This window comes from Phenylobacterium sp. LjRoot97 (assembly GCF_964254345.1).
Taxonomy (GTDB): Bacteria; Pseudomonadota; Alphaproteobacteria; order Caulobacterales; family Caulobacteraceae; genus Phenylobacterium.
Genome location: NZ_CAXUTH020000002.1, coordinates 55241 through 168312, shown reverse-complemented (window position 1 = coordinate 168312; position 113072 = coordinate 55241). Strand labels below are relative to the sequence as shown.

At 66.8% G+C, this 113072-nt stretch carries 99 protein-coding genes and 2 pseudogenes (1 of these 101 cut by a window edge); 29 read left to right on the top strand and 72 right to left on the bottom strand.

What is annotated here, in order from left to right; all coding sequences use genetic code 11:
- Both ACSQ2H_RS22915 and ACSQ2H_RS22910 read left to right on the top strand, forming a co-directional pair.
- A protein-coding gene (locus ACSQ2H_RS22915) for a histidine phosphatase family protein (protein WP_436063755.1) crosses the window boundary here: on the top strand, positions 1-97 show its final stretch. Its footprint begins 917 nt before the window's first position; only the last 97 of its 1014 coding nucleotides appear in the window; its start codon lies beyond the left edge, outside the window; the stop codon is at positions 95-97.
- A 14-nt stretch (positions 98-111) separates the two neighbouring features.
- Positions 112-972, top strand: a complete 861-nt coding sequence (locus ACSQ2H_RS22910) for an NAD(P)H-hydrate dehydratase (protein WP_436063754.1) — start codon at positions 112-114, stop codon at positions 970-972.
- A gap of 29 nt (positions 973-1001) precedes the next feature.
- Here ACSQ2H_RS22910 and ACSQ2H_RS22905 read toward each other — a convergent pair whose 3' ends face one another.
- Positions 1002-1568 (bottom strand): RNA polymerase sigma factor, encoded by a 567-nt coding sequence (locus ACSQ2H_RS22905; RefSeq protein ID WP_436063753.1) that lies wholly within the window; start codon positions 1566-1568, stop codon positions 1002-1004.
- A gap of 551 nt (positions 1569-2119) precedes the next feature.
- Here ACSQ2H_RS22905 and ACSQ2H_RS22900 point away from each other — a divergent pair.
- The 3 genes from ACSQ2H_RS22900 (at position 2120) to ACSQ2H_RS22890 (ending at position 4874) form a co-directional block, all read left to right on the top strand.
- Positions 2120-2512, top strand: a complete 393-nt coding sequence (locus ACSQ2H_RS22900; RefSeq protein ID WP_436063752.1) for a helix-turn-helix domain-containing protein — start codon at positions 2120-2122, stop codon at positions 2510-2512.
- Between the two features lie 68 nt (positions 2513-2580).
- Positions 2581-3120, top strand: a complete 540-nt coding sequence (locus tag ACSQ2H_RS22895; RefSeq protein WP_436063751.1) for an adenylyl-sulfate kinase — start codon at positions 2581-2583, stop codon at positions 3118-3120.
- A complete protein-coding gene (locus ACSQ2H_RS22890) occupies positions 3117-4874 on the top strand; it encodes an ABC transporter ATP-binding protein (protein WP_436063750.1) in 1758 nt (585 codons plus the stop codon). The genes ACSQ2H_RS22895 and ACSQ2H_RS22890 overlap by 4 nt, the downstream gene beginning before the upstream one ends.
- Here the strand turns inward: ACSQ2H_RS22890 and ACSQ2H_RS22885 are convergent.
- From ACSQ2H_RS22885 to ACSQ2H_RS22870, 4 genes are all read right to left on the bottom strand, one after another.
- Positions 4865-5533 carry a GntR family transcriptional regulator gene (locus ACSQ2H_RS22885; RefSeq protein WP_436063749.1) on the bottom strand — a complete coding sequence of 223 codons (669 nt, stop codon included), beginning with the start codon at positions 5531-5533 and terminating at the stop codon, positions 4865-4867. The genes ACSQ2H_RS22890 and ACSQ2H_RS22885 overlap by 10 nt on opposite strands.
- 90 nt (positions 5534-5623) lie before the next feature.
- The gene (gene trbB, locus ACSQ2H_RS22880) at positions 5624-6598 is read right to left on the bottom strand and encodes a P-type conjugative transfer ATPase TrbB (protein WP_436063748.1); all 975 of its coding nucleotides are present in this window, start codon (positions 6596-6598) and stop codon (positions 5624-5626) included.
- Positions 6588-8516 (bottom strand): type IV secretory system conjugative DNA transfer family protein, encoded by a 1929-nt coding sequence (locus ACSQ2H_RS22875; protein WP_436063747.1) that lies wholly within the window; start codon positions 8514-8516, stop codon positions 6588-6590. The genes trbB and ACSQ2H_RS22875 overlap by 11 nt, the downstream gene beginning before the upstream one ends.
- A 64-nt stretch (positions 8517-8580) precedes the next feature.
- Positions 8581-9477 (bottom strand): hypothetical protein, encoded by an 897-nt coding sequence (locus ACSQ2H_RS22870; protein ID WP_436063746.1) that lies wholly within the window; start codon positions 9475-9477, stop codon positions 8581-8583.
- 202 nt (positions 9478-9679) lie between these two features.
- Here ACSQ2H_RS22870 and ACSQ2H_RS22865 point away from each other — a divergent pair, with 202 nt between their 5' ends.
- Positions 9680-11584 carry a BCCT family transporter gene (locus tag ACSQ2H_RS22865; RefSeq protein WP_436063745.1) on the top strand — a complete coding sequence of 635 codons (1905 nt, stop codon included), beginning with the start codon at positions 9680-9682 and terminating at the stop codon, positions 11582-11584.
- 20 nt (positions 11585-11604) lie between these two features.
- On the opposite strand, the gene ACSQ2H_RS22860 is transcribed toward ACSQ2H_RS22865, so the two are convergent.
- Positions 11605-11829, bottom strand: a complete 225-nt coding sequence (locus ACSQ2H_RS22860) for a hypothetical protein (protein ID WP_436063744.1) — start codon at positions 11827-11829, stop codon at positions 11605-11607.
- Positions 11830-12042: 213 nt separating this feature from the next.
- Here ACSQ2H_RS22860 and ACSQ2H_RS22855 point away from each other — a divergent pair, with 213 nt between their 5' ends.
- A complete protein-coding gene (locus ACSQ2H_RS22855) occupies positions 12043-13668 on the top strand; it encodes an alpha-amylase family glycosyl hydrolase (protein WP_436063743.1) in 1626 nt (541 codons plus the stop codon).
- 84 nt (positions 13669-13752) lie between these two features.
- Here ACSQ2H_RS22855 and ACSQ2H_RS22850 read toward each other — a convergent pair whose 3' ends face one another.
- From ACSQ2H_RS22850 to paoA, 4 genes are all read right to left on the bottom strand, one after another.
- On the bottom strand, positions 13753-16626 hold the full coding sequence (locus tag ACSQ2H_RS22850; protein WP_436063742.1) for a PAS domain S-box protein: 2874 nt from the start codon (positions 16624-16626) through the stop codon (positions 13753-13755).
- 326 nt (positions 16627-16952) lie between these two features.
- On the bottom strand, positions 16953-19157 hold the full coding sequence (gene paoC, locus ACSQ2H_RS22845) for an aldehyde oxidoreductase molybdenum-binding subunit PaoC (RefSeq protein WP_436063741.1): 2205 nt from the start codon (positions 19155-19157) through the stop codon (positions 16953-16955).
- Positions 19154-20104 (bottom strand): FAD binding domain-containing protein, encoded by a 951-nt coding sequence (locus ACSQ2H_RS22840; RefSeq protein WP_436063740.1) that lies wholly within the window; start codon positions 20102-20104, stop codon positions 19154-19156. Before ACSQ2H_RS22840 ends, paoC begins: the two co-directional genes overlap by 4 nt.
- Positions 20101-20727, bottom strand: a complete 627-nt coding sequence (gene paoA / locus ACSQ2H_RS22835) for an aldehyde dehydrogenase iron-sulfur subunit PaoA (RefSeq protein ID WP_436063739.1) — start codon at positions 20725-20727, stop codon at positions 20101-20103. Before paoA ends, ACSQ2H_RS22840 begins: the two co-directional genes overlap by 4 nt.
- A gap of 191 nt (positions 20728-20918) precedes the next feature.
- On the opposite strand from paoA, the gene ACSQ2H_RS22830 reads away from it, so the two are divergent.
- Positions 20919-21077, top strand: coding sequence for a hypothetical protein (locus tag ACSQ2H_RS22830; protein WP_436063738.1), 159 nt, complete (start codon positions 20919-20921; stop codon positions 21075-21077).
- Between the two features lie 40 nt (positions 21078-21117).
- Here the strand turns inward: ACSQ2H_RS22830 and ACSQ2H_RS22825 are convergent, their stop codons facing one another.
- From ACSQ2H_RS22825 to ACSQ2H_RS22815, 3 genes are read right to left on the bottom strand one after another with little or no spacing between them, the layout of a single operon-like run.
- The gene (locus ACSQ2H_RS22825; protein ID WP_436063737.1) at positions 21118-21447 is read right to left on the bottom strand and encodes a hypothetical protein; all 330 of its coding nucleotides are present in this window, start codon (positions 21445-21447) and stop codon (positions 21118-21120) included.
- The gene (locus ACSQ2H_RS22820) at positions 21410-21919 is read right to left on the bottom strand and encodes a shikimate kinase (RefSeq protein ID WP_436063736.1); all 510 of its coding nucleotides are present in this window, start codon (positions 21917-21919) and stop codon (positions 21410-21412) included. Before ACSQ2H_RS22820 ends, ACSQ2H_RS22825 begins: the two co-directional genes overlap by 38 nt.
- A gap of 21 nt (positions 21920-21940) precedes the next feature.
- Positions 21941-22375, bottom strand: a complete 435-nt coding sequence (locus tag ACSQ2H_RS22815; RefSeq protein WP_436063735.1) for a hypothetical protein — start codon at positions 22373-22375, stop codon at positions 21941-21943.
- A 693-nt stretch (positions 22376-23068) separates the two neighbouring features.
- Here ACSQ2H_RS22815 and ACSQ2H_RS22810 point away from each other — a divergent pair.
- The 3 genes from ACSQ2H_RS22810 (at position 23069) to ACSQ2H_RS22800 (ending at position 28054) form a co-directional block, all read left to right on the top strand.
- Positions 23069-24223, top strand: a complete 1155-nt coding sequence (locus tag ACSQ2H_RS22810; RefSeq protein ID WP_436063734.1) for an NAD(P)/FAD-dependent oxidoreductase — start codon at positions 23069-23071, stop codon at positions 24221-24223.
- 12 nt (positions 24224-24235) lie between these two features.
- Positions 24236-26428 (top strand): TonB-dependent receptor, encoded by a 2193-nt coding sequence (locus ACSQ2H_RS22805; RefSeq protein WP_436063733.1) that lies wholly within the window; start codon positions 24236-24238, stop codon positions 26426-26428.
- Positions 26429-26521: 93 nt separating this feature from the next.
- Positions 26522-28054: a M81 family metallopeptidase gene (locus tag ACSQ2H_RS22800; protein ID WP_436063732.1), complete on the top strand. Its 1533-nt coding sequence runs from the start codon at positions 26522-26524 to the stop codon at positions 28052-28054.
- Here ACSQ2H_RS22800 and ACSQ2H_RS22795 read toward each other — a convergent pair.
- Genes ACSQ2H_RS22795 through ACSQ2H_RS22780 form a run of 4 tightly spaced genes read right to left on the bottom strand, consistent with a single transcriptional unit; the run spans position 28051 to position 32811 of the window.
- Positions 28051-28518, bottom strand: a complete 468-nt coding sequence (locus ACSQ2H_RS22795; protein ID WP_436063731.1) for a helix-turn-helix domain-containing protein — start codon at positions 28516-28518, stop codon at positions 28051-28053. The two genes, ACSQ2H_RS22800 and ACSQ2H_RS22795, sit on opposite strands and share 4 nt — an antisense overlap.
- Positions 28515-29855: a peptide MFS transporter gene (locus tag ACSQ2H_RS22790; RefSeq protein ID WP_436063730.1), complete on the bottom strand. Its 1341-nt coding sequence runs from the start codon at positions 29853-29855 to the stop codon at positions 28515-28517. The genes ACSQ2H_RS22795 and ACSQ2H_RS22790 overlap by 4 nt, the downstream gene beginning before the upstream one ends.
- Positions 29852-30925 carry a dipeptide epimerase gene (locus ACSQ2H_RS22785; protein WP_436063729.1) on the bottom strand — a complete coding sequence of 358 codons (1074 nt, stop codon included), beginning with the start codon at positions 30923-30925 and terminating at the stop codon, positions 29852-29854. The genes ACSQ2H_RS22790 and ACSQ2H_RS22785 overlap by 4 nt, the downstream gene beginning before the upstream one ends.
- Positions 30926-30963: 38 nt before the next feature.
- Entirely contained in the window at positions 30964-32811 is a 1848-nt protein-coding gene (locus ACSQ2H_RS22780; protein WP_436063728.1) for a serine hydrolase domain-containing protein, read from the bottom strand.
- A gap of 327 nt (positions 32812-33138) precedes the next feature.
- Here ACSQ2H_RS22780 and ACSQ2H_RS22775 point away from each other — a divergent pair, with 327 nt between their 5' ends.
- Positions 33139-33804, top strand: coding sequence for a helix-turn-helix domain-containing protein (locus ACSQ2H_RS22775; RefSeq protein ID WP_436063727.1), 666 nt, complete (start codon positions 33139-33141; stop codon positions 33802-33804).
- A gap of 128 nt (positions 33805-33932) precedes the next feature.
- On the opposite strand, the gene ACSQ2H_RS22770 is transcribed toward ACSQ2H_RS22775, so the two are convergent.
- Both ACSQ2H_RS22770 and ACSQ2H_RS22765 read right to left on the bottom strand, forming a co-directional pair.
- Entirely contained in the window at positions 33933-34412 is a 480-nt protein-coding gene (locus ACSQ2H_RS22770) for a DUF4440 domain-containing protein (RefSeq protein WP_436063726.1), read from the bottom strand.
- A 249-nt stretch (positions 34413-34661) separates the two neighbouring features.
- Complete coding sequence (locus ACSQ2H_RS22765; protein ID WP_436063725.1) at positions 34662-35096, bottom strand: hypothetical protein; 435 nt, start codon at positions 35094-35096, stop codon at positions 34662-34664.
- Between the two features lie 824 nt (positions 35097-35920).
- On the opposite strand from ACSQ2H_RS22765, the gene ACSQ2H_RS22760 reads away from it, so the two are divergent.
- Together ACSQ2H_RS22760 and ACSQ2H_RS22755 are read left to right on the top strand one after the other, a co-directional pair.
- Positions 35921-36196, top strand: a complete 276-nt coding sequence (locus ACSQ2H_RS22760) for a type II toxin-antitoxin system ParD family antitoxin (RefSeq protein WP_436063724.1) — start codon at positions 35921-35923, stop codon at positions 36194-36196.
- A gap of 83 nt (positions 36197-36279) precedes the next feature.
- Positions 36280-36498: pseudogene (locus tag ACSQ2H_RS22755) on the top strand (type II toxin-antitoxin system RelE/ParE family toxin); the annotation flags it as partial.
- 287 nt (positions 36499-36785) lie between these two features.
- Here ACSQ2H_RS22755 and ACSQ2H_RS22750 read toward each other — a convergent pair.
- Positions 36786-37814, bottom strand: a complete 1029-nt coding sequence (locus ACSQ2H_RS22750; protein ID WP_436062061.1) for an IS110 family transposase — start codon at positions 37812-37814, stop codon at positions 36786-36788.
- Positions 37815-38266: 452 nt separating this feature from the next.
- On the opposite strand from ACSQ2H_RS22750, the gene ACSQ2H_RS22745 reads away from it, so the two are divergent.
- The gene (locus ACSQ2H_RS22745) at positions 38267-38824 is read left to right on the top strand and encodes a hypothetical protein (protein ID WP_436063723.1); all 558 of its coding nucleotides are present in this window, start codon (positions 38267-38269) and stop codon (positions 38822-38824) included.
- An 8-nt stretch (positions 38825-38832) separates the two neighbouring features.
- Here ACSQ2H_RS22745 and ACSQ2H_RS22740 read toward each other — a convergent pair whose 3' ends face one another.
- From ACSQ2H_RS22740 to ACSQ2H_RS22665, 16 genes are all read right to left on the bottom strand, one after another.
- Positions 38833-39231, bottom strand: a complete 399-nt coding sequence (locus tag ACSQ2H_RS22740; protein WP_436063722.1) for a hypothetical protein — start codon at positions 39229-39231, stop codon at positions 38833-38835.
- Between the two features lie 78 nt (positions 39232-39309).
- On the bottom strand, positions 39310-40161 hold the full coding sequence (locus tag ACSQ2H_RS22735) for a hypothetical protein (protein WP_436063721.1): 852 nt from the start codon (positions 40159-40161) through the stop codon (positions 39310-39312).
- 334 nt (positions 40162-40495) lie between these two features.
- Positions 40496-44224: a hypothetical protein gene (locus ACSQ2H_RS22730; protein WP_436063720.1), complete on the bottom strand. Its 3729-nt coding sequence runs from the start codon at positions 44222-44224 to the stop codon at positions 40496-40498.
- Positions 44225-44702: 478 nt separating this feature from the next.
- Positions 44703-45158 (bottom strand): hypothetical protein, encoded by a 456-nt coding sequence (locus ACSQ2H_RS22725; RefSeq protein ID WP_436063719.1) that lies wholly within the window; start codon positions 45156-45158, stop codon positions 44703-44705.
- Between the two features lie 19 nt (positions 45159-45177).
- Positions 45178-51633, bottom strand: a complete 6456-nt coding sequence (locus tag ACSQ2H_RS22720; protein WP_436063718.1) for an RHS repeat-associated core domain-containing protein — start codon at positions 51631-51633, stop codon at positions 45178-45180.
- Positions 51630-52703, bottom strand: coding sequence for an Ig-like domain-containing protein (locus ACSQ2H_RS22715; protein ID WP_436063717.1), 1074 nt, complete (start codon positions 52701-52703; stop codon positions 51630-51632). Before ACSQ2H_RS22715 ends, ACSQ2H_RS22720 begins: the two co-directional genes overlap by 4 nt.
- A gap of 137 nt (positions 52704-52840) precedes the next feature.
- Entirely contained in the window at positions 52841-53467 is a 627-nt protein-coding gene (locus ACSQ2H_RS22710) for a tyrosine-type recombinase/integrase (RefSeq protein ID WP_436063716.1), read from the bottom strand.
- A 184-nt stretch (positions 53468-53651) separates the two neighbouring features.
- Entirely contained in the window at positions 53652-53855 is a 204-nt protein-coding gene (locus ACSQ2H_RS22705) for a hypothetical protein (protein ID WP_436063715.1), read from the bottom strand.
- Between the two features lie 583 nt (positions 53856-54438).
- Entirely contained in the window at positions 54439-55362 is a 924-nt protein-coding gene (locus ACSQ2H_RS22700) for a hypothetical protein (RefSeq protein ID WP_436063714.1), read from the bottom strand.
- A gap of 389 nt (positions 55363-55751) precedes the next feature.
- Positions 55752-56603 (bottom strand): hypothetical protein, encoded by an 852-nt coding sequence (locus ACSQ2H_RS22695; protein ID WP_436063713.1) that lies wholly within the window; start codon positions 56601-56603, stop codon positions 55752-55754.
- A 301-nt stretch (positions 56604-56904) separates the two neighbouring features.
- Positions 56905-58128 (bottom strand): MFS transporter, encoded by a 1224-nt coding sequence (locus tag ACSQ2H_RS22690; protein WP_436063712.1) that lies wholly within the window; start codon positions 58126-58128, stop codon positions 56905-56907.
- Between the two features lie 383 nt (positions 58129-58511).
- Positions 58512-59321, bottom strand: a complete 810-nt coding sequence (locus ACSQ2H_RS22685; protein WP_436063711.1) for a cyclase family protein — start codon at positions 59319-59321, stop codon at positions 58512-58514.
- A gap of 34 nt (positions 59322-59355) precedes the next feature.
- Positions 59356-60669: a fumarylacetoacetase gene (fahA, locus tag ACSQ2H_RS22680; RefSeq protein ID WP_436063710.1), complete on the bottom strand. Its 1314-nt coding sequence runs from the start codon at positions 60667-60669 to the stop codon at positions 59356-59358.
- Between the two features lie 66 nt (positions 60670-60735).
- Positions 60736-61332 (bottom strand): hypothetical protein, encoded by a 597-nt coding sequence (locus ACSQ2H_RS22675; RefSeq protein WP_436063709.1) that lies wholly within the window; start codon positions 61330-61332, stop codon positions 60736-60738.
- A gap of 14 nt (positions 61333-61346) precedes the next feature.
- Positions 61347-62639, bottom strand: a complete 1293-nt coding sequence (locus tag ACSQ2H_RS22670; RefSeq protein ID WP_436063708.1) for a M24 family metallopeptidase — start codon at positions 62637-62639, stop codon at positions 61347-61349.
- A 37-nt stretch (positions 62640-62676) separates the two neighbouring features.
- A complete protein-coding gene (locus ACSQ2H_RS22665; RefSeq protein WP_436063707.1) occupies positions 62677-64872 on the bottom strand; it encodes a TonB-dependent receptor in 2196 nt (731 codons plus the stop codon).
- A 126-nt stretch (positions 64873-64998) separates the two neighbouring features.
- Here ACSQ2H_RS22665 and ACSQ2H_RS22660 point away from each other — a divergent pair, with 126 nt between their 5' ends.
- Complete coding sequence (locus ACSQ2H_RS22660; RefSeq protein ID WP_436063706.1) at positions 64999-66270, top strand: TetR/AcrR family transcriptional regulator; 1272 nt, start codon at positions 64999-65001, stop codon at positions 66268-66270.
- Between the two features lie 109 nt (positions 66271-66379).
- Here ACSQ2H_RS22660 and ACSQ2H_RS22655 read toward each other — a convergent pair whose 3' ends face one another.
- From ACSQ2H_RS22655 to mobQ, 10 genes are all read right to left on the bottom strand, one after another.
- Positions 66380-66640, bottom strand: coding sequence for a hypothetical protein (locus tag ACSQ2H_RS22655; protein WP_436063705.1), 261 nt, complete (start codon positions 66638-66640; stop codon positions 66380-66382).
- Between the two features lie 671 nt (positions 66641-67311).
- Complete coding sequence (locus ACSQ2H_RS22650; RefSeq protein WP_436063704.1) at positions 67312-68676, bottom strand: hypothetical protein; 1365 nt, start codon at positions 68674-68676, stop codon at positions 67312-67314.
- Positions 68676-69155: a hypothetical protein gene (locus tag ACSQ2H_RS22645; protein ID WP_436063703.1), complete on the bottom strand. Its 480-nt coding sequence runs from the start codon at positions 69153-69155 to the stop codon at positions 68676-68678. The genes ACSQ2H_RS22650 and ACSQ2H_RS22645 overlap by 1 nt, the downstream gene beginning before the upstream one ends.
- Positions 69148-69639, bottom strand: a complete 492-nt coding sequence (locus tag ACSQ2H_RS22640; RefSeq protein WP_436063702.1) for a DUF7665 family protein — start codon at positions 69637-69639, stop codon at positions 69148-69150. Before ACSQ2H_RS22640 ends, ACSQ2H_RS22645 begins: the two co-directional genes overlap by 8 nt.
- Before the next feature lie 2 nt (positions 69640-69641).
- Complete coding sequence (locus ACSQ2H_RS22635) at positions 69642-70133, bottom strand: hypothetical protein (RefSeq protein WP_436063701.1); 492 nt, start codon at positions 70131-70133, stop codon at positions 69642-69644.
- 94 nt (positions 70134-70227) lie between these two features.
- Positions 70228-73563 carry a UvrD-helicase domain-containing protein gene (locus tag ACSQ2H_RS22630; protein WP_436063700.1) on the bottom strand — a complete coding sequence of 1112 codons (3336 nt, stop codon included), beginning with the start codon at positions 73561-73563 and terminating at the stop codon, positions 70228-70230.
- Complete coding sequence (locus tag ACSQ2H_RS22625; RefSeq protein ID WP_436063699.1) at positions 73560-74204, bottom strand: hypothetical protein; 645 nt, start codon at positions 74202-74204, stop codon at positions 73560-73562. The genes ACSQ2H_RS22630 and ACSQ2H_RS22625 overlap by 4 nt, the downstream gene beginning before the upstream one ends.
- On the bottom strand, positions 74201-74995 hold the full coding sequence (locus tag ACSQ2H_RS22620; protein WP_436063698.1) for a hypothetical protein: 795 nt from the start codon (positions 74993-74995) through the stop codon (positions 74201-74203). Before ACSQ2H_RS22620 ends, ACSQ2H_RS22625 begins: the two co-directional genes overlap by 4 nt.
- Positions 74996-75262: 267 nt before the next feature.
- Positions 75263-76177 carry a HEPN domain-containing protein gene (locus ACSQ2H_RS22615; protein ID WP_436063697.1) on the bottom strand — a complete coding sequence of 305 codons (915 nt, stop codon included), beginning with the start codon at positions 76175-76177 and terminating at the stop codon, positions 75263-75265.
- Between the two features lie 72 nt (positions 76178-76249).
- Positions 76250-77740 (bottom strand): MobQ family relaxase, encoded by a 1491-nt coding sequence (gene mobQ / locus ACSQ2H_RS22610; protein ID WP_436063696.1) that lies wholly within the window; start codon positions 77738-77740, stop codon positions 76250-76252.
- 291 nt (positions 77741-78031) lie between these two features.
- Here mobQ and ACSQ2H_RS22605 point away from each other — a divergent pair, with 291 nt between their 5' ends.
- Positions 78032-78493, top strand: a complete 462-nt coding sequence (locus ACSQ2H_RS22605; RefSeq protein WP_436063695.1) for a hypothetical protein — start codon at positions 78032-78034, stop codon at positions 78491-78493.
- Here the strand turns inward: ACSQ2H_RS22605 and ACSQ2H_RS22600 are convergent.
- The 10 genes from ACSQ2H_RS22600 to ACSQ2H_RS22555 all read right to left on the bottom strand — a co-directional run bounded on the left by ACSQ2H_RS22600 (position 78490) and on the right by ACSQ2H_RS22555 (position 88410).
- Positions 78490-79806, bottom strand: a complete 1317-nt coding sequence (locus ACSQ2H_RS22600) for a type II toxin-antitoxin system HipA family toxin (protein ID WP_436063694.1) — start codon at positions 79804-79806, stop codon at positions 78490-78492. The two genes, ACSQ2H_RS22605 and ACSQ2H_RS22600, sit on opposite strands and share 4 nt — an antisense overlap.
- Positions 79807-80052 carry a helix-turn-helix domain-containing protein gene (locus ACSQ2H_RS22595; protein WP_436063693.1) on the bottom strand — a complete coding sequence of 82 codons (246 nt, stop codon included), beginning with the start codon at positions 80050-80052 and terminating at the stop codon, positions 79807-79809.
- Between the two features lie 124 nt (positions 80053-80176).
- A complete protein-coding gene (locus ACSQ2H_RS22590; RefSeq protein WP_436063692.1) occupies positions 80177-80884 on the bottom strand; it encodes a cell wall hydrolase in 708 nt (235 codons plus the stop codon).
- Complete coding sequence (locus ACSQ2H_RS22585) at positions 80881-81381, bottom strand: S26 family signal peptidase (RefSeq protein WP_436063691.1); 501 nt, start codon at positions 81379-81381, stop codon at positions 80881-80883. Before ACSQ2H_RS22585 ends, ACSQ2H_RS22590 begins: the two co-directional genes overlap by 4 nt.
- Before the next feature lie 143 nt (positions 81382-81524).
- Positions 81525-82553, bottom strand: a complete 1029-nt coding sequence (locus ACSQ2H_RS22580) for a ParB/RepB/Spo0J family partition protein (RefSeq protein ID WP_436063690.1) — start codon at positions 82551-82553, stop codon at positions 81525-81527.
- A gap of 14 nt (positions 82554-82567) precedes the next feature.
- A complete protein-coding gene (locus ACSQ2H_RS22575) occupies positions 82568-83770 on the bottom strand; it encodes an AAA family ATPase (protein WP_436063689.1) in 1203 nt (400 codons plus the stop codon).
- 310 nt (positions 83771-84080) lie between these two features.
- Positions 84081-85043: a replication initiator protein A gene (locus ACSQ2H_RS22570; RefSeq protein ID WP_436063688.1), complete on the bottom strand. Its 963-nt coding sequence runs from the start codon at positions 85041-85043 to the stop codon at positions 84081-84083.
- A gap of 268 nt (positions 85044-85311) precedes the next feature.
- On the bottom strand, positions 85312-86328 hold the full coding sequence (locus tag ACSQ2H_RS22565) for a DUF1612 domain-containing protein (RefSeq protein ID WP_436063687.1): 1017 nt from the start codon (positions 86326-86328) through the stop codon (positions 85312-85314).
- 172 nt (positions 86329-86500) lie between these two features.
- The gene (locus ACSQ2H_RS22560) at positions 86501-86875 is read right to left on the bottom strand and encodes a single-stranded DNA-binding protein (RefSeq protein WP_436063686.1); all 375 of its coding nucleotides are present in this window, start codon (positions 86873-86875) and stop codon (positions 86501-86503) included.
- A gap of 602 nt (positions 86876-87477) precedes the next feature.
- Positions 87478-88410 carry a DUF2493 domain-containing protein gene (locus tag ACSQ2H_RS22555; protein WP_436063685.1) on the bottom strand — a complete coding sequence of 311 codons (933 nt, stop codon included), beginning with the start codon at positions 88408-88410 and terminating at the stop codon, positions 87478-87480.
- Positions 88411-88855: 445 nt separating this feature from the next.
- Here ACSQ2H_RS22555 and ACSQ2H_RS22550 point away from each other — a divergent pair, with 445 nt between their 5' ends.
- Positions 88856-89158, top strand: coding sequence for a hypothetical protein (locus ACSQ2H_RS22550; RefSeq protein WP_436063684.1), 303 nt, complete (start codon positions 88856-88858; stop codon positions 89156-89158).
- A gap of 3 nt (positions 89159-89161) precedes the next feature.
- Here ACSQ2H_RS22550 and ACSQ2H_RS22545 read toward each other — a convergent pair whose 3' ends face one another.
- The 5 genes from ACSQ2H_RS22545 to ACSQ2H_RS22525 all read right to left on the bottom strand — a co-directional run bounded on the left by ACSQ2H_RS22545 (position 89162) and on the right by ACSQ2H_RS22525 (position 94735).
- Positions 89162-89851 carry a JAB domain-containing protein gene (locus ACSQ2H_RS22545; protein WP_436063683.1) on the bottom strand — a complete coding sequence of 230 codons (690 nt, stop codon included), beginning with the start codon at positions 89849-89851 and terminating at the stop codon, positions 89162-89164.
- Between the two features lie 158 nt (positions 89852-90009).
- A complete protein-coding gene (locus ACSQ2H_RS22540; protein ID WP_436063682.1) occupies positions 90010-91968 on the bottom strand; it encodes a ParB/RepB/Spo0J family partition protein in 1959 nt (652 codons plus the stop codon).
- A 42-nt stretch (positions 91969-92010) separates the two neighbouring features.
- Complete coding sequence (locus tag ACSQ2H_RS22535; RefSeq protein WP_436063681.1) at positions 92011-92922, bottom strand: DUF7146 domain-containing protein; 912 nt, start codon at positions 92920-92922, stop codon at positions 92011-92013.
- Between the two features lie 122 nt (positions 92923-93044).
- On the bottom strand, positions 93045-94316 hold the full coding sequence (gene repC / locus ACSQ2H_RS22530; protein WP_436063680.1) for a plasmid replication protein RepC: 1272 nt from the start codon (positions 94314-94316) through the stop codon (positions 93045-93047).
- A 182-nt stretch (positions 94317-94498) separates the two neighbouring features.
- Positions 94499-94735, bottom strand: a complete 237-nt coding sequence (locus tag ACSQ2H_RS22525; RefSeq protein WP_436063679.1) for a transcriptional regulator — start codon at positions 94733-94735, stop codon at positions 94499-94501.
- A gap of 382 nt (positions 94736-95117) precedes the next feature.
- On the opposite strand from ACSQ2H_RS22525, the gene ACSQ2H_RS22520 reads away from it, so the two are divergent.
- Genes ACSQ2H_RS22520 through ACSQ2H_RS22510 form a run of 3 tightly spaced genes read left to right on the top strand, consistent with a single transcriptional unit; the run spans position 95118 to position 97604 of the window.
- Positions 95118-96041, top strand: coding sequence for a mechanosensitive ion channel domain-containing protein (locus tag ACSQ2H_RS22520; RefSeq protein WP_436063678.1), 924 nt, complete (start codon positions 95118-95120; stop codon positions 96039-96041).
- Positions 96038-96448: a hypothetical protein gene (locus tag ACSQ2H_RS22515; protein WP_436063677.1), complete on the top strand. Its 411-nt coding sequence runs from the start codon at positions 96038-96040 to the stop codon at positions 96446-96448. The genes ACSQ2H_RS22520 and ACSQ2H_RS22515 overlap by 4 nt, the downstream gene beginning before the upstream one ends.
- Positions 96449-96506: 58 nt before the next feature.
- The gene (locus ACSQ2H_RS22510; protein WP_436063676.1) at positions 96507-97604 is read left to right on the top strand and encodes a YihY/virulence factor BrkB family protein; all 1098 of its coding nucleotides are present in this window, start codon (positions 96507-96509) and stop codon (positions 97602-97604) included.
- A 432-nt stretch (positions 97605-98036) separates the two neighbouring features.
- Here the strand turns inward: ACSQ2H_RS22510 and ACSQ2H_RS22505 are convergent, their stop codons facing one another.
- Positions 98037-98309 (bottom strand): hypothetical protein, encoded by a 273-nt coding sequence (locus ACSQ2H_RS22505; protein ID WP_436063675.1) that lies wholly within the window; start codon positions 98307-98309, stop codon positions 98037-98039.
- A gap of 239 nt (positions 98310-98548) precedes the next feature.
- Here ACSQ2H_RS22505 and ACSQ2H_RS22500 point away from each other — a divergent pair, with 239 nt between their 5' ends.
- Complete coding sequence (locus ACSQ2H_RS22500) at positions 98549-98917, top strand: hypothetical protein (protein ID WP_436063674.1); 369 nt, start codon at positions 98549-98551, stop codon at positions 98915-98917.
- 140 nt (positions 98918-99057) lie between these two features.
- Here ACSQ2H_RS22500 and ACSQ2H_RS22495 read toward each other — a convergent pair whose 3' ends face one another.
- Entirely contained in the window at positions 99058-100041 is a 984-nt protein-coding gene (locus ACSQ2H_RS22495; protein ID WP_436063673.1) for an NADP-dependent oxidoreductase, read from the bottom strand.
- A 224-nt stretch (positions 100042-100265) separates the two neighbouring features.
- Here ACSQ2H_RS22495 and ACSQ2H_RS22490 point away from each other — a divergent pair.
- Both ACSQ2H_RS22490 and ACSQ2H_RS22485 read left to right on the top strand, forming a co-directional pair.
- Positions 100266-100553 (top strand): annotated as a pseudogene (locus ACSQ2H_RS22490) (helix-turn-helix domain-containing protein); the annotation flags it as partial.
- Between the two features lie 9 nt (positions 100554-100562).
- Positions 100563-100766, top strand: coding sequence for a hypothetical protein (locus ACSQ2H_RS22485; protein ID WP_436063672.1), 204 nt, complete (start codon positions 100563-100565; stop codon positions 100764-100766).
- Positions 100767-100889: 123 nt separating this feature from the next.
- Here ACSQ2H_RS22485 and ACSQ2H_RS22480 read toward each other — a convergent pair whose 3' ends face one another.
- Positions 100890-101444: a DUF488 domain-containing protein gene (locus ACSQ2H_RS22480; protein ID WP_436063671.1), complete on the bottom strand. Its 555-nt coding sequence runs from the start codon at positions 101442-101444 to the stop codon at positions 100890-100892.
- A 73-nt stretch (positions 101445-101517) separates the two neighbouring features.
- Positions 101518-102204 (bottom strand): FadR/GntR family transcriptional regulator, encoded by a 687-nt coding sequence (locus ACSQ2H_RS22475; protein ID WP_436063837.1) that lies wholly within the window; start codon positions 102202-102204, stop codon positions 101518-101520.
- A 55-nt stretch (positions 102205-102259) separates the two neighbouring features.
- Between ACSQ2H_RS22475 and ACSQ2H_RS22470 the strand changes: the two genes are divergently transcribed.
- Both ACSQ2H_RS22470 and ACSQ2H_RS22465 read left to right on the top strand, forming a co-directional pair.
- A complete protein-coding gene (locus ACSQ2H_RS22470; RefSeq protein ID WP_436063670.1) occupies positions 102260-103261 on the top strand; it encodes a bile acid:sodium symporter family protein in 1002 nt (333 codons plus the stop codon).
- Positions 103262-103371: 110 nt separating this feature from the next.
- Positions 103372-105114 (top strand): ATP-binding protein, encoded by a 1743-nt coding sequence (locus ACSQ2H_RS22465; protein ID WP_436063669.1) that lies wholly within the window; start codon positions 103372-103374, stop codon positions 105112-105114.
- A gap of 19 nt (positions 105115-105133) precedes the next feature.
- On the opposite strand, the gene ACSQ2H_RS22460 is transcribed toward ACSQ2H_RS22465, so the two are convergent.
- The gene (locus tag ACSQ2H_RS22460) at positions 105134-106855 is read right to left on the bottom strand and encodes an ATP-binding protein (protein WP_436063668.1); all 1722 of its coding nucleotides are present in this window, start codon (positions 106853-106855) and stop codon (positions 105134-105136) included.
- The gene (locus ACSQ2H_RS22455) at positions 106842-108344 is read right to left on the bottom strand and encodes an ATPase domain-containing protein (RefSeq protein ID WP_436063667.1); all 1503 of its coding nucleotides are present in this window, start codon (positions 108342-108344) and stop codon (positions 106842-106844) included. Before ACSQ2H_RS22455 ends, ACSQ2H_RS22460 begins: the two co-directional genes overlap by 14 nt.
- 294 nt (positions 108345-108638) lie before the next feature.
- Between ACSQ2H_RS22455 and ACSQ2H_RS22450 the strand changes: the two genes are divergently transcribed.
- Complete coding sequence (locus ACSQ2H_RS22450) at positions 108639-109085, top strand: response regulator (RefSeq protein WP_436063666.1); 447 nt, start codon at positions 108639-108641, stop codon at positions 109083-109085.
- Positions 109086-109205: 120 nt separating this feature from the next.
- Positions 109206-109391 (top strand): hypothetical protein, encoded by a 186-nt coding sequence (locus ACSQ2H_RS22445; protein ID WP_436063665.1) that lies wholly within the window; start codon positions 109206-109208, stop codon positions 109389-109391.
- A 542-nt stretch (positions 109392-109933) separates the two neighbouring features.
- Here ACSQ2H_RS22445 and ACSQ2H_RS22440 read toward each other — a convergent pair.
- The 4 genes from ACSQ2H_RS22440 to ACSQ2H_RS22425 form a co-directional block, all read right to left on the bottom strand.
- Positions 109934-110827, bottom strand: a complete 894-nt coding sequence (locus ACSQ2H_RS22440; RefSeq protein ID WP_436063664.1) for an isoaspartyl peptidase/L-asparaginase — start codon at positions 110825-110827, stop codon at positions 109934-109936.
- A gap of 28 nt (positions 110828-110855) precedes the next feature.
- Positions 110856-111131 (bottom strand): hypothetical protein, encoded by a 276-nt coding sequence (locus ACSQ2H_RS22435; protein ID WP_436063663.1) that lies wholly within the window; start codon positions 111129-111131, stop codon positions 110856-110858.
- A gap of 629 nt (positions 111132-111760) precedes the next feature.
- Complete coding sequence (locus ACSQ2H_RS22430) at positions 111761-111958, bottom strand: DUF3606 domain-containing protein (protein WP_436063662.1); 198 nt, start codon at positions 111956-111958, stop codon at positions 111761-111763.
- Positions 111959-112019: 61 nt separating this feature from the next.
- On the bottom strand, positions 112020-112223 hold the full coding sequence (locus ACSQ2H_RS22425; protein WP_436063661.1) for a hypothetical protein: 204 nt from the start codon (positions 112221-112223) through the stop codon (positions 112020-112022).
- Between the two features lie 202 nt (positions 112224-112425).
- Here ACSQ2H_RS22425 and ACSQ2H_RS22420 point away from each other — a divergent pair, with 202 nt between their 5' ends.
- Entirely contained in the window at positions 112426-112614 is a 189-nt protein-coding gene (locus ACSQ2H_RS22420; protein ID WP_436063660.1) for a DUF3606 domain-containing protein, read from the top strand.
- A gap of 18 nt (positions 112615-112632) precedes the next feature.
- On the opposite strand, the gene ACSQ2H_RS22415 is transcribed toward ACSQ2H_RS22420, so the two are convergent.
- Positions 112633-112971, bottom strand: a complete 339-nt coding sequence (locus tag ACSQ2H_RS22415; protein ID WP_436063659.1) for a hypothetical protein — start codon at positions 112969-112971, stop codon at positions 112633-112635.
- Positions 112972-113072 lie beyond the last annotated feature (101 nt).

Genomic DNA, 113072 nt, shown 5'->3' with positions numbered 1-113072 from the left:
CGCCTTGAAGCTGATCGCCTACAACGTCACTGCGCCGCTCCGCGACGCGGGCGCGCCGGTGACCGCCGCGCCAGACGCACCCGTCGCCGCCCGATGAGCGCGCCAGAGCCCTTGAGCTATAGCGACCTCTCCGGCTTTCCGCTGCCGGCCCCGCCGGTCCAGACCGACAAGAACGCCCGCGGGCGGGTGCTGGTGGTGGGGGGCGGACGGTGGGGTCCCGGAGCGGTCCAGCTCGCGGCCCTCGCCGCCTATCGGTCGGGCGCTGGCAAGGTGCAGGTGGCGGCGGCTTCACGCTTCGCCGGAACGCTGTCGGCGGCGCTGCCGGAGGCCGCCGTCATCACCGTCCCGAGTTCCGACGACGGCGAGCTTGCGCCTGAGGCCGTCAAGGTTCTCGCGCCGCTCGCCGCGCGCGCGGACGCGATCGTCGTGGGACCGGGCGTCATGGACGAGGCGGTAGGCGCTGCGCTCACGCGCGGCTTGGCGCACGAGGCTTCTGCGGCGCAGCTGCTGATCGACGCCGGCGCCCTGACGGGCCTGGACGCCAGCCGCCCGCTGGAGGGGCATGAGGGGCGCGTGGCGATTACGCCGCATTTGGGCGAGATGGCGGCTCTGCTCGGGTGGCGGCTTGAAGAGGTGGAAGCCGATCGGCTCGGCGCCGCACGCCGCGTCGCCGAAGCGATGCAGGTGGTGGTGGCGCTGAAAGGGGCCGAGACTTTGGTGGTGACGCCGAACGGAAAGGCCTGGCTGCACCGGCAAGGCGTCGTCGGCCTGGCGACCTCGGGATCCGGAGATGTCCTCGCCGGGCTGATCGGCGGACTGCTTGCGCAGGGCGCCTCGCCTCTGAACGCCACGGCCTGGGGCGTCTGCGTCCATGCCGCGGCCGGACGGCGGCTTTCGCAGACGGTCGCGGAAACCGGCTTTCTGGCTCGGGAACTACTGCCGGAACTGCCTGGCTTGCTGGCGGCGGGCTAGGACCGGGCGTCCCAGCACGCTCACTCAGGTCAGCGCCTGCCAAGCTTCGCACCGACTTGGCCGTCTGCGGTCCCCTCAATGCGGCGCACCAAGTGCGCCGAGGCCCGCATGACATGCTTTTCGACGGCGGCCCGGGTCAGCCCGAGGCGCCGAGCGATCTCCCTTTGTGGGAGGCACTCCAATCGAAAGAGCACGAAGACCTCGCAGGTCGTGGGCTTGAGTTCGGCCAGCGCCTCGAGCGCACGGTCCACGTCATCTCGGGCCAGCAGGATCCGTTCGGGCGTCACGTTGTCGGACGGAACGGCGATGACCGTCTCGTCGTCCAGGCTCCAGGTGCGGCCAGTGTTGCGCCGGATCTGATCGCGAGCTCGATCGGTGAGCAGATTGGCCGCCACGCGGAATACGAAGGCCTTGGGGTGAAACACCTCGGACCGATCGGCCGCGAGCACCCGCAGAAAGGTTTGCTGGGTCAGATCCTCCGCGTCGGCGCGGTGACGTACGCGATTGAGAAAGTAGGTCATCAAACAACGCCGGTAGCGCCCGTCCAGGGACGAGGCCCGGAGGTCGATTGGTTCGGCGCGATCAAGCACGGACATATGGGGACCGCTTAAGACTGTACTGTTGCGCGAACCTCAGAATTACGTCCGCGCCTCGTCAAGTCGGCAGGCCTTGGTTCTTCCAATTGATACGCGGTATACTTCTATTTGCGCGGCTCCCGCGCATCTTTCTGCATTTTTGATTGATACCTCTGCAAGACACATCCGGACTATTGCGCGCGTCCGGCGGAATTGGAGGGTTTTCTTTCTTGAATTGAATTACGCATTATTCAATTTATCCGCGCAAAGCGCTGTACAAGCGCCACCGCTTCGACCATGATCCAGGTGAGGCTCGCGGCTCGATACCGCCGGCCTCCCGCGCAATGCGTGACTGGAAGCGCTGGAGATCTTTCCCCGACCTTGTCGGGCGGCCCGCGAAATAAAAGACCGCGACTGGAGCGACCCAAGGCTCCGACGCGGGAATACGAGGGGCGTGCTCACCCCGGTGCTTCGCACGTATCGAACCGCCCGGCTTCGTTGCGGGCAAGCGCGGCGAAGCATGGGGAATGCATCAGATGGCCAGACGGCCGCGGGGCGAGAGCCCGCATTACGTGGATCTCCACGTAGGTGGACGGATTCGCGAACGCCGCAAGGCGCTGCGACTGAGCCTCGAGGGGCTGGCCGCGGCGCTCGGCGTCACACATCAGCAGATGCAGAAGTACGAGACGGGCGCCAACCGGATTAGCGTCTCGATGCTCTACGAGATCGCCGGCGCGCTCGGCGTGTGGGTCGGCGATCTCTATGAAGGCCTGCCGACGCCCGTCGATGTCGCACGCCTCGACCCTTCGGCCCGCGCCCATGTGGAACGACTGATGGCCAGTCCGGGCGGACCCGAACTGATGGCTGCGTTCATCGCGCTGCCGGTGCATCTGCAGACGCCCCTGGTGGCCATGGCTCAGGCCTCCGCCGCCGTCGAACCCGCCATGGAGCCCGCCGTCTCATAGAATATAGCCCTCGCCCTCCGCCGCCGCCGCGCCCCATTGAGCCTCCTTCCGCGCGCTTGGAGCAGGCGATGGAACAACGACCGCGACAGGGCGACGTCTACTGGGTCACCGGCCTTTCAGGGGCCGGAAAGTCCACGCTCGCGCGGTTCATGGCGTCGCGCCTGCGAGCCGCCGGCCGCTCCGTGGTGGAACTCGACGGAGACCGGATCAGGCCGATCACGTCCGTTCGGCTCGGCTACGGCCTTGCCGACCGCCGGCTCATGGCCATGGTCTATGCGCGTCTTTGCCGCGAGTTCTCCCAGCAGGGCCATGACGTCGTCTGCGCCACCGTGTCCATGTGCCGCCAGGCGCGCGGCTGGGCCCGCGCTGAAATCCCGGGCTACCGGGAAATCTATCTTGGCGCTTCGCCGGCCACGATCGCACGTCGCCATCCCCGCGGCCTGGTCGCCGCGGCCCTGGCCGGGCGCATCGGCAAGGTGCCGGGGGTCGACCTGCCGATCGAGCCGCCCGAGCGGCCGGAGGTGAGGGTCAACGACGACGGCGGCCGCGACCCGGCCGCGATTGCAGCAGAGGTGATGGGCCAGTTGTGGCCCGGCGGCGCGCCTTGACCGCGCCGGAACGATCCCCCCCGTCTGGGTCAGTTTGGTCGCTCATCCGCTCGACGCTATCCGGACCCGTCCTTGGCTGGCTTAGTGTCACAATCGCAGCTGTCGGCATCGGCGGCGCAGGCGCCGCGCTTGCGCCGCTCGCCCTCAAACACCTCGTCGACGCCGCCACGCTCGCGCCGCCGAAGGCTGCGGGCGCGCTGGCCGCCTATGTCGCGCTGGTCGGCGCCCAGCGTCTGGCGGAACAGGCGCAGGCCCTGGCGTTCGGCCGCGCCGAACTGCGCATGGTGCGCGCCTTCGCCGTCGGTTCGTTTGAAGGCCTCCTGCGGCTGCCGCTTGCGACCCATCAGGAGCGACGGAGCGGATCGCTGGCCGCGGCCCTGGTTGAGGCGATAGCTGGACTGCGGGTGATCCTCGGCCATCTGCTGCTGACAGGCGGCCCTCTGCTCGTGCTGCTCACGGTCGGGTCGATGATGCTGCGAGCCGAGCTCGGCGCTCGCCTTGCCGGGGTCCTGCTGGGCGCCGTCCTCGTCTATGGCGCGGTCTTCGCCTTTGCATCGCGCCGACTCCTGGCGCCCGCCCGCCGCCTGTCCGCCAGCTCGATCGATGCGAGCGGTCTGCTGGCCGACGGCCTGATCAACATCGAGGCGCTCAAGGCCTGCACCGCCGAACAGCTGCATGTCGAGCGCTACTTGCGAGGCCTGGTCTCCGCCGAGGGGCATGCGCGCCGGCTGCTGACCCGCCGCCTCGAAGGCGGCCTGGCCGCGAGCGTCGTCTTCGCCGCCGCCGTCGCTGTAAGCTTGCATCTGGTCCTGGGCGACGTGGCCGCCGGCGAGCTTTCGATCGGCGATCTCGTGCTGGTCAGCGCTTTCCTGGTCACCGTGCTAAGGCCGATGGAGATGCTGGGCTTCGCCCTGCGCGACGTCGGGCAGGCCCGTGCCCAGTTGGCGCCGCTGACCGCGCTCCTGGATATGCCGATGGAGGCGCAGGCGCCGCAGCCGGGACGATCGCCTCCGAACGGCGCGAAGCTGGAATTCGACGGGGTGGACTTCGCCTTCCGGCCGGGGCGCCAGACGCTCTCGGCGGTAAGCTTCCGACTGCAGCCGGGCGAGACCGTGGCCCTGGTCGGCCCCTCGGGAGCCGGAAAGTCCGCCATTGTGCGATTGATCCTGGGCTTCGCCTCGCCGGACAGGGGCGTTGTACGACTGGACGGAACGCCGATTACGGAACTCGGCCTGCCGGTTCTGCGGCGGCAGGTGGCGCTGGCGCCGCAGCAGCCGCTGCTGCTCAGCGACAGCCTCGCGGCGAACATCGCACTGGGGGTCGATCAACCAGATGCCAAGGCTGTAGCCGCTGCGGCCGCGGCCGCCGGCCTCGGGGACCTGATCGCCCGGCTCCCTGGCGGTCTTGACGCTCCGGTGGGTGAACGCGGGATGCTGCTTTCGGGTGGCGAGCGACAGCGCGTGGTCATCGCGCGCGCCCTGCTTCGACGGCCCCCGCTGCTGATCCTGGACGAGGCGACGTCTGCGCTCGACGCAGCGAGCGAGGCTGCGATCTGGGCCGCCGTGCAGGCTCATTCGGCGACGACACGACTTGTCGTGACCCACAGCCCTTCGATGGCCGCCCGGGCTGACAGGGTCCTGGTCCTGGAGGACGGCCGGATCGTCGAGGCGGGCCCTCCTGCGGAGCTGCTTCGACGCGCTGGTCCCTATCGGCGGCTCTGGATCGGCAAAGGCCAAAGCCCCGCTCAGGGATAGGTGGCCGCCGCGGCCATTTGGTCGGCCGCCTCGATAAGCTGCGGCAGCCGGGCTCGCCGCTCCCTGAAGTGCACGTCCAAAATCGCCGCCGCGGCTTCGCCCTGGCCGTGGTCGATCGCCGCCCGAAGGTCCGCAGCGCGCCGCACGAGCGCGAGCCTGCGCCCCTCGCCGTCGAGGTCGATCCGCCGGATCAGCCAGGTCCGGTCGAACATCACGGCCATCAGCGGCCCGATCACCCGATTGCCGCCGCCAGCGGCCAGCGCCATGCCAAACTCTCCCAACCGCTCGGCGACATGATCGAAGTCCTCCTCGTCGCCCAAGGCGCGAGGGAGCGCCGGCGCCTTCATCTCCCCGCGTCCCGCCGCCAGGCCCGCGCGCAGATGGACCGCGATCAGGTCGAGGAGATCCTGCTGCTCCTGCAGGGTGAAATGCTTGGTGAAGTGGCCCTTGTTCGGCTCCCAGTGCAGGAACCCCTCGGTCGCCAGCCGTAGCAGGGCTTCGCGCACGGGCGTCTCGCTGATCCGGAAGGCGGCCGCCAGCCCCGTCGCCGACAATCGCCGTCCCGGCCGCAGCTGCCCGCGGCTGACGGCTCTGCGCAGGTGCTCATAGGCGGAAGCGGACTTGCCGAGCAGATCGCGCGAAATCGGAAAGGCGTCCATGTGCAGCCGACCTCCGGGCAGCGACCGGGCCAGGGCTCAGTCTAGGTCGAGGCGGGCTCCTCGCGTAGCCGCAGAAGCGCTGAGGCGTTTCTACGGCGCGGCGGGCCGCAGGACGTAGCCTCCCGCTCGCCACCCTTCGACCCGGACGAGGCCCTCCAGCCGCCGACCTCCGGGCGCCCGCCGAAGAAAGGCGATGAGATCCACGGCCTGGCCGATCGCCCGTCTCGGCACGACGGCGGCGGCTTCCCCGATCAGGTCTTCCAGACGACCCAGGGCGTCCTCGGCGCTGTTGGCGTGCAGGGTCGCCAGGCCGCCTGGGTGGCCGGTGTTCCAGGCCTTTAGGAGATCAAGCGCCCCGCCGTCTCTCACCTCGCCGATCACGATGCGGTCCGGCCGCAGCCTGAGCGCGGCGCGCACGAGTTCGGCCAGGCTCACCTGCGGATCCTGGCGGCGGGTCAGCAGGGCGATCTGATCGCGCGCCGAGCACTGAAGTTCGGCGGTGTCCTCGATCAGCACGACCCGGTCCTCGGCGAAGGCCGGCAGGGCGAGCACCGCGTTGGCCAAGGTGGTCTTTCCCGCCCCAGTTCCGCCCGCAATGAGGATGTTGGCGCGGGCCTGCGCAGCGCAGCGCAGGATATCGGCCTGAGCCGCGGTCATGGCGCCCGCGCGCACATAGTCGTCGAGCCCGAAGATGCGCTCGGGCCGTTTGCGGATCGCAAAACTGGGGGCGGAGACCACCGGCATGTAGACGCCCTGGAAGCGGTCTCCGGTTTCAGGGAGGGTGGTGCTCAACATTGGTCGCTCGCGCGTCACCACCTCGCCGGCGTGGTCGGCCACCAGCCGCAGAACGCGGTCGGCGTCCGCCGCCGCCATCCGCTCGCCGCTGAAGCACCGGCCTTCACCAGCTCGTTCGATCCAGATCGCGCCATCGGGATTGACCATCACCTCGACGACGCTTGGATCAGCCAACGCCGCGGCCACGACAGGGCCCATGGCGTGCCTCAGGGCCAGCACCCTGCGTTCGAGGGCTTGGCCCGACGCCGTGTTCGACGCCTTACTCGTCATCGGCATAGATCAGATCGGCAATGCTAAGGCCCCGCAGGCCCGCGTCCGCCGCATCGTCCGGCCGCGCGCCCGCTTCACGCAGCGGCGGCAGGTAAGGCTCGACCGCGGTGACCCCAAGCCAGTCGATCGGCGGCGGACCGGGCACGTCGAGCGTCTGGCGGGTCTGTGCGTGGCAGGCCCGATCCCCGTGGTAGAAGTCGCGAGTCAACGCGGCGAGCGCCGGCTCCTCGTAGAACTTGAGCTTATCGGCCAGAAACGGCTTGGCGTTGTTCACGAACAGGAACTGCTTTGCGGCGTCGAGCCCGCGCACGTCCTGTTCGGCCAGGATGAAACGTTCCGTCTCGGACTGGCTGCGGGTGCGGTGTCCCCCGCCGAACAGCCGCCGCGGATCGCTGTAGCTCTCGCGCATCTCCAGGGCGCGTCCGGCGCGTCGGACGATGCGCTCGATGCTGCCGGGCTCGGAGCTCGAGAAGGCCGCAGTCAAGGCGCAGTTGTCGAAGATCGAAGTGTGCACGCCATAGTGCTTGAAGACGTCGTTGAAGCTCTGACAGATCAGGTGCGCCGAGAGACCGTAGCCCGCCATTTCGCCAAGCGCGCTTTCCAGGAACGGCAGGGCCCCGAGTTTGGGAAACTCGTCCAGCATCAGCAGCACCTTGTGGTGCTTCGGGCGGCGGCGGCTGTCGACGTCGATGGTCTCCATAAGGCTGTTGAGCGACTGGCGCAGCATCACCCGCACCAGGAAGGCCAGCCGGTCGGCGTGGGCCTGGGGGGTGATCAGATAGAAGCTGACCGGAGCCTCGGCGCAGGCGAGGTCGCCGATGCAGAAGTCCGACCAGCTGGTCGCCGAGGCCACCAGCGGGTCGGCCCAGAGCGCCAGAGACTTCTGGGCCGTGGCCAATACGCTCGAGCGCACCCGGCGGTCCATGTTCCTGATCGCCGTCGCGCCGAGCCAGACCTCGGGGTGCACCTCGGCGATGCGTTCGCCCTGCGCGTCCCGCGCAAGGCCGTCCGACTGGCTCGCGTCCGGGCGCCAGCGATGCCTGGAGCCGAGCATGGCGTCGAGGGTGTCTTCGATGTCGATCAGCAGCCGGCGGACATGGGCGAGATTCTTGTCCTCGTCGGCGGCGGTGTAGAGGACGTGCAGGATCAGCGCGGTGAAGAAGTTGGCGGCGCTCTGATCGAAGAAGTCGAGATGGCCCTGCCGCGCCCCCATCGGATCGACCAGGATGCCGACGATATTCTGCACGTCGGCGGTCTCCATCGCGCCGCGCCGGACCTCGAAGAGCGGGTTCCAGCGGGCGGTATGGGGGTCGGTGGGTGCGAAGTAGAATGTGTGGGAGAACGACCGCCTATGGTCGGCCGTGATGTGCCAGATTTCCCCCTTGCGGTCGTAGACGAAGAGGCTCTGGTCCCAGGCCAGCACCGTGGGCACCACATGGCCCGCGCCCTTCCCGGATCGGGAGGCGCCCACGATGATGCAGTGCTCGTCGCTTCTGAAGGTGAGCAGCCTACCCTTGAGACGCCCGAGCACCCGGCCTACCGGAGCTTCACCGTTGAGCAGTCCGGCCCTCCGCGCATCGCCGAGGCCGCCCCACGCGCGCAGCCCGAACGCCTTGGGTCGCGCCACGAAACGCCGTGTGGCCGCTGCAAAGAGACCTGCCGGAACCAGAAACACCGCCAACCCGGCAAGCGCCGCGGCGTCGAACACCCCGCCGTAGGCTGCGCCATAGCGTCCCTGCCAGACGAACACCGACCAGGGTGCGTAGACCTGCACGCCGCCCGGCAACGAAAGGCCCGTTCCCAACGCCGCATGATAGCCGAGCAGATGCGCGGCGAGCTGGGTGGCCGCAATCAGCCCCAGGACGCTCGCCCCGCACGCCGACCCGACCAGCCACATCGCACGCGTGCTCGGCGCCACCGCATTGCCCCCCACTGACAGGGCCGCAGCAGAGCCGTTTGCAGCGTAGGCTACAATTCCGCAGTTATGCGGGTCGCCCCGCCTTGGGCGCGCGTCCGGGCACGCAATCCCAGACCTGCGGCGGCAGGTGGTGCAACGCTTCGCGCAGCTGCAGGTGAGGCTTCGCCGAGGCCCGCAGTTCCATCGGCCAGCGCGACGTATAGCTGTAGGTCACAGAGTACCGGTCTCGATCCACCGGCGGCTGGGCGCGATGGAACAGCCGCGCGCCATCGAACGCAAACACGGTTCCCGGCCCTCCGACCACCGCAATACGCTCCTGCGCGGGAATATGAAGATCGGCGACGGCCTCCGAGAGATAGCCGCTGCGATAATGCAGCGCCTGGCGAACCTCGGTGGCGGGCAGATACTCGAACGGTCCATCCCCCTGTTCCACGGGGCTGAGATAGACGATCAGACGAAGGACCTGCAGGTCTTCCATGTCGGTGTGCCAGCGCCGCTGGTTCACCGTCGCCCCATCGGCGAGCTCACATTTGGCGGCCGCGCCCAGGTAGAAGACCGGGGTCTGCACGTACCGCTCCACCAGCGACAGGAGCTCGGGGGCCAGGCCCGCGGCGTAAACAGCCGGCGGCATCTGAGCCGAACTGCTCTGGATCGTCGTGGTCGTCGCGCCCGGCGACTTCAGCTCGTCCAGTCGGCGCACGATGGTCTGCCGGTCCGAGAGCGATAGTTTGAGAACCTCGGCCTCGAGCAGGTCCGGCTGCCAGAAGGCGGCGGCCCTCAACGCCGCAATGCCGGCGGCCGCTGCGGGCGTCTCATACGTCGCGTGGATAAGGTGAGCCTTTATCCGGCGAGCCCGTCCCGCCACCTGCAATGAGCGCGGCCAGAATAGATAGAGGAACCATCTGCGCGCCTTCTCGGCGAACGGACCCCACGCCAGAACAGGTGCGGCGCGGGTGGCCATGGAACACCTTTCGAAAGCTTGGCGGTCACTCGACGGTCCGAACCGCTCACAGTCAAGGCTGCCCGCGCCCATTCACAAAACATTGTTATTTTTCTTAATGTCTGCGTTGCCCTCGTTCGCCCGACGTTCAGCACCAAGCCGCGCACGGCGCCGGGCGGCGCTATAGCTGGCGTGTCGCCGAAACGCGCGGCTAGAATGAGCGATGATCACGATGAATATGAAGCCCCGCGTCTTTTGGGGGGCAAGCCTGATCATCGGCCTGCTTCTCGTCGGCACCCTCATCGCTCCGGGTCCATCGGATGTGGCTTTCCGAGCCGCGCAGGCCTGGGTGATCGACACCTTCGGATGGTTCTACATCGCCGCCGTGGCCGGGTTTCTGGGTCTGGCGCTCTTCCTGGCCCTCAGCCCGACAGGCGCCTTGAAGCTGGGTCCCGACGACGCCGAACCTGACTTCCCCTATGTCTCCTGGCTCGCGATGCTCTTCGCTGCAGGCATGGGCATCGGGCTGATGTACTTCGGCGTCGCCGAACCCATCCAGCACTACACAAGCCCGCCCGACGCCGCCCCCCGCACCTTCGCCGCCGCGCGCGAGGCCATGGGCATCACCTTCTTTCACTACGGCGCGCACGCCTGGGCGATCTATGCCCTGGTCGGTCTCAGCCTGGCGTTCTTCTCCTATCGCAAGGGACTGCCGCTGACTTTGCGCTCCGGGCTCTATCCCTTGCTTGGGAAGCGAATAGACGGCCCGATCGGCGATGCGGTCGACATTTTCGCGATCTGGGGCACCACCTTCGGCATCGCCACCTCCCTCGGCTTCGGCGTATCGCAGATGAACAGCGGCCTGACCTACCTGTTCGGCGTGCCGGACAATGCGTGGGTCCAGGTCGGTTTGATCGTCGTGGTGATGTCGGCTGCGACCGCCTCCGTGCTCAGCGGCGTCGGCCGCGGCGTGCGCCGCCTGTCAGAACTCAATCTGATCCTGGCGATCTCGCTGATGCTGTTCGTGCTTGCGGTAGGCCCCACCGTCTTTCTCTTCAAGGCTCTCGTTCAGAACTTCGGGTTCTATCTCGATCATTTCTTCGAGCGAACCTTCACCCTCTACGCCTATGAGCCTCGCGCCTGGATGGCGGATTGGACTCTCTTCTATTGGGCCTGGTGGATCGCCTGGTCGCCGTTCGTCGGCATGTTCATCGCCCGCATCTCCCGGGGGCGCACGGTCCGAGAATTCGTCCTCAACGTCCTTCTAGTGCCGGCCGGCTTCACTTTCCTCTGGATGACCGTGTTCGGAAACACAGCCATAAGCCTGGATATGGGCCAGGCCGCCGGCGCCATATCGCGAGCCGTCAGCACCGATCTTTCGACGGCTCTCTTCTACTTCCTGGAACAGCTTCCCGGGGCCGGGATCACCTCCGCCCTGGCGATCGCGCTTGTGGCGGTGTTCTTCGTCACATCGGCCGACTCCGGAGCGCTGGTGATCGACACCATCGCGTCGGGCGGCGCAGACGACACCCCCCGCTGGCAGCGTCTCTATTGGTGCCTGCTCCTGGGACTGGTCGCGGCCCTGCTGCTGCTCGCCGGCGGCCTGGGCGCGCTGCAGGCGGCGACATTGGTCGCCGCCCTGCCCTTCACAGTCATCATGATCCTGCTCGCGATCGGCCTCGTTCGACAGATGAACGCCGACCTCGGCGGCCGGCAGGTCGAGACTGACGGAGCCCCCCTATCCCAGCAGATCAAGCTCATCCCCTCTCCGGCGAGCCGCAGCGAGATAGAGCGGCAGATCGACCAGGTCGGGATTCCAGCGCTCGAGACGGTGCGCGCGGCCTTGGAGAGCGAGGGACTCGTAGCCGAAATCGTCAGGGACAGTCAGGGCGCTCGCCTGACCGCGCCGGCGCCCCATGGACCTGACTTCCTCTATCAGCTGACGGCTCACGAGCGGCCCCGGCCGGCCCTGACAGCCCGCGAGGCGCCGGAGCGCGGCCGCCGGATGGAATGGCGGCTCTGGGCGAGGTCCGAGGACGTGAGACGTTCGCGCGACGTCACCGGCTTCACTCGCGAGCAGCTGGTCTCCGATCTGCTCGAACACCTACGTCGCTGGCGTCTCGCCTAGATCGGCCATATTGGCCGCCCTCAGGATTTTCGCTTCTGCTGGTCGTTAGCCTCGAAGTCGCGCTTGCGGCTGCTTTGATGCGCGTGATGGACATCCGCTTCGCCGCCGCCCCCCGACACTTTGCTATGGCGGCTGTAGCGGTCAGGGTCGTTGGGGTCCTTCACGACCGGATCTGGCCGCGGCTTGGATCTGTCTTCATGGCTCGCGCCGGGGCCGCCCCAGCGCTCTGAATTCTTGTCGGGCATGATCGGGCTCCTTCCCTAGATCGAACCGACTGCCCGTAGCGTCGGTTCCTCCCTCCCCGATAACGTCCCGGGCGAAACGCGGTCGTAGCGTGTTTGGCCGGCGGACGCCGATATGCGGCCGGTCACGACCAGCGGCGATGAGGCGCTGTCTCTGCCGGAACGCTTACGCCCAGCCGCTGTTGTCTGCCTCGGGCACGGGAGGAGCAATCGCTCATGCTTGCCGACGACCCCAGGGCGCTCGCGCACGAGGACTTCATCTGGTGGCGGCACGGCGTCATCTACCAGGTCTATCCCCGGTCCTTTCAGGACTCCGACGGCGACGGCGTCGGGGATATCGAGGGGCTCGTCAGCCGTCTCGACTACCTCTTAGAACTGGGCGTGGACGCCATCTGGCTGTCCCCGATCTTCGCTTCGCCGATGGCCGACTTCGGCTATGACGTATCGGACCATCGGGCGATCGATCCGCTGTTCGGGAACAGACAGAGCTTTCGCCGCCTGGTCGAGGAAGTACATCGGCGCGGCCTGAAGCTGATCCTCGACTACATCCCCAATCACACGTCCGAGGCGCACGCCTGGTTCGTCGAGAGCCGCGCTTCGCGTAGCGGCCCGCGGCGCGACTGGTACGTCTGGCGCGATCCAGCGCCGGACGGCGGGCCGCCCAACAACTGGCGCGGAGAGTTTGGCGGCCTTGCCTGGACGTGGGATCGCGCCAGGTCGCAGTACTACTATCATGCCTTCCTCCCCTCCCAGCCGGACCTCAACTGGCGCAATCCCGAGGTGGCCCGGGCCATGCTGGAGGTTCTGGATTTCTGGCTCGACGAGGGTGTCGACGGATTCCGCGTCGATGCGATCCATCACCTGTTCGAGGACGATCGGCTGACCGACAATCCCCCGAACCCCGATTGGCGGCCGGGGCAGGCGCCAACCGAACAGCTGCTGCGCACCCACACGGTCGATCAGCCCGAGGTGCACGACGCGATCGCCGCCATGCGACGCCGCCTCGACGTTCGCCCTCGGGACCTGGTCCTGATCGGAGAGGCTTACCTGCCCCTCCCCCGCCTGATGGCCTACTATGGAGGAGCCCAGGACGGCTTCCACCTGCCGTTCAACTTCCACCTGATGTCCACCCCGTGGACGGCCGCGGCGATCATGGATCTGGTCTGCGCCTACGAAACCCTGCTGCCCGAGGGCGGCTGGCCGAACTGGGTGCTCTCGAACCATGACCGCTCTCGCCTGGCTTCCCGGCTGGGGGTCAGGCAGGCCAGGGTGGCCGCTATGCTGCTGCTCACCCTGCGCGGCGCCCCTACGCTCTATCAGGGCGACGAGCTGGGCATGACAGACACGCCGATTGCGTCGACGCAGGTCCGCGATCCCTGGGAGCTGCGCACCCCCGGGCTGCAGCTCGGCCGCGATCCGGTCCGCACGCCGATGTTGTGGTCGGATGCGGAGAACGCCGGCTTCAGCACCGCCGACCCGTGGCTGCCCCTCAGCCCGCACTGGCGGGAGATCAACGCCGCCCGGCAATTGGAGGACGACACCTCCATCCTGCGATTTTATCAGGCTCTGCTTCGCCTGAGACGCAGCGACCCGGCGCTTTGGGGCGGAGACTTCGCGGCTTTAATGGCCGAAGAAGGACTGCTGGTCTACGAGCGAAGCTGGCGAGCACGCCGCCGCGTGATCGTCCTGGACATCGGCGGACGGGGCGGGCGCCTGGATCTGCCGGCCGGCGAGATTCTGCTGTCGACCACGCGCGAAGGTGAAGGCCAGCAGGTTGGAGGCGCCTTCGAGGTCGCGCCCAATTGCGGCTACATCATCGCACTGGAGTCGCCGCCGGCCTAATAATGTCGGGTTTGGCTCAAACCTGCGCCGCGGCGCTCAGCTGACACGGCAGAGATGGACGGACCGGCGTCTCGTCGACGTTTTTCAGCTGGCGATGATCTCGCTGACCTTGGCTGCGAGATCGGCCACTTGGAAGGGTTTGGTGATCACTTCCATTCCCGGCGGGAGGTGGCCGTTACCGACCGCTGCGTTCTCGGCGAAGCCGGTGACGAACAGCACCTTGAGCGTCGGACGCGTCGCCCGCGCCGCGTCGGCGACCTGGCGCCCGTTCATGCCGCCGGGAAGCCCGACGTCCGTGACCAGCAGATCAATCCGTTGATCTGACTGGATCACCTGCATGGCGGACAGTCCATCCTGCGCCTGCACGACCGTGAAGCCGGCCTCAGACACGACATCAACCATCAACATCCGGACGGTCGGCTCGTCGTCGACGATGAGCACGACCTCGCCTGAGCCGAGCTCCGGCACGATGGCGGCGCCGACCGGGTCGACGTCGACGTCGCCGGCATGCCGCGGGAGGTAGAGGCAGATCGTCGTGCCTTTGCCGGCCTCGGAGTACACGCGGACCTGGCCGCCGGACTGCCGGACAAAGCCGTGAACCATCGACAGGCCCAGACCTGTGCCCTCACCGATCGGCTTGGTGGTGAAGAACGGATCGAAGATGCGTTCTACGATGTCCTTGGGAATGCCCGAACCGGTGTCGGTGACGCAGACGGAGAGGTACTGTCCTGACGCCAGTTCCCGCTCACGGGCGCCGCGGTCGTCCAACCATTTGTTGGCTGTTTCGATGGTGATGCGGCCGCCTTCCGGCATGGCGTCGCGGGCATTGATCGCCAGGTTGAGCAGGGTGCTCTCAAGCTGCGCCGGATCGATCAGCGAGGGCCAGAGTCCCGCTTGCCCGACAACCTCCACCTCGATCGATGGGCCGACGGTCCGGCAGATCAGATCTTCCATGCCGTAGATCAGCTTGTTGATGTCGGTCGGCTTCGGATCGAGGGTCTGGCGCCTTGAGAAGGCAAGCAGGCGTTGGGTGAGCGAAGCGGCGCGTCGGGTCGAAGACTGCGCGCCCTGCAGGTAGCGGTCGAGGCCATCCACCCCGCTGCGCGCCAGCCCGCGTTCGATCAGTTCCAGACTTCCGCCGATGCCCGTCAGCAGGTTGTTGAAGTCGTGGGCGATGCCGCCGGTGAGCTGGCCGACCGCCTCCATCTTCTGCGCCTGCCGCAGCGCTTCATGGGCCTCGGTCAGTTCCTGAGTGCGCTCGGCGACCCGCTGCTCCAGCGTCTCGTTGGCGGACTGCACGGCCTGGAAGAGCCGAGCGTTGTCGATGGCGATGGCGGCTTGAGCGGCCAGGCCGACCATGCGTCGCTCGTGATCGACTGTGAACTTTCCCGCATCCGAATGGCCAAAGAAGAGCCCGCCCAGCACCTCGCCGTTCCGCGCCGTGACCGGGACCGCAAGATAGCTTGAGACCGGTAGGTGGCCTTCCGGCATGCCTTTGCGCGGCGTGTTCAGTCCATAACGGGGATCGAGCTTAATATCATCCGAGCGGACGATGCCTTCGCCGCCGAAAGTGGGTGCGAAGACCGCGGTGTTCCTGGGCATGGGGAAGGCCTCGAACGCTTCGCGAGGCACGCCCGACAGGGTGTAGAGCATGTAGCTCTCACCAGCCTGGTCGATGACATTGTAGAAGAAGGCGCCGAATTCGGCGCCGGTGAGTTCCACGCCCGTGTCGGTCACCGCCTGCACCACCCTGCCCAGGTCACGCTCGACGGCGGTGACGGCGGCGGTGCGGTTGAGCGCCTCCAGAGCCTGCGTCTGTTCGCGCAGGGCGACCTCCGCGCGCTTCTGTTCACTGATGTCGACGACGAACTTGAAGCCGACATTGTCCTGCAGGCGCTTGGCGGCGAAGAGGCCCCACCAGCGCGATCCGTCCTGGCGGACGTACTCCTTTTCGACCGGCGTGGTTTCGCCGGTCGTGCGCAGTTCCGACAAGGTCTGTTCAGCCGTCCCCTGCCACTCCGCAGCGGTGAGGGATTGGATGCTCAGGCGCCCGGCTTCCAAGTCTTCGCGGGAATAGCCGCTCATGCGCAGAAAGGCGTCGTTCGCCTCGAACATCTTCCCGTCGAGATCGAAGGTGATCGCCCCGACGGTGCGGATTTCCAGCGCGGTCCGGAACCGGGACTCGCTCTCCCTCAGAGCCTCCTGAGCCAGGTGCGCCTCTGTGACGTCGGATCCCTCGCACATCACGCCGACCACCGCTCCATCAGCGTCGCGGAGCGCCTCGTAGACGAAGGTCAGGTAGCGGGTCTGCACCGAACCGTCAGCTTGCCGGAAGGATGCGGGTTCGGCCGTCGACACATGGCGGCGGCCGGTTGCGTAGACCTCGTCCAGAGTCTCGAAGAAGCCTTGCCCCTCGATGTCTGGGAAGGCTTCGCGCATTGTGCGGCCCACCCAATCGGCGCTGCTGAACAGGCTTCGATGCGCGGCGTTCACGAACTCCACGACGTGGTCGGGACCCCGCATGGAGACGATGAAGCCCGGCGCCTGCTCGAAGGCCTGGAGAAGGCGCTCGCGCTCGGTCGTCGCGCGCCGTTCAGCGAGCACCCGCCCCGTGGTTTCCGGCGAGATATTGAGGACGGCCGCAACTGAGCCGTCGGCTTCGTAGAACGGCGAGAGCGAATAGCTGAACCAGGCGTTCTCGACGCCGCCGCCTTCAAGCCTCGCCATGACGAAGGGCGCGTCTTCGAAGTGGAACGATGACCCGTCCGAGCGCACGGCGTCGAACTGAGGCTGCAGTTCCTCCCAGATCTCAGCCCAGACTTCCGAGCCCGGCCGACCAAGCGCGGCGGGATGCTTGGCGGCGAGGATCTTCCGGTAGGCGTCGTTATAGATCAGCGTGAACTCAGGTCCGGTCCAGAGGCAGACCGGAAACGGCACGTCGAACATCGAGCGGACCATGGTCTTGACCGCGGGCGACCACCGCGCGGGATCGCCCAGAGCCGTAGCGGACCAATCAAGCGCACGGGCGATTTCACGTACCTCGCCTCCACCCGCGAAAAGGACTGCCGCCGCGTCGTTGTAGTTGTCGCCTCTCACAAGCCCCCCGAAGTCGACGCACTTACTCTTGTCAGCCACGCCCAACGACCCAGGCCGGCATGGGTTCCGCGTTGGGCGGACAGGCTGGCTGATGCGGCGATCTGCGATGCGCCGCCGGCGAGATCGGGAGCGCAGAGCCATTGCCGCTGGCGAATGATCACGGTCAACCGCAGCCGCCCGACGCCAGGCTAGTTCGGCGCGCCAGCCAGCAACTTGTCCAGGGTGACCGGGTAATCCCGCACCCGCACGCCGGTCGCATTATAGACCGCGTTGGCCACCGCCGCGGCGACGCCGCAGATGCCGAGCTCGCCCACGCCCTTGGCCTTCATCGGCGAGGAGATCGGATCGGTCTCGTCGAGAAACACGACCTCCTGGTGCGGAATGTCGGCATGGACCGGGACCTCGTAACTCGCCAGGTCATGATTGACGAAGAAGCCGCGCCGCTTATCGACCTCCAGCGCCTCCATCAGCGCCGCGCCCACGCCCATGGTCATGGCCCCGATCACCTGGCTGCGGGCCGACTTCGGATTGAGGATGCGGCCGGCCGCGCAGACCGCCAGCATTCGGCGCACGCGTACCTCGCAGGTGTCCGCGTCCACCCCCACCTCCACGAAGTGCGCGCCGAAGGTCGACTGCTGGTAGCGCTTGTCGAGATCGCCGTATTCGATGTGGTCTTCGGCCAGGAGCCCTTGCTCGCCGGCCGCTTCCGCAAGCGACATCCCGCGCGATCCGACGCTGACCCGGCCGCCTTCAAACCTGGCCCGACCTGGATCGAGTTGCGCGGCCTGAGCGACGGCTTCGCGCAGCTTCATGCAGGCCGCATAGACCCCGGCCGTGGAGTTGTTGCCGCCCCATTGGCCGCCCGAGCCGCAGGAGACCGGAAAGTCCGAGTCGCCGAGCCGAACCACGACCTCATCCAGCGGCACCCCCATCATCTCAGCGGCGGTCTGGGCGATGATCGTGTAACTGCCGGTGCCGATGTCGGTCATGTCCGTCTCGACCGTCACCACCCCGCGCCCGTCGAGCCGGACCCGCGCCGCGGACTTGGTCAGCAGGTTGTTGCGGAACGCCGCCGCAACTCCCAAACCGACCCGCCAACGTCCGTCTTGCAACTGGCCCGGCCTGGCCTGCCGCCGGCGCCAACCGAAGCGCTCGACGCCGGTTTCCAGACACTTCACGAACTGGCGCTGCGAGAACGGCCGACCCGGTTTCTCGGGATCCACCTGGGTGTCGTTGAGAACCCGGAAGGCCACCGGATCCATGGCCAGCTTCTCGGCCATTTCATCGACGGCGATCTCAAGCGCCATCATGCCCGGCGCCTCCCCCGGCGCGCGCATCGCATTGCCCTCGGGAAGATCGAGGGTCGCTAAGCGCATGGCGGTCATGCGGTTCGGGCCGGCATAGAGCAGACGCGTCTGGTTGACGGCGGTCTCCAGCCCGCCGCCGGGAAGATCTCCGGACCAGCTCTCGTGCCCGATCGCCGCGATCTTTCCGTCCCGTCCGCAGCCGATGCGGATCCGCTGGATCGTCGCGGGGCGGTGTGTGGTGTTGTTGGCCATCTGCGGCCGCGCCAGGGCGACCCGCACGGGGCGTCCCGTCGCGCGCGCGCCGAGCGCCGCCAGCAGGGCGTCGGCCCGCAGGAACAGCTTCCCGCCGAAACCGCCGCCGACGTAAGGCGAGACGATCCGCACCTTCTCCTTAGGAATTCCGAGGGTCTTGGCGAGGTCTCCCGCGCCCCAGTCGATCATCTGGTTCGAGGTCCAGACCGTCAGCCTATCTCCCTCCCAGGCAGCGATCGAGGCGTGCGGCTCCATCATCGCGTGCGACTGATCGGGGGTCGTGTAGGTCGCGTCCAGCTTGACGGGCGCCGCGGCGAAGGCGCCCTCGAAGTCTCCCAAAGCCGTGTCGGTGGGACTGCCCTGCCCGTCATCTTCCGGCTTGATCGCCGAGCCCTTAGCTACGGCGAGGTCGAAGGCTCCGGCGGCAGGCGCATACTCGACCCGAACTAGGCCCGCAGCGGCGCGCGCCTGTTCGAAGGTCTCGGCCACCACCAGGGCGACGGCCTGGTGATAATGCTGCACATCCGGACCAGCCAGCAGGCTGGCCGTGTTTCGCTCGCCCTTCCCCAGCTTGCCGGCGTTCTGGGCGCTGACCACCGCCAGCACGCCGGGCGCTGCGCGGGCGCGGCCGTCGTCGACGGCCACGATGCGCCCCTTGCCGATCCCAGCGCAGACCACGTAGCCGTAGGCCTGATGGTCGAACACGTCGTGGCGGTCGTTGGCGTAGGGTGCAGCGCCGGTCGTCTTCAGAGGCCCGTCGATCCTGTCGGTCGGCCGCCCGACCACCTTCAGCTGATCGATGGGGTTCTGGGTCGCGGGTTGGTCGAACTTCATGCCCGGGCCTCCTCGAGCACCGCTGAAAGCGTGCGCTCAGCAAGCTTCACCTTGAAAGCGTTGTCCGGCTGGGGGCGGGCGCCGGCCAGCAGCCGGTCGATCACCGGTCCCGCCCCCGCTCGCAACTCGGGCTCCGCCGCCTCGCTTCGCCACGGCTTGGGCGCCACACCGCCCAGCGCCACCCTCCCGGAGCCGTCGGCCTGCACCACCGCGGCCACCGAAACCAGGGCGAAGGCGTAGGAGGCGCGGTCGCGGACCTTGCGGTAGACCTGCCGCCCGCCCGCCGGCTGCGGCAGGGTCACGGCGGTGATGAACTCACCTGGCCTTAGCACCGTCTCAAGATGTGGCGTGTCGCCGGGCGATCGATGGAAGTCGGCGATCGGTACGGCTCGCGCCGCGCCCTTGGCGTCCACGGTTTCCACCACCGCGTCGAGCGCGCGCATCGCGACCGCCATGTCGCTTGGATGGGTGGCGATGCAGGCCGGGCTGGCCCCGATTACGGCGAGCTGGCGGCTTACCCCGCCGATCGCCCCGCAGCCGCTGCCGGGCCTGCGCTTATTGCAGGGTTGCTGGGTGTCGTAGAAGTAAGGACAGCGGGTCCGCTGCAGGAGATTGCCGGCGGTCGTCGCCTTGTTGCGCAGCTGGCCCGACGCCCCGGCCAGCAGGGCGCGGCTGAGCAGGCCGTAGTCGCGCCGAACGATCAGATCGGCCGCCAGGTCGGCGTTGCGAACGAGCGCTCCGATCCGCAGTCCCCCCTCGGCCGTCTTTTCGATCCGGTCGAGGCCGAGCCCGTTGACGTCGATAAGGTGTGTCGGCGTCTCGATCTCCAGCTTCATCAGGTCGAGGAGGTTGGTCCCACCGGCGATGAACCTGGCGCCCGGCCTCACCGAGGCCTTGGCCGCCGCGTCGACCGGCGAGGCGGCCCGCTCGTAGGTGAAGGCCTTCATACCCGCACACCGGCGAACTCTGCGATCGCCTCCTGGATGTTGGAATAGGCGCCGCAGCGGCAGATGTTACCGCTCATGCGCTCGCGCAGTTCCTCGTCGCTGGCCGAGGGCGGCTCTGTCAGGCTTTCGCTGACGTGGCTCGGCAGACCCGCCTTCAGTTCGTCCAGCATCGCCACCGCCGAACAGATCTGTCCGGGTGTGCAGTAGCCGCACTGATAGCCGTCATGGCGGACAAAGGCCGCCTGCAGCGGATGCAAACTTTCGGCCGATCCGAGCCCCTCGATCGTGGTGATCTTCGCGCCCTCATGCATCACCGCCAGGGTCAGGCAGGAATTGATCCGCCGCCCGTCAAGGATGACCGTGCAGGCGCCGCATTGCCCGTGGTCGCACCCCTTCTTGGTCCCCGTCAGCCGCAGATGTTCTCGCAGCGCGTCGAGCAGGGTCGTGCGGGTGTCGAGGCTAAGCTCCCGGGCCTGACCGTTGACTTCGAAGCGCACGCCGACCGTCGCAGGCTCCGCAGCCTGCGCGTCGCCCCCCGCCGAGACCGCACCCGCCGCCACCGCGCCAGCGCTCGCCATCAGGACGCCGCGCCGCGACATCCCCCCATCCTCCACCACCTGCATGAGACCCGTCCTCCTGAGGCGCCCGCAAGCGCGGTCGCCCTGGTCTCAACTCCCGGCCTTACATCGGGTTCACCCACGCCCCGCCACTCGGGGCGGCCCAGAGCGCCAGCCCTCCGGGGCCACGCGCGTGCCCCCGGAGCGCCGCCGAAAGCAGGGTGCATCCATATGGGGCCCCGGGCATTAGCCCTTCCATGGCGAACAATCCCGAGACCAATCCCGCCGGCGACGGCGAAACCATCCGTGCCCAGGACGCCAGCGCTGGGCAGAAGACCGGACATATGCGCTGGGTCCTGGGGATCAGCGCGACCCTGGCGATCGCTGCCCTCCTCTTTGTGTGGCTGGCCATGTAGTGGGGCGCCTGCAAGGTTTAGGCGCCTTTGCGCCTTATCCTCAGTGATCCAACTTCCACGACGATAGGCGGCGCACGATCTCCTCGACGGCCTCGTCGAGGGTGAGGTCCCCCGACACGGACACCACACCCTCCTCGCGCGTGGGCGGCTCCAGAACAGCGAGCTGGCTCGCCAGGAGCTCCGCCGGGAAGAAGTGCCCCCGACGCCGCGCGAGCCGCCGCCGCAACTCGGCCTCGTCCACATCAAGATATACCGTGACCAGACCCGGATCGGCCGCCCGCAGTTGGTCGCGATAGGCCCGCTTGAGCGCCGAACAGGCGATCACCCCGCCCTTACCCACGGCTGCCCATCGGGCGATCACCTGCGCCACGGCGCCAGGGCGCACGGTCGGCGTCGTCCAAGGCCTCGCCGGCGGCCATCTTCACTCGGTTGGCTGGCGGATGCAGATCGTCCGCGTCAATGAAGGCGTGGCCAAGCGCCCGCGCCAGCGCCTCGGCGAGCGTCGTCTTGCCCGCCCCGCTTACCCCCATCACCAGCAGTCGCACTTCCATCAGGACGGAACTCGGCGCCGCGAATACGGCTCCCCTCCTCTTCAACGCGGCATCCGCTGAGACCATCGAAACACGGGCAAACAACGCGCCACTTCCGGGCATTCGCTCCAGGCGCAGAAGCGGACGAGAAGCGACCGCTCCCGGCGAAGCCGCCTTACAGGAGACCAAATCTTCGGCCGCAAGGCGGACGCTGGCGTCAGGCTCTGAGTCGCCAGTCTTCTTGTAGAGCAACGCCACCCTCGTGCAGCGAATACTGTGCATCCGGTAGGCTGTCGCTTCCAGCTCGATCAACGATCTCCAGCGCTGTCGCGCCTATGCTCCCGCGGCCCTTATGGCGCCCATAGCGTCCTGAAGCGTCCTGAGGTGCTCGCGACTTTCTTCCATCTGACGTGCCTGCCCCTCCATCGTATCCGTCAGAGTGCGCAGGATGTCCCTGTCATGCTCCGAAAGCGCGCCGCCGTTGCGTGACGATACCTCGTCCAGGAGCTGCTGAAGCACGGTCGCCGATTGGCTCGCGCCGCTCAAACGCGCCTCCTCCGCCTTGATCGCCCGCTCGTACATGGACGCCCTGGTTTCCCCGATCTCCTCCACGACATGAGAGAGCGCCTTTCCGTCACCCCCGCTCAAGCCGGGGACGCTCGCGGCGACCTCGGCGAACTCCGCCAGGGGACGAGACGCCTCCGGGCGCAAGGCACGGCCGGTCGCCTCAAACTGGAGTTGTGGAATTCGAACTGAGCTGACGTTCATGAAACCCTCCCCTACGCGGGACGCCAAGCAGGTTTCGGGCCAAGCACAAACGCAGACACATCAATAGGTTGCGCGCGCATCAAAGTGTTGCCGGTCAGTTTTGCCTAGCTCCGCGCGCCATCCCGGCCCTCAAGGACCGCCCTCAAGCCTAGGTAAGGCTGATGCGCCCCGGGGGCCGGGGCGCAACGACGACGCTACGACGGGCACCTTATTGGCGCGGTTCGAGCGGCTTGCTTGGGATCGGCACTCTCATCGAAGTGAGGCGGATCAGCCCTACGTGAATGCTCTGGCCAATCGGATTTGGCAGCGCATCTCGCGAACCGCCCCAACCCACCCCGACGTGGCGATCAACAGGTCAGCTGGTCGGCATGGAGCGCGTGCCGCGGACGAAGAGTGCTCGTCAGCTCCGCGCCAAGTGCTGTCCCGATGCCCGGACCGGTAATCATGCCCCCAGTCCGTCGGCCCTTGGGAAAGTCCTGATCGACACCTGCCGATCCTGCCCTGCAGGGCTTGGAACCACGACGCGGCCTCAACCAAGATCCAAGCCTCCGCAACACCACCTCGCGCGCAGCGCGAAGACCAACCAAACCAAGCGACCGGCCCCAATGGCTATTATTGTCCTGATCAGAGAATTTATTTCGCGTCAGGGCGAATGCCTGTCATATCTGCGCCATACAGACCTAGGAGGACTGGGTGGCGCAGTGCGATGTCGTTGTTGTCGGAGCCGGGATCGCAGGCGCTGGCGTGGCGGCTGAACTCTCCGGCGACCTGAAGGTCGTACTGCTGGAGCAGGAAGCGCAGCCTGGCATGCACGCCACCGGGCGATCGGCGGCCCTGCATTCTGAGATCTATGGCAACGCCTGCATTCGCGCGCTGACCCGGGCGGGTCGGAGTTTCCTGCTGAAGGAAAAGGGCGGTCGCAGCTTCATGCGCCCGCGGGGTTGCCTGCACATCGCCACGTCCGCGCAGCTCGGCCGCCTGGAGACCATGGCGGCCGAACCGGGGGTGGGCGCGGGCGTACGCCGGATCGAAGGCGCGGCGTTGCGCGAAAAGCTCCCTCTGCTGCGCGACGCGGCTGTGGCGGCGTTGGAGGAGAACCACGCCTACGACATCGATGTCGACGCCCTGCATGGCTACTTCCTGCGCCGGCACCGCGCCCACGGAGGATTGCTGCGCTGCACGGCGCCGGTGAGCGCGATTACGCGGTCCGGCGGCCTCTGGGCGGTGACGGCGGGGGGCGAGACCTTCCACGCGCCGACCATAATTAACGCCGCCGGAGCCTGGGGCGACCAAGTGGCCGGACTGGCCGGCGTGGCCGCCATCGGGCTGCAGCCGATGCGGCGCAGCGCGCTGATCGTCGACGCGCCGCCGAACGCCGATCCCGCGTCCTGGCCGGCGGTGATCGACATCGACGAGCAGTTCTATTTCAAGCCCGACGCCGGTAGGATTCTGATGTCCCCGGCCGACGAAACCCCGTCCCTGCCCTGCGACGCTTATCCGGACGACCTCGACTTGGCCGTGGCGGTCGACCGCGTGCAGCAGGTCGCCGACATCCCCGTCCGCCGTATTGTCCACAGCTGGGCAGGCTTGCGGACTTTTGCGCCCGATCGCACCCCGGTGGTCGGCTTTGATCCTACCGCGGAAGGCTTCTTCTGGCTGACCGGCCAGGGAGGCTACGGCATCCAGACCTCGCCAGCGCTCTCGCGCCTGGCCGCCGCGCTGGTGCGCGAGCGCCAGCCGCCCGCCGACCTGATCGCCGAGGGCGTGCGCCCCGCCGATCTCGATCCGGCCCGGCTGCGCCGCGCGCCATCCACGACAAGCACGCCGATACGATCGGCCAATTCCTAGAGGGGGCAGTCCATGAGAACACGATCTTCTAAGCACGCGTTGATGCTGGCGAGCAGCGCCTCGCTGCTGTCGGCCGCAAGCGGAGCCCATGCGCAAAGCGCCGACCCGGCGACCATCGAGGAGGTGATCGTCACCGCCCAGAAGCGGGCCGAGCGGCTGATCGAGGCGCCGCAGTCGGTGACGGCGCTGTCCTCCGCCGATCTGGCGCGAACCGGAGCCAAGGAGTTCGTCGACTTCGCAGCGACGGTGCCCGGCCTGCAGTTCACGACGCAGGGGCCGGGAAGCTCACAGCTCAGCCTGCGCGGCGTGACCAGCGGGGCCGATGTCGGCCCCACCGTCGGCGTCTATGTCGACGAAGTTCCCTACGGCTCCAGCTCCGCCTTCACCAACGGCCCGCGCCGGGCGTTGGACGTCGGCTTGTTCGACGTCGAGCGGGTCGAGGTGCTCCGCGGGCCGCAAGGAACGCTCTACGGCGCGAGCGCTATGGGCGGCGTGCTGAAGTACGTCATGCACGCGCCGGTGCTCGACGTGTTCGAAGGCTCGGCGAAAGCCGGCGTCGCCGGCGGCAGCGAGGGGGGCGTGAGCTACGACGGCTCACTGGTCGTCAACGCCCCGCTGACCGAAGGGGTGTCGGCCGTCCGGGCCAGCGCTTTCTATTCGCGCGACGGCGGCTTCAGCGACAATGTCGTCACCGGCCAGAGCGACGTGGACCGCGGCGAGGTCTATGGCGGCCGGGCCGAACTGCTGTTCAGGCCGACCGACGCCTTCTCGGCGCGGCTCACCGCCTTCGCCCAGAATGTGCGCCGCGACGGCGGCCGCTACGCCACCTATTCCCTGGCCGGCGAGCCCGTGGCCGGCGATCTCGACCAGGCCCACCCGCTCAGCGAGCCGTTCAGCAGCGACTTCCGGCTGGTGAGCGGGACCCTCGACTACGACTTCGGCGGCGCGGTCCTCACCTCGGTGACCAGCTACCAGACCACCAAGACCAAAGCGACGACCGACGGCTCGGCCGTCTATGCGCCGCTGCTGCAGCTGTTCTTCGGCATCCCGGCGACGGCGATGGCGGTCAACGAAGTTTCGGAGACCAAGAAGTTCGCCCAGGAGGTCCGGCTCGCCTCCACGCCTGGCCAGTCCCTGGAGTGGCTCCTCGGGGCCTTCATCACGCGCGAGGAAAGCCAGCTCAACCAGGTCGGCGACGTCTTCGGCGCGGGCCTGGTGCGCCTGCCCGTGAACGCGGTCACGGCCCACATCCCGAGCACCTACGAGGAGTATGCTCTGTTCGGCGATCTGACCTGGCATATCACCGACAGGTTCGACGTCACCGGCGGCGTCCGCGCGGCCCGCAACGAGCAGAAGGTCACCCAGCAGACGAGCGGCCTGCTGGTGTCGCAGGCTCCAGGCTCGAAGTCGCAGGAAGACGTCGTCACCTACCTCGCCAATGCGCGTTACCGCTACAGCAAGGACGTCACCGCCTATGCGCGCTTCGCTACCGGCTATCGGCCCGGCGGCCCGAACTACCTGGTGCTCGACCCGGCGACCGGCCTGCCCGGCGCGCCGGCGACCTTCGATTCCGACTCGCTGAACAGCTACGAGCTGGGGGTCAAAGCCGAGACCCCCGATCGCCGGTTCGGCGTCGACGGCGCCGTCTATTACATCGACTGGAGCGATATCCAGCTGCTGACCGGCGTCGCGGGGGTCACCACCTATGTCAACGGCGGCGGGGCGGAGATCAAGGGCGCCGAGTTGGCCTTCACCGCCCGTCCCGTCCGGGGGCTCTCGGCCAGCGCAGCCTTCGCCTACAACGACGGCAAGCTGTCGGACGACGCGCCGGCGCTCGGGGCCGTCAAGGGCGAGCGGCTGCCGAACGTTCCGCGCTACACCGCGACGCTGAGCGCCGACTACACCTGGCTCGACGCGCCGCTCGAGCCGAGCGTGGGCGCGAGCCTGCGCTATGTCGACGACCGCAAGGCGAGCTTCGACGCCAGCCCGGCCATGCCGCAGTACCATCTGCCCGAATACACCTCGTTGGACTTGCGCGCCGGCCTCCGCTTCGAGCGCTTCGAAGCCCAGGCGTTCGTGAACAACGTGTTCGACGAGGCCGGGCAACTCAGCGCACAGACGGTGCTCTCGTCGTTCGGCGGCCCGGCCCAGGTCACCCTCCTCCAGCCGCGCACCTTCGGTCTGCGTTTGACGGCCCCGTTCTAAACGGAGCATGGGGCGGTCGGCGGGAGCGCGGCGGAGGGTCTAGCCGCCGCGCTCCTTGCCGCTGGAGCCCGTAGGGGCTCTCCTGGAGGACCGATGACGAGCAATTCAAATCCTCCCCTCCGCGTCTATCTGGCGGGCCTCGCGCACGAGACCAACAGCTTCTCGCCGCTTCCCACCAGCCTGCGCAGCTTCGAGGCCGATCTCTGCTATCGGGCCGGCGACGAGACGGCGCGCGCCGCGGCCTTGGTGTTTCCGGGCTACGGCGACGCCGCCGCCGCCGCCCTTGCGCGGGGCCATCATCTGATCGAGGGCCCCTGCTTCTGGACGCAGCCCTCGGGGCCGGTCAGCGCGGCGCTGTTCGAGACCCTGCTGGGCGAGATTCTGGCCGGCCTGCGCGGGAGCTGGCCCATCGACATGGTCGTGCTCAATCTGCACGGTGCGATGGTCGCCCAGGGGATCGACGACTGCGAGGCCGTGGTCCTGCGCGCGGTCCGCGAGGCGGTCGGACCTAGCGTGCCGGTGGGCGCGATCCTCGACCTGCACGGCAACGTCTCGGCCGCGATGATCGAAAGCGGCGCGATCCTGGTCGGGGTGAAGGAATACCCCCACATCGATTATGGCGAACGTGTCCAGGAGCTGTTTGCGATCCTTGAACCGATGGCGTCGGGACGTTCGCGGCCGTCGACTGCCTTGAGGACCATCCCCCAGCTCAGCCTGCAGGGCACCACCGAAGCGCCGATGCGCGCCCTCGTCGCCCATCTGCACGATCTTGAAAGGCGCGCCGGAGTGCTCTCGGCGAGCTTGATGCATGGCTTTCCGTGGGCGGACTGGGAGGGCGTCGGCGCCTCGGTGATCCTGGTCAGCGAAGGTCTGCCGCGCGCCGACGTCGAGGCGATGGCCGATGAGGTCGCCGAACGCTTCACACGCCTTGTCGAGGCCTCTCCCCCCAGTCGGCTCGGGGTCGAGGCGGCCCTCGACGAGGCGATGGCGACGGCGCGGCCAGGCGCCATGGTGGTGATCGCCGACAGCGCCGACAATCCAGGCGGCGGCGCGGCGTGCGACAGCACCTACCTGCTGCGAGCGATGATCGCCCGCGATGTTCAGAACGCGGCCGTCGGCATGATCTGGGATCCGCAGGCGGCGAGCATTGCAGCGGACGCCGGGGTCGGCAGTCGCATTCCCTTGCGGGTGGGCGGCAAGGTCGGTCCGCTGTCGGGCGATCCGGTCGACGTCATCGCCGAAGTCACCTGCGTGCGTGACGACCTGAGCCAGCGCCTGTTTGGCGAGGACCCGGCCAGCCCGCTGGGGCTTGCCGTGGCGCTTAGGGTCGGGGGGATAGACCTCGTCGTCAATTCCGTCCGCCAGCAGGTCTTCTCGCCCGAGTGCTTCACAGGCCTGGGCGTCGACCTGACTGGCAAGGCGCTGGTGGCGCTCAAGTCCAGCCAGCACTTCCGCGCGCGGTTCGATCGCCTGGCGCGGGGCGTCGTCTATTGCGACCCGCCCGGGTCGCTGAGCACCGATCTGGCGGCCATGCCCTATCGCCGCGTGCGGCTGGCGGGTCGCAGCGGGGGCGCTACCCTCATCGATCGCCCCGTCGGCCGCTGGTGGGCTGAGGCGCAGGCCTAGGCCGGCGGCGGACGGCGCAGCCGCCGCCAGACCGTCATCCTTGAGACCCCGAGCCGCCGGGCGATCTCGCTTGGGCCGACCCCGGCGGCGTTCAGCGCCAGCACCGCGTCGGCCTTGGTCGCGGCCTGCGCCGCCATGAGGGCGAGCCGGGCGGCCAGCGCCCTGCCGGCCTCGCCCTCGGCGGTCAGCGGCGGGTCGAGCACCTGAAGCACCGCGCCGCGGCCGGCCAGCGCCTCAAGCGCACGCAACGCATTGGCGGCCTTACCCAATGCCTGCAGTCGCTCCACGATCAGGACATCGCCGCAACGCAGAAAGCCGAGCACGGCCGGCAGGCCGCCGCCGGGCTGGTCCGCGCGCGGGTCTGTTCGCACCACCTCGCAATGTGGGATCAGGCGCGCCCGGGCGTTCTGCTCATCCTGGCCGGCGCGCACATATCCGACGCGCAGGCCCGTCGTGCGGCTCAAGCGGGAGGATCCGCGATCGGCCGGGCGCCCGCCGCGCCGCGCGTTGAGGCCAGCCCGAAGGCGAGCGCGGCGGCGAAGGCGAAGACCGCGCCGATGGAGAAGAAGGCGGAGGGCGACAGCACCTGCCACTGGGTCCCAAGCCATCCGGCCGCCAGGCTGCCGGCGAACTTGGCCATGTACCAGACCCCGATCATCAGCGAGGCGATCTGAGGCGGGGCCATCTGGCTGAAGAGCGAGAGGCCGATCGGCAGCACGAACAGTTCGCCCAGGGTGAGCAGAAGGAAGAAGCCCACCAGCCAGGCCCAGCTGGCAAGGCCCTCCACCTCGGCCTGACGGGCCGCGCCCAGCATCAGCAGAAAGGCCAGGCTTGCCAGACCCGAGCCGATCATCATCTTGCGCAGCGGGGCCGGTTCGCGGCCCCTGCGGGCCTGCAAGGTCCACCAGATCGTGAGCACCGGGGTCAGGCAGAAGATCAGCAGCGGATTGATCGACTGGAACCAGGTGGCCGGGACGACCCACGCGCTTGCGCCGAAATGCACGGTGCGGTCGGTTCGGCCGTCGGCCCAGAGCGCGATGGTGTTGCCGCTCTGCTCGTAGGCGATGCGGAACAGAACCACGAGGGCTGCGACGCCGAGAAGGCCAAGCACGGCTCGCCGTCCCTTGGCGTCCAGGGCGATCGGGGCGCCTCTGCCGGCGCGCGGCGGACTGATCTCCCGCGGCAGGACGCTCTGGTTACAGAGATAGAAGACCAGGCCGATCAGCATGCCGACCCCGGCGACTGCGAAGCCGTAGTGCCAGCCGTAGAGTTCGCCGATGGTTCCGCAGATCAACGGGGCCAGGAAGCCGCCGATGTTCACGCCCATATAGTAGAGGCTGTAGGCGCGGTCGCGGCGGCTGTCGCCGGCGGCATAGAGATAGCCGACCTGGGTCGTGGTCGCGGGCAGGAAGAAGCCGTTGCCCAGCCCGACCAGGAACAGGCCCAGGAAGAACGCGCCCTCGAAGGCCAGGGCGAAGTGGCCGATCGCCATGATCAGCCCGCCTAAGACGACCGACCGCCCCTGCCCCAGCTTTCGATCGGCCAGAAGGCCGCCGAGAAGCGGAGTCAGATAGGCGAAGGCGGCGTAACCCCCATAGAGCGCCGAGGCCTTGGGCTGGCTGAAATCCAGCTGCTTGGTCATGTAGTAGACCAGCATCGCCTGCATGCCGAAGTACGAGAAGTGCGCCCAGGTCTCGGTGAGAAACAGCACAGCCAGCCCGCGCGGATGGCCGAGCAGTTCGCTGCGATCGCGCGGCGGCTCCAGCCGCGCGGCTTGGGGGCTGGCGGTCGTCGGGCTCATGGCGCAGGGCTTTCCGGGAACAGTGGGTCTTTGGACATTGGCCCGGCGCCAAGCTGCGGGTTCGGCCGGCGCGCCAGCTGAGCATCCGGGGCGCCCCAGACCTCGTCGCCACAGAGCAGAAAGCCGTCTTCATAGGTCACGTGGCGTGCGCGATCGTCGCGCAGCACGGCCGGTCCGTCGAGATCCACCACATCGCACAGCTGGCCGAGCACGAAGGCCGGGGCCATGCTCCAGCTGGTGCCGGCCATGTTTCCGACCATGACGCCGAGGCCGCGCCGCCGGGCGAGCCTCGCCATGGCCAGGCCTTCACTAAGGCCGCCGCACTTGTCGAGCTTGATGTTGACGACGTCGAAGCCCGAGAGCGCCTCCAGTTCGGCCAGGCTTTGCACGCTCTCGTCCGCCGCCGTCGGTATCGGACTTTGCAGATCGCGCATCCACGCGTCCCGGCCCCTGGGAAACGGCTGCTCGACCAGGGCGACGCCGGCATCCACCAGCGCCGGCATCAGGCGCTCGAGCCTTTCGGGCGAGAAGCCCTGATTGCCGTCCACTGAGAGCCAGACGTCCGGCCGCGCCGCGCGCGCTGCGCGCACCCGGGCCGCGTCCAGCTCAGGATCTTCTCCGGTCAGCTTCAGTTTGAGCGCGCGGGCGCCCGCTAGGGCCGCTGCGGATCGGCCCGTCACGTCGGGATCTTCGGCGCTTAAGGTGAAGGTGGTGACCAGCGGCCGCGGTCTGCCGACCCCCGCCAAGGCCCAGACCGGCCAGCCGCTGCGTTGCGCCTCCAGTTCCCAGAGCGCGCAGTCGAGGGCGTTGCGGGCGCCGCCAGGCGGCAGCAGGCCTGCAGCGCCTTCGAGGTCGAGCCCAACTTCGATCTCGCCGCGCACCGCCTCCAACGCTGCCGCCATCTCGGCGGCGCCTTCCTGGAAGTAATAGACGCCAGCCGCCTCCCCGCGCCCGACGGCGGCGCCGTCGCGCAAGGTCGCCACCACCAGGGCGACGCCGTCGAACACATGGCCCGAGATCCGGAACGGGACCTTCAGGGGAATGCGCTCGATGGCGACCTCAAGGGTCAATGGCCGTCGGCTCCTGATCACGCGCTGAACTCCGAGACTCAGAAGTGAGCGTTGAGGCCGAACAGATGGAAGGCCCAGAGGGTCCAGGCCACCACGGCCGTGGCCGCCAGCAGGACGATCGACCAGAGGCGGGCCGCCCAAGGCCCGCGCCCTTCCACCCGTCGCCAGGCGCGCCGCAAGTTCCAGGTCATGGCCGCCAGCGCGACGAGGACGACCACGGGTCCAGCCAGGCCCAGGATGCCGATCACTGGCTGCAACGGCCCGCCCAAGGCTTCGAGATTGGAGATCCCCGTCCCGATGACGAACACCCAGCCGCCGACCACCGCCAGGGTGGCGAGCGCGGCCAGCCGTGCGAGCCGTGCGGCCCGGCGGTCGGCGCGGTCACGGTAGATGGTCGCCGCATAGCCGCGTCGCGCCAGGACGGCGATCGGCCAGAGCGCCACGGTCAGCGCCAGCGCCGCGAGCGCGGCGGCCAGGGCCGGGGCGAGCCAGGCGCTGGAACGCTGCCAGGGGACCGGCTGCAGCACCATGATCGGCGAAATCTGATCCATGCTGAACCGGGTGACGACGCCGTCGCGGGTCTCCGCCGCCAGGCGCCATGGTCCGTCGACATCCTTCCAGACGTACGGCGCGATTTCGCGCCAGCGCCGTGGTTCGCTGTTCAGCCCCAGCAACGCCGGAACGATGATCGAACCGTCCGGCTGGGCGATCACCTTCATCTGGCTCGCCAGGCCAAGGGCGGCCATGAAGTTCGAGCGCGAGCCGCGGCTGTTCTCGTAGACGCCTGACAGGGCCATTGCGTGGCTGGCGGCGGCGGCGGGATCAACGGTTCCGGTCGGCTGCGGACCGGGGAGGTAGCGGTCGGCGAAGGCCTGCAGCAAAGCGGTGCGAACCTGCACCGCGGCGTCGCCTTTTCCGGCGCTGTTCATTCCGAAGTAGATGCCGACGCCGTCATCGAGAAACAGGCTCAGCTCGCTGTGATGCCACATGGTGTCGCCGCCATGGCCGATCATGCGCCGCCCGTTGAGGTCGCCCTGAAAGAACCCCAGGGTCATCCGATTGAGCGGTCCGAGCGCCGGACCGGCCGGACTATGCATCAGGCGGGCGGTCTGGGGCTGCAGCAGCCGGCCGCGGCCTCGTTCATCCTCCAGATGGGCGATCATGAACTTCGCCATGTCCTCGGCGGTGCTCGACATCGCGCCGGCCGGCGGCTGGCTGATCAGTTCAAAGGGTTTGGCGGGCCGCGAGGCGAGTTGATAACTCAGCGACATCATCGGCCGCAGAGCGGCCGGCGCCGGTTGCAGCATCGTCGAATGGCGCATGCCGAGCGGCGTGAAGATGTGACGCTCGACATAGGTTTCGTAAGGCTCGCCCGAGACCCGCTGCACGATGTAGCCGGCCAGCGCCGCTCCATAGTTGGAGTAGGCCGGCGTCGAACCGGCGGCGAAGACCCGCTCGGGAATCCAGCGCTTGAGCGTGACGTCGAGCGGATCCAGATCGCGAGGATCGGAAAACATCAGGCCCTGCACCGTCTCTTCAAAGCCGGAGGTGTGGGTCATCAGCCGGCGCATGGTGATCGGGCCGTCCGGCCGCTGCGGAATCTTGAAGTCCAGATAGGCGTTGACGTCGCGGTCGAGGTCGATGCGGCCCTGTTCGACCAGCTGCATCACCGCCGTCCAGGTGAACAGCTTGGTGACCGAGCCGGGGCGGATCACCGTCTCGCCCGTCATCGGCCGGCGCGCCCGGACATCGGCGAGCCCGTAGCCCTTCACCAGCACTGGCTGGCCGTCCTTGACCACGGCCACGACCGCGCCGGCGACGTCGGCCCGCGCCAGCGCGTAGGGGACCACGCCGTCGAGGAAGGCCTCCAGGTCCGGACGTGTCATCGCCGCAGGCGCCGAGGTCGTTGTCGCAGCTGGCGTGGACGGGGCGATCGACGACGGCGCAGCGACGGCGGCGGACGTCGAAATCAGACAGGCCAGGACGGCGCACGCCCGACGTAAAACACCCATGCCGCAATCCCCGCTCGGCCGGGAGCCGCGGGCCCCGCCATTCTTGCTGAACGGGAGCGTCAATCCTGGTAAGAGAATTGTCAACCTTATTGGGACAAACCGAGCCACACTACGTCTCAGTGCTCCGAGACGGGCTAGTCGCCACAGCCGGATCGGCTAAGGTGGCACCGGGGACCGACCAACAGGCGCAAAGGGGGCCGAGTGAGCGCAACGGATGAAACGGGGCGGCGATCGCGCACCGATGCGGGCGCCCATCCGTCCCTCGGCGTCCTGCTCCGGCGGCTGCGCGACGCGCGCGGATACACGCTCAAGCAGATGAGCGATCATACCGGCATCCCGGTGTCGACCCTGTCCAAGGTCGAGCATGACCGCCTGACCCTGACCTATGACAAGCTGCTGCAGCTCAGCCAGCGCCTGAACATCCGGATGTCGGAGCTGTTCGCGGAAGGCGGAGAAGCGCCTGACCCCGCCGTGACCGCCCGGCGCAGCATTGGGGACCTCTCCCGCGCCCTGACGGTGCGCACGCCGAACTACGAGTACCGCTACCTCTGCACCGAGCTGCGCCGCAAGCGGATGATCCCGGTGATGGTCAATGTCCGAACCCGGCGGCTGGAAGACTTCGGCGCCCTGGTGCGGCACGACGGCGAGGAGTTCATCTATGTCGTGGAAGGCCGGATCGAGGTTCACACCGAGTTCTACGATCCCGTCGTCCTGAGCGTGGGGGAGTCGATCTATATCGACTCCAATATGGGCCATGCCTACCTGACCGCGGACGGCTGCGACGAGGCCCTGGTGCTGGCGGTCAATTCCAGCGCCGAGGATGGACTGATGGAGTCTCTGATGTCGCTTCACGAGGCGAAACGCTGAGCTACCGGACGGTGGAATCCCTCGGTGGCGTCGTCGCATCTTCCCTGCGCTAGGTCTGAGGCTCGAGGGCGGCGCCAGTAGCCGCTTACGCTTCTTGCCGAGAAGCGGACGTTACTCACTGCGAAGCGCTAATCGTAAAATGTCCATACTCCCGCTCCCGATCGGCGAAGATCGAAGTCGCTGGAAGTCTGCAGTTCAAGGATCCTATCGGCGGCGATCGTGATGGTTTCCGTGCGCCAGCGCGGGAAGCACTCCACGGCGTTGGGATGGCAGCGGGTGAACTCGATCACGAGCATGAACCGCCTGGTCACCTGACCAGCGACTGGCACGTAGCCCGAGAAAGCGCTCAGAACCCGCGTCCGTCGGGTGCGAGGCAAATCGACGCCAGCGGCCGTAAGCCAATCGTTCTTGTCGATCACCTTGCCCGCCCCATCGATGATCGTCGCATCTTCTGCGATCAAGCTGCGAAAAGCTGGAAGATCATTCCGCTCGAGGGCGGCAGCGTACGCTTCGACAACTGCAGCTTCGGCCTTCCTCGGCCCAACCGGCGGTACGGCGAGGGCCGGACCGGCTGCTAGTAAGACGGCAATGAAGAGCAGGTACCTCAAGTGACGCTCCCCTCTCCGCGAAACGGTCTCATTATAGGTCGACTTACCGGGACGTCGCCACCGACCGAATCCGCCCGACTTGCCGCAAAGTCGAGCGACGAAAATTGACCCTCACCTGACCTTTCCCAATGGCGTCACCTTGAGGTCGCCAGGCTTCTTGGAGAGGAACGCAACCCTAAGAGGCGAGGGCTGTGGGTCCGGTAGGCTGCCGCTTCCAGCTCGATCAACCGATCTCCAGCGCTGTGGCGCCTAGGCTCCCGCGGCCCTTATTGCGCCCAGAGCTTCCTGAAGCTCCCTGAGGTGCTCACGACTTTCTTCCATCAGACGTGCCTGCCCCTCCATCGTATCCGTCAGAGTGCGCAGGATGTCCCTGTCATGCTCCGAAAGCGCCCCCCCGTTGCGCGACGACACCTCGTCCAGGAGCTGCTGAAGCACGGTCGCCGATTTGCTCGCGCCGCTCAAACGCGCCTCCTCCGCCTTGACCGCTCGCTCGTACATGGACGCTCTGGTCTCCCCGACCTCCTCCACGACACGCGAGAGCGCCTTTCCGTCACCTCCGCTCAGGCCGGGGACGCTTGCGGCGACCTCGGCGAACTCCGCGAGGCGACCAGACGGCTCCGGGCGCAAGGCACGGCCGGTCGCCTCAAACTGGAGTTGTGGAACGCGAACTGGGCTGACGTGCATGAAACCCTCCCGTGCGCGTGACGCCAAGCAGGTTTCGGGCCAGACAAAAACCCCGACACATCAATACGTTGCGCGCGCGCCAAAGTGGTGCCGGTCAGTTTTGCCGAGCCCCGCGCGCCATCTCGGCCCTCAATGGCCGCCCTTCGACCGAGGTGAAGGCCGATGCGCCCTGGGTTCCGAGGTGGCTAGCCTGCCGCAGTCAAAGAGCGGAAGTCGATGGCCAGCTGCAAAACGGACGCTACTAAACGCCTTCAAACAGCACACCGAGCGCTCCGCTAACGGCGTACGCGGGGTCGCTACGCACCCTTAGCGGACATTAGGATTTTCGGTAGATCATCGACGCATGGACTCGTTGCGCCGAGCCGCACTGCTGAGCATTGCGACAGACTTTCTTGAAGGTCGGCTACCGCCCCTGGAAGCAGCCTGGGCCCTCGCGGCTTTCGAGGACGAGGTCCCCTACGAACTCAAAAGCTGTCTCACGGCGATGGTCGCAGTGGAGAGCGAGACTGATGACATTCCGCTTGGCGGAAGATGGGAGCTTTGGCACCCGGACGTGCGCGCTACGGAAGATCGGAAGCACGACGCTGCCCAGGCTTGGGCCGAACCTATCGTGCGCGAGAGCTGTGAGAGGCTGGTTGCGGCGCTGTAGAAACGTCCGCTTTCCACCCCTCGCAGACGCTCATGGAGTCCGCTCGTTGGGTCCGGCCGGAAACCGCTTGGCACCAATCGATGAACTTGCCTTCGCTCCGGATAGCAGACGCCGGCAAAATCGCTCAGTATGAATTAGTCATACCTGGTGGTAGGCTCGTGCGAGAGGTGCCACCATGATCGAGAAGAGAACAGTCAGCCTACCGAGCGACCAAGCGGCGTTCATCGACGCAAAGGTTAGCTCGGGCGATTACGCCTCAGTCAGCGAGGTCGTCCGTGCAGGTCTCCGAGCCTTGAAGGAACGCGACGAGGCGATCGAACGCTGGCTCCGAGAAGAGGTCGCACCGACATACGACTCGATGAGCGCCGATCCGGCCAGAGCGATATCGTCGGCGTCCGTGTTTTCCGACGTTCGCGCGCGGCATGCGCAACGGCAGAAGGATCCAGAGTGATCCGCCACGCGATCGTCTTTAGCCCTGAGGCTCGAGCCGACCTCCTAGAACTGTACGATTGAGTCGCGAACGCTGCCTCGCCCGACACAGCAATGGCCTACTTGGGGCGGATCGAGCAGTTCATTGCAAAGCTCGAGCTGGGACCTGAACGAGGCACGCGGCGGGACGACATCCGCCCGGGGCTCCGAACAGTCGGCTTTGAACGGCGCCTGACTGTCGCGTTCCTCGTCCGCGAGCAGGTCACGATCCTTCGGATTTTCTACGGCGGACGCGATTGGGAAGGCGCACTAGGCTCGCACTGATTTTGTGTTGAGCCGTAGGTCCGCCTGGCGCCATGTCTGGACGGCTCCCCGTTGGCAAGGTTGATCTGAGAGTTCTGTGAGCGCTGGTCGGTGCGGCCATGTCTTCGACCTGTTGGTGCGGTGCATGGACCGCTGGCCATGATGCCCTCCGCGAAGCTGGGTCCCGACCAAAAGCACGGGCTCAAGGCCCGATGGCGCATTGGGTTCTCCCGCTTCCCGGGTCGACCGGTTCACATCACTCCTTCGTCGCCCTTTCCAAACTTGTCCGGCGCAGTGGCGCCTGAGTTTTACGCGGCTTGCAGCTGCGGCTCCCGATAGGCCTCGCCGCTGGTCATGATCGCCCAGATCATCCGGGCGTTCTTGTTGGCCAGCGCCACCGCCGCGATCTTGGTGCTTCGCCTGGCCATCAGCTGCACCAGCCACGGTCGCCTGGATCCGTGTCGCTCGGCGTATCGGATCACGGCCAAGGCTCCGATCACCAGGAGCTGGCGCAAGTATCGATTGCCCTGCTTTGTTATCCCGCCAAGCCGTTCTTTACCGCCGCTTGAGTTCTGTTTCGGCACCAGGCCGATCCAGGCGGAGAGGTTGCGGCCAGACTTGAAGGCATGAGGATCGGGCACACTGGCGACCATCGCGCTCGCCAGCACCGGGCCGACGCCAGGCACAGCCATCAGCCGGCGGCCGACCTCTGTCGCCCGTGCGCTGGCCAAGATCATGCGGTCGGTCTCGAGCGCCTGGCGGTTCACCAGGTCGAGCTGATCGGCCAATAGCTTCAGGCAGATCCTGGCGTGCGCCGGCACGCGTTCGTCGGCACCGTCCCGGATGATCTCGACTAGACTCTGAAGCCCCAGCCGGCCGATCGGCGCCGCCAAGCCAAACTCCGCCATGTGCGCCCGGATGGTGTTGGACAGTTCGATCCGATGACGCATCAGGGTCATCCGAGTCCGATGGATCACCAGCACGCTCTGCTGCTCCGGCGACTTCACCTCGACGAAGCGCATGCTGGGGCGGGTCACGGCTTCGCAGATCGCCTCGGCATCGGCCGCGTCATTCTTCTGCCGCTTCAGATAGGGCTTCACGTACGAAGGCGGCATCAGCTTCACCTCGTGGCCCAGCTCGCCCAGCTTCCGGCCCCAGTGATGCGCCGTGGCGCAGGCCTCGATCCCGACCCGACAAGGCGGCAGCTTCTCAAAGAATGGGATCAGTTTGGCTCGGGTCAGCTTCCGCTGGACGACAACCTGGCCCTCAGCATCGACTCCGTGGACCTGAAACACCGACTTGGCGATGTCCAATCCCACTGTGACCACCTCTTCCATGGCGCTCCTCCATTTCGGCCGCAGCAATGCTGCGACCACGGTGGGGAGCCGTCCACGGCATCAAATGCGGACCAACGCTGTTGGCCTAGAAGCGGACCTTCTGGCCGTCGACGGCCGAGTGTCAGAGCGGAGCGGACTTACTCAAAGGTCTACTTCCTGGACCTTCGCGGCGCTCTCCAATAGCGAAGGGCGACGCGTCTGTCTCCAGGGCCCGCAGCCCCGTCGCGGCGCCCGGCTTGGAGTTCGAGCGCAGGCTGGTTGGCCGACCGAAGTTGGACGATGGGCTGAATGCCGAAGAGAAGCTCGCGAAGACGGGGGAGCAGGCCAAGGTTCGCCAGCAACGGTGGCGGGACAACAACCAGAAGGCCACCTAAGCTTAGCCACACGTCACGCCATCACGACTTCGGCCCGCAATGAACACACCCAACCTACTAACCGCCCTGCTGTCTGGCATGCTGGCCGCGATCTTCACGCAGGGGCTTGGCTGGCTGCGCGACTTTTGGCGTGAGCGCAGGGATGGGAAGTTCGCGGCCCTCTACATCGCCACTGCCCTCGAAGCCTACGCGCGAACCTGCGCGACGCTAGTGAGCGAGTCTGAGACCTACGACAGGTCCGACCAGAACGCCGGAAAGCCGCACGGAAACATCGTCGATATGCCGGAATATCCCGACGTAGAGTGGAAGGCGTTTGGGATCAAAGACTCTGAGAAGGCCATGGCCTTCAGAACCAAGATCGACTCGGATCGGTCGATGTTCACCGGCCTGTGGGAACACCTAGACGAAGATGACATCGTTCCCGAGGTGCGCGAGAAGGCGGCTCAACACGGCCTGACCGCCCTTGGTATGGCGTCAACGCTTCGCGCCAAGCACAACCTGCTTCCGCTTGACGATTTCGGCGAGTTCACCACCGAGGGCTACCTCACCGAGAAGCGCGACGAATACGTCGCGCGACGGGTCAAGGAGGAAGAACGGCGGCGGAAGGATAGGTTGGAGGACCCTCTCGCGTTGTGACGCGACCTCTACGACAGACCGCGACCGGCCTTCAGAATGGCAATGCTGAGGCCCTTCATCAGCAGATCGTCGGACGTTCTCATCTCGTTGATGACGCTATCCATGTCGGCGCCGCACGCTTCGAACGCTGTGATCATGTCGTCACTGAAGGTGCGAAGCTTGGTGTCGTCCACCAAGTCGGTTCGCTTGTTGACCCACAGCATCAGCATGGCTTCGGCCGTCTCGTCGCTGACCTTGCGGGCCGGGCAATCCAGCTTGGGGACATCGAAGCCGGTGGACTTCGCCCTTTCTAACATCGCCACTCGCTCGGCGACGAGTTCGTTTCGGGCTGTCGCGGGATCGGTCGTCTCTGGCGCCGAACAAGAAGCACAGGCGAGCACCGTGAAGGCTACGAGCAGTTGTCTCATTGGCTCCCCCCTGCCTGCGCCTGACGGTAGCTGGACCGTGAGCGGAAGCAAATAAAGGGTCGAGTTAAGGTCGCCCCCTCAGCTTCCGCTAGTCGCAAGGATGAGGAAGAGGATCACGCTTAGCAGCCCGATTACCCAGCCAACGCCACGGATCAGGCGCCGCAAGAGCTTCTCGACCTCGGGAACGTCTCGCTTGGCGACCTTCCCCTTCGCCTGTGGGGCCGGAACGGCACCTTCATCTTCCCAATCGTCTTCGACCTCGTATGGATCTTTCCATGGAGGTGTCTCCTCGTCGGCGAGGAAGAAGGTGCAGCCAAGGACTTCTGACGACGATCTTTCCGCCGACTTCTCGATGAAGAACTCTTGGAAGTGGTGATGCTCGGCGGCCATGTTGTCGACCGCGTGCTGCCAAAGCTTTACTTCAAGGGTAAGTGCCACCTTGGCGGTCGGCCGGAGGCGCATCTGCTCCCATAGCCATCGCATCCGTTCTTCGGAGACGTAGACCGAGACGTAGATGCCCTCCCGGTCGTTGTATTCGCCTTCTTCAAAGAACCAGATCGAGCCGTTCTCTGCGTCGGCGCCCCGAGTGTGCATGCTGAGATAGAAGGGCTGATTGCGGTCAATCTCGATGCCCTCCTCGCTGATGAAGCCGATCACTCGGTTCTTCTCAATGTGGAGGTTGCCGTTCATCCCATACAGGCGCCGCTCGGCCTCCGTGGGCACGTAGTCGTCGGGTCGCTCCCTCTCGTAGTTGTCGCGATGGAACTGCCTCGTGGAGAGGTTCTGAGCGATCTGCCGGAACTCGGCGAGCGTGAAGGTGATGCGCTTGGAATAGAGGTGATACGCCAGTCCGGGCTTGCCGCCTTCCTGTTCCGGCTCGCGAAACGTTCTGTCGTTTTCCCGCTTCAGCGGGCCTCGGCGCGGCGCCATCTTCAAATCCCCCCGGATAAAGGCCGCACATTACCTTGAGTGGCGGCCAACTAAATACTTCTACCACCCGTTGGAGTAGTCAGTTGGACACCCGGCGCCGCTATCTGGCCCTGAAGCGGCAGCCGGCGAGTCGGCTCTTCCGCTCTCGGGAAGCGCCGATTGGCATCCCTCCGGAAAGCGGACCTTGAGGCGTCGACAAGGCTGCCGCAGATCCCTCGGAACAACGCTAGGGCATGCTAATCCAGATGCGCTGCTGGGAAGCAGACTTCATGGCGGAGTCTACCGACCTGCCGGTCGAGCATTGTGCTCAAAAGGATCGCAGCCGCCGGTCGTCTCACGACAGCAGCAGGTTCGCCGGCGTTGGCCGGCACGCCGTGGTGCGGCGCAAGGCTCTCTCCATCAGCCCAAACCTGCAGTCGAGAACTTGGAAGACGAGTTCGCTGAACTCGCTTCGACTGATGGCTTGGAGCTCCGCGGCCAAGCTCAACCCGTCCGGACGCGCCTTGCTCTCCGCATCGAGCCGGTAGACCATCTGCCGGATCACCTCGAAGCAAACGATGAGCTCATCATCGTCGCTTTCCTCTAGCGCGGCGCGGAAGGGCTCAAACGCTGCGCTCAGCGCTTGCGCCCCCGCCTCAAAGGCCAATTCCTCAGCGGCGTTGAGGTCGCGATCGCGCCCTGCCGACATGGCCGAGAGACGCACCAGCCACTCCAGCACCGTGGTGAAATGGTCGAGCGCGTCGTCCTGAAGAAAATCGACGGGACTGTCAGCGCGCCACGCCCTGACGGGGTCGGTCGCCGGAAACAGCTGGCCTCGCCAGTCGCTGCCAAAGGGGAGTGCATAACCGTCGCGCACCGGAATGAAACTCATCCATACATACGTGCCGGGCGCTTCGGCGATCGCCGGCATGTGAGGCAGCAATTCGAACCAGTCGGCTGCGGAAGCGACAGCCACAAAAACCCCAAACTCCACGTCGGGCCAACGATGTTTGGTGTCGGTGGAGGGCCGCGCGACAACCAGCGCATCCCATCCCTTTGCCACGCATGCTTCGACGACGCTTCGCTTCATCCGCGCGTGATCCCGCGCCGCGCGCAGTCGCGCCTCGTCTGCCGCGCGGTGCAGGACGGAGTATTTGCGGGTCGATTTCTGAAGTTGCAGGGCTGCCGAACGGCGACGCCCGGCGTCGGCGTGGGCGTCCTCGAGCACCGAAACCAGGTCGGAAAGGTGCTGGTGGATCTTCCGCAGGGCGTCGAGCGGCGGCTCCGCCGTCCAGCGCCAGGCGCTCGGGCTTGCTAACCGGCCAGCCACGTCGTGGAGGTCAGCGGCTTGGCCAGCCACGATAAGCGGCTTGTCGACGTCATCGACAATCGTCATGGCGAGCGTCTGGATGCCGGAAACCAGATCATACAGGGGGTCTCCCCTAGATCCGCCCTGGGCCCCATCCAGCGCGGCGTCCTGCACCGAGGGCGGCTTCACGAAGCTGCTCAGGAGCACGCGCACATGCATGAACAGCCGCCACTTTGGAGATGCTGGCTCCATTCGGCAGTAGAGGTCCCCCGCCTCCCGCAGCTTAGCCTCCAGCTCATTGATGGCCGCTGCGCAGGCGGTCTCGCGGTCCGTCTCGGTATCGGCGGCGACGAGGCGCTCCACCGCCTGGCCGTGGGCGCGGTTCCACGCAATGCGCTCCGGGTCGAGCACGTATTCGCGCAGCATCGCCTTGCTGGCGGCATCGAAGCCGCCGAAGCCGGCGACCTGTTCGTCGGCGGTGACGATGCTGCAGAGCAGGCGCTCGGCGTCTGGGGCCGCGGCGGCAAGGCGTGTACAATGCGCGACGACCTCGCCGTTCAGGTCGGTCTGTACGAACTCGTCGACCAGCCTGATGTCGGACCGCACTGCAGGCTGGTCCTCATAGCTCGTGAGCGTCGGTCGCGTCACCCAGGCCGTCTCGCGCCAGATGCGCTCCAGTAGGTGGTTCACGCCGCCGGCCGCGGCCACGGCGCGCCGACCAATGTCACCCGCCTCGTGGGCTGAGGTGAGATAGGCCAGCAGCGGCTCTAGCGGCGCCTCCGCAAGTGCCTCGTCCGGAAGGTAGTCACTGGAAGGATGTTCGAGGCAGGCCCGGAACGGGAGCGTTGCGGCGAGCAGCTTGTGGGCGTCACTCAAGTTCAGGACGTCAGGTCGGAGGGCCCTACCCGAACGCGCTTCGAGCGCGGTGCGCAGGTCGGAGAAAGCGCGTTCCCGAAAGCGCTCCACCACAAGCTTCAGCTTCTCGAAGATCGGCAGATTGAGATCGGACTCGGCCAGTTCGAACGAGAACAAAATCGCACTGAGGCGGTCGTCGATCCCTGCCGCACGGGTGCACTCGACCCAGCGGCTGCCGATCCGCTCGACCGTCGCAAGCCCAAGGCCGCGAAATACCGCGACGACCGTTGCCACATCGGCGCCCGACGCTCTCTCGGCCAGCGTGTCGAGGATGGGGTCTTCCGCCGCCGGCCAGCTGCGCAACAAGCGTGGTAACAGCGTCGGAAAATCCGACGGCCGCGCCACGGCGAGGGCGCGCGCGCAGAGCTCGCCGATCGGACGCGCAAGACGTTCTCGCAGGGCCGCGTCAAGGTGGCGCGAGCGAATTTCATGCAGGCCCTGCAGGCTGCCGTCGACCTGAATTCGAAGAGCGTGCTCGTCCACGAGACGCGACAAGGCGCGGGCGAAGCTGACCTCGTCGATCTCAAGTACGCGGCGAAGCGCCTGCGGCTCCGCTGCGGCACCATGCGCTGAGAGCACGGTGACGACCTCGAGGATCAGGAGCTCCTCGCCACGGCCCTCGGCCAGACGCCTCCGCACCTGCTCCGCAAGCGTCTCTTCCATGCGCCGCCCCGCCGTCAGCAGGTGCGTGTATTCCAAGAGGAGCCCTTTGCTGAGCGCGAAAGGCTCCTTCCAATGCTGGAAGGCGGTCTCGCCTTCGGCCGCAAGTGCGTGGAAGATCCGCTCGGCGAGCGCTTCGTCCAGATTCGGACGGATGGTCCGCGTCTGACCGCCCGTCTCCAGCGTGAGGACGTCTTCTTCGCGTACCGTCCCCAGCGCCAATAGCCCCGGTGCCGCCTTCACCTCCCGGAAGAGCTCATCCCAGCCTGCCGTCGCATCGCGTCCCACGTCATCGACGACGAACCCTACCGGGCGCTCCGGCGTCGCCTCGAGATAGCGCGCGAGTTGCGCGAGCTTTGCCACATCGCCTGGCGACAGGTGCCGTACACGGTACCAGCGCACGATGTGCCGCGTCGCGAACGCGCTCATCCAGGCGATTGCCGATTTCCCGGCGCCCGAGGGACCCGCGACCAATGCCGCGCCGCGCTCCGCAAGAGCGTCTAGGACCGCGCCCGTTGCTTCCGGGCGGTCAAACACTAGGCCCCTCCCGACGTGCCCGGGCTGCACATCGACACCGCTATAGAAGCCTTCCGTCGGCAGCGGGGCGTCGAAGTCGGCAAGATCGCAGAGGCCGCCCGTTAGCTCGGCGTAGCCGGCCGCATCAACCAAGGCCAACACCGCATCGATGTGGGCTTGAACGGCGGACCGATCCAGACCGAAGGCGTCCTTCGCCGCGGCGGCGTAGTTTTGGTCGGCCCCCTCTCCCGCCGCATGCCGAAGGCGATGGGCGACCGTTCGGGCCGCCGAAAGCGCAAGGTTTGAGCTTGTCGCCAGACACGCCACGAGCCGATCGATCGGTTCTTCCTCCACGACAAGGAAGATCCGCGCGAGCAAGGCCTCGGCCGATCCTCGCGACAAGCGCGTCTGGAGGCGCGCCGCCAAGACTGTGAGATCCTGGGCGCTCGCGGCCAGCGGGGCCGACCAGCCAGACGCGACAAGTCCGTGGACAGGTCGCTCAAGCACCAACGCGAGCCTCACGTCTTCCCCGTCGTCCGGCAGGCCGTCGGCGATCTTGGCGAGATGTTCCGCGAGCTCATCAATACGGAATACCGCCTGGGGGTCGTGGCGGGATTTCACCTGGGCTCGGAGTTCGAAGGAGCGAGCGTGCAGGCTGATATCGTCGAGGCCCTCCGGGATCACGACCTCCCAAGGGACCTCTCCCGACCACGCCAAGACGGATAGCCAGGCCGTAACAGCATCCTGATAGCGAAAGCCCCGTCCAGCACGCGCGCCAGCACGGCTGCTCGTCCAAAGGCGCTCGTGTTCGGATGTCAGCGAAGGGCGCATTTTACCCGAGAGACTCAGCAGGACAGCGTAGCCTACGTCTCTGTCGCGCCCCCCGAAACCGTCGCTGTTCCAGCAGAAAGCGTACGGCCCGATTAGTCAGCCCGCCGCTTCCTTCTCAACTCGCCGTCAGCGGTCCCGTTCGGTCTAAGGCATTTCGGCCCAGCGCCAGTAGCGGTCATTGGCCTCTGGCCCGGAAGCGGACATTCGGCTGTCCGCTTCCGGGGGGCCCTCTACTGCTTCGAGCGGGGCCTCAGTGGAATTACGCGTGGAACTCAAGCCGCAGGCGCAACGCCTCCGGCGAGTCTGTGGAACTCCGACCGCATATGATCAGCTACACGCTCTCCCTAATCAATAGGTCATAGTATTTGTATAAATTACTCGTCCTAAAGGGAGACGATATCCCCAGTATATGGCCAGGAACACGGACTGACGCGCCCATCAATGAAAGCAAATTCATCAATTGGAATTGCAGATCATCATCCACTTCGCAGTTATCCAGCGCAGTTCCCGCCGAATCAACGATACACCAGGCTCCACCTACAACCGGTATCGCGACCGATAGATTTTGATCGCCGGCAAAGGTGAAGAAAACTGAACGGTCATAGTTTTCGTCGAAATCAACGAGGAAGTTTTCACGAACGTTTACCTTAGCACTTTTGGAGATTTCGATAAAATATTCGGCCATAGCGCCGATATTATTCCATTTTGGGTTTGAAAATTCTCCATACGCCCGGAAAATTCTGTCGTTGAGGAAAGCAACAATGGCTGAATCCGAGAATTGCCTCATATTTGCGCCCTATCAGTGGTCAACATGCGCTTGGAATGCGCGTACCCGTCGCAACGCAGGTTTTTTCCGGCCCCGACGGATAGCCATGCGTTTGCCCCTTGGCATCGGTTACCGTTCGGACGCGCGTTTGGGCACCTCCCTTGGCGTTGGTTCCGACGGCTACTCCATAATCCTTCTCACGCATCCCCGCGCGTCCTGGAACAGGCTTTCCCGTCCTCGCCGTGTCTTCCACCAATCGCTCGGCGGACTTGCGGCCATAGAACGCTGAAGTGCCCTTTCCCTGGCGAACGCGGTTCAAATATTGCGGCGTGCCTGCGATATGTCCTGCTTGCTTTTGCGCGTTGATCGAAACGGGCTCTGCAATCGTATTGGCGATCCCTCGAGCGCCGCTGGCGCCCAACTGGGATTGACCGAAAGATGCGACGAAAAGAACTTGCTCCACCGTTGCGGCCGCGAGATAGGCCCCGCCCGCCAACGGTCGCCCCCCTTCAAATGCAGTCACGGCTTGATCGAAGTACACCTGCCCTGGGACCACTGCCCGCAACGCGGCGCTGCTCTCGTATAGACCCAATGGGTCTGCACCATTTAGGGGATCGTTGGCCACATAAGTGTAGAGGTTCAGATCATCGTCATATCCAACCGGATCGGTCTGCAGGAAGCGCCCCAGCGTCGGACTGTAGTAACGTGCACGGTAATAGTAGAGCCCGGTCTCTGCATCGTACTTGCGCCCGGTGTATCTGAACGGCGTACCGGTCGTGAGGTTTGGCTTGCCGTAGGCGTCGTAAGTGTAAGGCCCCTCGGTAAGCGCACCAACGCCGTTGGTCATTCCGATGGTCGAGCCCTGCCAATCGAGCCGGTAGAAGTTCGTTAGCGCCGTCGCGACGTCGACTTGGGCGATTGGCCGGTCGATCTCCGGGCTCGGGATCCAGCGCCGCAGCAAGGTCCCCGTCGAGGTGTAGGCGGCGATTTCATCATTGCCTGCCGGCAGGATGACCGTCGGAGCCCCGCCCCCCACACTCTTGCCGACCCGGCGCCCTAGGGAGTCGTAGGTGTAGGACCCCGAGCCCAGCGGCGTCGTCGCGCTGAGCAATCGGTTCTCAGCGTCGTAGCCGTAGGTTGACGAGCCGTCCGAGGTCAGATTGCCGGCCGCGTCGTAGCTGAAGCTGGAGCCGCCCACGGCGCTGTAGCGATTGAGCTTGTCGGGCGTGTAGCCGACCGAGCCCGTCGCGGGCGCGGCCATGGCGAAGGCGCTGTTGGAGACGCTCCGCGAGGTCAGCTTGCGCGATCGGTCGTAGCCGTGACCGAAGCTGACCGAAGCGCCACTCCAGGCATGGGTCAGGGTCTCGACATCGCCGGCGAGGTTATAGCTGCGCGAGATCGTCGATCCGGGCCGCGTCTCGGCAGTGACCTCCGACAGCGGATTGGGCGTAAAGGTCGCCAGGAAACTTGCATCGCTCGGCACGGCCTGGATCATCCGATCCATGCCGTCGAAGGTGTACTGCACCGACCAGCCGTCCGGCCAGGTCAGCCGGTTGCGAACGGAGTTCAGGTTGTAGTTGGTGATGATGCTCTTGGCGCCGCCCGCCCAGAGCGGGCCGTTGATGGTGGCCGTGCTTTCGCGGCCGGCGGCGTCATAACTCCAGGAGAGCGACTGCCCGGCCTCGGCCAGGCTCGTGCGCCGGCCTGCGAGGTCATAGCCATAGGTCGCCGTTCGCGCCGCACCCGCGCCCCACGCCGGAACCGCCTTGGTCCACAGCCGATCCAGGACGTCATAGGTCATGGTGAGCGTTGCACCGCCCCGCGTGCGCCGGGTCAGGACGTTGCCTTGGGCGTCGTAGGTCAGCGCTTCGTAGTCCGAGGTGTTCGGCAGACCGGTCGAAGGGTTGGGGAAGTCAGTCCGGCTGAGCCGGTCAAAGCCGTCATAGGTGTAATCCGTGCGCCCTACCCCGGCGTCCTGCACCCAGTCTTCCTTGCCATTCGGCGTATAGGCGTAGGTCGCATAGGTTTGCTGCAGCGGTGTGCCGACGCCCCGCAGTTCCGCCAGCTTCTGCCCGGCGAGATCATAGGTGAACTGGCTGACGCGGCCCTGGCCGTCGATGGTCCGGAGCGGGCGATCCAGCGCATCGTAGATCGTACGGATCACGTTTGCAGCCGGATCGGTCACGTCGGCCTTTTGGCCGGTCGGGGTGTAGCTGGTCGTCCAGGTCCGCCATTCGGTGACAGTTCCGGCCCCGTCGATCGCGGCCGCGCGGCGTTCGGTTGTTGGACGACCATTGCCGTCGAACACCCATTCCTTAGCGGCCAGCGGCACGGACGTCGGACTTGAACTGCTGCGGTTCTGCTCGCCGGTCTTCCGACGCATGTTGTTGTACTGCATGGTGGTCGCGTAGTTGCGCGGCGACGTCAGTGTCAGAACGTTGCCCATGGTGTCGGGCGCGTAGTTCGTTGTCAGGTTGAGCGCTGGCTGGCTGCCGACCGCCGCCGCTGCGGCCACAGACTGGGTGAGATTGCCCCAGCCGTCGTAGGTGTTGGTGGTCGTGACGCCGGTGGGATCGACGATCCGGTTCGGCAACCCGATGGCGTTGTACTGATAGCTGTAGGTCGGCCGCACGCCGCCGACGGCCGGACGCTGAGCCTGCTGCAGCAGCGACGCCCCTGCCCCGCTTGCGTAGTAGCTGAAGTCGGTCTGCCGCCCGAGCGCGTCCCTGACCCAGGAGAGCTTGTTCCAGGTCAGCTCGTACCCGGCCTCGATGACGATGTTGGCGAGCGGAGAGCCGGTCTTGGCGACCCGGGTCAGTTTGACGACATTGTCGGCGAGATCGTAGGCGAACTCGTCGCGATCGGTTTCGGGGTAGGTCCGCGAGGTGACGCGATGGCGTCCGTCATAGGTGCTGACGATCTCGCGGCCGAGTTCGTCGATGTGGCGAACCGGGTCGCCGTCGACGTCATAGTAGACCACGAAGGACCCGCCGGCCGGGTCGACCCGCTCGCCGCGCGCGCCTTCGGCGATCAGCCAGCTGTAGCTGTCCCGGGTCTGCCATTGCAGGGCTGTGGCGTCGCTCGCTTCCCGGACGACGCCGCGGGTGTCGTAGACATACTCCAGCGCCGGAGCGTTCGGGTTGACCGGCTCGAAGATGCGCAGGAGCTGCTCATAGGGAACCGGTCGCTGCGTCGCCGATCGCGCAATCGGCGCGCCCATGCCGAAGTTCCAGGCGTTGTTCTCGGCGTCGCGGACCCCGCCGGCGGTGACGCCCGCACTCACCGAGGCGCTGGTCGCGACACCGCTGGCGATCGTCATGGTGCGGCCAAGACTGGTGGTGACGCCCGTGACGCCCGCCTCGTAGTCGTAGGTGAAGGCGATCGAAGGGCCTTGCGGGAAGGTCCAAGTGGTCGGTTTGAAGCCGTACGAAATGGCGCAGTAATTGTTGAGGTCGTAGTCCCACTGCCAGGGGGCGAAGTTCATTACGTCGCCAGCCGCGTTGCGCAGCGAGAACGTGACGCCTGAGAAGTTCCAGCGTCGCGACGTCGAGAAGATGTTGCCGCTGATTGGGGTGGGCGTGCACTGGTCGCGGACCTTGTTGCGGGCGCCCGTCTGGGTAAGGACGCCTGGCGAGCCGATCGGCGGAAGCCAGGTTCCGTTGACGGTGCGCACATACTGCTTGCCGCTGAAGCCTTGAGTGACAGTGGCGACGTTGGCCACCATCTGGCGGCGCCACCAATCGGCGGTCAGGGCCGAGTAGAAGTCCTTCTCGAGTTCGGTGCGGCCGGCGTCGGCGAAGATGTCCTGCATGGCGAGGAAGGCGACCAGCGAGCCGGCCGCGGCGCGGGGGCTCGTCGCCCCCATGGCTTCCGTGCCCGACCCGGAATTGGAGAAGCGGATATCCCAATTGTGGGTCCAGCCGCCCTGCACGCCGCCGGTGCAGGGTCCAAAGCGTCCGGTGCAGCCGCTCGGCGCGGCCTTGTAGCTGCGCTTGTAGTCAAGACCGTAGGGCGTTTCCTCGCCGCCGACCGAGAGCAAGGTCGGCGTCGTATAGCCAGCCGTCCCGGTCTTCAGATCGACGCCCAGCGCGACGCTGCGGTCAACGAAGCGGTCCTTGAGGATGTCGGCCGCCTTCTTGGGATCGTACTCGGTGAAGCGTTCCGGCTGTTTGCCGCCGCCGCCCTTGGTGATCCCGTCCAGGCTCGTCAGAACGTGGGAGATCTCGGCGATGCGCCCGCCTTCGTTGCGGGTGGCGACGATCGCCGCACCGCGCTGGCGCGACGGATCGTTGGCGATGGCGATCGACCCCATCATCTGGCCTGGCCCGAAGCGGGAGCCTGGCCCGAGGAACGTCTCGGCCGAGGCGCTGACGCGGAAGCCCGCACCGAGGTAGTCGGCGACCGCGCCCTCGGCGCGGTCCTTCCAGTTGGCCGGCGTAACGCCAACGATGGTCGGGAAGGCGCCGCAACCGCTGGCCGAGCCTTCGTACTGGTAGATGCCGGCACGGTTTGGCGCGGTCGACCCCGTCAGGTCGAAAAAGCGGCGCGGATTGCCGCCGGGGAAGCACGGGTCTTCGTTGTCGGGGGTGTTGCTCCAGGCCAGACGCGAAGCCGTCGAGGCCGCGTCGGGCAGGTCCTGCATCTGCTCAAGGATCGAACCCTCAAGCGTCGCGGCCGAAAGCGCCACGGCCCGGAACACCGCGTTCGTGCGCGCAGTGTCGTTCACTCGCGAGGTGACGCTCACCGCGGTGTCGATGTTGAGCTCGGTGAACTGGTCGCTGATCCCGAAGTAGGTTTTGGCGTTAGGCGACGGGAGCGCCGGATACTGGAAGCTCGAAATCTTGGCTCGCCAGTCAACGATGCCGATGGAGTGATGGTGGTCGGCCACGGCATTGCCGAGTTGGGCCTGGATCTCCAGCATCTTGGAGACTTGGCCAAGCCAGCTCGCCGCGGTCCGCTGCTTGGTGAAGTTCTCGGCCGACTGCCGGTAGCGTTCCCAGCACATGTCGCCGCCGCCGCCGGCGCAGGGGATCGGCGGGGAGCCATTGATCGGCAACGCCTCGTCTTCGGCCGCCTCGCTGCTCCACTTTCCGAGCAGCTCGGGCGAGACCCAACCCCAGCCATGTACGATCGCGAACGGCGCCGACAGGGTCGAGATGGACTTGACCAGCGTCTGGGAGCCATAGGCTCCCCCCTCGGCCGCATAGGGGTGTTTGACCGCCAGAGTCGTCGTTCCGCCCTGCCCTAAGGGGCACGGGTAGTTGAGGATCGGTACGCTCGCTGTGCAGGTGAAGGTTCCCACCGCGACGCCGTCCACGGTCAGCCGGTAGGTTTGATCTACGCTCGTGGTCGTGACGGGATTGTTGAACTGCCCGAACAGGAAGTTGGAGCTGACCCCGACCCGCCGACCGCCGATGTCGTCGGCATAGAGCAGACGGTCGATCAGGTTCGTGTCGGTGCTGCCGTCGAGCTTGGCCGAGATCGTCACCCGCAGACTGGCGCGGTACTGATCGGGGATGTCGCCGGCGATCGTCGTCGACGCCCCCGCCACATAGCCGGGCGGCGTCGCATTGCGCCAACCGCCGGCCGGTTTGTATTGCGGAACGATCTTCTTCAGGCCCACGACGTCGGCGGTGTCCTGGTCGGTCGCATTGGTGGTCAGGTCCGACTGCAGCTGGGTTCCGCGCGCGGTCAGATAGCTGTCGAGGTTCGTCTGGCTGGCGTTCTGGATGTAAGTCGATCCGGACTGGGTTCCGGTCGAAATCGTCGAAGCCGCCTGCGTCGCCGGCTGGCCAGCCACCAGGCCTGAACCTGTGACCAAGTTGCGTCCCGGCGACGCCGTCAGGGTCTTGATACTGGGGTCGAAGGCGTACCAGGTCCCACCGATTTGGACCTGCGACCAGACGTGCAGCAACGTGACGCTGGTGAAGGCGCCGCTCAGCGCACAGTCCGAGGCCGACGAAGCCGCGCCGTTGAAGGCGGCTGGAATTCCGCCGGCGGCCAGCAGGCGGCAAGCGGCCTGCAGGTCCGAGACTCCGGTCCAGTTCGCGAAGTCCGCGCCGGTCATGGTCACCCGGCCCAGCTGGTAGCGGGCCGGGAGGCCCGCCTGCCTTACCAGGTTGACGAACAGCACGTTCTGATCGAACGGCGTGCCCGACTTGTCGATCAGCGCCGCCAGAGGTCCCTTGCGCAGGCCATAGGCGTATTCGACACGCACATGATTGCGCACGAACTCGTGGATGAGATCGGGGTCGTTCTTGAGCGAGCGCGCGGTCTCGACGATTTCCGGCGGCTGGCCTTCGAAGCCCGCCACGCCCGCGAAGCTCGAGGTGTGAGTGAGCGATGCGCCGTAGAAGGCCTCGCCGGCGGCCGGCGAGATGAGCGGCGCGGCCAGCGACTTCATCGACGGGAGCGTCTCGGCTGCGGCCGGCGAGGCGAAAACTGCGGCAAGCGCCAGGGCGCGCGCGGTCCCGCGCAGAGAGGTCCGGCTGGTCATGCGCCGCTATCCCAGATGAATCGCACCAAGATGTTCGAAGAGGTCGTGGAGCCGCTGGCGTCGTCGGTGACGGTCACCCGCCAGGTCGCCGTCCAGGTCCCGTACTCAGAGATCGTTCGGTTCCAGACCGCCGACGAGCCGTCGCCTTGAGGAATGACGCTGATCAGCGTGTCGCCCGAGACGTATTCCCAGCTGTAGCTGTAGGGCGGAACGCCGCCAGCCGCGGTCACGACCAGCGGCGGACTGCGGTTGATCGGGCCTGTCGAAATGCGCGACCAGTTCCAGACCGAAGCGCTCAAAGCAGCCGAGAGCGGCGCGCCGGACGGCGTCACGGTCACTGAAATCCCAGCGCTCGCCGCCCCGCCGATGCTGGCGATCGAGTAGTTGAAGCTGTCGGGGCCGGTGTAACCGCTCGAAGGGGTGTAGGTGACCGAGGTCGAATTGAACGTCGCGGTGCCGTGCGACGGACTGGTCACGCCGGTGATGGAGATCGTATTGCCGCCCGGATCGCTGTCGTTGATCCGCGGATCGAAGGCGACGGGCTGGTTCTGCAGCGTGCTGATCGCGTCAGGGACCGCCACCGGCGGGGCGTTCGAGAGCGTGATCTTGGCGACCGCCGACGCGGTCAGGCCTGCCGAGTTCTGGATTGTGTAGGAGAAGACGTCGGTGGCGGCGATGCTGGTCGCCGGCGCCGTGTAGGTCACCGACGCGCCGGTGAAGGTCGCCGAACCGAACTGCGCCGGACTGACTCCCACGATGGTCAGGGGTAAGCCGGCCGGATCGCTGTCGTTGACCCGCGGGTCGAAGGTCAGCAACCCCGAGCCATAGGTGTAGCTGCGCGCGTCATCGACGGCGTTCGGGGCACGAAGCGCGCCGCTAGCGCCGGCGGACTGCGTCCGGTTGCCCGTTGCGTCGTAGGTATAGGTCGCCCGCTTGCCGTCGTCCGTGGACACGACCACCAGACGCCCGAGGGCGTCATAGGCATAGGTCTCGGCAGAGCTCGCCGCACCAGCTTGCGCCCATGCGGCGAAAGCCAGACTTGCGATCATCACGCGTGTTTTGGGTCGCATTGCACGCCTCCCGTGCGAAATGTCAGCACACGCAGGAGGCGAAGTCTATTATGCGATCCTCACGTTTAAGGTGAACGATACCGTTGGGGGCCGATCGGGCTCGCACCGTCGAAGTGCGGGGGTCCCCGCCAAGTCACTCAGAGATCGACCTGTTCACAGATTGAGAGTGCGTCGTCTACCTCGATGCCCAGGTATCGGACCGTACTCTCCAGCTTGCGGTGGCCGAGAAGCAGCTGGCAGGCCCTGAGGTTGCCGGTCTTCTTATAGAGCAGCGCCACCTTGGTGCGACGAAGGCTGTGGGTGCCGTATGCGCCAACCTCCAATTCGATCAGGCGAACCCAGCTATCGACAAGACGCGCGTACTGCCGCGTGGTCACGTGACGTCCAGGTCGGGTTCGGCTGGGAAACAGCCAATCGTCCGTTCGAGCGCCTCGGACCTTCAGCCAGTCCTCGATCGAGCTGCGGGTCGGTTCGGTGATCTCAAACGGAACCGGCCGGCCAGTCTTCTGCTGAATGACCGTTGAGCGGGCGCGGAGCACGCCGCCTGGCGCTACATCGCTGACCCTAAGGCGAACGAGGTCGCAGGCCCTTAGCTTTGAATCGATTGCGCAATTGAAGAGCGCCAAATCGCGGCACCGCCGACCGCCTTTCAACTCCTGGCGGATCGCCCAGACGTGCTTGGGCTTTAGCGGCGCCTTCGGGCCGATCAGTCGGCCGGCGTTCCAGGGCTTGCTTGCGGTGCGGAATAGGTCGGGCTGGCTCATGGCCACCTCCTATGAGGCAGCCCCCGTCATCTGAACGCCGACAGCGGATGACCGAACAGCGCCAATTGGAGACATTGGCGGCGGGGCTGAAAGCGGACTCGTTTGGACGGTCCGCTAGCAGACACGTCGAGATTGACCGAACCCGACCCTTAGGCGGCGCTCGCGACTTCTCCTTCGGCGGCGCCTAGATGAGACCCTGGATCTGGTCGAGGAGGCGCTGCAGATCGCTGCGATGATGGCCTAGTCGAGTTTGGAATTCCCCGTCGTCTGCGAGATCATGAACGCCGTTGCACACCTCGTTCAGAGCGTTGTTGATCATGACTAGCTCGCGCAGCGAGAGACGCACGTCTGTGCCGCCGTCGTTTTGACCTAAGACCACCATGCGCAACCAGTAAGCTCCGGAACGACAGCTTTCCACTCCGAAGCGACGATCAACAGGTTAGCTCTGCGGCAAGAAATGCGCGCGACCGACGAATGACCGCCTAGCGCCAATAGGAGACCAAGGCTCCCAAGCTGAAAGCGGACGCAGCTGACAGTCGGTTTGCCGGAGCATCGCCTTCGACCGGACCCGACCCATAGCGGATTGCGCCGGCCCTAACGATGAAGGCAACTGTGGCCACGCTTTCCTGACTCAGCGCGTGCTGGTGGAAAGCGCCAGCGGCGACGTCGCCGACCCGGCTTGCGCCCTGGCGACGCTCTTCTTCGTGCCGACCCTGCCGCCGTTCTCGAGGTTGATGTCGCTGGAGACCTGATCAGACTACTGGTCGGCCTGTTGTTCTAACTGAGGGGGGCGCAGCAGGTCGGCTCTCCACCTGAATGTAATTACTCAAGATGCGGGTCGAATCGGCCGCTACGCGAGCGGATATCCAAATTGACGCTGCGACTGAGCAATTAATTTGGCAACGATAATTTAAGTTTAGTCCTCAAATTACTCGAACCACCTCGTAGTATTGCGAACGAGCAAAGTCGAGTCAGCGCGAAAGAAACGTCTGAACTTCCGGCGACGGCGGGGAGTGGGGCGAGCCGGAGCAACTGCCCGCCGACGGTTTTCCGGGCTGCGCCGATCGCCACTTCTGAAACACGCTGGGCGGATAGGTGGCGATCCTCATCTGCAGCAGCTCCATCGGCCGCTGACTCTCGAACACTGCTCCGCCGAGCGGACCGTCGATATCGATGATCATCACCAGGGTCAGTGATAGCAGCGCCAGCAGAAAGCCCGCGGAGATCCGCCCGCCCTTGCCGCGCAACACGAAGCCCAGAACGGCCGCCGTCGTGACCATGTAGATGAACAGGACGAGAAAGACTTCAGCCGGAACCCGGGCGACGCGGGCCGCCTTGCGCGAAGCATCCAGCGCCAGGATCTCACTGACGCTGTCCAAGTAGGTGCTCGACCAGTCGTAGCACTTGATGTCGTCCAGCGCCGCCCCTGTCGCCGCCCAGAGATCATTGATCAGCGCGTCATTCTTGGCGAGGAGTTCCGGCCGCTGCTTGTTGGGCGCTCTTGCCAGGACAATGCGATTGTCCAGATATTGAGACAGTAGCGCGCTGGTCCGCTCTCGGTTCGGCTGAGCCAGAAGCTGCGCGCGAAAGTACACAGTGCCGATGGCGGTCGCCTCCTGGCGGACCAATCCGCGGCGGGCGTCGAAGCGATCGACGGCTAGCGAGAAGGTGAACCCCAGCAATAGCGCCAGCAGGCCCAGCACCGCCGAGACGATGTAGGCTTCCGGGGTCTTACTTTCCTCGATCTCTTCGTTGGTCAGCGGACGGGTGCGTTCGCGGCGCTGGCGAACTTGCAGGGCAATGTAGGCTGCGGCCGCCATGGAACCGAACAGCCCGAGCGCCACGGTCCACAAAGGAACCGAGGTCAGTACATAATCCAGACGGCTCCAGTTCATCCGCCTATGCTAGGGGGAGCTTGACGGCTATGGCATCGGGTGAATGACCCAGAGGACCGTGAGACAAGCGGACCCTCGTCCTCGTCTGGTGCGAGGTCTGCGGCGCTTCACCGATAACTACATTACCGGCATCCCACGATCACTTGCATGAGCTTGACCATGGCGAGTGAGTAGCTGTGGGGCGGATCGGTGATCGAGCGCGGCACCGGCGCCGTAGCTGCGGCACAACGGGAATGACCGGGTAGCGCCAATAGCGGAAGTTTGCATTCGGCCCGAAAGCGGACTTCACGGTCGCTCCTGCGGACCGTTCAAAACCGGCGCTGTGAGCACCTAACTTTCCGACAGCGTCGCTTCGTTCACTTGATCCGGCCACCTTTCGCCCATCCGAGTCAGAACGCCACGCCTGGCCGCAGAACCAGTTGGAATACGGCGAGCGTCACGCCGAGAGCCAGAACCGGACCGACCAAGCCGGGCTGGCCTTCCACCACACTCTGGGCGTCCGGGCCTTTGATCCCCGCCCCGATGATCAACCAGCCTACACCTACCAGATTCACCACCAAGGGGATGAGCGCCACCTCGACAAGGGGGCGCGGCAGGCGGAACGGGATGATCAGGGCGATCGCGGCCATGGTCACGATCATCATCCCATAGGCGAAGGCCCGCGTTCGGCCGCCTGCGCGAACTCCCAGTTCGCTGGGGCATAAGCGCGCGAGCCAGAGGCCAGCCAACGACATTCCCGCGACTGCGAGGACCAATAGGGCCGCTTTGGCGACCGAGCCCACATTCAGATAGGTCAGCGCGCGGCCCATGTCGTTGCCCGGGACCAGCGTGCCGATCGCCAGCTGGGTCAGCGCCTGGAAGAGGCCCTCAAAGCCCATCCAGAACAGAAACGCCCGCTGCGTGGCGGAACCGCCACGCCGCAGGGCCAGGGCCGCGCACGACGCCAGCCCGCTTGCCAGCGTCGCCAGGGCGCCGGTCCCCTGCAAGAGTTCGACGGTCGGCGCCTCGCCGCTCCAGTCGTGATCGTTGTGGTAGAGGATGGGGTGCAGCCCCGGCGTCAACGCCTTGGGCACGACGAGCCACAATTCCTGCCAGAAGAAGGTCAGATTGAAGGCCAGGGCGCAGAGCACTATTGAGCTGATCTGCACCGATGGACCGCTTGCCGACGGCCTTAGCCGCAGGGTCCCGATGATCAACGGAGCCAGTCCTGTCGCCAGGACCAGAAAAAACAGTGTCGTCACAGCCCCCCCAATGGCCGCGCTGCGGGCCCCTGCTGTTTATTGAATTGCGGCCTGCTGTCGACCCACTACGGACTTCAGGGCACGAGGCGGGCCGACGTCATCTTCGTGAACGTTCCGCTCATAGCGTGGTCAGCGGCGAATGACCGCCTGGAGCCAGCTGCAGACGTTCCCTCTCGTCCAAAAAGCGGGCTTGAACCTCGATCCCAGACTTCCTAAGCGCGCCTCTGGCCCCCTTGCCCCCGCGCCCCGTGTCCAGGCCCTGTGAGGACGACTAGGTCGCGCGCCCCCGCCTAGGTAAATCTCACTCCCCCGGCGCCGATGATGGTGCGCCCACACCATCCGCGGTAGGCGCACGGCAGCCGTAGAGAACGAGCGCCAGGACCATCGCCAAAGCGGCCGTTCCGGCGGCGATTGGCCAGCCAAAGGCCGACACGATCGGGCCGCCAGCGGCCGCCCCCAGGCTGCCGCCGACGAAGTAAATGACCATGTAAATGCTGTTAAGCTGCGCCGGTCGGAGCGGGTCCAGGCGCAGCACGTGGCGCTGGTTTGCGACCTGCGCGCTAAAGAGTCCGACGTCGAAAAGCGCCAGGGCAGCCAAGGTTAGGGGCGCGACACCCAGTCCAGCCGCCGCGGCGAGGGTGCAGGCCACGGCAAGGCTGAGGCCGATCATGACGACCATCTTGCTTCCGAAACGGTCCGCCAGACGTCCGGCCCAGGGCGTTGCGGCCATGCCGGCTAGACCGGCAAGTGAGTAGAGACCGACCATCGTAGGCGGGAGGCTATGGGGCGGCAGGGAGAGGGCGAGCGAAACGCCCACCCAGACCAAGCTGAAGGCGAAGAACCATAGTGCGCCGGCGCCGGCCGCGATCAGCAGCCCCGGATATGTGCGTAGAAGCCGGGGCGAAGATACTAGTCCCGACAACCAGGAGCTTGGGGCGGGTTGAACGGAGCGCGGCAGCAGGGCGCGCCCGACGGCGGCGCAGGCCAGGCAGGCTGCGGCGACGAGAACCAACATGGCTCGCCAGCCGACTGCGTCGGTGAGTCCCCCGCCGAGCATTCGGCCCAGGAGGATGCCAGCGGATATACCCGCAGTCACGGTTCCGAGAGCCCGCCCCTGGCGCTCGGGTGCAGAGTACTTGGCCGCCAGCGTGCTCATCTGCGCGCCGGTGCTCGCGCAGATTCCCGACAACAGGAGGCCCGCCCCGAAGACTTCGACTGAGGGCGCAAGAGCCGACAGGGCCAGAGCACTAGCGAGCGCTACGAGTTGCGCTGGGATCAGGACGTGGGCAGGCGTGCGATCGACAAGCGGGACCAACAGCGCCAACCCCAGCATGTAGCCGATGATCGGCATGCCGGCGGCGGCGCTGGTCGCGGCGAGGGACGCGTTCAGGTCCGCCGCGATCAACGCAAGCTCGGGCTGAACCGTATAGCTCGTCGATGTCGCGACGGCCGCAGCCAAGGCCAGATACAGGATCCTGCCCGTGTCCAGGTTATGCGTGTTCTGATCGTCATAAGATTGGGTCATTGCGCCGATGTAGCGTCTGAGCTGTGCGCGGGCTGGCGCATTCCGGACGTTGATCGGCCGCGGCGCACTAAGACCTGCCGAGCCCTTTCAGGTGACGGCGCGGCCCTCGTTGGGTCCAGCCGCGGCTCAACGGGAATGACCGCCTAGCGCCACTTGCGGACATTTGGCTCTGAACCGAAAGCAGACTCAGCGGCGGCTCGACCTGCCGTTAGCTACAGTCGAGCCCCCGCCATCGCGCGCCAGCGATCAAAACCGCCACCTGAGCTCTGGCCGGGCGGCCAGTACCCTCCAGTCCCGCAGGGCGATGCTCACAGGCCATCGCCTCACCGCCCGCCCCGCCCCGCGCCACTGAAGTCCTTCGGCAAAACCAAGGGAGCTTTTGCCTAACCCCCGACGAATCCGACAACGCGGGCCGGCGCTGCGCTGCATCCGCCGAGCCGCAGGGGAAAGAAGCCGACCTTGAAGCCGTGCGGCGGCAGGTCGGCCAGCTGGGCCATCTGCTGGACAATGAAGACTTCCCGCTCCTGACCGGCGAAATGCCCGTCCCAAATCTCTCCGGGATTTCCGGTGGCGAGAAACGCCCGGCGCATGACGTGGAAAGGACGGTCCCAGCCGAGCGCGTCGGTGCCGAGCACCTTTGCGCCCTGTTCGGCCAAGAACAGGGTCCCCGCGCGGGTCATCCCGGGATAGTGGAAGAAGCGGGGATCGGAGATCGGGAACGCCTCCTGCCCCGTCCGAATCAGCACGGCCCCGCCTCGGGGGATGGGGACGCCAAGCGCGTCAATCGCAGCCTTCAGAGCAGCAACCTCGATACCCGCTCCCGGCGTGCTGCCGCGCAGATCGAGAACTACTCCATCGACGAACAGCTCCTCCAGGGAGATGTCGGTGATGGTCCGCGCCGGCCGTCCCTCCGAGGTCGAGCCGTAGTGCAGTGGGGCGTCGACATGGGTGCCCAGATGGGTGGTGATCCGCAGGCGCTCGTCGCCCCACCCCTCGCCATTCGGCAACTGGTGCTGCTCGCAGCCGAAGAGATTGCACATCACCTTCGCGCCTTCGCCCCAGGGCGTGATCGCCTCGACATCGGGCACTAGGTTGCCCGCCCATCCCCGAAAGGCCTCTGGAATCCGTTCGAGGTCGGCGGGGTCGAGGAAGCGTGTCAGGTCGACAAGTCGCTGTGTGGTCACGTCAGACATCCTGGCTCTCTGATGGGTTCGGTCTAACCGCCCCCTAGGGAATGAATTCGACGGCGGGGGCGATCTCGCCGCGGCACTGGCCAAAGCCGATCGAGGCGAAGCCTTCCCGCTCCGCCCGCGCGCTCAGCCAGATCTCGTCGCCGTCCTCAAGCCACAGCCGCCGTTCTCCGTTGGCGAGCTCAAAGGCCGCCCGTCCGCCGGTGATCTCGGCCAGGCATGCAGCGCTCTCAAGCGGCTCGCCCGACAAGGTGCCGCTGGACAGCAGGTCGCCCGTCTCAAGATTGCAGCCGCCGATGGCGTGGTGGGTGATCATCTGCTCGAAGCTCCAGGCGCTCGCGTCGAAGGAGGTGTCGCTCAGCAGGACCGGCGCATCGCCGACCTTGCGCATCGCCGCCGTCCGCAGCCGCGCCTGGAGACGAAGCGCCAGGCCGCCGTCCACCCCGTCCGCCTCGGCCAGGTGCGGCGGCGGGTTCGGGGCGTCCGCCGGCCGCGCCGGCAGCGGCTGGCGGAACGGGGCCATCGCCTCGGAGGTCACCACCCAGGGCGATACGGTTGTGCGGAAGGCCTTGGCCTGGAACGGACCTAGCACGCTCTCCCAGACCTGGACGTCGCGGGCCGACCAGTCATTGAGCACGCAGTAGCCGAAGATCTGCCGCCGCGCCTGCGACAGATGGATGGGCTGGCCCAGGACGTTGCCAAGCCCGATATAGCAGGCGAACTCGAGCTCGAAATCCAGCGCCCGGGCGGGTCCGAAGCCGGCGCGGCCGCCCTTGACGGCGTACTGGCCAAGGGGTCGCTCGACCTTCTGGCCGGAGGCCACGATCGAGGACGCGCGGCTGTTGTAGCCGATCGGCAGCGTCCAGAAACAGGGCGGCAGAACCCCCTGCGCGCGCCCGGGACGCGCGGCGGCGATGTGAGGAGCCGAGGTCATGAAGTCCGTGAAGGCGCCGATCCGGGCCGGCAACAGCACCGTGCTTTCGGCCTGCGATGCAAGGCAGGCCTGCGCGCGCGCGCGATCGGCCGAGCCTTCCGCGAGCAGGGCCTGAAGGGCGCCGCGCAGCTCGGAGAGAACGCCACCCTCCATCGCCATCAGGCGGTTGAGCTGCGGTTCCGCCGCCGCCGCGGCGGCGTCCCGCACGCCAGGTCCGGCCTGCTCGAACAGACCCGCTTCGATCGCCGCTCGTATATCGAGAATCTGATCGCCGATCGCCACACCGCCGCGCGGTGTCTCTCCGCGCCGGGTGAACACCCCGTGCGGCAGGTTCTGGATCGGGAAGTCGGTGTCCGCGGAGTTGGCCGAGGCGACCCAGCTCTTGAGACGCGGGTCGTGTGTGGCGTTGATGGTCATGTCTTTCCTCAGGCTCGGCCAAGGCCGGGCCGCAAAACGGGCGCTGAAGGGCGGTCGGGCCTCGCTTCAGAGCGGCGGCAGCGCGCCGCCTTCTCCGGTCGCGACAGCATCGACGCGGCGGCGGCCATCGGCCTCCGGCCAGGCGAGGATGAACACCTCGACCCCGACCTTGATGTTCTCGCGGCCCTCGTTGTTGATCAGCACCACCGGCACGCCTTTTGGCGCGACGATCCTCCGCTTGCCGCCCGCATAGCTCAGCTCGAAGGTCTTGCCCTGAGGGGTGTCGCTCAGCGGGCCGATGTCGCCCTGGGTCATCGTCGAGCCCGGTGGTCGGTCCCAGGGCTGCTGGCCCTCGCCCATCCGCACGCCCGGCAGGAACATGTGCACCTCGCGGGCCAGGCCGTAGCCCTCGGGCTGGGGTTGCTCGATCACCCCGACGAAGCGGCCGGGTTGCACGTCCTCCAGCCGGATCGGCCGCATCACCTGCACGCTCCACTCCGGCGCCAGCCGCATGTCCAGACGCTTGCCCGGCGCGACCTCCACCGAGATCGAGCTCTCCGTCAGCTCCACCAGCCTGCCGCGGACGTTCTCAGGCGGCGCCTGGGCAGCGGCTCCGCTCGCGGCCGCCAGGGCGGCCGCAGCAGCGGCGGCGATCTCCGTCATGATCCTGCTCCTTCTCATGGCTGCACCACGCGCAGCTTGCTGACCGGATAGCGGTTGAAGCTCTCGTAGCCGGTCTCGGTGATCACCCCCGAGGAGCCGACCCACAGCCCCTTGGGCTGCCCCGGCACGCTGACCCAGGCCTGCACCGTCAGGGTCTGGCGAGGGCGCAGTGCGACATCCAGGAACGGCCGGGTGAACGGCTCGCTCAGACTGGTGGCCATCGCCCCCATCTGCGGGGCGTGGTTCATTGCGCTCCAGCCGCCGACCAGCACGTTGGCGGGCTGCTCGAAGCCGGCCGCGGCGATAGGGGCGAGGAACGCGTTGACCGCACGTCCGGTCGCGCCGGGCTTCAGGCCGGCGACCAGGTCGTCGTGAACGCGGGCGGCCACCTCGAACAGCCGCCGGTACTCCGGCGTCGGCTCGCCGACGAAGTAGCTGCCCCAGATCTTGGCCCAGTAGTTCCCGTGCCCCAGGCAGAGCTCCGTCATCATCAATGAGCCCGGCGCGATCGGAGCATCGGTCGGATAGAAGTCCGGATAGAAGCCCTGCGGATTGCTCATCGAGATCGCCCCGATGTGACCGAACGGATAGGTCGCCCCGTTCTGCGCCGCCAGGACGTCCATGGCCCGGCGGATGGCCCGAGGCGTGGTCCCTGCCCTTGTCTGGGCGAACACCTCCTCGTGGGCCCGGTCGGTCAGGGCCCCGGCCGCCCGCATGACCGCCAGCTCTTCGTCGCTCTTGATCAGCCGCAGATCGTCGAGCCAGGGCGTGGCGTTCTCGAAGCGAACGCCCTCCAGCCCGGCGGCGAGCCGGTCGCGCCCCTCGGCGAACAGGGTCGGGCCGCTGTGCGCCACGGCCCCTGGCCCGACCAGTCCAAGCCGCCGGTAGCCCTTGGCCTTGATCTCGTTGATCGCGCCGCCCAGGGCGTCGCCCCAACGGATGTCCTCCACCGACGAAATCGCCCGTGCATTGGGGATGTGGTAAGGCACGGCGAGGAACAGGATCAGGCCGCCGTCCGCCGGGACCAGCAAGTAGGTCTCCACCACCGCGGCGTAGCGCGCCAGGTACTGCAGGTTCACCTGGCCCGGGCTGTTGCCGATGCCGGTGTGGCCATAGATCAGCACCGCCTCCAACCCGCGCCGGCCCATCTCCTCGCGCACCCGCGCCACCCGCCCGGCCATCTCGGCGTCCGAGAAGATCGGGAAGGCGTCGTTGCCTGAGGTGGGCGGCGGGTTCAGGACCCCCGCCGCCGCCGTACCGGCGAGCAGGCTCGCGCCGCCGGTGATCATCGCGCCGCGACGGGTCATCCGCATTCGCCGCCCCGAGCCAGATCCGAGCGTCCCATCAGAAGCGCCCCGTCAGCTCGACGCCGTACTGGCGCGGCATGCCCCAACTCACGAACCGCGCCCCGAGATTGTCGGACACGCCCATGGTCGACAGGTAGCCTTCGTCGGTGACGTTGGTGACGTAGGCCCGCGCGCTCAGCCGCTCATCCAGGCTGCGCCACATGACGCTCAGATTGAGCCGTCCGTATCCCTCCTGGCTGTCCTGAGGCAGGTTGAACTCCCGCAGATAGATCCGGGAGGTCATGTAGAGCTCGCCCCGCGCGGTCAGGGTTCCGAAGCTCAGCGGCGAGGTGGCGTACTGCACCCCGATATTGCCTGAGGCCTTGGGCGAGTAGTTGAGATAGTTGCCCTCCAGGTCCTGCATGCCGAGCGCCGGGGCCAGGGAGTCGGTGTTGCGGAACTCGCCATAGGTCGACTTCAGGAAGGCGGCGTTGGCGTTGAAGGTCCAGTGCTCGTCCGGCGACCAGGCGCTCTCCAGCTCCAGTCCGACCACAGTCGCTTCGGGCGCGTTGACGATCAACGACGACAGGCCGCTGATCTGTGTGATCTGGAAGTCCTGGTAGTCGTAGTAGAAGGCCGTGGCGTTGAGGATCAGCCGCCCGTCCATCAGCTGGGTTCGAAGGCCCCCCTCATAGGCCAGCAGCTTCTCGGGCTGGTAGCTGTTGCCGCAGCTCGACTGATTGAGCCCGCCTGACTTGTAGCCCTTGGAGATGGTGAAGTAGGCCGATTTCCGGTCCTCGTCGTCGAGGTCGTACTGCACCCCGCCGCGCGGCGTGAAGGCCTCGAACTCCAAGGGAACGTGGCGGTTCAGGCAGCTGGTGAACACAGGGAATACGCCGATCGGCGTGCTCAGCGGACCGTTCTGGTTGGTCTGGAAGTTGTCCTGCTCCTCACGCGAATACCGCGCGCCGGCGATGATCCGCAGCCGGTCGGTGACATTGTAGGTGCCGTCCGCGAACCCCGCATAGGCGACCGTTCGATAGGGCACGCCCTGGGTGATCAACCTCGCGCCCGGCAGCAACTGCGAGCGCAGCGCCGGCACGTTCAGGCCCAGCGGGAAGCTGTAGCGGGCCTGGTTGCTGAGCTTGTCATCCATCAGATAGAGGCCGGCCAACCAGTCGAGTTCGCCGGTCGTGCCCGAGAGGTTGAACTCCTGGGTGAAGGTCCGCGACTTGTACCAGTTGCTCAGCGGCGTCGCGTCGAGGTTGGTGCCGTCGGCGTCGAAGCTGTTGGTGTAGTCGAACCAGTAGTACCCGGTGATGGAGCGCAAGGTCGCCTCGCCGATGTCCCAGCTCAGGGTCGCGGTGGCGCCGTAGGCGGTCGCGTCTCGCTCGCTCGGGCGGTTGGCGCTGGTGCGGTTCGGTTCCAGGGGCACAATGGCGCCCGCCAGATACGGATTGTTGGCCACCGCCAGCGCTGTCGGCTGGTTGTGCAGGACGATGTAGTCGCCAGCCCCCTCGGTGTGCGCGCCCCAGACCACCAGGTCGAGCATGCCCTCTTCGGTGATGTCGAACTGGGTGCGGATACGGCCGGAAAGGGTCTTGGCGGCGCCGATGTCGGGATTGCCCGGCACGACGTTTTCGACGAAGCCCTCGCCGATATCGCGGTAGTCGAGCGACACACGGGTTCGCACCCGCTCGCCCAGCGGAAGGTCGACCGCTCCCTGCAGCCGAAGCTCGTCATAGGCGCCGTATGCGGCCTGGCCATAGCCTTCGAACTGCGACCCGGGCGCCCGGGTCACGAAGTTCACCGCCCCGGCGGTGGCGTTGCGTCCGTACAGCGTGCCTTGCGGCCCGCGAAGCACTTCGATGCGCTCCAGATCGTACTGCGGCAGCGCCACCAGATGCGGGCGCGACAGGTAGACGCCGTCGACATGGGTGGCGACCCCGGGCTGGCCGACGCTCTGACCAACGCCGCGGATGAAGATGATGGTGCTTGAAGCCGAGGTGCCGGCCTGGAAGTTGGGGATCTGGAACTGCAGGTCCTGGACCGTGCGCACGCCGCGCTGGGCGATCGCCTCGGCGCCGATCGCTGACACCGCCCCGGCCACGTCCTGGATCGATTCCTCACGCTTCTGGGCGGTGACGATCAACTCCTCGACCATCGCACCGCCGCCCTGGGCCAGCGCCCCGCCCGCATTGCTCAACAAAGCCAGCGCAGTCGAGCCGGCCAACAGACCCCTCAGCCTCATCATCGTTTCCCCCTGGATTTTCCCGCCCCGATCGCGTCGGAACTTACATTTTGGTGAATCTTTTTCTATCGAATGTTAGAACCTGTCAATGCGCCATGGCCAAGTCGGTTGACGGTGATAGGAAGGGTCATGGGCAAGCCGCCGAGCGCCGCAGCTTCTGAGAGGTCCGTCAGGGACGACGGGCGTCGTGAACGGGTGCTCGAGGAAGCCGCGCGCCTGCTCAACGAAACCGGCGTGACCGGCGACCTTCTCGAACAGTTGGCCTCGGGACTCGGCCTGACGCGCGCGGCGCTCTACGGCTATGTCGAGGACCGTCAGGATCTCGTCTTCCGCTGCTACATGCGCTCCTGCGGGATCATGGAGTCTCGCCTGGACGGAGCGCAGGGAGCAGGTTCCGACCCCTTCGAGATCCTCGGCGACTTCGTCCGGCGCGTCCTCGACCCAACCCTGCCGCAGATCACTGCGCTCAGCGAGATCGGCTATCTGAGGCCGTCGGACGCGGCCGAGGTCCTCTCCCGCGCGGGCCGGATCGAAACCAGGTTGGTCGAGATCCTCCAGGCCGGCGTCGAGCACGGCCAGGTGCGCAAGGAGGTCGACCTGCTGATCGCCGCGCGCGCGATCCTCAGCTTGGTCTTCTGGCTCAAGCTCGGCCCGCGATGGCTGTCGGAGGAAGCACGCCTGTCGGGCGAGCGGTTGCTCAGGGCGGCCAGCCTGCTGATCCTGGACGGCCTAGCCGCAGCTCCCTCCTTGCGTCTCCCCGCCCCTCTCGACCTTACCGGGCTGACGCCGCAGATGACCGAGGCCTTCGACAGGCGCTCGCTTGCCGAGGCTCGGCGGGACGCGATCCTCGCCACGGCCTCGCGGCTGTTCAACCAGCGCGGCCTGGAAGCGACGTCCATCGACGACATCGCCCGGGCGGTCGGGACCTCCAAGCGAACGATCCTCAATCACTTCCAGGACAAGCTCAGCCTGATCTCGGCGACCCAGCTGCGCGGCTACACGATTTTCTGCGCCATCGCCGAGAAGGCGCGCGCGAGCGGCCGTTCCGCGGCCGAGGCGATGGCGGCCGGTGTTCACGCGGGCGTCATGGCCAGCCTGCTGCCCGCCATCTCGCCGCTACGGGTGTTCTCCGGCCTGCCCGACCTGACCGCCGAGCAGCGCAAGGCTGGCCGGCAAGCCTCCCTGAGGCTGCAGGCCGCCTATCAGGACCTCTTCGAGGAGGGGTTGCGGGACGGCACGCTTCGAGCCGTCGACAACCGCACCACGATGCTGGCTCTGGCGGGGGCATCGGCCTGGGTCGGCAGCGCGGCCCCTGACCGGCTCGAACCGGCCGCCAAGGCGCGACTCGCCGACCAGCTCACCGATCTCATGATGCTGGGACTTCGCACGCGCCGCTCCTGAACAGGTGTCAGGCCGGGACAGGGCGCAACAAGGCCTTCCTCACTGCCGGGTTCAAACGTTGCACTAGGGACCTAGGCTCGATCCCAAAAGCAGTCGTTTGTTGAACGCCCTAGGGATGCTGAGCGGCGGAAGGAGGTACCGTGACGTCCAAGACACCACGGTCGAGACACGCAGTTCCCTTCACTCCCATCCAGGCGAGGTCTTTTCCCCCCGCTTCGCAGGCTTCCTTGGTTGCGAAGGTTCCGATCACGATGATCTGAAACTCGTTGCCGAAGAACGTGCGACCCACGAGAATCCACCGGTGGCCATCCTCGGCCTTGGCGGCCGAAACCGAGAATAGAACGAGCATTACTGCAATCAGGATTCTCATACATCTTCCTCGCGCTTGGAGCAGTTGGGTGCCTGGGGCATGCGATTCAGTCAAACAATGAAGGCGCGTTTCCAGGCTTCTACGTTGACCCGCCCGCGCCACTCAGACGCTCTTGAAGTCTGGATTTCGGCCGACCGAGGGCTTTGGTCGCCAATGCGCCAGAAGCAGACATTCCATCTTGTGCGCAAAGCGGACCTACGGTCCGCTCCGGTGCCGGCCGGCCTCCCTCGGGCGTGCGTGCGGCTAGCATGTGATCGCCCATCGACGAGCAGCTAGCGTCGGCGCATTGGAGCAGGCCTTCCCCTTGCAAGCCTTACTCAATTCAAAGTCGTTGCAACGCCGTCAACGTCCGCGCTTACCCGGGCGTTGCGTCAACGCAGAGGCGGCCGCGCTCTTCGCCGCCTTCGAAGCCGAAGCGCTTCGGAGCGTCGCCGAGGCCTTCGAGGCTGCGGCGGCGCTGGTGACCTCTTTGCCGCCCCGTTGGGTCAAAGCAGACCCCGCGGCGCTCTTCGCAGCGGCCGACGCCTTCGGGTTGCTCAGCGTACGCGCTGCCGCTGACGCAGCGGCGCGACCGGTTTGTTCGGCTTTCGCCATGACAACACCTTCCAGATCAAAGCAAGAACGTGGGTGAAAAAACAAGCGTTGCAAGAGCGTGGCTAACGGGGCAGGCATCAACCAATTGAGAGCTCGGTAAAGCCGGGATTGAAACGACGCAGGGCCTGACCTTTGACGCACTGGCGTCCAGCGATGTCCCTCAGCGTCAGGTCGATGACCTCCATCGATGGACCCCCGTTTAGCCGCCGCACGACCTCCATGAGCGACATCGTCGCGGCGACAACGCCCACGAAGGGAGCGCCTACCGTCCGAGACGCGATCTCAAGTAGCCCACATGAATCGACGCCTTGCTCAGAAAGCTCCTGGTATGCGTTGCTGGAAGTAAGTCGCTGAGCGTCCTCGCTGCTGGAACCCGTGACACCTCCCCAGCGATCCCGGGCCGTCATCGTCCCGGGGTACGTCTGGATCCGCATCGCGAGGAATTCTTGCGGACCCGCGCCGAGGCCGGCATCCACGACTAGGTCGAAGCCTGCGTCCTCGAGTGTCGCGCGCGCCTCGGCGTTGTCGACCCCGCAGAAGAGCACCCGTGGATCGCCATCGTCGAGTGCCACATCGCCCGCGAAGCGGCGCTCTACCAGGCGCACCCCAAAGCCACGCGCCTCGGCCCAGGACATCATCTCACGCGTCTTCAGGACTCCTTCGCGGCCAGGGCGGGTAAGCACCGAGGTGCTGTCGTTCGCGGCGGCCAGCAGGTCGAAGTCTTGGAGCGTCAGCTCGACTTTTGACGGATCGTCGAACGGCATAAGGCCGAGAACCCACAGGAAGGCTTGACCCAGGTGGCCGAGGCCAAGCACCCACAGCTTCGATGGCGCGACCCAGGTCTCCGGCCCAGCGGCCTCGCGCCAAGGCGATTGCGGATTCCAGAGAGACAGCCCGACCTCGCGCTCCGTCGCCATCGGGTTGCCGCGCAGCTTCTGAAAGACCTCGGCGACCGCGAGCGCGCCCGCCAAGACGGCGGCCGGCGTATCATTCTTGCCTTCAGCCAGACGGCCCGCCTCGCCAGCAGGGAAAACACCGCCGCGCCAGTCGCCGAACGTCACTTGTAGGCTACCCGTAGGGGCATCATCGCCCAGCCAGATCACCGGTGCCCCTTGATCCGCCTCCGGCGCGTGCGTGCCGCCCAAGGCGCAGACCGCGTCGACGAGCGTCAAGCCTAGTCCAGGCAATTGGACCAGCAGCGGAACCTGGAGGTCGCCAACCACCCTAATGCCGCCCAGGAGGGCCCGGCGCGCAGTGTTGACCATGGTGAGCAAGGCCGCCTGTCCAGCCTGGGTGTACGCGGCGCCTCCGCCAACGCCGATCGAAACTCGATAGCTCTCGAAGAGGGCGTAGGCGGCTTCCACCGTTTCGGCCTCGCCGGTGTCCAACGCCATTTTGACGCCGCGGTGCAGGGTGTCGGGGCGGATATCGGAATTGTTCATCAGGCGAAGGTCCCCGTGTTGAGGATGCGGCGGGCGCGCCAGCCGCTCAGGTTGGTCCAGGTGTGCGCCCCCTCGTAGCGGTAGACGCCCGTCCGGTGGCGCCAGACTGGATCGCTGGCGAAGCGCTCGACGATGAGCGCCAGGTGACCCGGCCGGGCGACCATCGGATTGCGGCGGTCAGCTTCGCTCTGAAAGGAGTCTCCGAGATGGGTGTGCACGTCGGCAAGGACCTGCAGACCATGGGCCCGGCAAAGACCCCAGAGGCGCTCGAAGGCGTCGGCGTACAGGATGCAGACGCCGCTGCCGTACGCGTTCGGTTCCAGGTCGTCGTAGAAGATGGCCGTCTGGAAGACGCGGCGATTGCCTTCGCGGTGCCCGAGCAGAAAGGCCCCACTCTCGGTCCGCCCGCCACCACGGCGGCGGAGCTCCGACAGCAGGCCCAGCCATTGGCCCCGAGGAATGATGAGTTGGTCAGCCACCGCGCGCGCCCGTATAGTCACAGCTGTTGAGAAGCTCATGGAGGGCTTCCAGATAGAGCTGGATGCCCTTTTCCTGCCTCCAGATCTGGCCCGGATGTTCCGTTCTCCAGTTGTCGTGGCCCGGGAAACTGTTGCGGTCGCACGGCAAGTACAGCGCCGTGCCGTTTTGCCAGTCGGTACGGAAGACCGCCGGAACCCGACTGCGACCTGCGGGCCAGCGGTTGAAGGGGAGCGCCGTATCTCGCTCGGTGTCCCAGAGGCGCGCGGTCGGCCCCTGCTGCGGATACCCCGCGCAATCAAAGCGGAAGCCGTAGGCGGCCTGCGCCCCCTCACGCGAGGCTGCCGATACTTCGATTTCGACGATGGGCCAGGTCACGCGGACGACGCGCCAACGACCGAGGTGGACAGCGAGTTGAAACGACCCGCCCTCCACCTCATCGAGGAACGCCTGCTCGTCCGGTTGTCGGAGCAGCGGAGCGTTCATGCTTAGCCCTCGACGCGCTTGATCGGCACGAGCGTGAAGTTCGCATCGCAGCGGCCCGAGACCAGGGCACCGATCTGTACGTCCGGATCCGGACGGTCCGTCGTATCCGTGATCTGCAGGACGTGCTCGGTCGCGTCGACCGGCGACATCTTCAGCTTGTCGACGTACCAGCGCTTGACCTCATCGACCGTCGTGGACGGTGGGAAGTCGTGGTGCCGCGGGGCCTCGTCGGCGTAGTTCAGAAACGCGCGGATCTTCTTGCAGCGGTGCACGTGGACCCGCGACTTGTCCTCGACGCCCTGGCGAGCCAGCGGCTTCTTGGGGTTCAGCGGGTTTTCGTCGTTGTCGCCGCCGAAGACGAAGGCGTCTTCGACATTCGCGCCCAGGGCCGCAGCGGCGGCGAGGACGGCGGCCGGATCGGCATCGTCCGGGATTTGGATCAGCTCGACCGGCCGGTGGCCTTCGAACTGCAGGAATAGCTTCAGGGTGGACATTTGGGAGGAACCTCTTGCTCAAGGGCGGAACTCGCCGCCTCAGGAGGTTCAAGAGGTCCGGCAGGCTTGACCGGAAATCTGCGGAGAGAATTTTTTAGGCCAGGAGGCCGTTCGACGGACAGATGAAGAAGAACGGGCACGTAGGGCAGTTGCGCCCGTTCGGAACTGGATCGAAGCGCCCTGCGACGATGGCCGAAATAGCGCCGGCGGCTTGGTCGCGCGCCTCTCGCCGCTTGTCTGCAGCAAGGGTCGCTGGAGCCTGGGCCCCGTCGAGCAGCGAGACGTGGGTGAAGGTTGTGGGCATCGCCTCTTCAGCCTCGACCATGATCTGAAGCAGACCATATCTCGCCTTCTTCGACTCCCCGCTCTTCGCGAGCCGCCCCGCCTTCATGCGCTGGATCGAGACCGTCTTGCCGTCGGTCTGCACATGGTCCGCTCGGGCCTTCACGACAACGCCCTCGATCGTCATCGTACGTTCGGTCGCCAGGGGCTGCCCCGTCATCACTGACTTCGCATGGGTCAGCATGCGTTCGGCCGTCCCGCGATAATGGATCGCCGCGGGATGATGAGTTGGACCGCGCTTCTCCCACGTTTCGTCTAGATGCGACTTCACCTCCCCGGCTCCGTCGCGCAACCATACCAGGCCCGACCGCACGACGTCGTGGAAGCGGAGGTAGGGCGTCTCGGCAAGTCGCCGCGAGAGGCCTAAGGCCTCACCGTAGTAGTAGCGTCTCGGGCACGTCAGGTAATCTTCCAGGACCGTGACACTAACCCCTGAGGCAAGTGGGTGAGCGGCAGCCTGCTGCACATGACCTGGCGCGCCTGCCCCGGCGTCGGACCAATGCGACATCGGTTCGCCGCCCGGGGCTAGGACCGGAGCGATCGGTTCTAGGATCTTGGATGGCCCCGGTCGCGACCAGCCGCCATAGCGCTTGGCGCGCGAAATGATCAACCGGCCTTTGGCACGCGAGAGGCCCACAAACATCAGGCTCTCTTCCTCTGCCTGCGGCGTCATCAGCACGTCCGATTTCAGAAGCCCGGGAGGCAACGGACAGGGATCGCCGCGTGGGTTGGGCGGGAAGAGCGACGCGCTGACCGAAGGTACATAGACCGTTGGGTATTCGAGGCCCTTCGAAGCATGCACCGTCATCAGCTGGACGGCGTCGATGTCGTTAGCGCCAGCGGGAAGGCGGCGCAGCTCCTTCTCCTCGTCCAGTACTTCGAGGCGCCGGACGTGATCCAGAAACGCCCGCTTCGGATCGCGGGCGCCGCGGGCCCGGTAGGTGAATGCGAGCGACAAGAGCTGGTAGGCCGCGAGGCGGCGTTGCTGAGCCGCGACCGCATCTCCCGCAAACGGTGTGGCGTAGACAGCCCCCGCAGCGCCGAAAAGGTGGCCTGCGATCACCTCGTACGGTTTCGTCATGAAGTCGATGCCGGCGAGGTCATTCGCCAGCCGCTGCAGGCCCGCGCGGCCATTTTCGGAAAGCGCTGCGTCTCCGAGCCGGCGGAGTGCGGCCATCATCGTGATGTCGGCTTCCTCTCGGAGCCTGAACATCTCCAGGATGTCGGGAACTGGCGTCGCATACCGTGGAAGCTGCGCAAATCGTAGGAGCCCAACGCCATCGCGCTCGGCTGTCAGGGACACGAGGGACAGTAGGTCCCGCACTTCAGGTCGCTCGAAGAAGTCGCCGAAATATAGGGCTGGGACGCCGGCCCGCTCGAGGTGGGCGGCGATCGTGCTGAGGACGCCATGCGTGCGGGTCAAAATCGCGTGGCTTCGGTATGACGCTGAGGCAGAGGTTCGAGCGATGATGTCCCGCGCGATACCCTCGGCTTCCGCCTCCCTTGTCTCCGCGACGCGGTACAGAAGCTCGCCGGTCGACGGACCATGGTGCGGGTGCAGAGGCCTTTCCGAGGCGTGCTTGGCGGCGACCATACCGCGACCATATCTGTCGAACAGCGACACAATCTGCCCGCCAGACCGGTAGTTCACCTCGAGGTCGAACGTCTGCGTGCCAGGGTTAGTCTCGGTGAACCGGCTCATGTTGAGCGGCGACGCGCCCCTGAAACGGTAGATCGATTGGCGGACGTCGCCGACCACCCACGGGCCCGTCTCAGGATCGGCAAGGAGCTTGAGCAGCTCGCCGCTGGCGGCGTTCATGTCCTGGTACTCGTCGACCAGGATGTGCCGGTATTTGGCCCTTATTTCCACCGCCACTTCGGGGTGGCCCGTCAGCAGCTCGACGGACCGCATAATCAGGTCGCCGAAATCAACGCAACCCTTCGCGCGCAGCGCCTCATCGTAAACCCTGTAGATGCGCGCGACCTCGAGAGCCTTCGCCTTGTCCTCACCCTCAGGCATGGCGTTCGCGGCGTCGAAGTAGCGGGCGGGGGTGCAGAGTTCGTCCTTCGCGCGCGAGATCGCGCCGAGAACGTCCTTCAGGCCGCGTAAGGGCTCTAGCAGATTGAAATAGTGGTCTAGCTCGAGCCGCTCGAACTCCTCCTCCAAGAGAAACAGCGATTCTGCGCGGTCCACGAGGATCGGCGCTGCCGGAAGTCCAATGCGGGAACCATGAACCCGCAGAACCTCCTGACCAAATGCGTGGAAGGTGCTGCACCAGACCTCAGTCGCTTCGGGGCCGATTTCCTGGCGTAGCCGCTTCGCGAGATCCTCCGCGGAAGCGTTGGAATAGGTCAGCGCAAGAATTGAGGCCGCTGGCTGCGATTTGACGGCGATAAGCCAGGCGGCGCGAGCAACGAGGGTGCGCGTCTTTCCCGTTCCAGGCCCTGCCCGCACCTGCACTGGCCCGAAGTTCGCTTCCGCCGCAGCCCGCTGGCTAGGGTCCAGATTCGGCGCGGGACCGTTCGGTTTGGCAGGGGCTTCCTCCGGTAGCAGAAGCGCGTCCGCCATCTGCTGCCGAACGAGCGCGACGCTGACGCCGATGTTCTTGGCGATGGCCTCGGCCGATAGGCGATCCTTCAGACACGCGTCCCGGAGCCGATCTCGGGGGAGCAGGAACTCCCGGCCAAAAACATTCGCTTGGGCTTCGCGCCGCTGCTTGGGGCTATACGCGTCGCTGTCGCCGACGGCGGACGGCTCCGGCTCTGCCGCGGTCACGGGATCAAAGTCGTGATCGTGACAGGCGTCCCTGGGGTGGTGGAGCTTGTGGTGGCCGAACTCGTGCGAGATATGGAAGGCTCGATCCTCCGCGCTCAGGCCGAGCGAGACGAGGATCTTTCTTTGATCGGGATCGTACGAGGCCTCGCAGTTGTCGAGCAGTACGTCGCCGGCCGGAAGATCCATGACCTTCACGCCGCTTGACGCGCTCGCCGCAGACAACAGGGTTGCGGCCGGCACGAGACCGGCCTCCGGGTTGAGCTCGGCGTGCCAGGCTCGCGCCTGCGCGCGAAGTTCGGACCAAGCGCTCATACCTTCGGGTGATCCTTGTCGGCGATCAGGCCGAGCCAAAACGCCTTAAGCTCGTCGGACAATGTGGAACCCCGGATCGCCTCTTCGAATGTTTCGGTCTCAATTCGGATCGGACCCTTTGCCTTTCGCAAATTGCCCCTCGATGAAGGAATTGGCGGCCCCGTTGCGCTTGCGATGATGTGAGCTGGAGGAATCTCAGCTTCCAAACCAAGCCTGTCGTACACTTCAATCGGCACCGCGCCGTGAATGCGATGAAGGTCGAATTTCATCAGCAGCGGGGGGTTCAACCCCACTTTGACCGCCACCTCATCCAGATCGCGGCCGCGGTCCTGGATTATTCGAGAAAGGCGCTTCGACTGGCTAGCGCTCTGCGAAGCCGATGCTTGGCGGGCCTGAAAGTTGTGTTCCAGGACACGGCTCACGCCGATGTTCACAAAATGCTCCTCAGTCGCACCAACCGCTTCAGGCTCCGCTTCAAGCGCAGTCTGAACGGCGAGGGTCGCGAAGAAGGCTTCGAGCTCATCGCGGAACTGCGGGTACTCGGCGATCGCGATCGCCAGGTTGGCGTTCGTCGGCTCGACGCCTTCCACGATGAGGTCGAGGATCACGTCGTCTGCCGTGGATTGATCCATACGGCTCATGACTCTGCTCCATGCGCGGCTTCGCGCATCTGTTCGATTGCGTTGTTTATCCAGTTTCGAATTTGCCGCGCGCTCTTTCCGTACCTCTCGCAGAGAGTCGGCGCCCCAGGCGGCCCATTCTTAAGGGGCCAGTCGTATAGCCTCATCAGGATGAAGGCCTCACGATGCCGGAGGTCGGTGATCGCGTCCAAATAGCGCCAGACCCCGCCTTGTGCCGCGGCCTCCTGCTCAAGAAGGTGGGCAGCCGGGTCGAGGCCTTCGGACGCCAGACGATCGACCGTGGGCGTGTAGTTGCCGTCTTCATCCCGGTCTGAGGTGGAGAACGCGCTCGCCTTCGGCCTCGACTTACCGGTGACGGCATACGTCACCTGCTTGATGACGGTGACAGCATCGATCTCCAAGTACTCGGAGGTCGGCGTCGGGACAGCCTGCATCAGCAGGTCGCCGAGCTTCTCCGCTACTTTGATTTGAATCTCTTCGGTGTCGGCGACCCCGAACCCGCGCGAGCTACGATCCACCACGGGCTTTGCCTTTTCCAGGAATGCCATCGTCAGTTTCCCGAGGACAGCCTGGTCATTGTCGCGACCACGCAGCCGGATCAGATGAACGAGGGTCTCAAGACGCCACTCGCGGGCGGACCAAGTAGAGATCGGAAGCTTCAGCGCTTCCGCGATCTGAGCCTCAACCTCCCGGTGGCGAGTGTAGGGCTCGCCGGTCTTTCTAACGCAGGTCAGCGGGGCCGCTCCGGGCGGCTCCTCCTCCTGGGTTTTGGTTGGAGAACGTGGGCTCATGCATCGACCAAGACCGCGGACCGCCACGACCGGAAATCGGGCGGGAAAACTTTTTCGCGATTCCCTTGTGAGACCCCCCGCTACCATTTGCAAGGGTGGAGCGGGCAGGCGCAACCGAACCGGTCAGGTGAAAGGCCTGGTTCGGCCCGGCTTAGTGGACGGCTTAGAACGTGGACCTTCGCGACGTCAGCCAAGAGCCCGATGCTGACGACCTAGCGCCGCCACGAAGCAGACGTATTGAAGGTCCGCTACGAGCCCATTCCGGACCTAGCCGGCAACGCTCCGAAGGTCGTCCAGCTTCCGGCGGCAGGCCACCTCGACCAGACCGCGCAGCACCTCGACCCGGGCCAACAACCAATCGAGCTCAGCGCTGGTGATCTGGTAACTCGGCGAATACCGCGCCTCGACATACGCCCGCCGCAGCTGCTCAAAACAGCGCTGCTCGAACCGCGTCGCCCGTGGCCAAGCCTCGATCAGGTCCGGAGCTAGCCGCTCCGCCTGCGATCGCAGGAAACTCAGCCGATGGGATTTCGGCGCGTATAGCGTCGCTACCAAAAGAAGGCAGACGTAAAGCCGTTCGGCTGTTTGATGGAGGTCGAACGCGGCATCCTTGAGAAATCCCCGCGAGATTGCGAAGCCCGCGATCTCGAGGCGCTGCTCTGCACTCCCGAACCACTCCGTGAAGTACCCCTCAGCCTCCTCCAGCGCCGCCTGCGGCGTCAGCGGCTCGGGCTTCACGAACTCAAACCCCTCGGCCTCGTAGAGCGCGATCCCGTCGCGCAGCACATCGAGGAAGAACGGGCGGCCCTTCCGCAGCTGGGCGTTCACGTCGGCCAGGCTGTGCACGATGAAGTTCACCGGCGCCGACAGGCGCTTGGCGACCAGGCGCTCGCGCATCAGCTGATCGTCGGCCGCCGCCCAGTACTCGACCACGTCGGTGAGGGCCTCATGGTCGACGACCACCAGCAGGTCGTAGTCGGAATAGTAGCCACCGACGGGATCGGCCACCCAATCTCCGCGGGCGTAAGAGCCGAACAGGATCACCTTCAGGATGCGGCCGTTCTTCAGGTGTGCATGGCTGCGGCCGGCCTTTGCCGCCTCGAACCCGTCGAACAGGATCTGCAGCACGCGCCCCAGCTCCGCGCGCTTGCCCTCCGGCAGATGATCCAGATCCCTCCGCATGTCCCTGTCTCGCGTCTCTACCCCTGATTGGCAAGGTGAAGGTCTGCTCGCCTCTCCGTGAGGTCCGACGGGCTAGCGCTCGATGGCGGGTCCCTGCCCACGCACTAGCCGCATGACCCGGTTCATCGCCGTGCGCTGAGCCTCCGGCGCATGGGCCCGAAGCACCCCGGCCACCCGCCGATCAACCTCCCTCACCGCCTGCCCAATGCCGGCACGAAGCTGCGAGGGCGCGACAAGGCGCTCATGACCAAGTTCCCGAGCCACCAACAGGCGCACACGCGTACGCGCCACACCCTCGATGCGCCGGTCGGCGCGTTTGATTTTCCGCTCCAGCGTCCGTGCCGCGCGCCGAGCCTCTTCCGCAGCCTGTCGGCCAGGTGCGAGCCGGCCGGCGACATAGGCCCGCCCATCGTCAGACTTCAGCCATTGCTGGCGCACCGCATAGGCGGCGCTCGCCCGCTCATAGTCGCTGCGCGCCCGCTCCAGCCGGTTCAGTTCAGCATGCCGCGCCCAGATCATCCGCGCCGGATCGCTTACCCAACGGGCCAAGCTTTCGCGCCGCATCCGTCCGGCGGCGATCTGCGCCTCGCTCCGCCGCAGTCTGTGCCTGGCGGCCAATCTGCGGCGCGCAGTGTCGCCGATTACTTCACGCGCCACCTCAGCGCCTCGGAGGACCTGGGGCGAGACGGCCTTCTCGCTCTCCCGAACCCATCCGTCGCGTTCGCGCACCATGGTCTGATGGATCGCCTCGAACTCCCGGATGACGGCGTCGATCGGATAGGCCTGGCGCGGATGGGAGGCCGCCAACCGGTCCTCCAGGTCGCGCACCGCCTTCGGGGCCGTCTCCCGCTCCTCGTTGCGATCGCGGACGCGTCGGTTGGTGTCGCCGCGATCCGACGACTCCCCGCGGCGCTCCATGCCCGAAGCCGCCGGCCCCAGGTGCACTGTCGGTTCGCGATCGAGCCCCTGGTCGGCCAGGCTCAGATGGCTGACCTGTGGAGCCTCTGGTCCCAGATGCTCCCGCAGATGTTGGTTCTGGACGTCAGCGAACAGCGCTCGCAGCGCCCGGACCGCCTCCGGATTGTCCCAGGCCCGGCCCTTCGGCCCAAAGCCTTCAGGGCCCACCATGCGGGTCGTGACCATGATGTGCGCATGATGATTCCGCGGATCGCCGTGCCCATCCGGACGATGAATGGCGTAATCGGCGATCATGCCCTTGGCCACCAGGCCCTGGGCGATGAAGTCCCTGAGCAGCGCGTGGCGCTGCTCGTCATTGAGCTCGTGAGGTAGCGAGACCAGCACTTCGCGGGCCGTTCTTGAATCAACCCGGCGATCGGCGGCCTCGGCCGCGTTCCAGAGCGCTTGCCGGTCGCCGTAAGCGCCGGGCGCGCCGTCAGGCAGCATGATCCCGGCGACGACGACCCCGCCCTTGGACGCGTAGTCGAACGCCATTTCCAGACGCTCGTCGTGCAGCCGCGAGGCCGAGCGGTAGGCAGCCGCCGCGACGGCCGAGCGGCCCTCCGCGCGCTTTATCGCCTGCACCTCAAGCCGGTACTGCGCCACCGCGCTCCCCTCCCCTTCCATCTTCAGTCCTGGACGCCTTCGGGCGCCGGGATCGCTAAGGGCCTTGGCCCTTGGCTCGTCGTCGCGATCGTTCGCGGCGGCGAGGGTGTCGGGGCTCCGACCGCGGATGTTGGCACAACGTATAACTGCGCCCTTGTCACCCCGACTCTCGCACGGCTATCGTCATCCCCGCCTCCGGTCAAGCCGCAGGCTCCATCCGGAGGTCACATGGCGCAGTCCAGAAGCAGCTCCCCACGCCGCCCCGAGACCGAGGCCCAGCGGGCCCGGCGCATGCAGGCGCTGGCCATCCAGCTCGCCGACCGCGAGCATCGCGCGGCCAGCGCCATCGCCGGTGCGACGGGCGCCCTGCCCCGGTCCCGAGGGCATGTGACCCCGCTGGAGAGCATCCCCGACGAAGCGCGCCGGCTGGAGGTCTGGAAGGCGCGCGTCGAGCGGCTGGAAGCCCTGCTGGAGCGCACCCAGCGTCGGCGAGAGACCCGCGCGAAGATCGTACTGGGCGCAACGCTGCTGGCCGAGGCGCGCGCCGCACCTGATGATCCACTCGCCGCCCGCTTGCTGGAGATCCTCGATCGTCGTGTCGAGCGGCCGAAGGACCGGCTCGCCCTGGCCGAAACGCTCGGTTTGGACCTACATCCCCTCCCGGTTCGCGAGAAGCCGTCCCTCCCCGACTTCGAAGCGATGGCTGTTGAAGCGCTTGCGCGTCTCAAGGGCCCGCGCGGCGAAGGCGCCTAGGCCTTTATCGCGCGTTCGATTTTCTCAATCCGTTGCAGGAAGCCTTCCGCGATAGGCGCGCTCACGGCATCCGGAAAGTCCTTGGGCAACGCGCCCAGCGCGTTGGCCAAGGCCGTAGGCCCCTCCTCGACCAGTCCAGCGAGCAGTTCGAGAGTGGTCACTTCCGACAGGCCAGCTGCGAGCCCCGTCTGCACGAAGTGTCGCGGCGCGACTTCATCGACCCTGTAGCGGCGCTTGTCGCCAACCGCCATGGCGAGCTTCATCTGGTTGTGGCGGACCTGGCCTGCCGCCAGGCTGGGCTGGGCGGACAGCACGTCATAGAGCGGGGTCATTCGCGCGCGCCCGCCAGGGTGCAGGAAGAGGCTAAAATTTTTCGCGTGCCCATCCGTGGCGGCGAGCAGCCAGAACGACATGATAGTCTTCATGAAGGCTTGGCGATCGAGGTTCGGCTCGTCGCTGACCGCGAGCAGGCTCATGCACCGGACCACGCCTGGACCGCCGTCGCTCTCATACTTGAGCGTCCAGGGCGTCGACAGCGCCTGGCAGAAGTCCTCCTGAGGTACGCGCAGGAGCCGGCCGTCCGCCAGCCAGCGGCGATCAAAACGTTCGACGACCAGCACCCGCCGGTCTCCAAAGCTGGCCATTTCCACGTTTGCCGTCGCTAAGCCCAAGGCGCGTAGCAAGGTGAGGCAAAGGTACTCGTTCTCGACGCTGTTGGAGAGGTCAAGGCCGTTCGGGAGTCGGCCGATCTGTGGCTTGAAGATGTGCGTGGTGGGCGTCGCGCCAAACGGCCTTCGCCAAGCCTCCCCGGACCTGAGAAAGGCGGTCTTTTCCTGGGCGCCGGCGATGGAGATGCGGAAGTCTGCGTCTCGCTCGATGCCAAGCGGTGAGCGAGCGAGATTCGAGAGAATTTCCTCGATCTGATGATTACTGACGATCTCGCCCTGCGGCAGTTCAACTTGAGGCGGGGCTTGTCCTTCGGCTTGGAACTGAAGCGCCCCGACACAGTCGCGCCCAAGGGCGGCCAGCAGGCTAAAGGCGTCCACGCCCTCAGCGCCCACCTTGGCGGCCACGCGCGCGCGGATAGCCTCGTTGTCTGGCAAGAGATTGTCGAATACCGCCGCTACAGGGGCCCCGACGTACCGCTCTTCGCGGAGGGGGAGGGAAAGCGAAATCGGCATGGTGTTCGACCAGGCCAGCCAGCTCTCATCGTAGACGAAATCGATTGCGCCGCTGGCTTCGCGGCGCAATCGCCCGACCAGGCGACCATTGAGGTAGACGTCTAGCGGACCGGCGCGCGCTCGCCTGGCCATCTAGAACAGGTCGTCGTATGTGGAAGGCCCACGTTTCCGCGGCCGCACGACGAGCTCCAGCTCCAGGGCGCGCAGCACCGAAAAGAGCGTCTCGAGGGTGCCCCCTGCCCCAGCCTCCAAGTTTGAGATGGTCGCCTGCCGCTTTTGGGCTGAAGACGCTAGGTCGGACTGAGTGAGACTCAATCGCTTTCGCTCGCGACGGAGCGCTGCGGCAAGCTGGCGTTCATCCCGGATGACCTGGTCCATCACGAGCCTCCGTTCGACCTCTCGATACGAGAATCCGCATCAGAGGTCAATATACGCTTCCACGTATACACAAGTGCAATACGGATATCCGTATGCATCAGAAAAATACGTATTTTCGTATGATTCATCGGTTGTCTGGGCCGCGGCTCTCGATCGCATCTGTCACGACTTCGCCATTGCTCAGAACGAATAGCCCGCGATCTCCGGGCGATGCAGGGGCCGTCGCGGCTCCCTCGACTTCGCGTTCAGGCGCGATCACAAAAATCCCGCCGCCTGCCGAACGGCCTCGGTCTCCGCTGGCCAAGGGAGGCGTCCCTCCAGACTTAGACACATAGAAGGCGTGATCCCCGATGATCGCGCTCGGCGAACGGCCGCCGAAGTGCACAAGGCCTGGGGACACGGTTCCGGCCGCCGCCCTTTGTGCGACGACGGCCGGGTTCTGGAAGTAATGGGCGCCGTGCGTGGGATCCGGCAAGCGACCCTCCAGAGCCAGGTTCAGGATCGTATCGATCCTCGCCCGTTCGGCAGGGCTGACCGGGCGCAAAGCCCGCCAGTCGCCGCCGGCGCGCATCACCGGCTCGAACTGGCCGCGCGCGTTGAGGACCGCCTCCACACCCGCGCCCCAGGCGCCGCTTTCGACGCGATTGAGGATGGTGAACACCACGCCGGCCAGACCGGCGTCCCCCTGCCCCGCCGCTTCCGCATAGGCCACCCGTGCGATCGCCTCCCTCGCCGCCGGCGCGGCCAGGGCGGCCGCCAGGTCGGCCGCCGCGCCTTGGCCCGGGGTCGTCGCGAGGACGAGGACCAGAACGACGCCGGCGAACGGCTTCAAGAACGGACCCAGAGGGGTTCGAAAACCCCGATCAGATCCTCTTCGCCGACCGGCCCGTAGTAGCGGCTGTCGAAGCTGGTCGGGATGCGCGAGGAGAAAGCCAGGAACTCGTCCTTCTGCAGCACCTTGCAGCCTCGCCAACGCGGGAGCGGGCGTCCGACACGATCGTGGGGCGCGATCGGGCCCAGCACCCTTCCATTGAGGCGCAGGACCTCGTCGGCGCAAACCTCGTCCCCCGCAGCCCCGACAAGGCTCTTCAGCACCCCTCCCCGCCCGATCTGCGGGAGATGCGCGGCCGCGTAGGACTGGCCGGCTGCAGGCACGCGGAAGGCGGCGAGCCGGCCCCTCTCCGGCGGACCCGGCGCGCGCCGATAAAGGCCGAGCGGCTCGCTTGGCGAGGTGTTGATCAGGATCAGCGGCTGCGGCGCGGCCATGCCGGCCAGCGCGAGGCTGGCGGGCAGGCAGCAGGCGGCGAGGAGATGGAGATGTCGACCCATGGCGGCCGAGCCTGCACGGGCGTCCTCAGGCTAAGCAATTCCGCAGAATTCGGGGTCGGGCGGTCACCGATACCCCGAACATGCAAAAGCGCCGGGGTCACTGAAACCCCGACGCTTGCCGATTTGCCAATTGGCAAACGTCTTTAGGAAGCCGGACGCAGCCGGCGCAGTTCGCGTTCGAAGGCGGCCAGGAAGTCGGCGTTGGTCGCGGCTGCGTCGAGCGAGAGCTCCAGCACCGCCTTGCCGGCGCCCTTCGGCTTGACGGTGAACAGCGCCACCGACTTGTCGTTCTTCACCACGCTCGCCGCCGCCACGGGCTTGGACTGGGCGGGATCCTGCGCGGCGGCTTTCAGAGCCGCAATGACCTTCGGAGCCTCCAGCACAGGCTGCCCGGCCTCACGGCGGACTACCTGGTCGGCGCGAAGCTTCTTGGCGGCGGCCATGACGCGGCTGCGAGCCGGATCGGCGGCCAGCAGCGGCTTGAGCTCGCGGGCGTGGTTCTCCCGCAGCTGCAGCACGTCGCCGAACGCATCGACCACGTCGCGCGGCAGCTTGGCCAGCTCCAGGAAGCGCGAGAGCCAGGCGTCCTTGACCTCAAGGCGCTCGGCCATGCGGCGCGAGACCCCGCCATAGTAGGTCTCGACAGCCTCCCGGTAATCGAGCGCACGTTCGTAGTCGCTGATGTCCTTGCGCGAGCGGTTCTCGACGTCGGCTAGCCGGAAGGCCGCTTCGTCAGTCAGGTCCCGCTCCTCGATCAGGAACTTGATGTCCCGATGCTCGACCTGCCGCAGATGGCTCACCGACCAGTGCCGGCGTGCGCCGCAGATCACTTCGTAGTCGTAGGCCGGATCGTTCTCGACCCGCCGGACAATGGCCGGGAACTCCTGCGAACCCTGGGAGCGCAGGCTCTCCAGCAGGTCGGCGCAGCGTTCGGCGCTCAGCAGGTCGTAGCGCCGGTTATGACGCGACCACATGCGGCACCGGGCTGGGTCGACCAGCCGCAGGGTCTTTTCCTTGATGTCGCCGGACGTCACCCGCGCGAGGGCGGAAAGCCGCTCCGTCACGCGGCCGGGCGCGGGCGCAGCCCCCTCCCCCGCCGCTGACGGGGTTTCGGTGACCGGTGAGACCAGGCCCGCGAGGATCGAGCGGTTCTTTCCTGTGGTCGTCGACATGCCCTCTCCCTCCTTCAGGCCAGCCCGAGACGGCGAAGCTCGGCGCGATGGCTCGGCCAAGCCTTGCGTATCAGCAGTTCGATCTCGCCGTTCACGCGGTCGAGATTGTTGCGGCACCGCTCGTGGGTGCGGTTCCCGCCGCCGGGAATTTCGTAGACCGTCCGCAGCTGGACGTTGGCGTTGTCGATCTCGGCGGAGTCGAGCAGCGAGGCGTTGAGCATGTCGACGCCGAACACCGCCTCCATCATTTCCCGGATCTGGACGTGGGCGCTCTTGCCCTCGTCGACCTTGGTCGCAACCACCCGCAGGAAGTGGTAGCCGCGCTTGCCCAGGCCGTGTTCGTCGAGGACCTCCAGGGTGTCGACGATCATCCGCAGGAAGTGGGCCGTCGAAGCAAAGTCGACCGTTGAGGGCGGCGTCGGGATCAACAGGGCGTTGGCTGCACGCAGCACGGCCAGTGAAATCATCCCAAGCGCGGGCGGCGGATCGAGTAGGACCACGTCATACTTCTCGGCCATACTTTCCACACCGCGTCGCAGACGCTCCAGGGCGTCGGCATTACCGCGCATCCGGGCCGCCGCCTCGTATTCAGCTTGGTAGAGCCCGAGGTTGGAGGGGATCAGATCGATGCCCGGCCACGCGGTCGGACGCAGGGCATACTGCAGGTCGGGCGCGCCGCCATGCCGGAAGAACGGCAGCAGGGTGTCGTCGTCGTCGATGTCGATGTCGGGGTTGAAGCCGCAAAGCGTCGTCGAGCTGGCCTGACTGTCGCAGTCGACGATCGCCACCCGATAGCCCTTCAGCGCCAGATACTGGGCGATGTGGCAGGTGAGCGTGCTCTTGCCGACCCCGCCCTTGAAGTTCTGAACGGCCATGATGATCGGCGGGTCGCCGTCGGCGCGGCGCGGACGGGTGCCGAAGACGTCGCGCATGTGGTTGATCTCGGAAAGGCTGTAGCCCTCCCGGCGGCCGTTGGCGCCGAGCCGCGGCGGCGGAAGCCGGCCTTCGGCTTCCGCCTGCCGGATCGCCTCGGAGCTGCGTCCGATCATCTCGGCGGTCTTGGTGATGGTGAACCGGAAGTCGACGATCTTCTCGGAGCCCGGGGCGAACACGGTCGCCCTCAGCCGCGAGATGACGTCTTCGGCGCGCTGGTTGAGCGCCGTCATGGCGTCCAGCAGGACCGGGCCGGAGTCTTTCAGGTCCGCGACAGGCGACACAGGCAGGCCTCCTTTGCAAATTCAGGCTTGGCTATCGTGATTTTGCCAAGTTGTCCCCTCGAATGGTAAACGAGATCCTAATTTCAGCGCGGGCGCGCGCGAACCCTCATGGTTCGCTCGCCGCCCAAGCCAGCGCTTCAACCGCCCGTTAGATAGATTCGATAATGGGGAGGTTAGAAGGCTTAAGCGCGGGCGGCCCTGCTGCGCCGCCTTATGCTGTAAGGGTTTCCCGAACCCGCCGGTCACCGATACCCCGCCGATCGGTCACAGTTCCCCCGATGGACGGGTCACCGTTCCCCCGAGGCGCCGGTCACTGATCCCCCGACGACACCCGCCGTCTGGCGAACATCGCGTCCACCTCCCCTGCCCGCTCGTCCTCACGGGCGCGCCGGCCCTCCGATTCGGACAGCGCCGCCAGGCTCGCCTTGAGCAGCGCCTTTTCGGCGGCGTCTCGACGGACAAAGTGGATCGCCGCTGCGCCGTCGCGGGTGGTCGTGTGGGAGAGGGCGTAGTCCGGCAGGTCGTCCGCCGAGACGATCTTCTTCAGCAGGTAGGAGAACTGCTTGAGCGGGCTCTCGCTGCCGGTCTTCTCATGCAGGACGCTGACCCGGCAGACCCAGCCGTCCGGCTGGTCGCCGGCGTGCTTGCGGGCGATCCGGTAGATGGCGCGTTCCAGGCCGCCGGAAAGGGTGAAGTAGTCCGGATGAAGGGTGAGGAGCGAGCGCTCTTTGAGCAGCCCCTCATAGACCCAGTTGGAGAGGGTCAGGCTGATGCCCTTGGAGGCGCCGGTGGCTGGATCGGTCTCAAGCACGAATTCGTCGAGCCAGCCAAATTGCGCGCGCTTGTTTCGCTTGGGCGCCCGGATGGAGGTTTCGATGACCGTCGACTGCAGGCGCTCAAGAGCCGCTTCCAGTTCCTTGTAGCCCTTGCCGCCGGTGTCACGACGGATCGCCCGCAGCAGTTCGTAGGCGCTCGTATGGATAGTGCGGGGAATATCGTTGGAGCCGGACTCACGCAGCTGATTGAGACGCGACGTCGCCCAGATCAGGATGTCCGCGTCCCAGATGGTGGCGATCCCGAAGCGGGGATTGGCGCTGACATGCACCCAAACGTCTCCGTCCGGGCTGGTGTACTCGATGGGCTTCAGCCGCTTGCGCTTGCTCAGCGCAAAGAACGGCCGCTCCATCACCTCGCGCTGATCCTTGAGACGCATCTCGCCCATGCGGGGGATGAAGAGATCGAACTCCTGATTGCGAATCGCGCGCTTGGACATGACGGTCGCCATTGTGCGTCATGCGCCGCGTGAAGGGCAGGGGAGGGTGTTTGCCAATTGGCAAACCGGCCCGGCCGCGCGCTTGAACAGCTCCGCCCACGGAGGTCGGTCCATCGGTCGGCGAGTTTGCCAATTGGCAAAAGCTTATCGAGACCGCCGCGTCAGCGGTCGATCTGGCCGTTCACCTAGTCGGACAGGGCGGAAGCCGCACCATAGACGGGCCATCCTGCGCGGCTGCTAGGCCAGTTTGCCAATTGGCAAACTCGGCTCACACCCGCCAGGCGCGATAGCGAGCACGGCCGCTGACTTCGTGGACTACGGAGCCAAGTTCCTCCAACGATCGGCGTGCGCCGTGCTGCGTGATTCCCAGCCGCTCAGCGAGGAAGGGCGCCGTGACGACGGGTTGCTCGAGCAGCAGTCCCATCACGTCCTGGGCCCGGGCGTGCGAGCGCCGTCCGACAACCAGCCGCGCCATCGCCTGGCGCGCCAGTTCAAGGCGGTGGAGCTCGTTCGACGCATCTTGCGCCGAGCGGGAGATCACCGCGAGCCAGAACGCGACACGCCGGATCGGTTCGCCGCTGCGGACCTCCGCGTCGCGTCCCCGGCCGATGGCCCGCAGGCCGGTCTCGAACCCGAGGACGTGACTGCGCACCCGGCCGACCGCGGAGAGCCAACGGCCGACGAGCAGCGCTCCCACGTAGCGGGTCCGTGGGAGGGGATCGATGATCCACCAGGCTTCCAGCATCGCCGCCGCGGCGAGCAGGGGAGGGGGCCCCCGCCCCAACCCGCGGGCGAAGGCCAGCCACTCGGCGAGCGCTAGTTCAGGGTCGCTGCTTTCGCCGGCCTCCAATTGGGCGAGACCCAGGCTGATGCGCGCCAGAAGGCCGGGGCCCTCCAGGTCACCCGCTTCGGCGCGCGGGGCTGGGAGCGGCTCCGGACCTGGTGGCCGGCGCCGTCGTCCCGCCAGCCAGAGCGCGCCGTCACGGGACACGAGCTCAGGGCCGCCGCGCGCCGCCTTGCGCCGGGCCTGGACCAGGCCGTAGGCGGCGGCCAGCCCGCCGTCGGGGGCCCTGACGTCCATGGCCTGATCGTGCAGGACGAGGTCTTCCAGGGGCGTGACCAGGCCCTGCGTCCAGCTCCAGGCTACAGCTTCGGCGAAGTCGCGACGGGCGATGAAGCCGGGGGCGAAGGAACAACTGGCGACCCGCTCATCGAGCCGACTCACACAATCGTCGGCACGGGATAATCGATCGAAAACACGCTCCTGGAGCAACTCGGAGACCACGGTGTTTTCCCCCGCAATAACAACCATTTGTCGCACGCAACGCACAGTTCTTAACCCAATCTTTACCTTACTTAACGCCCCGCGCAACGGTCACTTGCGCCCAAAAGCAGCCGCCGAAACATCGGGGTTATGGTGACCGCCGCCCCGGCCGAAGCCGGGGCGGGGCGCCTGCTCAGCTCTCGGCGTCCTCCATCTCCGGGCCGGCGTCAGGCCGGTCGAGCGAGCGGACCTCGTGCTGCGGCGTGGCCACAACCACCTTGGAGAAGAACCGCTCCTGCCCGGCGTTGTCGGTGTAGCGGTCGTGGCGGATCTCGCCTTCGACGAAGAGCTTGGAGCCCTTGGCCAGCGGCTTGGTCTCCAGCCATCCGACCGTGCCCTGGTTCCAGATCTCCACCTGGTGCCAGGTCGTGTAGTCCTTCCGCTCGCCGCCTTTCTTCGAGTAGCGGCTGGTCGCGAGCCTCAGGGTGGCCACCTTCTTGCCGCCGGTGATGGTCTTGATGTCCGGCTCGGCGCCCGTGAAGCCGATCAGTTGCACCTTGTTCAGCATCGTCTTTCTCCATCCGCCGCCGGGAATGGCCCCGGCGGCTCGCGGTCCTGCCGCGATCACGCCTCCCCCGGGGACGGGATGCAGGGACCGGCCAAGGTCCGCGGGCGATGGAAACCGGCCTGCACGGCACGGAAGGCCGGAGGGTCCATCGCCCGCGCCTCGCCGCGCGAGGTCGGCCTTGGCCTGTTCCGACCCGTCCCAGGATCGGCGTGACCGATCGCACAGGTCCGCAGCCGCAGGCCTTTCCCCGCAAGGGGGGTAATCGTTGCAGAAGGTGCATGCGGTCGGCAGCGGCGCCGGCCGGCGTCAAAACAGGTACGCGACAAGAAGCCGCCCGGCAGGCGTGGGCCGCCGCGAAATACGGCGAAGGGGAGGGCGGCTGCGACCGAGCACGGGTATGGACCAGGCTCCGTTCGGAGCGCGAGGGACTTGCCGCGGCCAAGGCCGTAACGCCGTCGGGAGCGCCGCCACGTCGCGCCACCGCGCAGAGCCGGCTGCGAGGAGCCGACAAGGCTGGTCCGTGGCAGACCACGCGCACGAGGTCGCCCCGACCGGGCGACGGGCCGGTGGAAGAGACGCCCGCTGAGCGGGCGCCTGCAGGCCTAGCGGCGTGGGCGGACCTCCATGTGCCGCAGGCCGCGCTCGGCGGCCTTCTGGCCAAGATTGAGCGCTGGCCCGAACGGCTGGCTTGCCGCCGCGCGGCCGGCGTCCAGGGAATTGGCGAGGGTGAGCACGCAGGCCGGCGAGAGTTCGATCAGTTCGTCGTTGGCCCGGAACGGCGCGGCCCGGCCGTTGCGGTCGAAGTCCGGGCGCGCCAGCACCAGGGTGACGCCCTTGGCCGCGGCCCACTTCATCGCCAGCCGCTCGGCGCCCTTGGCGCCCGTGGTCGCGAGCGCCATCTGCGGCCACTGGCTGAGCGCCCAGTTGAGGGCGTCGAAGATGCGGCCGGCGTCCAGGGCGGTGTCAGCCTGCGGCGCGGCCCGAAGGGCGACGATCGCCTGGCCAGGATAGGCCGCGTCCTGACGGCGGGCCTTGGCCGCGCGAATAGCCTCGCGCGCCTCAAGCTGGGCGGCGGTTGAACGGCTCGCCCTGACGCTGCCGCGCCAGGGCGACCAGAGCTCCCCGGTCGCGACCGTGTAGGTGGCCGCTGCGGCGTCGCGCACGGTCTCGACCGCGAGCACGGCGACGTCGGCGGCGCGGGCCTTGGCGGTCGTCTGCTGCATCTCGGTGTCCAGCACCTCGGAACCGTCGAAGTCGCGGACCAGCCTGTTGAGCCGGTCGCGTTCGCGGTCCGCCTCGCGTTCCAGCCGCTGGGCGGCCGAATGGAAGGCGCCGATCAGGGCCTCGCAGACCAGACCCTGGAAGTCTTCAAGCGCGGTGCCGGCGACGACGTCGAGCAGCTCGGTCATCAGCACCTGACCGAGTTGGCAGAGCGCGGCTTCCGGCGGGTGGGGCCTGGCGTCGTCGAGCTGCAACGCCTGGGATTCGAACCTGGAGAGTTCGCCGGTGAGGGGAGGGGAGCGGTCGGGGTGCATTGTGGTGGCCTCGCTGGGTGGATGGGAGAGCCGCTGGCTCACGACCGCCGCGCGCCGGTGGCGGGGACGGCCGGCAAGGGCTTTGAGCGCAGCGCCCCTTGCGGGCCGGCCTCGGCGATGGCGAGGTCGTTGGAGCCAAGGCCTGCCGCCGCCCGGCGAGCGCCCCCATGGCCCCGGCCCCTCCCGGAACCGAGGAGCGCCGGGGAGAATCCCGGCGCCGCTCGGCGGCGGGCAGCACCCGGCGGTCGACGGCGGTCGTGCAGACAGGGTGCGCCGTGTTGAGCGACGCCAGGCGCGGCCGGTAAATTGTCCGTGGGTCGCGCGAGCCGAAGATGGCGTCGCCATGGGCCGCCGTGGCAATGTGACGGCGGGAACGAACTCAGGCCGCGCCCGCGCTCCGCCCTCGACAGGGGCTGAGACTGACCGGCAGCACGACGTAGTGGACATGACGGACTTCATCGAACTTAAGGGCGCCTCGGGCGCGCGCTACCGGTTTCGCAACTGGGAGGCGGCTGGCCGCACGCCCATGGCCGGCAATTTCGTCGTCATCGACGCCGCCGCCGGCCTGGGCCGGCTGGCGATGGCCGGCGTGATCGACGATCTCTCCAAGGCTCCGGACGCGGTCGAGGCGGCCGGCGGTCCGGGGGAGGCGGTGTTCGTTCGGCTCAATATCTCCCGCCAGAGGCGGACCTTTGAGCACGAGGACCTTGTCGCCGAACATCGGCCGGCCTTGGTGCTGGCGGGCTGAGGCTCACATCAGGCCCAGCGTGCGCAGGCTCGCGACCCCGTCGCGCCCGACGACCAGGTGGTCGTGAACCTTGATCGTCAGCGCGCCGGCCGCGGCGATCACCTGCGCCGTCATCTCGATATCGGCGCGCGAGGGCGTCGGATCGCCGGACGGATGATTGTGCACGAGAACAAGCGCTGCGGCGTTCAGTTCGAGCGCCCGGCGCACGATCTCGCGCGGATAGACCGGCGCGTGGTCCACCGTGCCCTGAGATATCATCTCGCTGGCGAGCAGGTGATCGCGCGCATCCAGATATAAGCCCCAGACCTGCTCGCGAGGCTGGGCGGCCAACAGCACCTTCAGATATGTCGCCAGCTGCGGGCTGGTCGCGATAAGGCGGGTCTCGCGAAGGGGCGCAAACGCCATGCGGATCGCCAGTTCCTGGGCCAGGCGCAGTTCGAAGACCAGATTGACCGGAAGCAGCCGTTGGAGATCCGCACGTGGCCGGCCGACCACTTCCGTTAGGCCGCCCGCTTCCTCGATCAGCACCTTCGCCTGGCGCGCCGCGTCATCAAATTCGTGCCCCCGCAGCAGAAGTTCGAGCAACTCGACATCGGATCGCGCGGCCAGATCAGCGTCAGGCGTAACTGGGGCGATCAGCTTGCTGTGACGATTGCTGTCCGCTGGTCTGGCGGGACCGCTGGGCGTGGACATGTCAGGGGCTCCGGAAGTCGGCGCCGGACCCATCTCCGGCCGCTCGCCCCTCCGGTCCCTTTCCCCATCTTTGGCTTTGCCCCCCGCCGCCAAAGCGCACGCAGCAGAAGGAAGGCGCCCCCCGCATGCGCAGGGAGCGCCTCGCCCTCCTTCCGCCTCTAGGCCGCCGCCTGCACCGCCAGGACCTGCGCGCCTTCTCCGTCTTCCGGCGCATCATCCGACCCAGCCGGTTCGCCCCCACGCCAGGAGAGGCAGCCTGGGGCCCAGCTGCGGTCGGCGCAGGCCTGCGCGGTCAAGGCGATCAGTTCGTCCTTCTTCATGGTCGCAGCCCGTGGATCGGAAAGGCCCATCTCGGCGTGCATCTCGAGAAGCTGGCGCTTGGAATGAACGCCGAGATAGTCGGCGTCGGGGGTCCAGCGGGCGCTGATGTCGGCCTCGCACAGCGTCGCGATCTCCGCCGCCTCGGCGCGGGCTGCTCGTCGGATCGCGCTGGTGCGTGGCTCACGCAGGTCCAGGCTGATAGCGACCATTTCCGCCAGAAGCGCCATCCGGTCGTCCGGCTCGAGGGCCTCGACAAAGGCCAACGGCCGCAGGCCGGACGCGAGATAGGCTTCACGCCGGGCCTCCAGCCGCCGGACGACTTCCCCGTCCAGCTGCGGAACGGGCTCTGTTCCGTCAGGGCGATAGGCGCTGGCCCTGAGCGCAAGCGCCGACGTTCCTACGCCGCAGCTGCCCCGAAGCGCGAGCTGCTTGAAAAGTTCGGCGAGCAGCACGCTGAGGGCGGCCTGGGGCCGATCGGCCAGGTCCCGGATCAGGCCGCGCGTGGCCATATCCGTGCGCCGCTCGTGCAGCCGGTGGCTGGCGCCTTCTACTTCGACCTCCACGCCAGGAACCTCGATCTCAACGGCGGCCTCATCAGCATCTGCGGCCGAGGTCAGGTGCTCCGAGGAGCTGATCTCCTCAGGCGACGGTTCGACAAAGAAGGTGGTCGCGACGCCGAACCTCGTCGACGGCGAGATCACCACAGCCCCGACGACCCGCGGCGCCAACACCGCGGCCTTGTCGGCACGCCGCGCCAGGACCAGTTCGGCGAGGCAAGCCAGCGCCCCGTCTTCCTTCAGATCCTCGAGCGCCAGCAGCGCCTCCAGGCGTTCCACCTCGGCGCTGGCCGCAGCCCGTTCGGCGCGCGCCTGCGCCGGCAGATCTTCGGTGTAGACGTAGGGCGCAGCTTCGAAGCCGTCGGGCGCCCGAAAACCCTGTCCGTCGGAGATGTAGACGGCGAGGCCTTGCGCCTCGAGCGGGCTGCGCAGCGCTTCGACGCGTTCGCGCCACAGCCGCTCGAGCAGGGCGGTGTCGAGCAGCCTGTCGGGAAGCTCCCCGAAGAGGTCGCTTTCGATCCGGCCGCCCGCCTGGCCGTAACGCTCGGCCCCGACCAGCGTCAGGCGCGCGTCCTCTAGGGTCGACGCCTCCCCGTCCACGAGGTTGCGAAGCTGATACTCGTGAAGGTGTCCGTCGAGGGCGGCCTGGGCCAGATCGTCCTGCTGCGCAGGATCGGGCAGCCGGGCGAACAGCTTGGCCTGTCGCAGGGTGATCTTGCCCAGGCGAAGGGCGCAGATCACCTTCGGACGCACCGCCGCGAGCGCCTCGAGCCGGCGAACCTCGATCTCGCCATAGCCCAGCGCGGCGGCGATGCTGCGGGTGTCCATTCCGCTTGCCCGCAGCTTGCCGATCGCCAGGACGATGTCGGCCACGTGCACGGGCGCTCGCTCGCTGTTGGCCAGCACGACGGCGGCGGCCCTGGCCGCCCGGTCGCGCGCCAAAACGCAGTCGACCTCGTACCGATCATCGATGTCGCCCCGGTCGCGCAACAGCAGCAGCGCCATACGCCGTCGCCGGCCGTCCAGCGCCATGAAGGCCTGCTCGCCCTCGGTTCCGGGCCGGACGATCGGCGGGATCACCACGCCAGCGGCGAGAATGGTGTCGGCCAGCTGGGCGACGCCGTCATCGGCCGGTTCATCGAACCGCAGGTTTTCCGGGGCCAAGCCCAGATCGCGCAGCGCCACACGAACATGGCCGGGACGCCGGGCGGCGCGGGCAGGGCTCTTGAACTTGGACATGGGAAGTCTCCGGCGTCAGCGGCCAGGACCATCCCACCCGCTTCAGACGCGCCCCTCCCCACCCTTCCTCCAGCCTTTCCGCGGCCCGTCGGCCTGCGCCGCCTCGTTCCAGTCCCCGAACGGCGCCGGCGGCCGCGCGACCTCGGCCGCCACGCCATCGGCCATGAGCGAGCGCCGCAGATCCGCCGCCGCGGCTTCTCCGACCCGCCCGCGATCGGCGGCGATCAACACCCGCTCCACTCCGGCCGGAGCGCGCCATCGCCGCAGGTTGCCCGCCGACGTCAGCGCCCAACCGGGCAGGCCGAACCGCTCGCAGGCCGACAAGGTGGTGAAGACGCCCTCGGCCACCAGCATGTTGGCTGCTGCCGGCCAGAGCCGAACCGCCGCGCCCTCCGGCACGCAGCCGGCGATCTTGCGCGACAGGGCAAGGCGGCCGGCCCGCCGGCCGTCGGAGTCGAGATAAGTGATCTCCACGGCCGTGATATCCCCCTGCGGGTCGCGGACAGCGGCCAGCAGCGCTGGCCATGTCGCCCCGCCGCTGCGGTAGACCGATAGCGGCGTGCGCGCGCCGTGCCGCAGCGCTCCGGGGCCTGGCAGGGCGCTTATCCCCCGCCGGGCGCAATGCCGCGCCGACAAGGTCCGCCCCAGCGGCGCGGCGGCGTCCCAGATGCGCAGCGCAGCCGCTCGGCGCACCCATAGACTGTCGGCGGGCGAGGGGAGGGCGCGCCAGCGCTCTTCGTCATCCCCAGACGGCGACAGCCCAAGTTCCTGCAGTGCGTCGCGGACCTCCCGCCAATCCGCCGCGCCAAAGCTGTGGATCAGGATCCGCCCCCGCGTCTGCAGCAGCGACACAGATCGATCGGCGCGGCTGTGGCCCGGCGCCGGAATGCTGGCGCGCCGGCCCCCGTCGTAGAGGTCGCCGCCCAGGCGATCGACAATGGCTTTCAGACTCATCACGTCCTCCTCCGCCGCCCGATGCGGCGTGGACTACGGCCCTCACTCTCTCCTTTGCAGGCGCGGCCCGACAGCCGGAGAAATTCGGGTTTCAGGCGTCATGGTCAGCGGACCGCGCGCCATCAGCCCGCCCCACGCCGTCCGCCGGCGCGCGGCCGCGGATGATGGCGCTCCTTCAGCCCATAAAGGCTGGGCAGCAGGTGCAGGTCGCCGGTCCGTTCCCGCTCGCACATGGCGCGCAGATAGCCCCCGGCGCTCTTCACCTCGCCGGCGCGCCAGCGAGCCAGAATGGTGGCGACCGCGATGGCGGCGCGATTGCGGCCCAGCGCCTGACGCGCCTCCCGCCAGGCGCTGAGATTGACGCCGAGCATGAGCGCGACCTTGTAGGCCGCCTCGACGAACTCCTCCCAGTCCGCACCGGCCAGGTCGTCGAGATGCTGGTGGATTTCTGGAACGGCCTCGAGGACCAGCGAGAGCGGAATGACCTCCTCGTTGATCGGCAGGTCGGCATCGTCATCGATTTCCCGCGCCGCCGTGTCTGAAGCCTCGGTGTCTGGCCTCGGCCCCTCAGCGACTACTGCGCCACGCCAAGCCCGATACGTTGCTGTTTCAGCTTTAGGGTCGGTTGTAGGTTCTTTGTGGGCTCGGCTTTCAGAGCCCGTGGGCTCAGATTCATTTGATTTTCGAGCCTCCATCCAGGCCCGATCCACAGCCGCCAGCAGCGCTCCGAACTCGTCTTCAAGCGCCATCAGCTCGGCGAGCGCGGGGGTTCGTGGCAAGCGCCCGCTCGCGCTGGCGATCGCGCGTTCCCAGTCATAGCCCTCAAAGCCGCGTTCGACCGCGTCGGCGCAGACCGTGCGGATCTCGCGGCGGATCTCCCCGACCTTGCGGCGCAGGTGGCGGCGCTGGGCCTGTTCCAGACCGCGCGCGGCGGCCAGGTCCGCGAACTCGTCCCAGCGCACCGCCAGGGGCGAGAGATCGAATCCGAACGCCTCGATGATCTCGCCGGCGTCGCCCCGATAGCCGTAGCGCTTGCCGTTGCCGCTGTCGCGCATATGGACGAGTCCGGCCTTCACCGCCGCGCGGATCAGTCCCTGGATCACGGTGCGCGAGCGCTGGAGCTCCTCGCCGAGCATGTCGTTGGACGGCCAGGCGATGGGACGCCAGGCGCCGGTCCAGTCCTGCTCGTGAGTGACCCTTACCAGAGCCCGGATCAGGCGCACGAGCCCGTCGCCGATCCCCAGCCGGGGGGCGGCGCGCTCGAACCTGTCGAGCAGCATGGCCTTGGAGACGCCGTGCGGCAGGCCCTCATAGGCCTGCGCCAGCACGGCCGACGCCCGCTGGGCTTCGGCCAGCCGGCGCACGTCTCCGGTTCCGTCGTGGACGGTCTGCATCTCTCCGCTCCTCCGGGGAGGCCGCGGGCACAGTTTCCCGTCGCGCGAACGCGCGTTTTTGGATTGCAGCGATGTGGGCGATTCGGCTAGAAGGAGCAGGACTTTAGAGCTCGGGCGGGTTTGCAGACCCGTCTAGCGAATGACCTGGAGGAACCCGGCGCGTTACAGCGAGCCGGGTTTTTCTATGCGCTCACGGCGGGTTTCCTTTCATGTCCGCCAGGACCGAAGAACTCGCTCAGCAGGGCGGTAAGTGCTGCGTCCCGATTGCTGAGGCCGCGCGCGCGTTTCATCTCGTCGAGCTTGACGAGCAAGTGTTCAGGTACGGCGGCGTGCAATGGACTAAGTCCCGCCGCGCGCAGCTTGGCGCGGCGGTTCCGCTGATACTGTGCTTGATAGGCAAGGTCGCGGTCGCTGGTCATGGCTCGGCGATAAGAGGCCGATTCCGCCAGCCGCAATTAATAAAGGTGAACGGCGATCGCCGCGCAGCGGCAAATAAGCCGCTTGAATAGCTGAAGAATCGGAACGCGCGCACCACCACCAGTGATCGACAGGCGATCTCGCCTGCCGGGATGCACGGCCACGCGAAGGCCATCGGTAAACACGAGGTCGGCGACGCCGGATCGGCCGACGTGACGCGCTGCTCCGGTGCGATCAGCGCCCCGCCCGCAACCGCAGCGCCGGGCGATGGTTCTCTTTGTCCATCTGAGGACGCCGATGCCCGTTTTCCCTTCACGATCAACGCAGCGGCCCACGGCGCCGACGACGCGAGGGATCCTCGCCGCGCTGGCCCTTGCAGCGGCTGTGCTCACCGCCGTACCCGCCCACGCCCAGTTGGAAGCGCTGACCGGCGGCGCACCTGCAGAAGCTCCGGCAGCGGCTCCCACGACGCCGGTGCCCTTGCGCAGCCCTGACCAGGCGATCTCCGTGCGGCTGACGCAGCTCTTCGCCGAGGTCGAGGGCCTGCAGTCGGTCCGTCCGGAAGTGAGGGGCGGTGTCGTGCGATTGAGCGGCGCTGTCCTGACGGCCGCCGACGCCGCCAAGGCCGAGAGCATCGCCGAGCGCGTCGAGGGCGTCGTGTCCGTGGAAAGCGACCTGACCGCCGAGCACCGGGTGTCACAGCGGCTGCAGCCGCTGTTCGGGCGGATCCAGAGCCTTACCCAGACGACGCTGTCCTTCGTTCCGCTGCTGGTGATCGCGGCGCTGGCCTTCGTGGCCTGCTGGGCCGCGGGCCGTTGGCTGACAGGCCGCACCCGTCTCTTCAGGCGCCTGACGCCGAACGCCTTCATCGAGGCGCTGGTCGAACAGCTTGTCCGGCTGGCCTTCATCGTCCTGGGCCTGGTGCTGGCCTTGAGCATACTGGGCGCTTCGGCGCTGCTGGGCTCTATTCTCGGCGCCGCCGGCCTCATCGGCCTGGCCGTCGGGTTCGCGGTGCGCGACACGATCGAGAACTATCTGGCCGGCGTCATGCTCAGCATCCGCCAGCCGTTCGCCCCGAACGACCATGTGGTGATCGAGGGCTTCGACGGGCAGATCACCCGCCTGACCTCCCGCGTCACGGTCATCACCACGGGCGACGGCAACGAGGTTCAGATCCCCAACGCCACTGTCTACAAGGCCAATATCGTCAACTTCAGCGCACGCCTGAGCGGCGTTTCGACTTTGAACTCCCCCTGGACTACGCCAGCGACATTTCGTGCGCCCTGGCCCTGGCGCTGGGCGAGGTGAGACGCATCGACGGGGTGCTGGAGAACCCGGCCCCCGCGGCGATGATCGACCGCGCGCAGGACAACGCCCTGGTCATGAAGGTCTTCGGTTGGGTGGACCAGACGCGCTCGGACCTTGGCAAGACCAAGAGCGAGGCGATCCGCAGAATTAAGCTGCGGCTCGAGGAGTCGCAGATCGCCCTGGCCTCGCCATCGTGGAACATCCGCTATCTCGGCCGCGTGGCGCGCGAGGAGGCCGAAGGCTCCGCGCCGGCGGCGCAGGACGTCGAAGCCATCACCGACACCAGCGCCGACCACGCCCTGCACCGTAAGGTCGCCCAGATCCGGCGCGACAGCGGCGACGAAGACCTGCTCGACCCACCCGAGCGCGCGAGCGCGGCTAAGACGGCCGCCGAGCCGGCGGGGTGAGCTGGCGGCGGAACTCTGGTCCCAGGGGGGCATTTCCCAGGCCGATCGTGAGTATCAGATGCGTGGTTCGCTAAAGGTCCTGCTTGGCGTGGTCGCCGGCGTCGCGGCGGCCGAAACGGTGCGCGGCTTTCGGGAGCGCGAACGGGGCGCCGGGCGCCACGTGCCAACCGAAAAGCTGCAGGCCGACGCAGAGCCGGCCAATCTCGAACAGGCCGCCCAGACCCACAGAGGCCGCCATGCCTCCGAGCCGACGCAGATACCTGCCCGGGGCTGGAAGGACATCCTGCTGCGGACCTACCGGGAGTTCGGTGAGGATCAGATCCCGTTGGTGTCGGCCGGGGTCACCTTCTACAGCCTGCTGGCGCTGTTTCCGGCGATCGCCGCCTTCGTCGCCCTCTATGGGCTGTTCGCGGATCCGGCCGATGTCCGAGACCATCTCGATAGTCTGTCGGCCGTCCTGCCGGCGGGCGCGATCAGCCTGATCGGCGATCAGCTCGCGAGGGCGACCGCGGCGCGCGCCGAAGGCCTTTCCCTGGCCTTCGTCATCGGTCTGGCCGTGGCGCTATGGAGCGCCAACGGGGCGATGAAGGCGATGATCACCGGAGTGAACATCGCCTATGAAGAGCGCGAGCGGCGCGGTCTGGTCGGCAAGATCCTGATCCCCCTGGCGTTCACGGTGGGCGGACTGCTGCTGGCGATCATCGCCATCGCTCTGGCCGCCTTCGGCGGCGTGGTGGACGATTGGTTGGGGCCGCAAGCCGCGGTGGCCTTCAGGATCGTCCTGGCGATCTGCCTGTTCGCCGCCCTCGCTTCGGCGATCGGGCTGCTTTACCGTTTCGGACCCAGTCGCAGGCAGGCGCGGTGGCGCTGGATCACCTGGGGCAGCGGGATCGCGGCCCTGGCGTGGCTGGCGATGTCGGCGGCCTTCACCTTCTATGTCGCCCGTTTCGGCAATTTCGACCGCTCGTACGGACCGCTCGGCGCCGCGATAGGCTTCATGACCTGGACCTGGCTCTCGGCCCAGGTGATCCTGCTCGGCGCGGAACTGAACTCCGAAATCGAGCACCAGACCGCCGAGGACACGACCGTCGGTCTTCCCAAGCCCCTGGGCGCCCGCGGCGCGGTGATGGCCGACACGGTGGGCGCCGCGCAGTAGCGACGCTGCCTGCCGCGAACGCTCGACGATGACCGGGAGCTCGTCGTCCTGCGCCTCTCCGAGGAACACGACCTGCGCCTGCGGATGCCAGGCGACGGTCTCCCAGTCGAGCGGCGCGTCCTTCGGCAGGGGGGCCGGCTGGCCGAACCGGTGCACCAGCAGCGCGTTCATCCCTTCCTCCAGCGCCCAGACCCACCGGGGATGGCTGGGATCAGCATCGCGATTTATCGCGGCGGACATCTCAAGATGCAGCACACGGTAGACCCCGCCAGGCTCGAGGCGCGCAAAGGCGAACAGTCCCGGCAGGCGCACGAAACGCCCGTCGCGATGTGAGATCGCCCCGAAGGGTACGCCGCCGATGAAGATGTCGCCCATGACTCGCCTCCGCGAGTACAAAAGCAGAACATCGAGCGGATGTGGAGTCTCCCGCGGTCATGCGGGCTGAGCGGCGCGATCTTCCACGCCGCCCAGCGAAGGCGGAGGGGCAGGAACTTCAAGCGGCGGACATAGGAAGTTGGCGGCGGGCGAGCCGTCGCGCAGGACGATCGACAGCTTCGCCGCATGACCGGCGCGGGCCAGGCCTTCGGCCAGCCTACGCCCCGCCCGTTCGGCGGCGGCGCCGGTTTTGAAGTAGAGTTCGTTCCCAATCGCATCGGAACGAACGATCCAGCCCTCGGCGGCTGGAATGACGTAAACGGTCTTCATCCCGTCCTCAAGTTCAACCGCCCGACCATTTAGGGGTGACCGAGCCTGCGGCAAGAGGTCGCGGCGAGCGATCCGCGCCTATTAAACCGCAGACCCTGCCGCCGCCTTCACATTTGAGCAGGATCGCAGCTCCGCGCGGTATTTCCGGTCAAAGATCGCAGGCGCATCTGCTGCATCAAATGCCCGCGCTCGCGCGTTTGGGCGTCGACGCACGTCTCGGCGAACAAGGGAGACCCGATATGGCTGAGCTGGGCCTGCGGGATTGTCGGGTTCTGGTGGTGGAAGACGAGTACATGCTGGCCAGCGAACTCCAACGCGCGATGGAGGACGCGGGGGCGGTCGTGCTGGGCCCGGTCGCGCGGGTCGAGGCCGCACTCGGACTGCTGGCGGCCGAGCCTCACGTCGACGGCGCAATCGTCGACCTCAACCTGGGAGGAGAGATGGCCTATCCCGTGGTGGAGGCGCTGATCGACCGTGGGATCCCGCTTGTCCTGGCGACGGGATATGACGCTCAGGCGCTGCCGACACGGTTCGCCCATCTCATCCGCTGCGAGAAACCCGTCGAGCTGGCGAAGGTCGCAAGAGCGCTCGGGAGGGCGCTAAACTGAGCCGGAGCCTCCGCACGCAACGACCTGTGTCGCGCGCGGACTACCGCGGCCTCGTGAAAAACAGAGAAGGGCCGCATAGATGGCAGGCGCCGGGCAGGGCAAGCCAGCTCCAGGCCGCGGCGGACGCGCCCGCGGCGCGCCTAGTCGGCGATTCCGATCAGCATCTTGCCGAGGTTTTCGCCCCGGAACAGGCCGATCAGACCTTCGGGCGCACGCTCGAAGCCTTGCAGAACCGTCTCCTCGTACTTGACCTGGCCGGACTTCACCCAGCCGGTCATGTCCTGCAGGAACTGGGCGTTCAGATGCGCGAAGTCGCTGGCCACGAACCCTTCCATGCGAATACGGCCGTAGATCAGCGAGAAGAGGTTGTGCACGCCTTCGCCGCCGCCGTTGTACATCGAGATCATCCCGCACACCGGGATCCGTCCCCGGACGTTCATGCGGGGCAGGGCGGCGTCGAGGTGCGCCCCGCCGACGTTCTCGAAATAGACGTCGATGCCGTTCGGCGTCACCTCGGCCAGTCGGGCGCCGATCGGCTCGGCCTTATAGTTGATGACCGCATCGAGCCCGAGTTCATCGCGCAGCCAGGCGGCCTTCTCCGCCGAGCCCGTCGAGCCGACCACATAACAGCCTTTGATCTTGGCGATCTGCGCGGCGACCGAGCCGACGGCGCCTGCCGCCGTCGAGACGAACACCTGCTCGCCGTCCTTCAGCGCTCCCACCTCCAGCAGGCCGCCATAGGCGGTCAGGCCGGTTCCACCGAGCACATGCAGATAGGCGCTCAGCGGCAGGTCCGGATCGGGCGTCAGCGCCGCAAGACCCTTGCCGTCCGACACAAAGCGCCTGCGGAAGCCGGCTCCATGTCGAACGAGGGTCCCTTCGGGAAACTTGGGGTTTCGCGACTGCACCACCCGGCCGAGGCCGCCGCCCAGCAGCGGCTTGCCGAGCGGCTGATCGGCGTCCAGCCGGGGGCGCATGTAGGGGTCCACCGACATCCAGAGCGCCTCGACAAGCACCTGGCCTTCAGCCGCTTCTCCCACAGGCGCCTGCACCAACGCGAAGTCGTCGGCGACGGGCAATCCGTTGGGACGGCGGACAAGGTGAATTTCGTCGGTCAACTGCATGGCGAACTCCTTGTGGGGGCGGGCGCGCCAGCGGTACCGCAAACTGCGGGCCTATGGCGAGCAGGATTGAGCCGCTCGTCTGTCCAAGCCCGCGTGGATGACGGGCCCGGCGGATCTGGTGAGGAACGGCGCCAGCCGAGAGCAACATATGTTGATGCCGTCTCTGTAAGCCTGTGTTCGTCTGACGTCGCAATAGCGGCCACACGGCGCATGCTCGGGGGAGCCTGCGCCGCCGGCCGCCAGGTTGTCGGGGCCCGCCCTTCGGGAGCGGGGCGGGCCTTGTCGATCAAACCCATGCCCGCGGCGAAACCTTCGCAATAGGGCGCAGTCGGCCTCGGGGGGAGGGCGAACTGAAGAAAGCTATCGACAGACTCGATGAACGCGACATCGTCGTCGGACGCCGGCTGCGCGCGCTCCGCCTACGCAGAGGCGTCACTCAAACGGCGCTGGGCCATGCGTGCGGCGTCACCTTTCAACAGATCCAGAAGTACGAAGGCGGCAAGAACCGAGTGAGCGTCTCCATGCTCATTCGCATCTCGGACCATCTACAGGTCAGTCCGCTCGAACTGCTTCAAGGCCTCAGTATGATCGACACCTTGTCTGACCCGGCCGCCCCGCTGTCGGCGGAGGCGAAGGCCGGCATGTCGTTGATCGAGGCGATGCCGGCGGCCAAGCGCGCGCGAGCGCTGAAGTTGCTGCGCAAGCTTACCGAGGAGAGCGTCTGAGTTCGGCGGAACCTGGAGCGCTGAGCCCCGTTGTCCATGCCGCCGGCGGCCCCTCACAACACCTGACGCCGGTGCAGACCCGCTCCTTTCGGGAGCGGGTCTTCCACGCGGCTCGCCTCGCGTTCAAGCCCTGTAGACCAAGCCTTCACCAGCGCCGCGCGCCTGGGGGTTCAGCGCCGCCCGGACCGTCGTGTCGCGATCGATGATGTGGAACACCACCTCTCCGCGGCAGATCAGATAGTCGGCGATGATACGGCGGTGGCAGCGCCACCAGAGCAGTTCAGCACACATCACTGCGCAGGTCTGCGTGCGCCCAAGTTCGATCAGTAGGGCGATGGCCTCTTGGAAGGGGGGCGTCAGCGCATAGTCCGCATAGTTGCGGAAGCTGGCGTTGCGCCAGCCGTCGTTGGGCGAGTCCCCGAGGTGTTGCTGGCGCGCGCGCAGCCCGCCCAAGGCGGGTATATGGACGTATCCCAGACCGCGGGATGCGAGCTCGACCGCCAGATGATCCGAATTGAACTGCGGGTTCTTCCACGAGCGCGGCATCTTGCGCACGTCGACCAGAAGATCGACCCCAGCCTGGCTGAGCAGCGCCGCGAAGGCATCGAGATCGCGGGTGGAATGACCGATGGTGTAGAATGCGCGTCGAGGGTCGCGATGAGCTGGGGGCACGGTCATGGACGGTCTAACGCGCCAGCTCCCGGCGATTTCCACCGGCTCGGCGGCCTAGGGGTGCAACGCCTACGCCTCGTCAGGCGGAAGGGGACATCAGCGCTGCGATCTGGGTGAGATGCTCGCGCATCAGGGTCTCTGCCGTCTCGGAATCTCTCGCGGCCACCGCCTCTACGATCGCCAGGTGGAAGCCGCCCTGCACGCGGCTGTACTCGGGTCCATGGGCCTCCAGAAAGGCCGCGTCATGCCGGCGTTGCCAGCGGCCGCGGCCGCGCACCGATGACACCATGGCCAGCACCGCGACCAGCAGCTTGTTGCCGGTCGCGGTCGCCAGTCCCCTGTGGAAGGCCTCGTCGCCCGCCTCGTACGCGCGCCAGTCGCTCGCCGCCCGGGTGGCCAGCGCCAGCTCGCGAAGCCGCGCGATATCGCTTGCGCTCGCAGCTTTTGCCGCGGCCGCGGCGACGGCCGGCTCGATGACCAGCCGCGCGGCCATCAGGTCGGCGGGGGAGGATTGGGCGAACAGCACGGCAGCGCCGATCGGCTCGCTTTGCGGCCGCGGTCCAGTGAAAGTCCCCTGGCCGACGTGACGCCAGACCAGGCCTTCCACCTCCAGGGTCGCAAGCGCCGTCCGCAGGGTCTCGCGACTGCAGGCCAGCTCCTCGGCCAGTCGGCGCTCGGCCGGCAGCCGCGATCCAGGTCCAAGCCGCTGCACCCGCCGCCGCAGCTGCGCCAGAATGCTTGCAGATTTTCCGCCCGCCGAGTTCATCCAGGCCAATTACCAGACCAATGCATCGACGCTCTAGCCTCGCGGCCGATTGGAGATGCACATGGCCCGACGGTTAGACCCCTTCATGGCAGGGATGTTCGCGGCGATCGCCGCCGGCGCGGTGTGGCCGGCCGCCGGAGGCCTCGAGCAGGCGCTGGACCTGACCTGCACGCTGGCGGTCGGTCTGCTGTTCTTCCTGCATGGGGCCGCGATCGCGCCACGCCATGCCTTCCAGGGTCTGAGGGCATGGCGCCTCCACGCCTTGATCTTCAGCCTGACCTTTGTGGTCTTTCCGCTTCTGGTGGCGCCGGCGGCATGGATTTCGAACCTGCCTCACGGCCTGTCCACGGGCTTCCTCTTTCTGGCGGTTCTGCCCTCCGCCGTCTCCTCCTCCATCGCCTACACCGCCCTGGCGCGCGGCAATGTTCCGGCCGCCGTCTGCGCGGCAGCGGCCTCGAACATTCTGGGCCTGCTGATGACCCCGATCCTGCTGAGCCTTTTGCTGCGAGTCTCGCCGGCCGCCGGCTTCGATCTGCTGGCGGCCTTCAAGGGCGTCGTCTTCCAGCTGCTGGCGCCCTTCGCCCTGGGCCAAGGGTCACGGCTGTTGGCCGGCTCCTGGGTGGAGCGCCGCCCGCGGGCCCTCGCGAGCTACGACCAGGCGGTGATCGTGCTGGTGATCTATGTGGCGTTCTCCCAGTCTGCCGGCTTGTGGACGACGCTCTCCTGGCGGCTCGCGATCCTGGCGCTCGTCGCCTGCCTGGCGCTGCTGTGCGCGGTGTTCTTGGTCGCGGTTGTGGCGGCCCGAAGCCTCAGGCTCTCGCGGGACGACGAGATCGCTGCGGTGTTCTGCGGCTCAAAGAAGAGCCTGGCCTCGGGCCTGCCTCTGGCTCAGGTGCTGTTCGCCGGCTCGCCTGAGTTCGGACTGATCATCCTGCCGATCATCATCTACAATCAGGTGCAGATCATCGCCGGGGTCTTCCTGGCCAGACGGTACGCTCAGGGGGCGTTGGACAAAGAAGATGCGTCGCAGCCGCAAATCCGAACCGCGTTAGAATAACATATGTTAAGTCAGCCTCAGATCATCACTTCAAAAGGCTGATCGGGAGCAAGCAACGCGGCTCCTTTAACCCAATTCGTTAAGGTGAGTCTCGCAGGCTTCTCTGCGTCATGAGTGCTTACCCGACGTCCTACCATCTCGCCGTGCAGGCCCGGCGCTCGGAATTTGGCCTTCGCTTCGGCTTTTCCTTGTTGATCGCCGTCGCCGCAGCGAACGGTTCGAGATCCTGGGCGCCTCTCGCCTGGCTTGCGGCGGTGGCGGCGGCCCAAGCCGCCAACCTGGCCGCCGGCGTGCTTGCGGGCCGTGATCCGGCGTTCGCACCCGGCAGGGCCTGGGAAGTCCGGTACCTGGCGGTGCAGTTCCTCAACAGCGCCGCGTTCGTGGCCATCGGGCCTTATCTCTGGTTCGCGTGCGGACCGGAGGGGCGGCTCATCGCCATGGTGGTGCTGATGGGCGGGCTGCTGAACTTCGGCACCCATCCCCATACCAGCGGGCGGCTGCTATGGGCCGGGGCCTCGCCCTACGCGGTCATGCTCGGCGCCCTGCCGCTGACGACCGTACTCGTCGAGCCAGAAGCCAGCATCTTCCTCATGGCCGCCCTGACCGCCGGCTCCGGGCTCTATCTGCTCCACGTCCTGCGCGCGGTCCGCCGGCGCGACGAGATGGTGGTTGCTTCGGCCCAGGCCCTTGAGCGGGCCGAGCGTGCGAGCGCGGCCAAGAGCACATTCCTGGCGACCATGAGCCACGAGATCCGCACGCCCCTCAACGGCGTCCTCGGCATGGCCCAGGCGATGGAAGGAGACGCGTTGTCTGAGGTCCAGCGCCGACGACTGGACGTGATCCGGAAGTCGGGAGGCCTGCTGCTGACGCTGCTGAACGATCTGCTGGACCTGGCGAAGATCGAGGCGGCCCGGTTCGAACTGGAGGACGGCCGCCTGGACATCGGCGAACTGGCGACGGCGGCCGACGAAGCCTTCGGCCCGCTCGCAGCCGAGAAGGGGCTTCAGCTCTCGGTGCAGGCGGCCGCCGAGGCGGAAGGGATCTGGCGCGCCGACTCTGTCCGGGTTCGGCAGATTCTCTACAACCTGCTCTCCAACGCCGTGAAGTTCACCGAGCGCGGTGAGATCTCGGCGCAGATCGATCTGGACGAAGCAGGTCGGTTGCGGATCCGCGTGCGCGACACCGGCAATGGCATTTCAAAAGCCGACCAGGCGCGCCTGTTCGAGCGTTTCATGCAGGTCGACGCCTCGGCCACGCGGCGGTTCGGAGGCACCGGACTTGGCCTCGCCATCTCCTACGAACTGGCCCGCCTGATGGGCGGCGACCTGAGCGTGGAAAGCGAACCGGGGAAGGGGACCCTGTTCGAGTTGCGTCTCCCGCTGGAGCGCGCGGATGCTAGGGAGAGCGAGCAGCGGGACCTCCCTGCGCTGGAAGGTCTGCGTGTGCTGGCCGCCGAGGACAACGAGACCAACCGCCTGGTCGTCGCGACCCTGCTCGAACAGCTGGGCGTCCACGCGCACTTCGTGGTCAACGGCGCCGAGGCGGTCGAGGCATGGCGCGGCGGCGCCTGGGACCTCGTGCTGATGGACATTCAGATGCCGGTGATGGATGGGCGCGAGGCCGTTCGGACGATCAGATCGCTGGAGGCTCAGGCCGGGCGCGCGCCGACGCCGATCGTCGCCCTGACCGCCAACGTCATGCACCGGCAAGTCGCCGAGTATGAGGCGGACGGTTTCGACGCCGTCGCGCCCAAGCCGATCGAGATCCGGCTGCTGGTCGAAGCCATGGACGCCGCCCTGCGGGCCGCGGCGTCGCATGTGCAAGAACCTATGGGACGATCCGCCGCCTCCTGATCGCCGGCCCGCGGCGTGGTCAGGTCCGATCGGCGCGGCCCTGTCCGGGGCCGTTTCCGGTGCGCCCGTTTTCCATGCAGAGCGCGCCGTGGAGCGCCATCGCCAGATCGTCGACCTGATAGGGCTTGGGAAGAATAGCGACCCCCGCGGCTTCGGCCTCGCGCTGCGCGGCCTCCGCATAGCCGCTGGTCAGCAGGACCGGCAGGCCTGGCCGACGCCGACGCACCTCGCGGGCAAGCTCCACCCCGTTCATCCCGCCCGGCATCATGATGTCCGAGAAGACGATATCGACCGAGCGGCTATCGGCCATGGCGCCAAGCGCCGCCTGCGCGCTCGCCGCGCGGGTCACCGCGTAACCGAGCTGGGCGAGCATTTCGGACACGAGGGCCGCGACCTCATCGTCGTCCTCGACCAGCAGCACCGAACCCTTGTGGGCCTCGACGGGCTCGTCGTCGCTGAGTTGCACCAGGTGGCGCGGGACGGCGGCGGGCTGCCGTGCGGATCTTGGCAACAGCAGGATAACCGAAGTGCCTTCCCCGGGCTGGGATTCGATCCGCACTGAACCGCCGGACTGGACGGCGAAGCCGTGCACCTGCGCCAGACCAAGTCCCGATCCCTTGCCGATATCCTTGGTGGTGAAGAAGGGATCGAAAACCCGTTCCAGGACGTCCTCGGGGATGCCGACCCCGGCGTCGATCACCGCTACCTCCACGCAGTCGACACCGTTATCCCCGCCGGCCGGCAGGTTCCTGGCCCTCACCGTGATCGTTCCGCCCGTGGGCATCGCGTCGCGGGCGTTGACCGCCAGGTTGAGCACCACCAGTTCAAGTTCGCCGGGATCGACCTCGACCGGCCAGAGCCCCTTGGCGAAGTCGAGCCTGACCTGGACGTCGCCCCGCAGGCTGCGGTCCAGCAGTTCGCTCATCCCGCCGATCTGGCGGGCCAGGTCGACCGGCTCGGGCGACAGCGGCTGTCGGCGCGAGAAGGCGAGCAGCTGGCGGGTGAGACCTGACCCGCGCTGGGCGGCCTGGCGCATGCCGGCCATCAGACGTTCGCGCCGCCGGCTGTCGCTGGTTCGGCCGAGCATGTCCAGCCCGCCGGAAATGACCATCAGCAGGTTGTTGAAGTCGTGAGCGACGCCGCCGGTGAGCTGCCCGATGGCCTCGATCTTCTGCGCCTGGCGGAGGGTCTCCTCGACCTTGAGGCGCTCGTCCATTTGCCGGGTCAGTTCCCGGTTGGCCGCTTCCAGCTCCTGGGTTCGCGCCACCACCAGCTGCTCGAGATCGGCCGCGGCCCGCTCGCGCGCCGCGATCAGCTCCCTGACCTCATACTGGCGCTGGCGCGCGCGGAGCGCGGCCTGAACGGCGCTGCTCAGGGTGATTGATTGGACCGGACGCTCCAGCAGCGAGACGTTGCGAAGGGTCTCCACCAGGCGCCGGCGCCATTGGCTCACCGCGGCTTGGTCGTGGCGACTGGTCAGGATCACGAAAGGCAGGTCAGACCAGGCCGGCTGGTTCGCCACCCAGTCCGCGAGCGCATCGAGATCCTTGCCGAAGAGAGCTTCCTCGGCGACGAGAACCGCTTCGGTCCCGCGTGTGACCTCGTCGACCAGGCAGGGCAGGTCCCGGCAGAGCTCGGCGTCGATATCTACGCGGCGCAGAACATCGGCGATGGCCGAGCCGTCCCGACCTATGGGCGCCAGGACGACGACGCGGCGGTACTGAGACTCAGGATCGGCCATCGACGTCCGTTGAAAGCAGGGGCGTGCTGTCGCCGGCGTATTGGGGGGTGCCGGAAAACACGCCGCTGAACTGGGTGAGGGGCGGACCCAGCCTTATGCCCCTGGAACTCAGGCTGAACTCGCGGATGGTGTGTTCGTGATCGCCGCTGCGCTTCTTCACGACCGACAGCGCGCGCCGAACCGTACCGGCGACCTCGAAATAGCGAAGCATAAGCACCGCATCGCTGAGGTAGCTGATGTCGAGGGGCGTCTCCAGCGGTCCGACCAGGCCGTGCTGGGCCAGGACCAGCAGCGTGAGCACGCCCTGCTGACCCAGATAGGTGAGCAGCTCGTGCATCTGCAGCACGAGGAAGCGCTCGTCGGGCATCGCGTTGAGATAGCCGTTCAAACTGTCGACAATGACCACCCGGGCCCGATCGACCTCCACCGAATGGCGGACGTTGGCGGCGAATTCGCCCGGCGAGAGCTCCGCCGGATCGATCTGCTGAAACCGGATAAGACCGCTGGCCAGATGTTTCTCAAGCTCCAGGCCAAGCGACCTGGCTCGCGCCTCCAGGGTGCCGCGTCCTTCGTCGAAGGCGAAGAAGACCGCATGTTCCCCGCGCTCGGCTGCGGCGATGGCGTAGGAGATCGCCAGCGACGACTTGCCGACGCCGGCGGCGCCGAGCAGCAGGGCATTGGTCCCGCGCTCCAGCCCGCCGCCCAGGAGCCTGTCGAGTTCAGCGTTGCCGCTGGGCGTATATTCGCCGCCGAAGCTCGCCTGGTGCTCCGCAGCCACCAGTCGTGGATAGATCTGCAACCCGCCCTTGCGGATGGTGAAATCGTGGTAGCCGCCGCGAAACTGGATGCCGCGCATCTTCACCACCCGCAGCCGTCGCCGCTCGGCGCCGTAATCGACCGCCACCTGCTCGAGCAAAACCACGCCATGGGAGATTGAATGCAGTTGCAGGTCGTTCTGCTGGGACGACAGGTCGTCCAGCATGATGACTGTGCATTGACGGCTGGCGAAGAAGTGCTTCAGCGCCAGCACCTGACGGCGATATCGCAGCGGGCTTTGCGCCAGGAGCCGAAGCTCCGACAGGCTGTCGATCACCACCCGGGAGGGACTGAGGCCTGTCACCTGGTTCATGATCAGGGTGGTGGTCTCGCTGAGCTCGAGCTCGGCCGGATTGAGCACGGTCAGCTCGCGGTCCGGATCGAGGGTCGATTCCGGAGGCACCAGTTCGAAGATGTCGACGCCCTCAAGCGACCAGCCGTGCCGCTCGGCCACCAGTTCCAGTTCTCGCTTGGTCTCCGAGAGGGTGATGTAGAGCACCTTCTCGCCCAGGGCCGCCCCCGCGCGCAGGAACTCCAGCGCAATCGTCGTCTTGCCCGTCCCTGGCCGGCCCTCGTAGAGGTAGAGCCGATCCCGATCCAAGCCGCCGTGGAGGATGTCATCCAGGCCGGCGTTCCCGGTCGAGATCCGCACCGCATCGTCGTCGATCGTCACAGGGTCCTCGTCGCCTCAGGATTTCCCCCCCCGGTCGCCAGGCGCCGGTAGGGCGGAATTTGCAACGCTGTGCGGTCGAGCTCGGTTGCATCGACGGGCGCCAGGCCGCGCGGGCGGCCCGGCAAATGCCGCCGCCTATCGGCGGATGGAGGACCCGTTGTGACACCGAAGGGGGAGCCTTGTGCACGACCAAGCGTTAGCTTGCTCATGGCATGCCAACCCGGCGATGCGCCGACCCCCTCAGCGAAGATCTTCGAACCTCGGTTCGTTGTGGGCCAGCCAGGCGGCTGAAAATTGATATTTGAGAACCTTACGATCCTCATCGCCGAGGACGACTTCCTTCTTTCCAGCGATCTGGCCGACGCCCTGCGGGACGCGCAGGCGCGGATCTTGGGTCCCGTCGGCAGCGCCGCCGAAGCGCTCGATCTCCTTGCGGAAGAAAACCCGGACGCCGCGGTCATCGACATCGGACTCCGCGATGGCCCGGCCAGCGATCTAGTGGCGATGCTTCGGGCCCGCTGCATCCCTTATGTCGTCGTCTCCGGCTATGATCATGAGCTGTTTCCCAACCTGGCGGAGCCGGACGCCTACTTCTCCAAGCCAGCGATGTCCGAGGCGGTGCTGCAGCGGTTGGCGCTCAAGATCCGCCGTCACGTCCGGCGCCCGTCGGCGGGCGGCTATGGAATTGAGCCACCGCAAGAAGCTGGCCTCGACGTCGAGTCCAGCGCTCAGATCCGGTAACGAAGCGCCCCGATCGCTCGCAGGCAACCTCGGATATCACGCCAGCATAGATCGATATCGTTCGGCAACCATCCTGCCGATCGAGCGCTTTTCGAGAACTGAAAACCCAGGAGAGCACTCATGGCTGACAGTTCATCCGGCGGCGGCAACGGCCTCGCCTTCATTGTCGGGGGTTTGGTGGTCGTGGTCGCGATCATTGCTGTATTGGTCTTCACCGGCGGGGGCGGCATGTTCGGGGGAACCAAGAAGATCGACGTGGACATTTCTGCGCCGGCCCTGCCTTCCGTCCCTGATCCGGCCAAGTAGGTCTTCACCGCGCCGTGAACTTGGCCGTCTTCGGTCTGGCGCGTCCTTCGCGCGCCAGACCTTAAGCCGACGCAACCGGCTCGGTCGTGCGCCTTGGCTCCTGAAATGTCGGACGAGCGCGGGGGCCGGCCAACGGGCGGGGAGGCGCGGCCGAACGAGGGTTGAAGCGCAGCGCCGTTCGCCAGCAAGCTTCATCCAAGACCCAATCGCGATTGGGTCTACCAGGCGCACGCAGTTGGCGGCTCCCGCAACGAGATGACCAACGTTTCCACCGGGTGGGGCGGCCGCTCGAGTGCGCCGAGCATATGACTGCTGATCAGCCCAGCAGTCCCTGAGCAGGATGCGGTCGGCCGCCGGGCGCTAGGATCTAAGGCTCCGGCGGCCGACCTGGCCATGCGGCTCTCAAACCGAAGAACGCCGACTCTCCGCGGGTGGACGAAACGCGAAGAGCTTTCCGGTTTCGCATGGCGCCCTCCAGGACGTCCAACCAACCCAGCACCAAAGGTCCGGTTCCCACAGGGGGATAGTTTTTATAAACTATATCAATTGTTTATCTCAAATTGCAGCGGCTCACTGCTCGACGAAGCCGTCTCAAGGCCGGCCACCTCGACCTGCGGCGCGGGCCGCGCGCTGTCGGCCCAGCCCACGACGAATTGGGTTGCGTTGAAGCTCCAGCCGATCCGCCCCTCCCGGTCCAAGGCGATCAGACCGGCGTCTCCGCCAATATGCTGCAAATCGGACAACGCCAGTTCGACCGCACGCTGTGGGTGAACGGCGGCTTCAAGGTCCCGGACGACCCGCGCCGCCAGAGTCATACGCGCAATGCGTTCGCCGTCGCCGGTGGCCGACACCGCGCCAGCCCGACTATCGGCGTAGAATCCGCACCCTGGAAGACATGAGTCGCCGATGCGTCCGGCCGCAGCGCCCTCCAGGCCCCCAGTGGAAGTGGCCGCGGCCAGGGTTCCTCTGCCGTCGAGCGCGAGGCATCCGACGGTGTCGTGCGCGGAGCCGCCCCGGCGGCGGACCGCCACGCTCGTCCTCGTAAAGCCGCGCTCAAGGGCGAAACGCAACGCGCCTTGCCCCACGCGTAGCACTGTTTGGTCCCCGAGCATGGCTTTGGCGACGAGGACCGGATTTGCGATCTCCTGCAGGGCGCCGACGGCGCCCACGTTCAGTTGATCGCCTTCCATGATCGAGGCGTCCATCTCCGCGACGCCGTCTGCGTTGGGCGCCGATCCGTTGCCTGCGTTGAACACAGGATTGTCTTCCAGGGACCGGACGGCGGCTGCGGCGGCTTCCACCGCCCCGCCGCCCGCGGCCAGGAGGGCGCTCGCCGCCCTGATGGCGCGTTCCAGGCCTTGCCGGTTGGCGGCGACATCCTCTGGCGCCACGGGCTTGCAACCTCCGTGTACGATCACCGCCCATCGTTCAACCATGACCCTGCTCCCTGCCAGCGACCGGCGCTCAATAGCCGCGCAGGACGGCGCTCTGGCCGCGGAGCACCTCATCCTCGTCGGGATCAAAGCGGCCATGCCGGCCGGGCGCGGGCTTCGCTGGCCTGAAAATCCAGACAGGATTGCCTTCGATTTTCAAAACTCCGACCTCCCCCGCCTCGGTCGCCCCCTCGGCCAGGTTGCGCGCTGCGCGCACGGCCGCTTCGAAGGACGTGAAGGGCAGGGGCGCGGTCACGCCTCGACGCACTTCCCAATGATCGCCGGACGGGCTGACATTGAATTCCATACGCATGTCGCATGTCTCCAATAGAGGCGGGTAACGCCTGCTTGTCGCCGCGGGGACCGCGGGCGGTAATTCCGGCTACGACTGAGCGACGGATCCGCGCCCGGCCGGTCCGACCAGTTGCGGCTGATCCGCGGCTGCTGACATGGAGCCGGACGTCCACTGATATGCGCGAACAGCGCTGACGGTTCCTCCGGGAGAGCGCGTTTTATTGCTTTTATTCAGCAAGTTAGCAAATGTTATACCGACGATGGCAGAGGCCGCATTCAAGCGGCGAATGCGAGGCCGGGCTCAACCCCCGCAGCCCCTTTTGCGGGGTGGGATCACATCGGTGGGACGTTGGTTGACCCCAGGCGCGGAGCGGACCACTTAAGACCTCGCCGGCGCGATTTGTCCTCCGGGCGGCCGCCTGATCAACGGGGCCCCGGACAACACCGCCGGCGGACCAGAACGCGCAGCAGCGGCCTCGGAAACCGCCTTGTCCCGTCCCGGGATGCTCGCGTTCTGGCTACTGGTCTTGAGCCGCCCACGCTCGACCCGGCGGCCAGGTAGTGCGAGCCGAAATGCTGGCCGTAGTGGATTTGCGATAGCTAGAAGATGCGCGGCGTTGAACACAGCCGGTCTGGCTGCTGTCAGGCCCTGACGTCGAGTGCGTCCAGACGGCCGAGGAAGATCGCCACCGCCACCGGTTGGGGCCCCACCTGACCGACGGCGTCGGCCAGGTCTTCTTCAGAACAGTCGAGCTTATCGGTCATTTCCCGGACCTTGGCCGGATTGGTGAGGTCGATGGCCTCGTGCGGGTCGAAGGATTTCGGCTCGTCGGGTCGCATCGGCGCTCTCCCGGATGGTGTCCCAGCAGGATGGAAGCGCGCTGGAGCTCAGGCTGTTCCGTCAGTGCAGCCGACCGACGGCGTGGGGCGTCGGCGCGAGACCCTCGATGGTCCGATGACCCGGTGCTTCATGGTAGAAGACCTGGGCGAGGTCTCGCTTGTCGACCGCCTGACCGCAGGCCTTGCACCGGTAGAAGTGTTCGGATTCGTCGACGGGCTCGCCGCCGAGCCGCCCGACATACTCAAAATCCGCAGGTTTGGTCATCAACCGGCCACCTCATCGACTCGACTCCTGAGCAAGGCTCCAAGTTCCCGCGGTTCGGGCTGGGAGGGCCATTCCCCGGGAACGCCCCGAGGGCCGGCGAGTTTGAACCGAGCTGGGAGCTGCCTCCCGGGAATCCCTGACCGCGCCCCGCTCCATTAGCCGTCCCCACCGCCGGAGCGGGGACATTCGAAGGCTGAATGCGATGTCTGACGACAAGACCCGCCGCGGCGAACCCGACAGTAGCCGGGTGTCTGGCGAGGAACCCTACGAGCTGCAGTATTTCGCGAACAAGCACGGGATCACGACCGAACAGGCCAAGGACCTGATCCAGAAGCATGGGAACGACCGCGCCGCGCTGGATGAAGCGGCCGCCAGACTGCGTAGCAACTAGCGACGGCCTCGAGCTGGCCTACCCACGCCTTTCCAGGTTTTCGACGGCTGCGATAAGCCGATGATCAGGAACCGGCTTCGGCAGCAGGACCGTGTTCCTCAGGTCGGCCGGAAATTGGCCTGCCGGGTGCGCCGTGTGGAAGAGGAAGGGCACCTGGAGCCTCCGAAGCTCCAACGCAACCTCGAACTCGAGGCGGCCGTAGCCCAGGTCGAGGTCAAGAACCGCGCAGGTGGGTGCAGTGTCGTCCAGGCAAGCCAGCGCGGACGGGGTATCTGCGCAGGGCCCCACAATTTCCGCGCCGGCCCGCCGGAGCGTCGCGCCGATTTCGAGCGCTGCGAAATAGTCGTCTTCGACCAACAGTATTCTGTGGCCGGTAAGCGGTGAACTCGTACCCATTCTTCAATGGTGCACGCGGCCACGGGGCTTTGAAATTACATAAGTTGCTTAGGGGGCGGCTC

What these genes read in the sequence shown, in the direction of transcription:
- ACSQ2H_RS22905 (WP_436063753.1), bottom strand. Translation starts at nt 1,568, where the DNA reads ATGTCCGTGCTTGATCGCGCCGAACCAATCGACCTCCGGGCCTCGTCC.
- ACSQ2H_RS22895 (WP_436063751.1), top strand. Translation starts at nt 2,581, where the DNA reads ATGGAACAACGACCGCGACAGGGCGACGTCTACTGGGTCACCGGCCTT.
- ACSQ2H_RS22885 (WP_436063749.1), bottom strand. Translation starts at nt 5,533, where the DNA reads ATGGACGCCTTTCCGATTTCGCGCGATCTGCTCGGCAAGTCCGCTTCC.
- trbB (WP_436063748.1), bottom strand. Translation starts at nt 6,598, where the DNA reads ATGACGAGTAAGGCGTCGAACACGGCGTCGGGCCAAGCCCTCGAACGC.
- ACSQ2H_RS22870 (WP_436063746.1), bottom strand. Translation starts at nt 9,477, where the DNA reads ATGGCCACCCGCGCCGCACCTGTTCTGGCGTGGGGTCCGTTCGCCGAG.
- ACSQ2H_RS22865 (WP_436063745.1), top strand. Translation starts at nt 9,680, where the DNA reads ATGATCACGATGAATATGAAGCCCCGCGTCTTTTGGGGGGCAAGCCTG.
- ACSQ2H_RS22860 (WP_436063744.1), bottom strand. Translation starts at nt 11,829, where the DNA reads ATGCCCGACAAGAATTCAGAGCGCTGGGGCGGCCCCGGCGCGAGCCAT.
- ACSQ2H_RS22855 (WP_436063743.1), top strand. Translation starts at nt 12,043, where the DNA reads ATGCTTGCCGACGACCCCAGGGCGCTCGCGCACGAGGACTTCATCTGG.
- ACSQ2H_RS22850 (WP_436063742.1), bottom strand. Translation starts at nt 16,626, where the DNA reads ATGGTCCGCTCGATGTTCGACGTGCCGTTTCCGGTCTGCCTCTGGACC.
- paoC (WP_436063741.1), bottom strand. Translation starts at nt 19,157, where the DNA reads ATGAAGTTCGACCAACCCGCGACCCAGAACCCCATCGATCAGCTGAAG.
- ACSQ2H_RS22840 (WP_436063740.1), bottom strand. Translation starts at nt 20,104, where the DNA reads ATGAAGGCCTTCACCTACGAGCGGGCCGCCTCGCCGGTCGACGCGGCG.
- paoA (WP_436063739.1), bottom strand. Translation starts at nt 20,727, where the DNA reads ATGCAGGTGGTGGAGGATGGGGGGATGTCGCGGCGCGGCGTCCTGATG.
- ACSQ2H_RS22830 (WP_436063738.1), top strand. Translation starts at nt 20,919, where the DNA reads ATGGCGAACAATCCCGAGACCAATCCCGCCGGCGACGGCGAAACCATC.
- ACSQ2H_RS22815 (WP_436063735.1), bottom strand. Translation starts at nt 22,375, where the DNA reads ATGAACGTCAGCTCAGTTCGAATTCCACAACTCCAGTTTGAGGCGACC.
- ACSQ2H_RS22805 (WP_436063733.1), top strand. Translation starts at nt 24,236, where the DNA reads ATGAGAACACGATCTTCTAAGCACGCGTTGATGCTGGCGAGCAGCGCC.
- ACSQ2H_RS22800 (WP_436063732.1), top strand. Translation starts at nt 26,522, where the DNA reads ATGACGAGCAATTCAAATCCTCCCCTCCGCGTCTATCTGGCGGGCCTC.
- ACSQ2H_RS22790 (WP_436063730.1), bottom strand. Translation starts at nt 29,855, where the DNA reads ATGAGCCCGACGACCGCCAGCCCCCAAGCCGCGCGGCTGGAGCCGCCG.
- ACSQ2H_RS22780 (WP_436063728.1), bottom strand. Translation starts at nt 32,811, where the DNA reads ATGACACGTCCGGACCTGGAGGCCTTCCTCGACGGCGTGGTCCCCTAC.
- ACSQ2H_RS22765 (WP_436063725.1), bottom strand. Translation starts at nt 35,096, where the DNA reads ATGCACGTCAGCCCAGTTCGCGTTCCACAACTCCAGTTTGAGGCGACC.
- ACSQ2H_RS22760 (WP_436063724.1), top strand. Translation starts at nt 35,921, where the DNA reads ATGATCGAGAAGAGAACAGTCAGCCTACCGAGCGACCAAGCGGCGTTC.
- ACSQ2H_RS22750 (WP_436062061.1), bottom strand. Translation starts at nt 37,814, where the DNA reads ATGGAAGAGGTGGTCACAGTGGGATTGGACATCGCCAAGTCGGTGTTT.
- ACSQ2H_RS22745 (WP_436063723.1), top strand. Translation starts at nt 38,267, where the DNA reads ATGCTGGCCGCGATCTTCACGCAGGGGCTTGGCTGGCTGCGCGACTTT.
- ACSQ2H_RS22740 (WP_436063722.1), bottom strand. Translation starts at nt 39,231, where the DNA reads ATGAGACAACTGCTCGTAGCCTTCACGGTGCTCGCCTGTGCTTCTTGT.
- ACSQ2H_RS22735 (WP_436063721.1), bottom strand. Translation starts at nt 40,161, where the DNA reads ATGGCGCCGCGCCGAGGCCCGCTGAAGCGGGAAAACGACAGAACGTTT.
- ACSQ2H_RS22725 (WP_436063719.1), bottom strand. Translation starts at nt 45,158, where the DNA reads ATGAGGCAATTCTCGGATTCAGCCATTGTTGCTTTCCTCAACGACAGA.
- ACSQ2H_RS22720 (WP_436063718.1), bottom strand. Translation starts at nt 51,633, where the DNA reads ATGACCAGCCGGACCTCTCTGCGCGGGACCGCGCGCGCCCTGGCGCTT.
- ACSQ2H_RS22715 (WP_436063717.1), bottom strand. Translation starts at nt 52,703, where the DNA reads ATGCGACCCAAAACACGCGTGATGATCGCAAGTCTGGCTTTCGCCGCA.
- ACSQ2H_RS22710 (WP_436063716.1), bottom strand. Translation starts at nt 53,467, where the DNA reads ATGAGCCAGCCCGACCTATTCCGCACCGCAAGCAAGCCCTGGAACGCC.
- ACSQ2H_RS22700 (WP_436063714.1), bottom strand. Translation starts at nt 55,362, where the DNA reads ATGAACTGGAGCCGTCTGGATTATGTACTGACCTCGGTTCCTTTGTGG.
- ACSQ2H_RS22690 (WP_436063712.1), bottom strand. Translation starts at nt 58,128, where the DNA reads ATGACCCAATCTTATGACGATCAGAACACGCATAACCTGGACACGGGC.
- ACSQ2H_RS22685 (WP_436063711.1), bottom strand. Translation starts at nt 59,321, where the DNA reads ATGTCTGACGTGACCACACAGCGACTTGTCGACCTGACACGCTTCCTC.
- fahA (WP_436063710.1), bottom strand. Translation starts at nt 60,669, where the DNA reads ATGACCATCAACGCCACACACGACCCGCGTCTCAAGAGCTGGGTCGCC.
- ACSQ2H_RS22675 (WP_436063709.1), bottom strand. Translation starts at nt 61,332, where the DNA reads ATGACGGAGATCGCCGCCGCTGCTGCGGCCGCCCTGGCGGCCGCGAGC.
- ACSQ2H_RS22670 (WP_436063708.1), bottom strand. Translation starts at nt 62,639, where the DNA reads ATGACCCGTCGCGGCGCGATGATCACCGGCGGCGCGAGCCTGCTCGCC.
- ACSQ2H_RS22665 (WP_436063707.1), bottom strand. Translation starts at nt 64,872, where the DNA reads ATGATGAGGCTGAGGGGTCTGTTGGCCGGCTCGACTGCGCTGGCTTTG.
- ACSQ2H_RS22660 (WP_436063706.1), top strand. Translation starts at nt 64,999, where the DNA reads ATGGGCAAGCCGCCGAGCGCCGCAGCTTCTGAGAGGTCCGTCAGGGAC.
- ACSQ2H_RS22655 (WP_436063705.1), bottom strand. Translation starts at nt 66,640, where the DNA reads ATGAGAATCCTGATTGCAGTAATGCTCGTTCTATTCTCGGTTTCGGCC.
- ACSQ2H_RS22650 (WP_436063704.1), bottom strand. Translation starts at nt 68,676, where the DNA reads ATGAACAATTCCGATATCCGCCCCGACACCCTGCACCGCGGCGTCAAA.
- ACSQ2H_RS22640 (WP_436063702.1), bottom strand. Translation starts at nt 69,639, where the DNA reads ATGAACGCTCCGCTGCTCCGACAACCGGACGAGCAGGCGTTCCTCGAT.
- ACSQ2H_RS22635 (WP_436063701.1), bottom strand. Translation starts at nt 70,133, where the DNA reads ATGTCCACCCTGAAGCTATTCCTGCAGTTCGAAGGCCACCGGCCGGTC.
- ACSQ2H_RS22630 (WP_436063700.1), bottom strand. Translation starts at nt 73,563, where the DNA reads ATGAGCGCTTGGTCCGAACTTCGCGCGCAGGCGCGAGCCTGGCACGCC.
- ACSQ2H_RS22625 (WP_436063699.1), bottom strand. Translation starts at nt 74,204, where the DNA reads ATGAGCCGTATGGATCAATCCACGGCAGACGACGTGATCCTCGACCTC.
- ACSQ2H_RS22620 (WP_436063698.1), bottom strand. Translation starts at nt 74,995, where the DNA reads ATGAGCCCACGTTCTCCAACCAAAACCCAGGAGGAGGAGCCGCCCGGA.
- ACSQ2H_RS22615 (WP_436063697.1), bottom strand. Translation starts at nt 76,177, where the DNA reads ATGCGGAGGGATCTGGATCATCTGCCGGAGGGCAAGCGCGCGGAGCTG.
- ACSQ2H_RS22605 (WP_436063695.1), top strand. Translation starts at nt 78,032, where the DNA reads ATGCAGGCGCTGGCCATCCAGCTCGCCGACCGCGAGCATCGCGCGGCC.
- ACSQ2H_RS22600 (WP_436063694.1), bottom strand. Translation starts at nt 79,806, where the DNA reads ATGGCCAGGCGAGCGCGCGCCGGTCCGCTAGACGTCTACCTCAATGGT.
- ACSQ2H_RS22595 (WP_436063693.1), bottom strand. Translation starts at nt 80,052, where the DNA reads ATGGACCAGGTCATCCGGGATGAACGCCAGCTTGCCGCAGCGCTCCGT.
- ACSQ2H_RS22585 (WP_436063691.1), bottom strand. Translation starts at nt 81,381, where the DNA reads ATGGGTCGACATCTCCATCTCCTCGCCGCCTGCTGCCTGCCCGCCAGC.
- ACSQ2H_RS22580 (WP_436063690.1), bottom strand. Translation starts at nt 82,553, where the DNA reads ATGTCGACGACCACAGGAAAGAACCGCTCGATCCTCGCGGGCCTGGTC.
- ACSQ2H_RS22570 (WP_436063688.1), bottom strand. Translation starts at nt 85,043, where the DNA reads ATGTCCAAGCGCGCGATTCGCAATCAGGAGTTCGATCTCTTCATCCCC.
- ACSQ2H_RS22560 (WP_436063686.1), bottom strand. Translation starts at nt 86,875, where the DNA reads ATGCTGAACAAGGTGCAACTGATCGGCTTCACGGGCGCCGAGCCGGAC.
- ACSQ2H_RS22555 (WP_436063685.1), bottom strand. Translation starts at nt 88,410, where the DNA reads ATGCACCCCGACCGCTCCCCTCCCCTCACCGGCGAACTCTCCAGGTTC.
- ACSQ2H_RS22550 (WP_436063684.1), top strand. Translation starts at nt 88,856, where the DNA reads ATGACGGACTTCATCGAACTTAAGGGCGCCTCGGGCGCGCGCTACCGG.
- ACSQ2H_RS22545 (WP_436063683.1), bottom strand. Translation starts at nt 89,851, where the DNA reads ATGTCCACGCCCAGCGGTCCCGCCAGACCAGCGGACAGCAATCGTCAC.
- ACSQ2H_RS22540 (WP_436063682.1), bottom strand. Translation starts at nt 91,968, where the DNA reads ATGTCCAAGTTCAAGAGCCCTGCCCGCGCCGCCCGGCGTCCCGGCCAT.
- ACSQ2H_RS22535 (WP_436063681.1), bottom strand. Translation starts at nt 92,922, where the DNA reads ATGAGTCTGAAAGCCATTGTCGATCGCCTGGGCGGCGACCTCTACGAC.
- repC (WP_436063680.1), bottom strand. Translation starts at nt 94,316, where the DNA reads ATGCAGACCGTCCACGACGGAACCGGAGACGTGCGCCGGCTGGCCGAA.
- ACSQ2H_RS22525 (WP_436063679.1), bottom strand. Translation starts at nt 94,735, where the DNA reads ATGACCAGCGACCGCGACCTTGCCTATCAAGCACAGTATCAGCGGAAC.
- ACSQ2H_RS22510 (WP_436063676.1), top strand. Translation starts at nt 96,507, where the DNA reads ATGCGTGGTTCGCTAAAGGTCCTGCTTGGCGTGGTCGCCGGCGTCGCG.
- ACSQ2H_RS22505 (WP_436063675.1), bottom strand. Translation starts at nt 98,309, where the DNA reads ATGAAGACCGTTTACGTCATTCCAGCCGCCGAGGGCTGGATCGTTCGT.
- ACSQ2H_RS22500 (WP_436063674.1), top strand. Translation starts at nt 98,549, where the DNA reads ATGGCTGAGCTGGGCCTGCGGGATTGTCGGGTTCTGGTGGTGGAAGAC.
- ACSQ2H_RS22495 (WP_436063673.1), bottom strand. Translation starts at nt 100,041, where the DNA reads ATGCAGTTGACCGACGAAATTCACCTTGTCCGCCGTCCCAACGGATTG.
- ACSQ2H_RS22485 (WP_436063672.1), top strand. Translation starts at nt 100,563, where the DNA reads ATGCTCATTCGCATCTCGGACCATCTACAGGTCAGTCCGCTCGAACTG.
- ACSQ2H_RS22480 (WP_436063671.1), bottom strand. Translation starts at nt 101,444, where the DNA reads ATGACCGTGCCCCCAGCTCATCGCGACCCTCGACGCGCATTCTACACC.
- ACSQ2H_RS22475 (WP_436063837.1), bottom strand. Translation starts at nt 102,204, where the DNA reads ATGAACTCGGCGGGCGGAAAATCTGCAAGCATTCTGGCGCAGCTGCGG.
- ACSQ2H_RS22470 (WP_436063670.1), top strand. Translation starts at nt 102,260, where the DNA reads ATGCACATGGCCCGACGGTTAGACCCCTTCATGGCAGGGATGTTCGCG.
- ACSQ2H_RS22465 (WP_436063669.1), top strand. Translation starts at nt 103,372, where the DNA reads ATGAGTGCTTACCCGACGTCCTACCATCTCGCCGTGCAGGCCCGGCGC.
- ACSQ2H_RS22460 (WP_436063668.1), bottom strand. Translation starts at nt 106,855, where the DNA reads ATGGCCGATCCTGAGTCTCAGTACCGCCGCGTCGTCGTCCTGGCGCCC.
- ACSQ2H_RS22445 (WP_436063665.1), top strand. Translation starts at nt 109,206, where the DNA reads ATGGCTGACAGTTCATCCGGCGGCGGCAACGGCCTCGCCTTCATTGTC.
- ACSQ2H_RS22440 (WP_436063664.1), bottom strand. Translation starts at nt 110,827, where the DNA reads ATGGTTGAACGATGGGCGGTGATCGTACACGGAGGTTGCAAGCCCGTG.
- ACSQ2H_RS22435 (WP_436063663.1), bottom strand. Translation starts at nt 111,131, where the DNA reads ATGGAATTCAATGTCAGCCCGTCCGGCGATCATTGGGAAGTGCGTCGA.
- ACSQ2H_RS22430 (WP_436063662.1), bottom strand. Translation starts at nt 111,958, where the DNA reads ATGCGACCCGACGAGCCGAAATCCTTCGACCCGCACGAGGCCATCGAC.
- ACSQ2H_RS22425 (WP_436063661.1), bottom strand. Translation starts at nt 112,223, where the DNA reads ATGACCAAACCTGCGGATTTTGAGTATGTCGGGCGGCTCGGCGGCGAG.
- ACSQ2H_RS22420 (WP_436063660.1), top strand. Translation starts at nt 112,426, where the DNA reads ATGTCTGACGACAAGACCCGCCGCGGCGAACCCGACAGTAGCCGGGTG.